The organism is Mycobacterium sp. WMMD1722, from assembly GCF_049315205.1.
GTDB lineage: Bacteria > Actinomycetota > Actinomycetes > Mycobacteriales > Mycobacteriaceae > Mycobacterium.
The window spans coordinates 862502-973874 of sequence record NZ_CP186056.1 but is presented as its reverse complement, the minus strand read 5'-3'; the positions used below and the strand labels follow the sequence as shown (position 1 = coordinate 973874).

Genomic DNA, 111373 nt, shown 5'->3' with positions numbered 1-111373 from the left:
GCGGGAACTGCACTGGTGAAGGCCACGTCCAGACCGCGGACGAGCTCGGAATTCGTGGCGCGCAACCGGTTCGCCGCGGCGAAAGACGAGGCCCGGTGGGCTCCGAGGTAGAGGGCGCCGAGGACGTCGAGATCCAGAGCCGCATCGGCGGCGCCGTCGGTCGGGACGCACCGCGCACGTCCCTCATCGATCTGCAGCGCAAACCGGCCGCCGTCACCGCGGAAGCGGTCGGCCACCTCGATGACGATCGAGAGGTCCGCGGCGTAGCTGCGGGCCTGCAGCGCCGTCGGGATGTCGTTGAGGCGTAACCACAGATCGTCGGCGGATGCGGTCGTGCTGACCGCGCGCGCGTCGGTCAGCAGATACGGCAGCGGGTCGGCCGGATGGGTGCCGATGTCGATGCACTCCATGAGGTCCAGCCCGCACAGTGCCCGCCACAGCGCGATATCTGCATGCCCGGTGGCCGCGACCTTCTCGACGACCTTGACAGTCCTGGCTCGCTCTCCGTGCGTGCGGTACAGCAGATACCCGTCGGGGTGCAGCATGGCGAACAGTGGGCTGCCGCCTGCGCGGTCGGTGTCCCGGTCGGCCAGCAGTTCGTCCCACAGGGCACGCGGCCGGGCCAGCCCGCCGGGGGTGATGGCCCGCCACCGGTCATAGCGGTCGACGAAGTCCTCGCGGTGTTCGGCGGCAGTCACGATCTGCACACCCCCGGGATCCGGTGCGTCCGTGCGGAACCGCGCACGCCTACGATCGACCGACCAGTTCTGATCCACCGTGGCGGGTCCATAGCCGAACCGGCCGTAGATGCCGCCCTCGCTGGCCGTGAGCGCGGCAATCGGATATCCCGCTGCGGTGATCCGGTCGTGCAGTTCGGTGAGCATCGCCCGCAGCAGACCGCGCCTGCGGTGGGTCGGGGCCACGGATACCCAGCTGATGCCGGCCACCGGTACCCGGACGCCGCCCGGCACGGTCAGCTCCATGTCGAGATACAGCGCCTGAGCGACCACATCGCCGTCGTCCTCGACCACCAGTGCCCCGCCGGCAGGAATCATCGAGCGCCACGCCGCCACCGTGCAATCGCCGGAGACGTGCCCGAAGCTGACCGCGTCGAGGCGCCGCATCGCCGACCAGTCGTCGTCCTCGGCCGAACGGGGGATCAGCGTCGCATCAACCACAGGGTGTGACAGTGCCACAGCCGCCTCGCCTTGCGCATTCCGATTTCCCGCCGGTGCGGCCACCGCCGGGCTTGGACCGCCGCCGCGGCGGGCTGACCCGTCAGACCTTGGCGATGAAGTCGCTGCTGTAGAACTCGACCGGCCACTGCGCCCCCGGCTGCGGACGCTCGACGGCCACCCACGCGCCGGTCGCACCCGGCATCAGCGGCGCCGACAGCGTCACCGCGCCGGCGCCGGCGACGTCGGTGCGCAGATCGGCGACCGCGGTGCCGAACGCGCCGGCATGGCATCCGTCCGACGATTTGCGTGGCATCTGGATGAGGCGCACCTGATAAGACGAATAGGGCTTGGCGGTGGCGAGCTGGACGTCGGCGGTGACCTGTCCCCCGCCCGAGCGCACCGTGGCCGTCGGCCGGCCGTCGCCGAATGCGTCGTAGTAGTCCAGCGTGCTGAAGTCGCAGCGCCGCAGCACCGAGGCGAACGGCAGAAACGTGCCGCCGTTCTCCGCCACGGCGGACGTGACGGCGAAACTCGCCGCCGGTGCGGTCGCCATCGCCGTGGCGGCGGCGGCCAGTGCAAATCGGGTCAGCGCGCGCATGGTTGTCCTTCTCTCCCGTGGTGACCAGCCGTATTACCACTGAGCTCCCCACCCAACCACGAGACCTGCCCGAACGGGTCCACACCCGGCGAATATCCTCGAAGCCGTCCGTACGCGACAACCGTCTTCAAAGGAGTGGACAGCACCGATGGCGAATCAGCAGCAGATCGACAAGTTGGCGGCGGGCAAGGGGTTCATCGCCGCGCTCGACCAGAGCGGCGGATCGACGCCCAAGGCGCTGCGCCTGTACGGCGTCGAGGAGAACGAGTACTCGTCGGAAGACGAGATGTTCGACCTGATCCACAAGATGCGCTCGCGCATCATCACCTCCCCCGTGTTCACCGGTGACCGGGTGCTCGGCGCGATCCTGTTCGAGCAGACGATGGACCGTCAGATCGAGGGCAAGCCGTCCGCCGCGTTCCTCTGGGAGGACAAAGGTGTGGTGCCGTTCCTCAAGATCGACAAGGGTCTGGCCGACGCCTCGGACGACGTGCAGCTGATGAAGCCGATGCCGGCGCTGGACGATCTGCTCGAGCGCGGCGTGAGCAACGGCATCTTCGGTACCAAGGAGCGTTCGGTGATCGGCGGCGCGAACGCGAAGGGCATCGCAGCGGTGGTGGCCCAGCAGTTCGAGATCGCCCATCAGGTGCTCTCCCACGGCCTGGTGCCGATCATCGAGCCCGAGGTCACCATCTCGATCGACGACAAGGCCGCCGCCGAGGACATTCTGCTCGACGAGATCACCAAGAACCTCGACTCGGTTCCCGCCGACCAGCAGGTGATGCTCAAACTGACGCTGCCCACGACCGCCAACCACTACCGGCCGCTCGTGGACCACGCCCGGGTGCTGCGGGTGGTGGCCCTCTCGGGCGGCTACTCACGCGAGGAGGCGAACGCCAAGCTCGCCGAGAACACCGGCGTCATCGCCAGCTTCAGCCGGGCACTGACCGAGGGGCTGTCCGCTCAGCAGTCCGACGAGGAATTCGACGCCACCCTCGACGCGGCGATCCAGGGCATCTACGACGCCTCCGTCGCCGGGTAGCCGATCGCCGGAAACCGCACCTGCGGTGCGTCGGGTTGCCAGTCGGCCCGGCGCCCTGCAGGATCGCCGGATCATGGACACCAATTCGGCTTTCGAACTCGCCACGGTCGACGCGCTGGGTCAGGCGGCACTGGCCCGCTCCGGTGAGATCTCGGCAGTCGAATTGCTCGACGCCGCGCTGATCCGGTTGGCCGCCGGGCGATCGCTGAACGCCGTCGTGCACGAACTGGCCGACCGGGGCCGCGCACAGGCCGAGGCGCTCGACGCGTCGGGGCGGTTGCGCGGCGGCGACTCCGGACCCCTGGCCGGGGTGCCGTTCCTGCTGAAAGACCTCGGCGCGTCGCTCGGCGGGGCGCCCGAATCGATGGGATCGCGGGCGCTGCGCACCCGCGTCGCCCCGCACAACGCCTGGATCGTCGACCGCTACCTGGCTGCCGGGCTGGTGGTGTTCGGCAAAACCAACACCCCGGAATGGGGCAACCACTGCACCACCGAACCGTCGCTGTTCGGGCCGACGGTAAACCCGTGGTCGCCGGACGTCACACCGGGCGGGTCCAGCGGCGGATCGGCCGCCGCGGTGGCGGCCGGCGTGGTGCCCGCGGCATCGGGCGGTGACGGAACCGGATCGATCAGGGTGCCGGCATCCTGTTGTGGTCTGGTGGGGCTCAAACCGCGCCGCGCCCGCACCTCGTTCGGGCCGGATGCCGGGCACCTGCTCGAGGGTCTGGCCGTCGAACACGCGCTGACCCGCACGGTGCGCGACAGTGCGGCCCTGCTCGACGCCGTGACCGGGTCCGATCCAGGCGACCCCTACAACGCGGCGCGGCCCCCGACGCCGTACCTGCAGGCCATCGCCACACCCCCGTCCGGGGTGCGGGTCATGCTGGCGACGGGGACGCCGTTTCCCGCACCCGCGATCGACCCCGACGTCACGGCAGCCGTCGACGCCACCGCGCGGTTGCTCAGCGAACTCGGTCACCACGTCGAACCCGGGGCGCCCGCATTCGACGCCGATGCGGTGGCCGACGCGATCGCGGTCCTGCACAACGTCAGCAATGCCGGGTTGCACGCGCTGGCGACCAGCCACCTCGGCCGCCCGCCGCAGGAGGACGAGTTCGAGGCCAGCACCTGGGTGATGGTGCGCGAGGGCTTCACCACGACCGGTGTGCAGTACGCCGCGGCGATCGAGACCGTGCACGCCGAAACCCGCCGGTTCGCCGCGGGCATGGCCGGGTTCGACGTTTTACTGGCCCCGACCCTGCTGACCGGGCCGCCGCCGTACCGCATGCTCGATCAGCCCCGCGGCACCACCCGGGCGTTCTTCGACGTCGAATTCTCCACCACCGGGTGGACCACCATGGCCAACGTGACCGGCTGGGCGGCGATCTCCCTGCCGCTCGGTGTCACCTCGGCCGGACTGCCGATCGGCGTGCAGCTGATGGCGCCCGAGGAGACGGTCCTGCTGCAGCTGGCCGCCCAGCTCGAGGCGGCCGCCCCGTGGGCCCAGCGGCTCCCGCTGGGGTGGGTCAGCCCGTAGATCCACTGAACTGAGAGGCCAGGTCCGGGTGCCGCGGGTGACGTGCGACACTTCGATCATGACGCCGCCCATCGCCCGGCCCAAGTTGGAAGGCAACATCGCGGTCGACGACGACCGGCAGATCGGATTCGCCGAATTCGGTGATCCCCGTGGGCGCGCCGTCTTCTGGCTGCACGGCACCCCGGGCGCGCGCAGGCAGATCCCGGCGGAGGCGCGCGCGTTCGCCGAGGAGCAGAACATCCGGCTGATCGGGATCGATCGACCCGGAATCGGGTCGTCCACGCCACACCAGTATCCGAACGTGCGGGCGTTCGCCGACGATCTGCACGTCATCGCCGACACCCTGGGGATCGACCGGATGGCGGTGATCGGGCTGTCCGGCGGCGGGCCGTATGCGCTGGCATGCGGGGCGGCCATGCCCGAACGGGTGGTCGGCGCCGGCATCATCGGCGGCGTCGCACCGACAGTCGGCCCCGATGCCATCGGCGGCGGGTTGATGAAGCTCGGTTCCCGGGTGGCCCCCTTCCTCGAGGTCGCCAGCACGCCGATTCGACTCACCGCCGGCACGCTCATCCGGATGATCCGGCCGGTCGCCGATCCGGCGCTCTACATCTACGCGGCGGTGTCCCCCGAACCCGATCGCCGCATGCTGGTACGGCCGGAGTTCCGGGCGATGTTCCTCGATGACCTGCTCAACGGCAGCCGCAAACAGCTGGCCGCCCCCTTCGCCGATGTCGTCGCGTTCGCCAGGGACTGGGGGTTTCGCCTGGAGGATGTGAAGGTGTCGGTGCGTTGGTGGCACGGCGACGTCGACCACATCATCCCGTTCGCGCACGGCCGGCACTGTGTGTCGCGGCTACCCGACGCGCACCTGTACACCGTGTCGGGCGAGAGCCATCTGGGCGGGCTCGGTCAGGCCCGGGCGATCCTCACCGCGATGAACGAGTTGTGGGACCGCGCCGACCGCACCTGAGTCAGCGTCCGTCGGCGAGCAACCGGCGCAGCATGTGCATGGCAACGGTGGTGGAGCGTTCCCGGACATCGGCGCGGTCCCCGGGCAGCCGCAGCGTGCGGGTCTCGCCGCGGCCGTCGGCGGTGCGCACCGAGAAGCACACCGTGCCCACCGGCTTGTCCGCACTGCCGCCGCCGGGACCGGCGATACCGGTGATCCCCACGCCGACATCGGCGCCGAAACGGCGCAGCGCACCGTCGGCCATGGCCTCGGCCACCGGTTCGGAGACCGCCCCCAGTCGGTCGATCAGCTCGGCGGGGACTCCCAGCAGGTCGCGTTTGGCCGCGTTCGAATAGCTCACCACACCACCGGCGACATAGGCCGACGAGCCGGCACGGTCGGTGAGCCGGGCGGCCAGCAGACCGGCGGTGCACGATTCGGCGGTGGCGATGGTGCGGCCGGCCAGCAGTTCGGCGACCTGGTCGTCGACCAGCGAGCCGTCCTCGGAGAACAGCGCCGAGCCGTGCCGTTCACGCAGCAGTCTGAGCAGCGCGCGGTAGGTGCGCGCGGCGCCCGGTTCGTAGCGGGTGACGATCTCCAGCTCGCCGCGGCGCAGACAGGTGGTGATCTCGAGGTCGGCAAACCCGGGAATGTCCCGTTCGGCATCGCGCAGCGTTTCGGCGAGCCCGGACTCCGGCAACCCGAACATCCGCACCGTCTCCTGCTCGTAGCTGGTGCGACCCTCGATGGCCCGCTGCACGGCGTCGGTCTGAACGGCGGTCTGCCACATGGGCTGCAGTTCGCGTGGGGGCCCGGGGAGCACGAGCACCGTCGGCGTTCCCGGCATCACCACCCCGGGGGCGGTGCCGACCGGATCGAGCACCGTGGCGCCCACCGGGACCATGGCCTGTTTGCGGTTGGCCGCCATCAGGGCCGGGAAGTCGACGTCGGCACTGCGATGACGCCCCATCAGCGAGCGCAGGATCTGGGCGATGCGTTCCTCGAGTGCGGCGTCGAGCACCAGCTCGGCACCGCAGAAGCGGGCGACGGTCGCGACGGTCATATCGTCGGCGGTGGGACCGAGTCCGCCGCTGGTGACGATCAGGTCGACGCCCTCGGCGGCCAGGAAGCGCAGTTGCGCCTCGATGTCGCCGGGCCGGTCCCCGCAGATGGTGATGTGGGCGAGTTCGACGCCCAACTCGAGGAGACGGTCGGCCAAGTACGGCCCGTTACGGTCCTGGACCCGTCCGGTCAGCACCTCGGTACCGGTGACGACGATTCCTGCGCGTGCGCTCACCCGTCCAACCTACGTCGGGCGCTCAGCGCTTGAGCCAGCCGCTCACGGTGGGCAGATCGCGGGTGTAGGTCATCATGATGTCGTCCTGGTAGAGCGTCGCCCCGCTGATCGCGTCGTCGCCGCGCCACAACACCCGGACGCGGGTGTCGCCGCGCAGGTACAGGTCGACCCGGCCGAGGTCGTTACGCCGCCAGCCGATCTGCTCGGCGAGCTGCTGCAGATCCTGACGCTGGTCGCCTTCGGGCATGGGTGGTTCCTCCTGTGGGCCGGCCGACCCGACGAGCCTACGGAATCACGCCCTGGCGCTGTTCGTCCGGGCGGCGCAGGGCCGCCTCAGATCTTGTGCGGGACGTCGTTGACCAGGCCGCCGTCCATGACGAACTCTGCTCCGGTGGCGTAGCGCGATTCGTCGCTGGCCAGGAACACCACGAACGAGGACACCTCGTCGGGCTGGCCGGGCCGGCCCAGGGGGATGGTCAGCATGTCGTCGGGGAAGAACTTGGTCATGGGCGTGCGAATGAAACCCGGGTGGATGGAGTTGACCCGGATCTGGTGCGGCCCCAGTTCCAGCGCGGCCGATTTGCTCAGCCCGCGCACCGCCCACTTCGAGGCCACGTACGGATGCACCATCACCGCGCCGCGCATGCCCTCGATGGACGAGACGTTGATGATCGATCCGCCACCGGCGGTCTTCATCGCCTCGACGCTGGCCTGCATGCCCAGGAAGGTGCCGGTCAGGTTCACATCGAGGACGTTCTGCCACTTGGCCATGTCGAACGCACCGATCTTGCCGAGCGCGACAATGCCGGCGTTGTTGACCAGGACGTTGAGGGCGCCGAAGTCGTTGACGGCGGTCGCCACCGCGGCGTCCCACTCTTGCGCCGAGGTGACGTCGAGGTGCACGTAGCGGGCGGATGCGCCGAGTTCGTGGGCCAGTGCCTTGCCCTCATCGTCGAGGATGTCGCCGATCACCACCTTGGCGCCCTCGGCCACCAGAGCGCGCGCATGCTCGGCGCCCATTCCCCGGGCGCCACCGCTGATCAGTGCAACTTTTCCATCTACCCGTCCCATGACCGGCAGGCTACCTTAGGCTGTCGCGAACTAGAACCTGTTCCAGTTCGGCCTTGGTGTGGAGGAGTTGTCGATGGTCATCCGGGTGGCTCACGTCGGTACGGGGAACGTGGGGCGGCTCGCGCTGGCCGCGCTGTTGGGCAACCCGCAGTACGAACTGACCGCGGTATCGGTCTCCTCGGACGAGAAGGTGGGGCGCGACGCCGGCGACCTTGCCGGACTGGACATCTCGACGGGCATCACCGCCACCAAGGGCCTCGACGAGGCGTTGGCCACCGACCCCGACTGCATCGTCTACTGCGCGATGGGTGACACCCGCCTGCCCGAGGCGATGGCCGACTGCCGCCGCATCCTGCAGGCGGGCGTCAACGTCGTCGGTTCGGCGCCGGGCGTGCTGCAGTATCCGTGGGGCGTCATCCCGGACAAGTACATTGACCGCGTGGAAACCGCTGCGCAGCAGGGAAACTCGAGTATCTTCATCAACGGCGTGGATCCGGGCTTCGCCAACGATCTGATCCCGTTCGCCTTCGCCAGCACGTGCAGCCACCTCGAGCAGGTGCGGTGTATGGAGATCGCCGACTACGCCACCTACGACGGCGCCGAGGTGATGTTCGAGGTGATGGGCTTCGGCAACCGGATCGGCGATCTGCCCATCCTGTTCCAGCCCGGAGTGCTGAGCATCGCGTGGGGTACCGCCATCCGCCAACTCGCCGCCGGATTCGGCGTCGAGGTCACCGAGATCCGCGATTCGGTGGAACAGGAGCCCGCGCCGGAGGACATCGACGTGGCCGTCGGCCGGATCGCGAAGGGCACCGTGGCGGCGGTGCGGTTCCAGATCGAAGGCTTCATCGCCGGCGGACCCGACGAACGACCGGCCATCGTCATCGAGCACATCACCCGACTGCGCGAGGATCTGCGGCCCGACTGGGCCCAGCCGGCCCAGCCCGGAGGGTCCTATCGGGTGGAGATCGTCGGCGAGCCCAACTACGCCGTGGACATCTGCCCCACCAGCCGCCGGGGTGACCACAACCACGCCGCGATCGTCGCGGCGGCGGGTCGCATCGTGAACGCCATCCCGGCGGTGATCGCCGCGCCGCCGGGTATCCGGACCCCGCTGGACCTGCCATTCATCACCGGCAAGGGTCTGTTCGCCGCGGGCACCCGCCGCTAGGTTGGCCGCTCTCAGGCGGGTTCGGCCGCCGCGGCGCCGGTGATGCCGGTCCACTGCAGCCGCACCCGGGTGCCCTCGGAGGTGCGGTCGATCGCCGAGCGGTCGGTCAGCGCCTCCATTAGCGGGATGCCCCGCCCGCGGGCCTTGTCATCGAGCTCGGGAGTGCGTTCCCGCCAGGATCCGCGGTCGACGATGGTGACCGTGAGAGTGCCCTCGGCGGATTCGAACTGCGCGTGCAGGTCCATGGTGCCCGCTTCGGAGGAATTCCAGTAGGCGAATTCGGCGGCGTTGGCCAACGCCTCGTTGGTCGCCAGCAACAGATCGCTGGACCTGATCGGGTCCAGGTCGAAATTCGCCTGGAGCCACCGAGCAAACTCCTCACGGAGCCGTGCGGCCGCCTCCCCGTCTGCGGCGACGCCGACCCGCGCGAACGGCTCGGTGAGCGCGGTGTGGGCGGGGTGAGCCGCGGAAGCGGAATCGATCATGGCTGTCGCTCTATACCCGAACCGTCTGCCACCTAAGCGCGGAGTGCCGCGATCGCCTCATCCACCGTGGCGTAGAGCGGAATGATGTCCGCGATGCCCAGCAGCTTGAGGGGCCGGCTGGTGGCCGGTCCCTCGGCCACCACACAGAACTTCACGTTCGGCGCCACTTCGTCGTGTACCGCAACCAGGATCCCCATACCCGCGGAGGCGAGGAACTCCACGGCGGAGAAGTCGACCACGACACCGGCCGGATCCTTGGCCAGGCCGGCCCGAATGGCCGATTCCAGCTGCGGTGCCGTCAGCATGTCGACGACCCCGGATACCGAGACGACGACGTTGCGGTCAACCCAGCTCTCGTTGGTCTCGCAATTGGTCGCGTCCGCAGAGGTCGCCCCGGTTGCGGCTTCGCGCTGTTCCTCCAATGGTCCACCTCCCGCGTGGCTCGCTTCCGTGCCGGAGCGTGCACGCATTCACGCTCGCAAGGCTGCGGGCTGAACCTGGCAAGACATCCAGCGACGCCGACTCGTCCGGCGCCGGGAGCGCCAGCTATCCAGCTTGCGCAACCGTGTCAGATTAAACCAGGTGTGGGTTACTCACGGGTCAGCGGTCAGTGCCAGCAGCGCGATGTCGTCGTCGGGCCGCAGCGTATGCACCAGATCCGACAGATTCTCGATGAGATTCGCGGACGACAGACCCACCCGCTCGGCCAGGTGCGCACGCAGGTCCTCCTCACCGAAACGTCCGCCACCCGCGCGGCGGGCCTCCGTGATGCCGTCGGTGTAGAGCAGCAGACTCTGGCCGGGCAGCAGGGTGAACGCGCACTCGTCGAACGTGGCATCGGGCACCGCGCCGACGAACATGCCGCCCACCGGACGCACCGGACGCACCTGGCCCGCGGCCGGATCGAGGAGGAGGGCCGGCAGGTGGCCGCCGGTGGCGAGGCGGACGTGATACCCACCCCCGTGGCGGGGCTGCAGCGTCCCGAACAGCACCGTGCAGAACTTCCGTTCGTTCGGGTCGCCGACGAGGACGGCGTTCAGCTCCGCGAGTACCTCGGTCGGAGTGTGGTGATGCAGCGCAGCGGCCCGCAACGTGTAGCGCACGAGCGATGTCACGGCCGCGGCGGTGGTGCCGTGGCCCTCGACGTCGCCGAGAAAGAACGCCCAACGGCTGCTGTCCAGGGCGAACACATCGTAGAAATCGCCGCCGACCCGCGCCGCCGAGGCGGGGTGGTAGTGCGCGGCGAGGGACAGCCCGGCCACCCGCGGTAACGCCGGTGGCAGCAGTGAGCGCTGCAGCGCGGCCGCGTAATCGGCCACTGTCGCGCCGTCGTCCTCAGCGCCGTCCCAGAGTTCGCGGCCGGAGCGCGCGGCGCCGAGCACCGTCGACCGCAGGTCCAGTTGGTCCATCGCCAGGGCCGCGAGATCGGCCAGGATGTCCAGTTCGCGGTCCGACGGCTCGTACGGATGCGATCCGAGGACGTTGACCGACCCGATGCGGTGACCGTCGGACGTGGTGATCGGCGCGCCCGCGTAGAACCGGACCCCCCATCGACCGACCACGAACGGATTGCCCGCAGTCGCCGGATCCAGCCGGGTGTCCGGGATGACCGACGGGGCGGCCGAGCGGATCGCCAACTCCGAAAAGCTGCCGCGGCGGTCGACCTCGCCGAGATCGCCGACCCCGTGGCCGGCCTTGAACCACGCCCGGTCGCGGTCGACGATCGCGATGGTGGCCATCGGCGCGCGGAATGTCCGGGCAGCCACCCTGGCAATGCGGTCAAAGGCGTCGTCGGCCGGGCTGTCGAGGATGGCGTACCGCGCGACGGCCCGCAGGCGCGCCGCCTCGACCTCATCGGCCGAGTGTGCGGACGCCTGAGTGATGGACACGCTGACTGCTCCCCGCGGGTGAGGCGGTCTCACGCAGGTCGGAGGCCGCTGACCGCAGGGTACCTCCGCTCGGCGGGGCCGTCACCGGCCCGGCCGAGGCGTCAGCTGCGCCGGGAACCGGCCGTCCGGGAACCCAGGAACGCCGAGCCGACGAGCACCAGGGCGCCGATCACCGCGACCGGAATCGTCCAGGTGCGGCGACTGCTGATCGCCGAATCGCACAGCGCGACGAAATCGGTGTGCGGCACCAGCTGGTTGAGGACCGGCACATTGGCCACACCGTCGTTGTTGGCCGCCTGCGCGCTGGACTTGTCGGCGACCAGGGCGTTGCCGCAGCCGACGCTGCGCTCACCGTCGGATGCCGAGACCGGTACGAGCAGACCGATGACGCCGACCGCCAAAAGGATGGCTCCGATCGCCATGGCCAACCGTCGTGCCGTCACGTGCGCTCCCATCGTCAGGCTCCCTCGAACAGCGCGAGGCTACCCAGCCGAATCCGGCTTCAAACGAGGCCCACCGAGGAGGCGCGCGAAAAGCTGTGGGGCACAGCACACCTGGCTAGCCGCGGCGGCGCAGCCGGGCGATGCGCAGCACCGGCCAGTCGCGCTGGGTGGCGGTGGCGGCCAGACCGGCCCGCGGATTCACCGGCCGCGGACGGCCGACCAGTTTCATCAGCGCCGCATCCTCGTCGCCGTCGGCGTAGAACCAGCTGGTCGAAAGATCCACCCCGTGCTCGGCGCAGTACCGCTCGACCGTGGTCGCCTTCTGCGGACCCCAGATGACCGGTCGCACGATGTCGCCGGTCAGCCGGCCGGCCTCGTCGACCGCGAAGTGGTTGCACAGCACCTGGTCGATGCCCAGGAACCGCGCGACCGGTTCGGCGTGGATGGTCAACGCCGAACTGCTGAGCACCACGGTGTGGCCGCGCTGCTGATGGGCGGCCACGATCTCGCGCATATGCGGATAGACCCGCGCCGCCACCCGGTCGACGAACAGCCGCTCGCCCAGTTCGTCGAGTTCGGCCAGCGATTCGCCCCGCAGATAGCCGGCGGCACGCACCACCAGACGTTCGAACTGCATCCGGCCGAACCGGTAGCGAATCGACGCCTCCATCACGCCGAGGACCTCACCGATCCCGGCCTGGCGCCGACGGATCCGGTCGCCGGCATGTGCGGTCGCGGTGAACCCGTCGACGAGCGTGCCGTCCAGATCGAAGAACGCACCCACGTCGGGGCCGCCCGGTCCGTCACCGATCTCGGCCACCGAATCGGGCAGGGTCAGCAGGCGGGGCACCACACCATCATCACGTGCCCACGATCGGGTGCGAACCCGGCGGTCGCGTGACGGCGAGCACATGTACTAAACTAGAACACGTTCTAATTCGCCGACCGGCTTCCTGAGGAGCGCGCATGCACACCGCCATCTGCGACGAGCTCGGCATCGAGTTCCCGATCTTCGCCTTCACCCACTGCCGCGACGTCGTCGTGGCCGTCAGCAAGGCCGGTGGCTTCGGCGTGCTGGGCGCGGTGGGATTCACCCCCGAGCAACTCGAGGTCGAGCTCAACTGGATCGACGAGCACATCGGCGATCACCCCTACGGCGTCGACATCGTCATTCCCAACAAGTACGAGGGTATGGACGCCAACATGTCGGCCGACGAGCTCAAGGGCATGCTGGCCTCGCTGGTCCCCCAAGAGCATCTGGACTTCGCCAAGAGCATCCTCAAAGACCACGGGGTGCCCACCGACGACAGCGACGACAACGCGTTGCAGCTGCTCGGCTGGACCGAGGCGACCGCGACCCCACAGGTCGAGATCGCGCTGCGACACCCCAAGATGACCTTGATCGCCAATGCGCTGGGCACACCGCCGGTCGACATGATCAAGAACATCCACGACGCCGGCCGGAAGGTCGCCGCGCTGTGCGGCTCGCCGTCGCAGGCCCGCAAGCACGCCGACGCCGGTGTCGACATCATCATCGCCCAGGGCGGCGAGGCCGGCGGCCACAGCGGCGAGGTGGGGTCGATCGTGCTGTGGCCGCAAGTGGTCAAGGAGGTGGCGCCGGTTCCGGTGCTCGCCGCCGGCGGGATCGGCAGCGGTCAGCAGATCGCCGCGGCGCTGGCGCTGGGCGCCGCCGGTGCGTGGACCGGATCGCAGTGGCTGATGGTCGAGGAAGCCGAGAACACCCCGGTGCAGCAGGCTGCCTATGCCAAGGCCGGTAGCCGGGACACGGTGCGCAGCCGATCGTTCACCGGCAAGCCGGCTCGCATGCTGCGCAACGACTGGACCGAGGCCTGGGAGCAGCCGGAGAATCCGAAGCCGCTCGGTATGCCGTTGCAGTACATGGTTTCCGGGATGGCGGTGGCCGCCACCCACAAGTACCCGAACGAGACCGTCGACGTCGCGTTCAACCCGGTGGGCCAGGTGGTCGGCCAGTTCACCAAGGTCGAGAAGACCTCCACGGTGATCGAGCGCTGGGTGCAGGAGTACCTCGACGCGACCACGACGCTCAACACGCTCAACGAGGCCGCCGGAGTCTGATCGGTCGGGACCGCACGGCCGCGCCTCCCCCGATGGCGCGGCCGTGCGGGTTACCGTGGCGCCATGCGAGCTGCTTCGGAGCCCTGCCGGACCCTTCTGCGCCGCACGGGATTCGGCGTCCTCGGCCTCGCGGGCGCGCTGGCGGTCGCGACACCCGCGGGTGCGCAGCCCCCCGATCCCGCCACCGATCACAACGGCTACGTCGGCACCGCCGCGTACTGCCAGGGAACGGCGGCCGCGGTCGCATTCGGCCGCACCGAAGAGGCGCTGGTGGCGATCTGCCGAGGGCCTGAGGGTCAGCTGCAATACCGCGGAGTGCGCCTGCGTGACGAATCCGCGTTGATGCTGACCGCCACGGCCGACGGGTCGGGCGGATTCACCGCCGCCAACGGCGATGTGGTCTATACCGTCTCATCGGCCGAACTCGTGGTGACCGAGGCCGGCACGACCGTGGTGCGCCAGCCGATGCTGCAGTTCTACGCGCCGAATTCGGACTGGTCGGCCGAGTAGCCGGGGCGCCGGGCGAGGCCGGCGACCAGGAGGGTGTCCACCCCGATCCGGCCTACCGCTGCGGCGCCACCAGGGTTGCCCAGCGGCGTCTCCCGGCCGGGAAGCACCTCGGTGAAGAATGCGGCGTCGTCAGCCAGATGCTGCTGTTGATCTCCGGGAAGGTCGCCCTCCCAGTAGATGGCGTCGACCTTGCACAGGAGTTTGCAGGCGCCGCAGTCCACGCATTCATCGGGGTTGATGTAGAGCTTGCGGTCGCCCTCGTACATGCAGTCGACGGGGCAATCCTCGATACAGGACTTGTCGACGATATCGACGCAGGCACTACCGATCACGTAGGTCATGACCCGACCGTAGGGGGCGGATGCGGTGCGGCGCTGGGGCCGAAAGTCCTCGATCCCTTCCGCATCGGGCCCCCGGGCGGAGACCGCGCCGCGGTTACGGCGCGGGCACCGGGGCGGCCGCCGGCGCCACCTCGGCGGTGGGCGGCAGCGGGGCCTGCGGACCGGCCGGCAGTCCGGCCGGCGGTGTGGCATTCGGGTCGAGCGGACGCTGGGTCAGCAGGAACAGCGCGTCGCCGCCGCTGACCTCCTGGGTGCGAACGGCGTGCCACAGATCCCGGATGTAGGAGAGCCCCCGGCTCCCGGACGGCGCGACCGGCGTGGCCGACGTGCCGGGCGGCAGGTTCTCGGGGCTGAGCAGGTGCGGCACCTCCGCGGGTCCGGCGGGCGCCGGGGCGGGCGCGCCGAGCGGCGCGGCATCCGGGGTGGCCGGGGCCGCCGGAACCGGCACCGGGGCGGGCGGTCCGGGCTCGGCCACCGGATCGGCGGATGCGGACGGCGCCGAAAGCGCTGCGGCCACACCGAGCCCCACGCTCATCACCGTCCACGCAGCCGCCGTGGACATCGCCCGTCGAAGATCTCTCGCCACCGCAGGTCTCCCTTCACCTCAGCCGGCATCACTATCGACTTCTTCTCCGGCGATTCCCGTTCTGTTACAGGAGAGGCTCGCCGGTTTCCCCGAACCCGGCCCCGCACGGGCGTTCGGTGGTGTAGGCAGGTGCTATCGGCACGAGAACATCGCTCCAGGAGACGCCCGTGGTCATGAGCAGCGCCGCATCCCGCCCGACCCTTCCGCCGGGGTTCGATTTCACCGACCCCGACATCTACGCCGAACGGTTGCCGATCGACGAGCTGGCCGAGATGCGGCGGGTGGCGCCCATCTGGTGGAACGCCCAGACCTCGGGGAACGAGCCGTTCGACGACGACGGTTACTGGGTGGTCACCAAACACAAGGATGTCAAGGAGATCTCGCGGCGCAGCGACGTGTTCTCCAGCAACGCCAAGACGGCCTTGCCGCGCTACCGCGAGGGGGCCGAGCCGGAGTCGATCCAAGGCGGCAAAGCCGTGCTGCTGAATCAGGACGCACCGCACCACACTCATCTGCGCAAGATCGTGTCGCGTGCCTTCACCCCGCGCGCCATCGAATCGCTGCGCACCGAGTTGCGTGAGCGCGCGCACCGCATCGTGCAGAACGCCAAGGCGGCCGGCTCCGGCGATTTCGTCGAACAGGTCTCCTGCGAGCTGCCCCTGCAGGCGATCGCCGGACTGATGGGGGTGCCGCAGGAAGACCGGATGAAGCTGTTCGACTGGTCGAATCAGATGGTGGGTGACCAGGATCCGGAGTACGCCCGCAACGACGCCATGGGCGCCTCGGTCGAGCTGATCATGTACGGGATGCAGATGGCCGCCGATCGCGCCGCCAACCCGGGCGAGGACCTGGTCACCAAGCTCGTGCAGGCCGACGTCGAAGGCCACAAGCTCACCGACGACGAATTCGGCTTCTTCGTCATCCTGCTGGCCGTCGCGGGCAACGAGACCACCCGCAACTCCATCACCCAGGGAATGATGGCCTTCACCGAATTCCCCGACCAGTGGGAGCTGTTCAAGCGGGAACGCCCGGCCACCGCGGCCGACGAGATCGTCCGATGGGCCACCCCCGTCACGTCCTTCCAGCGCACCGCGTTAGAGGACACCGAGCTGTCCGGGGTGCCGATCAAGAAGGGCCAGCGGGTGGTGATGTTCTACCGGTCGGCGAACTTCGACGAGGACGTGTTCACCGATCCGTACCGCTTCGACATCCTGCGCGACCCCAATCCGCATGTCGGGTTCGGCGGCACGGGCGCGCACTACTGCATCGGGGCCAATCTGGCGCGCATGACCATCGACCTGATCTTCAATGCCATCGCCGACGAGATGCCCGACCTCACTCCCCTGGCCGAACCCGAACGGTTGCGCTCGGGCTGGCTCAACGGCATCAAACACTGGCAGGTGGACTACACAGGCTCGTCGAGACGGGCTTCGGCGCCGCAGGCGTCGGCGGGTAGTCGATGAGCGAGCGCCAGTAGTCCTCGGAAATCTCGACGTCGGACTTGAGCACGATGGCCAGGCCGGCGGCCATGGCGATGCCGAGCAGGCCCAACCACAGCCCCACCAGTGCGATGAGCAGCCACATCGCCGCGGTGCGCGGGCCACGGCGACAGCACGACCAGGACCGGCGCAAAGAAGAACCCGGTACCCACGTACCAGGCCGAGCCGGTGCGATCCGAGGCCATGACCAGCCGCAGCCAGCGCGGCACGGCGGGTGCGTCGATGCGGGTAGCGGTCGGTGTGTGCATGCCGTCCTCCTTCCGGAACACCTCCACGTTCGGCTCCCCCGGTAATCGGCGCAATTACCTCTCGGGTAATGGCAACGCCGCACGAGTCCGGCCACACTGACCGGGTGACCGCCGTACCGACGACCGCTGCGCGCGACGCGTCCTTCGGCCGAGCGTTGCGCACCTGGCGGGTCCGGCGGCGACTCAGCCAGCTCGAGCTGGCACTGGCCGCCGACGTCTCCGCCCGGCACATCAGCTTCGTCGAGACCGGCCGCGCGACGCCCAGCCGGGCTATGGTGCTGCGCCTCGCCGATGCGCTCGGCGTCCCCGCGCGTGCGCGCAACGAACTCCTGTTGGCCGCGGGTCTGGCGCCCGCGTATCCCGAACGTCGGCTGGACCATCCGGATCTGGCCGCGGTGCGCGCCGGACTCGACCGGGTCCTGGCCGCCCACGAACCGTTTCCCTGCGTCGCGGTGGACCGGGGGTGGGACGTCGTCGCGACCAATGCCGCCGCCGGCGTGCTCCTCGAGGGCGTGTCCCCGGCGTTGCTCGAGCGGCCGAACGCGCTGCGGATCGCGCTACACCCGGACGGGTTGGCCCGGCGGATCGTCAATCTCGGGCCGTGGCGTCACCATCTGCTGGGCCGGCTGCGTCGTGAGGTGTCGGCCGGCGCCGAACCCGCACTGCGAGAACTCCTGGCGGAGCTGGAGTCGCTGCCCGGCCCGGAGGAGGTCGCGTCCGATTCGGCGGTGGTCGCCGTCGAGCTCGAGATCTGCACTGCGCGTGGGGTTTCGCTGCGCCTGCTGAATACGGTGACGACGTTCGGCACGGCTTTGGATCCCACCGCCGCCGAACTCAGTGTGGAGACATTTTTGCCGGCTGACGATGCGACGGCGGCCGCTCTGGTTTGCTTGGCGACGACGTCGGAAAGGTCGACGTGACCGAACGGAACAGGGGTGGCCTCGTGGACAACCGAATCATCGCCGTAGTGGCCGCCGCAGCCGTCGGCGCCCTGGCCGCGTGCAGCGCGCCGCCGGCGGCGCTGGGCACCCGGACCGCGGAGGTGGTGGTCAACGGCGACGGAAACGGGACCAAGTATCCGGTCGAGTGCAGCCAGTCCGGCTGGACCTGGCTGATCTCCACATTCGACGAGGCCAAGCCCGGCTTCACGGCGTCCATCCAGACCGGGGACACGGTGGATGCGCACTCGGTACAGATCCGGGACCTGGAGGGCTTCACCGGTTCCTATTGGCAGGGCACCGTCGGCGAGGGCAAGGCCACCGTCGACGGGGACACCATCATGATCACCGGCACCGCCGAGGGCTCCTTCGCCGACAACCCGTCCGGTGAGGCGAATGCGACCTATCGCATCGAAACCACCTGTTAGTGGTCTGACCACTTGACCTCTTGACCTGTCGAGTGCCATGGTGGGGTCATGGCGCTGCAACCGGTGCATCGACGCTCGGTCCCCGAAGACGTCTTCGACCAGATCATCTCCGAGGTGCTGCGCGGCGATCTGGCGCCCGGCGAGGCCCTCCCCAGCGAACGGCAGCTGGCAGAGGTGCTCGGGGTGTCCCGGCCGGCGATCAGAGAAGCCCTCAAACGGCTCTCGGCCGCCGGGCTGATCGAGGTCCGGCAGGGCGACACCACCACGGTGCGCGACTACCGCCGTACTGCCGGTCTGGATCTGCTTCCCCGACTGCTGATGCGTGACGGTCAACCGGATCTGACGGTTGTACGCAGCATCCTCGAGACCCGCCTGCACAACGGCCCCAAGATCGCCGAACTCGCCGCGTCACGGGGCGGCCCCGAACTCGCCGACCGCCTCCGCGCAGTCGTCGAGACATTGGCCGACGAAACCGATCCCGTTGCCGCACAACAGCGCGCGCTCGACTTCTGGGATCACGTCGTCGACGGCGCCGACTCGATCGCGTTCCGGCTGATGTACAACACGCTGCGCGCGACCTATGAGCCGGCGCTGCCGGCACTCGCCACCATGATGGCCGAGGAGGTCGGGCGTCCCGAGGCCTACCGCGCGATCGTGGACGCCGTCGCCGGCGGTGACCCCGCAGGGGCCCGTGACGCGGCCGTCCGTCTGCTCGAGCCGGCCACCACCGCGTTGCTCGATGCGCTGCACACCTTGGAGAACCGATGAACCGAACCGCATTCACCCTGACCGACGCCGTGCGGGAGTTCCGGCGTCATCCGAGCCCGTGGTTGATCGGCGCCGTCTTGCTCGCCGCCGCCGTCGTCCGCGTGCGTCTGGGCGACTGGCAGCTCACCGACGCGCTGGTCCCGCTGGCGATGCTGGCGGCGTTCCCCCTCGTCGAATGGCTGGTACACGTGGTCATCCTGCATTGGCGACCGCGCCGGATCGGGCCGCTTCGCCTGGACCCCCTGGTGGCGCGCAAACATCGCGCGCACCACGTCGACCCGCGCGACGTACCGCTGATTCTCATCCCGTGGCAGACACTGTTGTGGTTGCTCGCCGCCGCGGTGGCCGTCGCCCTGCTGGCGTTCCCGCGGTCGGCGCTCGGGCTGACCTTTCTCGTCGCGCTGGCGCTGATCGGACTCATCTACGAGTGGTGCCACTACCTCATCCACAGCGACTACAAGCCGAAATCGGCCGCGTACCGGGCGGTGTGGCGCAACCATCGACTGCACCACTTCAAGAACGAGCACTACTGGTTCACGGTGACCACCGCGGGCACCGCCGACCGGGTGCTGGGCACCTGTCCCGACGCCGCATCCGTACCGACGTCACCGACGGCCAAGAACCTCCACGGCGCAGGGGCGGTTACGCCTGCACGATGACCGGATCGCCCATCCGCACGGTGTTGAAGTACCAGTCGGCGTTGTCCGGGCTGAGGTTGATGCACCCGTGGCTGACGTTCGCATAGCCCTGGGAACCGGTCGACCAGGGCGCCCCGTGCACGTAGACCCCGCCCCAGGTCACGCGTACCGCGTCGTAGACGGTCAGTTTGTAGCCTTCGGGATCGTCGAGGGGGATGCCGATGGTCCGGGAGTCCATCACCACGACCGACTCTTTGCCCAGCACCCGGAAGTTTCCGATCGGCGTCGGGAACTTCGGCTTGCCCATGGAGGCCGGCATCTCCCGCACCACTTCGTCGTCGATGCTGACCGTGAAGGTGTGGGCATCGATATCGGCCACACCGACGACCGCGGCACCGGTCTGGAAGCTCAGCGGCGCGGCGCCACCGACGCGCACCGAGACGGTGGAATGCGCCGGCCAGAATCCGCTCGGGGTCCATTCGACGGTGGACTGGTTCAGCCACGCGAAGTCGCCCTCCGGCGTGGCCGGCGAGTCGAAACGAATGGCGCGCTGGGCGGCGGCGCGGTCGGCGACCGGCGCGGTGAACCGCACAGTGACCGGAGCGGCGACGCCGACGACCTCACCGACCGCCGGTTGTACCGCGGCAACCGTGAGCGCCGTGCTCACTGCCGCCGATCCGGTGGCCACCGGACCGGCCACCGCGGCCGACATGGCCACCGCAAGTGTTCCGGCGATCGCGGCGGCGGACCGCCCTACCGTGCGCAGCATGGCGCCAGTGTAGGTCGACCGGACCGCGGCGTTCGGCGGACGGAGTTCACGCAATTCCATACCTGTTCATCGTCGCGGACCCATCCGAACGTTTCATCCGGCCGCCTCACGGCGCGCCGCTCACCGCGGTCGCCGGTGTCCGCCCGATCGCCATCAGGGCGTATCCCAGCCCTACGAAGATCGCCGCGAGCAGGCCGATGTTGAGCGCGACGGTCCACGATCCGACGCTGTCCGGGTCGAGGAAGTAGTAGGGCGCGCGACGGCCGGCACGGTTGAGCACCACGAGCGCGACCGCGACGTATGCCGCCGGATAGGCCAGCCACAGCCAGGGGTGCCACCAGCGCAGCGTCGCCCGGCTGCCGAGCGCCAGCATCCACTCGCCCACCGCGAGAACCGGCACCACCACGTGCAGCAGGAAGTTCGCCGGCGTGTAACCCATGCTGTGGCCGGTGAGGAAGAGGTTCCACACCAGGCCGGCCACCACCACGTAGACCACCACGGCCCCGCGCAGCGCCGCATCCGCATCGGCACGTCGCGAGACCAGGGTCGCGGCGTAGAAGGCCGCCGCGAAGACATTGGCCTGGTAGGTGAACGTCACCAACCGCCACAGCACACCGGAGCGCGACGACATCTCGACCACCACGATCGCCGCCACCACGGCCGCGACGACACCGACCCGCAGCAGCACGCTGACCCACCACCGAAATCGGGCGATGGGCGATCTGATCACCTCCGCGAGGGTAACCGTGGCAGGGTGACCTCTATGCCAGATGCTCGCCAGACGGTGGACTCCCCCGCCGGCCGGACCCTGTTCGGCCATCCGATCGGCTTGACCAATCTCTTCGGCGTCGAGTTGTGGGAACGCTTCTCGTTCTACGGGATGCTGACCATCCTGGGTTATTACCTGTACTACTCCGTCACCGACGGTGGTCTCGGGCTGCCGCAGTCGACCGCGACCGGGATCGTCGGCGCCTACGGCGGGCTGGTGTACCTGTCGACCGTTCTCGGCGGCTGGATCGCCGACCGCCTGCTCGGGATGGAACGCACCGTCTTCTACGGCGGGGTCGTGGTCATGCTCGGCCATATCGCCCTCGCCGTGTTGCCCGGACTGACCGGAGTGGGCGCCGGCCTGATCCTCGTCGCGCTCGGTTCGGGCGCGCTCAAGGCCAATGCGTCCTCGTTGCTCGGCACGCTGTACTCGAAGGGAGACCCCCGCGCGGACGGCGGCTTCACGCTGTTCTACCTCGGCATCAACCTGGGCGCCTTCACCGGACCGCTGATCACCGGACTGCTCCAGACCAGGGTCGGATTTCACTACGGGTTCGGCGCGGCGGCCATCGGGATGGCGTTGGGTCTGATCCAGTACGTCGTCTTCCGGCGAAATCTCGGCGAACATGGCCGCGACGTACCGAATCCGCTGCCCCGCACAGCGATCGGCAAGGCCGCCGGCGTGTTCGCGGCCGTCCTGATCGTCGTGGGTCTGGCCGTCGCGTTCAGCCTCGTCACGCTGGCCAATCTCTCCCAGGTCACCACCGGTGTCATCATCGTCGCGTCGATCGCCTACTTCGTGATCATGTTGCGCAGCCCGGTGGTGGCGGCGACCGAACGCGTGCGGGTGCGGGCGTTCATCCCGCTGTTCGTGGCCAATGCGGTCTTCTGGTCGCTGTTCCAGCAGATCTTCACGGTGCTCGCCGTCTACTCCGACGAGCGGATGAACTGGTCGATCTTCGGCTGGATCGCGCCGTCGAGCTGGATCGGTTCGATCGAGCCGGTGTGGATCATCGCGCTCTCGCCGCTGTTCGCGATCCTGTGGACGCGGCTGGGTAACCGGGCGCCGACCACCCCGCGAAAATTTTCCTACGGCGTCATCGGCATGGGCCTGGCGTTCCTGTGCTTCGTACCGCTGGCCAATGTGACCGCGGTGCCGGCGCTGCTGGTCATGGCGATCCTGGCTCTGTTCGCCGTCTCGGAGCTGCTGCTCTCACCGATCGGGCTGTCGGTCACCACCAAGCTCGCGCCGGAGGCGTTCCGGGCGCAGATGATGGCGCTGTACTTCTTCTCGGTGGGCCTGGGCACGGCGATGTCAGGTGTGCTGGCCGGCTACTACGACGCGTCCCATGAAGCCGCGTACTTCGGCATCCTCGGCGCGGTGGCGGTGGTCGCCGGCATCGTGGTGTTCGCGATCGCCCCGTGGATCAGCCGTCAGATGGAGGGCGTGCATTAGCAACTAGCCGGCCAGGATCTCCTGCAGCAGGACGGGTTCGATGTTGCCTCCGGACAGCACCACCGCGGTGCGCCCGGGCGGAGCCACCCGCCGGTACCCGGCCAGCGCGACCGCGCCGCTCGGTTCGCTGATCAGGTGGGCGTGCACCGCGATGTCACGGACCGCGGCGCGGATCTCGTCCTCGCCGACGGTGACGGCGTCGTCGAGCACCCGTTGCAGGTGGGCGAACGTCAGATCCGACGGTTGCGAGCGCAATCCGTCGGCGATCGTGCGGTTGCGGTCCTCGATCGGCCAGTTGACGCGGTGGCCCGCCCGCAACGCTTCGGCGGTGTCGCCGGCCAGTTCCGGCTCGACCCCGAAGATCCTCGCCTCGGGGCACAGTGCCCTGATCGCCGTGCCGACGCCGGAGGCGAGCCCGCCACCACTGACCGGGACGAAGACGTTCTCGACGCTCGGGAGATCTTCGGCGATCTCGAGGCCCAGGGTGCCCTGTCCGGCGATGACGTCGACGTGATCGAAGGGCGGCACCAGCACACCGCCGGTGCGCTCGACCAGCTCTGCAGCCACGATCTCGCGCTGCCCGGCCGCGCACAGCACCACCTCGGCACCGTGCCTGCGGGTGGCGGCCACCTTGACCTCCGGTGTTTCCTGGGGCATGACGATGTGGGCGCCCACGCCGTAGCGGGCGGCCGCGTAAGCGACCGCCTGGGCGTGGTTACCGCTGGAGTAGGCGACGACGCCGCGCGAACGCACCGCCGGGTCGAGGCGGCCGATCGCGTTGAACGCCCCGCGGACCTTGAACGCCCCGATGGCTTGCAGGCTCTCGGCCTTGAGCCACGCCGGGCCGGCCCACGGCGCGGGGATCAGCGGGGTGCGGAACACGTCGCCGCGAATGCGTTCGGCCGCCGCGCGGATGTCGTCGATCGAGATCAGTTCCACCGGTCCAGTGTGCTGGGTGGGCGGAGTCCGCACCGTCCGGGGTTATGCTCGCCGGGTCGTAGGTTCCTCGCGTGCCCGCACTACGGTTGCCGTCTGCGATAGCACCACTAGCGACGGGAGCGTCTGCCATGACGCCCACAATCTCTGATTCGACCTGCCGCAATGACGGTCCGGCCGTCCTGGCGTGAGCACCTTCACCGAGCGGATGTTCGCCAACGCCGTGTCCAGCGCGAACGGCATGACCACCGGGGAGCCGCATCTGCCGGAGCGCCGGACGTGGAGCGAGGTGCACCACCGTGCGTCCTGCTTGGCGGGCGGGTTGCGCGACGTCGGCGTCGGCCGCGGCGACGTGGTCGCGGTCCTGGCCGGGGCGCCGGCCGAGATCGCACCGACCGCCCAGGGCGTCTGGATGCGGGGCGCCTGCCTGACGATGCTGCACCAGCCGACCCCGCGCAGCGACCTGCAGTTGTGGGCCGCCGAGACCGCCGGGGTTGTCTCGCTGATCGGGGCGAAGGCGGTGATCCTGTCCGACCCGTTCATGGCCGCCGAACCGGTGCTGCGTTCGCTCGGCATTCCGGTGGTGACGGTCGACGAACTGCTCGCCGCCGATCCGGTGGCCGCCGTCGACACCGATGACGACGACGTCGCGCTGATGCAGTTGACGTCGGGGTCGACCGGCTCCCCCAAGGCCGTGCACATCACCCATGCCAACATCGTGGCCAACGCGGAGGCGATGTTCCGTGCCGCCGACTACCGCCTCGACACCGACGTCATCGTCAGCTGGCTGCCGCTGTTTCACGACATGGGGATGACCGGCTTCCTGACCGTGCCGATGTACTTCGGCGCCGAGTTGGTCAAGGTCACGCCGATGGACTTCCTCGGCGACATCCTGCTGTGGCCGCGGCTCATCGACAAATACCGCGGCACGATGACCGCAGCGCCGAACTTCGCCTGGGCACTGTTGGCCAAGCGGCTGCGCAGGCAGGCCGTTCCCGGCGAATTCGACCTCTCCACACTGCGTTTCGCCCTGTCGGGAGCCGAGCAGGTGGATCCGGCCGCGGTCGAGGACCTGTGCGAGGCGGGAGAACCGTTCGGCCTCAACCCACGAGCGGTCCTGCCGGCCTACGGGATGGCCGAGACGACCGTGGCGGTCTCGTTCTCCCGGTTGGGCGCCGGCTTGGCCGTCGACGAGGTGGACGCCGATCTGCTGTCGTCGCTCGACCGGGCGGTACCGTCGACGTCCGGGCGCACCCGACGGCTGACCTGTCTGGGTGTACCGCTGGACGACATGAGGGCCCGCGTGGTCAACGACGACGCCGACGTGCTGGCACCGAGGGCCATCGGCGTCATCCAGGTGCAGGGGTCCTCCCTGACCCCGGGGTACACCACCATGGCCGGGTTCCGGCCCGCGGCAGACGAGAGCGGCTGGTATGACACCGGTGATCTCGGTTACCTCACCGAAGACGGCCGAATCGTGGTGTGCGGCAGGGTGAAAGAGGTGATCATCATGGCCGGGCGCAATATCTACCCGGCCGACGTCGAACGGGCGGCAGCCCGAGTGCACGGTGTTCGGCCGGGATGTGTGGTAGCCGTGCGACTCGATGCGGGACACCCTCGCGAGACGTTCGCCGTCGTGGTGGAGGCCGGCGAGTGGAACGTCCATGGCGAGGTGCGGCGGATCGAACACGAGGTCGCTCACGCCGTCGTGTCAGAGGTCGACATGCGACCGCGGAAGGTGTCGGTCGTGGCACCCGGCACAATCCCGAAGACGCCGTCGGGCAAACCTCGTCGCGCATTGGCATCGGGTCTGGTGCCCTGACGCTGCTCGCCGCGGTTACGGTGACGCGATGCCGTTCTCGATGCCGATCCTCGTGCGCTACGCCGAGGTCGACCAGCAGGGCGTCGTCTTCAACGGGCACTACCTGACCTGGTTCGACGAGGCCTGCACCGCGTTCCTGGAGGATCTGGGGGTGTCCTACCCCGCGCTGATCGCCGACGGGGTGGACTTCCAGGTGGTCCATACCGAGATCGACTATGCCGCGGGTGTCCGCTGGCGTGACGACGTACGCATCGAGGTGCGCTGCGAACGGATCGGCACCACCAGCTTGACCCTCGGCTTCACGGTGCTGCGCGGGGGCACACCGGCCGTCACGGGGCGGACGGTGTATGTCGTCGTGTCGACCACCGACTGGTCGAAACGCGCCCTGCCCGAGACGTTGCGGATGGCGCTGTCGCGGGCCGGCTGATCGGCACGCGCCCGAGCGCGCCGAGCGGTACGGTCAGGCGCATGGGCCACCAGCATGACGAGCCGCAGCGCGAACTCCCACCCGGGATGGCCGAGCAGCTCGATCTGCCCTATGCCGGCTTGGCGTCCTTCGGACAACGGCCGTTTCTGACCGAACCGGCGCAGCTGGACTCCTGGCGGCCCGATGTGGCGATCGTCGGCGCCCCGTTCGACGTCGCCACCACCAACCGGCCCGGCGCCCGGTTCGGGCCGCGGGCCATCCGCGCCACCGCCTACGAACCGGGCACCTACCACATGGATCTGGGCCTGGAGATCTTCGACTGGCTCGAGGTGGTGGACTTCGGCGACGCGTGGTGTCCGCACGGACAGACCGAGGCGTCCCACCACAACATTCGCGAACGGATCCACGCCGTCGCATCCCGCGGCATCGTGCCGGTGATCCTCGGTGGCGACCACTCGATCACCTGGCCGGCCGCGACGGCGGTCGCCGATGTGCACGGGTATGGCAACGTGGGCATCGTCCATTTCGACGCGCACGCCGACACCGCCGACATCATCGACGGAAACCTCGCCAGCCACGGCACCCCGATGCGCCGGCTGATCGAATCCGGAGCGGTGCCCGGCACCCACTTCGTACAGGTGGGTTTGCGCGGCTACTGGCCACCCCAGGACACCTTCGAGTGGATGCTCGAACAGGGCATGACCTGGCACACCATGCAGGAGATCTGGGAACGCGGTTTCAAAGAGGTGATGCGCGACGCGGTCGCCGAGGCGCTGGCCAAGGCGGACAAGCTCTACGTCTCGGTCGACATCGACGTCCTCGACCCCGCGCACGCGCCCGGTACCGGCACCCCGGAGCCGGGCGGCATCACCAGCGCGGACCTGCTGCGCATGGTCCGTCAGCTCTGCTACGAACACGACGTTGCCGGGGTCGACGTAGTGGAGGTCGCACCCGCCTACGACCATGCCGAGTTGACGGTCAATGCGGCGCATCGGGTGGTGTTCGAGGCGCTGGCCGGGATGGCGGCGCGGCGGCGCGACGCGGCGGGCACCGAGCCGGGGCCGCCGGCCCGGTAGCTGCCGGTCAGCCCTTCTGGCAGGTGAACTGGCAGACGTCGATGTACCCGTCACGGAACAGGTCGGCGCAGCCGGTGAGGTACTTCATGTACCGTTCGTAGACCTCTTCGGACTGGATGGCGATGGCCTCGTCCTTGCGGGACTCCAGAGCGGCCGCCCAGGTGTCCAGCGTGCGGGCGTAGTGCAGGCGCAGCGGCTGAACCCGAGTCACCTCGAAGCCGGCCGCGGTGGCCCGGTCCTTGACCAGGTCGACCGAGGGCAGCCGGCCCCCGGGGAAGATCTCGTCCATGATGAATTTGAAGAACTTCAGGTGCTTCATGGTGATTGGCAGCCCGCGCTCCTCGACCTCTTCCTTACTGGCCTGCACGATCGTGTGCAGCAGCATCACGCCGTCGGCGGGCAGCGCCTCGTAGGCCATTTTGAAGAAGTCGTCGTAGCGGTCGAAGCCGAAGTGTTCGAAGGCACCGATCGAAACGATGCGGTCGACCGGCTGGTGGAACTGCTCCCAGCCCTGCAGTCGCGCCTCGCGTGAGCGGGGCGTGTCCAACGCGTCGAACGTCTTCTGCACGTGGGCCTGTTGGTTGCGGCTCAGGGTCAGACCGATCGCGTTCACGTCGTAGCGCTCGATCGCACGGCGCAGCGTCGCACCCCAGCCGCAGCCGACGTCGAGCAGCGTCATCCCGGGCTGCAGACCGAGCTTGCCCAGCGACAGGTCGATCTTGGCGAGCTGCGCCTCTTCCAGCGTCATGTCGTCGCGCTCGAAATAGGCGCAGCTGTAAGTCTGCGTCGGATCGAGGAACAGTCGGAAGAAATCGTCGGACAGGTCGTAATGCGACTGGACGTCCTCGAAGTGAGGAGTCATGTCCTTGTCGTCGCTGGTGGTGTTGGGCACAGCTGAAACCTTCTGACGTGTCGTTTCGGTGTCTTGTCCGGCGTCCCGCGTCTCGAGAACCGCCCCGGTCGCTGGGCTGCAGACTACCCGAGGCGGATGCTGGTCAGACACCAGCGGGCGGGCCCTGCCGCGCCGGCGCGACGTCATTATCGTGGAGAGGACCTGTCCAGACCGGCTGTCACAGCCAGGGAGGAAGACCGGAGATGAGCACCCCGAACGATCCGGCATTCGGTCACGAGGCGACCGAGGCCGACGTCGCTGAACAGCTGATTCCCGTCGACGTGGACGACGAGGAGGGCGGCCTCGATCCCGCCCGTGTCGCCCTGTCGCGCCACTTCGACGCCGACGAGGCCGACCTCATCGAACAGTCCATCGCCGTCCCGCTCGCCGACGACGACGATCCGGACTTCGACCGTTGATCCGGCGGGCCCGGCTGCGCCGAACCGTTGCGGCGCTGGCCATGGGAATCGTCGCCGGCGGTGCCGCACTGACCGGTGCGGCGCCGGCCGCAGCCGACCCCGGCCCGCTGCAGCCGCTGGTGGATGCGGCGGCCGAACGCCTGGCGGTGGCCGAGCCGGTCGCCGCCAACAAGTGGGTGACCAAGGGGTCGATCGAGGATCCGGTTCGGGTCGACCAGGTGTTGGCGGCGGTCGAGGCGGATGCGAACGCGCGCAGTATCGACGGCCAGCGGGTGCGCCGGGTTTTCGCCGATCAGATCGCGGCCACCGAGGGCATCGAGTACACGCGGTTCGGCCAGTGGAAGCTCGACCCGGCTGCGGCCCCGGTGGCCGCCCCGGAGCTGGCCGCGTCGCGGGGGGTCATCGACGGGCTGAATCGGACGATCGTCGAACAGCTGGCTTCCAACTGGCCGGTGCTGAACTCCCCGGAATGTCCGGCCAGCGTGGCCGATGCGATCGGAGCGGTGTCCACCGCCAGATCGCTGGACCCGCTCTATCGGCAGGCCCTGACGTTCGTCACCCGCAACTACTGCACGCCCTGACGGGGCTGGGTCAGCTGCCGCGCCGCGGCGACGTCGTACTCGGACACCTCGGCCGCTTCGATCGCAGCACCCTGTTCGGCGTCGACGCCGTCACCGCGGAACGCCTCGACCGCGGCCTGTGAGGCCCACCGCTCGAAGACGGCGATGCGGCACGGGTCGATGAGGTCGGGCGACACCGAGAAGTCCAGGCAGCCGGGTGCTCGGCGCGCCCGCTCGACGACGTGACGACAGCCGCGCAGATATCCGTCCCGAGCCGACGCGTCGACGATGAGATGTCCGGCGACGATGACCATCGTGCACCTCCCTGGTTTCGCTGGGTCCGTCAGCTGTGACGACCCGCCGCGGCCCGGGAATTCATCGGCCCTTTTGGCCGGCGCGCTCAGTTCTGCCGTGGCAGCAGTTCGGCGACGAACCGCTCGATGAAGACGTCACCGGGCGTGGCACCCGCCGGGCGGATGACGAATTTCGTGAGCCCCGCCGCGACGTAGGCGTCGAGCTGGCGGTGCAGCGCCGGCCAGTCGGTGGCGATCAGGTCGCCGGGGTCGACGTCCGGGCGCCGGCGCCGCACCACGTCGATCAGCCGCTCGGACAGTTCACCGTCGGCGACCGCCAGGCTGATGCCGTAATGGTCGGGTTCGATCTCGCGGCCGCACTCCCGGGCTGCCCGCTCGATCTGCTCGCGGCCGGTCCGGGCCTCGTCAGGGGTGAGGAAGCTGCCCAGCCAGCCGTCACCGAAGCGCCCTATGCGCCGCAGTGCCGACGGGGCGGAGCCGCCCAGCCAGATGTCCAGTGGCCGGTCCGGGCGCGGGGCGACGGCGGCGCCGTGCACGGTGAAGTGCTCACCCTCGAAGTCGACTTCGGGATGATCCAGTACCGCCCGCAACAGCCGCAGCGATTCGTCGAACACCGCGGCCCGCTCACCGGCCGGGACCACGAAGACCTCCCGTTCGGCGGGGATCGCCGAATGCAGACCGAACGCGGGCAGCACCCGTCGGGGGGCCACGGCCGCCAGCGAGGCCAACTGCTTGGCCACCAGCACCGGATGCCGTCCCGGCAGGATCGCCACCGAGGTTCCGACCTTGAGCCGCTGGGTGCGTCCGAGCGCATACGCCATCCCGACGAACGGATCGATCGCCTCGGAGTAGACCAGTTCGGAGAACCACAGCGAGTCGACGCCGCGGGACTCGAGGTGGTCGACGATGCCCGCGAGGTCGTGTGCCCTGGTCTCGGCAGCCAGCCCTACTCCGAAGCGGATCTTCACCTGCACTCCCATCGCCGACGTTCCGCTCGGGTAACCGGGCGGTACGCGCGGGCATTCCCGTCGACCGTCGACGACAGTCAACGCCCTTGGCGCCCGCTTCGCCGCAATGCCACTCCGGATCTGGCACGGTGAGCGCATGGTCTGGCAACGCCTCCTCACCGTGACCGCCGCTGTTGTCCTCGCCGTCTGGGGTCCGGTGGACCCGGTGGCCACCGCGACGCCGGGCCTGGCACCCGAGCTGGCGGCGCGTCTGGACGCCGCGATCGATCAGACGATGAGAACCGCCCGCATCCCCGGGGCGGTCGTCGGAGTGTTCGGTCCGCAGGGCGATTACGTACGCGCGGTGGGCGTCGCCGACGAGACGACCGGCGCCCCGATGCAACCCGGCTTCTTCCAGCGCATCGGCAGTCTCACCAAGACCTTCACCGTCACCGCGATCCTGCAGCTGGCCCGCGACGGCCGACTGTCGCTGGATGATCCGATCGACCGGTACGTACCCGGGGTTCCGCAGGGTGCGCTGATCACGCTGCGCGAACTGGCGCGGATGCAGAGCGGCCTCCCGAACTACACGGCCAACGACGAGTTCGTGCGCGCGCTGCTGTCGGACCCCCAGCGGCCCTGGACTCCTCGAGAGCTGCTCGGCTACGCGTTCTCCCAGCCGCCGACCTTCCCGCCCGGGCAGGGCTTCGAGTACAGCAACACCAATACGGTGTTGCTGGGGCTGGTGGTCGAGACAGTCACCGGCCAGCGGTTGGGCGACTTCATCCACGACCGGATCACCGCGCCGCTGGGGATGACCCGCACCGCGTTCCCGACCGGCAACGACTTCCCGCAACCGCATGCGCAGGGCTACACCGTTCAGACGCTCGACGGCATGCAAGCCGTTGCCACCGAATGGAATCCGTCGTGGGGCTGGGCGGCGGGCGCGATGACCTCCACGCTGGAGGACCTGCGCATCTGGGCACCGGCACTGGCCACCGGCACCCTGCTCGACCCGCCGCTGCAGGAGCAGCGCCTGCAGGTGGTCAGTCGGGCCGGCGTGCCGGCGCGCACCGGCTATGGGCTGGGCCTGTTCAACGCCGGCGGGTGGATCGGACACAACGGCAGCCTGCCCGGCTACCAGACCGTCGCAGTGCATCTGCCCGCCCGGAATCTGACCCTCGTCATCGAGATCAACACCGACGAGGCCGTCGACGGGACCGAGCCCTCGACGTTGTTGGCCGCCGCGATCACCCGGGAGCTCACCCCGGACAACGTCTACGCGCTCGGCTGACACCGACGACCTTGGGACGTCAGTTTTTCCGCCGCCGGCGTGGGTATCTGTGGATCCGTGACCGAGAACGACGACCGCCCTGCCGACTACGACCGTCAGCTTCCCGACGACATCAGCGACGACACCGTCGAAGCCGCGGGCAAGGTGTCGGAGGCGCTCGAGTGGGTGGAGCGCGCACGCGGGCACCTCTACAGCTTCCACCAGCTCATGGGCCGGGCCGACCTGCTGCTCGGCGAGGCCTGCGACGCCCTGCGCGACGCCGGCCACGGTGCGGTCGCCGACCGGTTGGACACGGAGATGGTCGGACGCAATGTGCTGCACGGCCGCTGGACCTTTCAGATCGTCGAGGACTTCGACGACAACTACTGGTCGGTGCTGCGCGACCACGAGCGCACGGTGCGCGACGAACTGACCGAGGGCCACCGCCACGTCTTCGAGGCGCGGATGAAAGAAGACCGCCGCACCCACGGCCGCCGGGGTCACGAAGGGCGGCCCTGACGCTAGGCTCGTCGAGATGGGTATCGCGACGCGGGTGAACGGGACGGCTCCGCCGCACATTCCGCTGGGCGATATCAATCTGGCGTCATGGGACTTCTGGGCGCTCGACGACGACGTCCGCGACGGCGCATTCGCCACCCTGCGTCGCGAGGCCCCCGTGTCGCACTACCCGGAATTCGTCCAGGACGGGTTCGCTGCCGGCCGGGGGCACTGGGCGCTCACCCGCCACGACGACGTGTTCTACGCCAGCCGCCATCCGGAGATCTTCAGTTCGGCCGGCGGCATCACGATCGGCGACCAGACCCCGGAGCTCAACGAGTACTTCGGCTCGATGATCGCGATGGACGATCCCCGGCACACCCGGCTGCGCAACATCGTGCGCAGCGCGTTCACCCCGCGAGTGCTCGCCGTGATCGAGGATTCGGTGCGCGAGCGGGCACGGCGTCTGGTGACGGACATGATCACGGCCCATCCCGACGGCACCGCCGACCTGGTCACCGAACTCGCCGGACCACTGCCGCTGCAGATCATCTGCGACATGATGGGCATTCCGGAGGACGACCACCAGCGAATCTTCGGCTGGACCAACGTCATCCTCGGCTTCGGCGACCCCGACATCGCCACCGATTTCGACGAATTCCTGCACGTGGCAATGGATATCGGCGCCTACGCCACCGCCCTGGCCGAAGACCGCCGGTCCCGCCCGGGCGATGACCTGACGACCAGCCTGGTGCAGGCCGAACTGGACGGCGAGCGCCTGACGTCCAGCGAGGTGGCGTCGTTCTTCATCCTGCTGGTGGTGGCCGGCAACGAGACCACCCGCAACGCGATCAGCCACGGCGTCCTGGCGTTGAGCCGGTATCCGGAACAGCGGGCCGATTGGTTCTCCTCCTATGACGAGGTGGCGCCGACGGCGGTTGAGGAGATCGTGCGCTGGGCGTCGCCGGTGGCCTACATGCGCCGCACCCTGACCTGTGACACCGAACTGTCCGGAGTGCAGCTGCACGCCGGGGACAAGGTCACACTCTGGTACGGCTCGGCGAATCGCGACGAGACGAAATTCGACCGGCCGTGGACGTTCGACGTGCGCCGGCAACCCAACCCGCACGTCGGTTTCGGTGGTGGCGGCGCGCACTTCTGTCTGGGCGCCAACCTCGCGCGCCGCGAGATCACCGTGGCATTCGAGGAGCTGCACCGCCAGATCCCCGACCTCACCGCCGCCGCGGAACCCGACCGGCTGCAGTCGGCGTTCATCCACGGAATCAAACGGCTGCCGGTGGCCTGGACACCGCCGCGGTAGCGGTTCGCGGCGTTTGTGCGGCCGGTGTGCGGGCACCCAACGAGGGTCCACTCAACAGTCGACGACGGGAATCTCCATGCAATCCGAACGCTTCCGTACGCTCGCGGAGTCGAAGGGTCCGTTCGCCTCGGTGTACTTCGACGATTCGCACGACACCGAGGACGCGGCGGCGCAGCGGGACCTGAAGTGGCGCGCCATTCGCGACGAACTCGAACAGCAGGGCGCGACGGGTGAGGTCATCGAGACACTGCAGCAGGCGATCACCGGTACCGCCCCCGCGGTGGGCCGCAGTGGCCGGGGCATCGTGGCCGGTCCGGACGGCATCCTGCTCAACGAGCACCTGATCCGGCCGATCGAGACGCCGGTGGTCCGGGTGTCCCCGCTGCCGTTCCTGATGCCGGTGGTCGAACACGGCGCCCAGCACGTCACCTATGTGATCGTCTCGGTCGATCACGCCGGCGCCGATGTCGAGGTACACCGCGACCGGTCGGTGGCCTCGGAGCAGGTCGACGGCGGCGGCTATCCGATCCACAAAGCCGACAGCGCGGAAACTCCGGGATACGGCGATCCGCAGCGACGCACCATGGAGGCCGGCCGCAAGAATCTGCGCGCCGTCGCCGAGGAGCTCGCTGCGCTGGTCGACGAGGACTCCCCGGAGGTCATCTTCGTCGTCGGGGAGGTGCAGTCCCGCGCGGATCTGATGCCGACGCTGGCAGACCGGGTCGCCGAGCGCGTCGTCGAACTCGACCTCGGTGCCCGCAACAGCGGGGTCGACGACGCCGACCTTCGCCACGCCGTCGACCAGGAGTTCCTCAAGCACCGGATCGCGGCGATCGACCATGCCGCCCAGCAGTTCTCACAGGCGTCCGGGCAGGGCTCCGGGCTGGCCGTCGAGGGGCTGCACGGCGTGACCGCGGCGCTGCGGGCCGGGGCGGTCGAGACGTTGATCCTCGGCGACGTCGGTGACGCCACCGTGATGGCAGACGACGACCTCTCGTCGGTCGCACCGAACGAGAATGTCCTGTCCGAGTTGGGGTCGGCCGCGACCCGGACGCTGCGCGCCGACGAGGCGTTGCCGCTGTTCGCGATCCGGACCGGCGCCGCGCTGATCCGCACCGACGAGCGCATCGCTCCTACCGACGGTGTGGCTGCGGTGCTGCGCTATCCGCTGCCCTGACGCTCACGCCGCCTCGGTGGTCACCACGACCGCGTGGTAACCGGCCGCCCAGGCCGACTCGAACACGTCCATCGGAACCACCTCGTCGGCTCCGTCCTCGGTGCCGCTGTCGTTGAGCATGACGACGCCGTCGTCGGTGTCCAGACCGGTGACGACCACCGCATGGTCACCGTGGGTCCGGTCTCCGTCCTGGTTCCAGATGGTCTCGGCGTTCACGGACACGATGATCCGATGTCCCCCGTCGAGCGCCTTCTCCAGAACGTCGAGGTTGGTCTGGCCGGCCGGCACATCGTCCTCGTTGGTCGCGGTCGCGTGCACACCGTAGTGCTCGAGCAGCACGGGCAGGTCGAAGATATTGGTGCCCTGGCCCGAATCGGGGTCGTTCGGATCGGGGGGCGGCAGATAGATCGGCTGCCCGTCTCGGATCCGACTCGGGGTGTGCATCGCGGCGTCGATGATCTCGGCCTCGGACGGTTGGTGGCCGGTGAGTTCGCCGATCACGTCGGCGGTGGCCATCAGCGCGCAGTCGTCGCCGCTCTGCAGCACCCAGAAGTCCGCCGCGCCGGCCGGATCGCCGAAGAACTCCGCGTCGGCGTTGGCCGCCAGTCCGAGGGCCGCACCGCCCACTGCGGCGGCGACGACGGCGGTACGAAAAGCCCGGATGACCTTCACGATGACTCCTTCTCTCCGTCACGGGCGAGGGTGTCGCCTCATGGGAGAGAAGAGTCGTGGATCGGGCTCGACGAATACTTGCCGAATTCTTGTCGGCCGGCTACTGCAGCTTTCCGATCGGGCTGTGCTGCAGGTGTGCGCGGAGGTCTTCGGCGTTCTCGAAGACCTCCGCCGCACCCGCCTCGGTCAGCTCGCCACGAGATACCCCGCCGCTGAGCAGACCGATCGAGATCACGCCCGCACGCTGGCAGGCTTCGATGTCCCAGACGGCGTCACCGACGAACACCGCGCGGCCGGCGTCGACCCCGGCTCGCTCGAGGGCGATCTGGACGATGTCGGGTTTGGGCTTGGCGGTTTCGACGTCGCCTCCCGAGGTCAGCGTGGAGATGACGTCCTCGCTGTCGAGCACCTCGCGCAGCACCTTCAGCTCGTCTTCGGGGGCCGAGGTGGCCAGCACCGCCTGAAGACCGAGTTCCTCGACGGCCTCGAGCAGCGCCCGGGCCCCCGGCAGCAGCCGCAGCAACCCCTTGCTGTCCAGGTAGTAGCGGGAATGGGCATCGGAGAGTCGGCTGCGGGTGTCGTCGTCGGCGTCGGGCACCAGTGCTTCCTGCAACTGCGACCCGTCCATGCCGATGCACCGGTGTACACGCCAGGACTCGACGATCAGACCCTCGTCGGCGAAGGCGCGATGCCAGGCGTAGACGTGCAGATAGTTGGAGTCGACCAGTGTGCCGTCGATGTCGAAGAGGACGGCGGGGGCGTTCTGCGCCGTCACCGGAGACGCTGTTCGGGGGTCGGCTGCTGAACCGGTGCACCCGGCTGGCCCGGGTGGCCGGGCTGGCCGGGCTGGCCGGGCTGGCCGGAATAGCCCGGTGCGCCGGGCTGGGAGTGCTGGCCGGGCTGGTCGGAATAGCCCGGTGCGCCGGGCTGGGACTGCTGGTCGTCGGCGGCGGCGGTGTGGTCCCGCGGGTCGAGCTTGTCGGCGTGGGCGCGCCGCTCGTCCAGTTCCGCGCGAGTGCTGTCGACCGCCTCACGGTGACCGGTCGCGACGTCCCGCAGCCGAGCCGCCTCGGCCTTTTTGGCTTCCGCTTCGGCGGCCTTGGCCTCGGCCTCCGCGGCCGCGGCGCGGGCTTTGGCGTCGGCCTGATCAGCCACCACGGCCCGCTTCTCGACCCGCTGATGCTGTTCGTCCACTTCCGCGCGGATACGGCTGGCTTCGACGCGGCGACGCTGGGTGCGCTGTTTGAGGGCCAGCGCCACGACGGCGGCGATCAGCAGGACCGCGACGACGGCGACGACGATCCAGACGACGGTGTTGGTAGCCACGTCGGCTCCTTCGGTTCTGTGGGCGCGGTCGGGCATCGACGCTCCCCCTGCCGGAGCGGGTGCCCGGCACCGGTCGTGGTTAAACGACGAGAAGTGCCCGCCGGCCCGGGTGGCGCGCGTGAGCTCAGCGCCGATGGTGCTCATCGATCACGAACAACACGAGTGTCGCCCAGAGAATCGTTGCGGCACACCAAATCGCATGTACCCCCCAGGCCCGGCTGGTGACCGCACCGATCAGCGCACCGGCCGCGAAGGTCGCGATGAGCATGGCGTAGATGCCGAAGGCTCGCCGGGACGGGCCGTGCTTCTCGACGAGACCGTCGTATCCCGCCTCGACCATCCGCATCATGTTCCCGGTCGTGGCCACCGGCATGTAGTTGAGATCGCCGATGTTGCGGAACAGCCCGATCTGAACGGCGGCGAGAAACGAGATGGGAACGGTCACATAGGAATGCGGGACCGCCGCCGGGACGAATCCGATCGCGGCCAGCGCGGCGACCTGGACGGTGATGGTCCAGCGCAGTGATTGCGGCAGGAAGCGTTCGACCCGGCCGGATTTGATGTGCGCGGCCAGCGCGACGCCCACGATGAAGGCGAGCAGCGGCCACACGTGGTTGAGGGCGGCGCCGATCTTCCGCTCGGAGACGTCGATGGCGAAGAAGATGACGTTCCCGGTCTGCACATTGGCGAAGACGCCGCCGCGAATGAAGTAGGTGTGCGCGTCGAGGAAGCCGTTGGTCAGGGTGAGCAGCAGGGCGAACCACACGGTTCGCGTCCGCTCGGTGTCCGCCGGGACCGCTACGCCCATGCGCACAACGTAGTCAACGCGTTGGCCCGACTACCTCAGTCCCGTCTCACCCACTCCCATCTCACCCACTCCCATGGCGGCCAGCATGCCCTGGGCGGCGCGAGGCCAGGTGAAGTCCTCCGCCCGGCGGCGGGCGTTGCTGCGCCGCAGCGACTCGGGCGTGCCGATCACCGTGCTCACGGCCGCGGCGAGCGCGTCGGCGTCGTTGTCCGCCGCGACGCCGCTGTCCGCCGTGAGGATCTCGGCGAGCGCGGACGTGCGGGATACCACTGCCGGGGTTCCCGAGGCCAACGCTTCGAGTGCGGCCAGGCCGAACGTCTCATGCGGGCCTGGCGCCAGGGCGACGTCCGCCGACGCCAGGATGGCGGCGACGGTGTCCCGGCACCCGATGAAACCAGTGAAGGCGACGGGCAGGCCGGCCGCCTGGCGCTCGAGGCGGGCGCGCAGCGGACCGTCCCCGACGACGACCAGCCGGGCATCGGTGCCCGAGGAGCGCAGCGCGGCGACGGCGTCGATGCTGCGGTGTGCGTGCTTCTCGACCGACAGCCGGCCACAGTGCACCAGCAGGGTCTGCCCGGGACCGGCCCACCGGCGCCGGACGTCGGGCGAACGCCGGTCGGGGTGGAACTGGTCGAGATCGACGCCCAGTGGCACGGTGACGACATTCGTGGCGTCGATCCGGTCGAACTCCTGGCGGGCGAAGGCGGTGGTGCACACCACCGCGTCGTAGTCCGACGCCGTGCGCCGGTTCGCGAGGTCGGCGACCGCGCGGGCCATCGGCCCAGGGAGCACCTGCCCGACGAGGCGGTCGAGTCGTTCGTGCGAGATCATCACGGTGGCCACGCGGTGGCGCCGGCCCCATCCGCCGAGAGACCGCAGCGTCAACCGGTCGCTGACCTCGATCGCGTCGGGTCCCAGCCGCTGCAGCAGGGCGGTGACCGGGCCGGGGAGCGCGGCGCGGTAGCCGCCGGTGAACGGAATCAGTCTGGCGGGCAACGATATCCGGATGACGCCGGTGTCCAGGCGGCTTTCCTCGGCGTGCTGACCGGGGACGACGAGAAAAACCTCGTGGCCGGCTGCGCAGTATTCGGCTCCCAACCGATCGACGGCGGTACGCAGGCCTCCCGAACGTGGCCCGTAGAAGTTCGCCACCTGCACCACCCGCATGTCCACGATGACACCGGCCACGGATGTGTGAACCGCTACCACCGACCTTCGGACGGCTGAACGGCGGGTGAACTCGCCGCCCGAAAAAGGTTGCCCGGAGGCAGGATTCACCGTCCGATCTTGTCGGTGCTTAGCACTAGTGTTCGAAGCATGGACAGGGAAGATCTGCAGTCAGCGCTCGAGCGGTGGGACGCCGCCCGCGCCGAACTGGCCGCTTTCCCCTTCTACACCCTGACCACCCACGAGAAGTTGGCGATGCTCGAACACGTCGACCACGCCCAACGCCAGGACCTCGCGTTGAGCCACAACGTGACAGCCGCCTTCCTCGACGACGCCGACCCGAAGGTGTTCGGAGAACGCAGCATTCCCAAGGTGATCGCCACCCGGCTGCGGATCAGTGATGCCGACGCCGGGCATCGCATCAGCGACGCCCGCGACCTGGGACCGCGCTGGACGCCCACCGGCGAACAACTGTCTCCGCGACTGTCGGAGACGGCGGCTGCCCTGGCCCGGGGGGACGTCGGCGCCAAACACGTCGCCGAGATCCAGAAGGCTCTCAAGAAGCTTCCCCCGTGGGTCGGCGCCGCGACCATGGTGGAGGCTGAGCAATTGTTGGCTCGCCTCGCCGTGGGTATGGACCCGGAGAGTCTGCGCAAGGCCGCCGAGCATCTGCTGGTGCTGCTCGATCCCGATGGCGATGAACCCAACGACGAACTCCACCAACGCAAGCGCCACCTCACCACCGGTCGACAACAGCGCGACGGCATGACCCCCGTCCACGGACTGCTCGACCCCGAAACCGCCGCCCTGCTCGACGTCGTCCTGGCCAAACACGGCAAGCCGGGCCACAACCTGCCCCACGACCCGGCCGGGCTACCCGACACCCGCAGCCAAGGCCAACGCCACCACGACGCGCTGAAAACCGGGCTGCGCGACCTCATCGGCTCCGGAACCCTCGGCCAGATCAACGGCTTGCCCGCCACCATCGTCGCCACCACCACCATCGACCAACTCGAACAAGCCTCAGGGTGGGCCGACACCGCCAGCGGCACCCGACTACCCGTCCGGGATTTGATTCGCATGGCCGGCCAGGCGCGGCACTACCTCGCCGTCTTCGACCACCACCACGAAGAAGTGCTCTACCTCGGCCGGGCCAAACGCTGCGCCACCACCGCCCAACGCCTCGCCCTGTTCACCCGCGACAAAGGCTGCACCCGACCCAGCTGCACCCGATCCGCCTTCGACACCGAAGTCCACCACACCACCGACTACGCCAAAGGCGGCCACACCAACATCGACCAGATGGCCCTCGCCTGCAAACCCGACAACCTCACCATCGAAGACACCGACTGGACCACCCGACACCACCACGGCAGAACCGAATGGCTCCCCCCACCCAAACTCGACACCGGCCAAACCCGGGTCAACAACTACTTCCACCCCCAGCGCTACCTCGAGCCCGTGGAAGACGACGACCCCGAATGACTGGCGAGGTAGCGACTGACTGGCGAGGTAGCGAATGACTATGCGAGGTAGCGAGCGAACCAGTCCTGCACGCGTTTCCACGCGTCTGCCGCGGCCACCGGGTTATACCGGTCACCGGTGTCGTTGAAGAACGCGTGGTTGGCATCGGGTTCGGTGACGAGGTCGAAAACCATGCCGGCCTTTTCGAGCGCCGCACGGGCAACCGGTTCGGTGGCGTTGACCCGCTGATCCTGGGCGGCGTAGATGCCGAGGACGGCGACGTCCTTCGACCCGGCGAAGTCAGGGTCATCGGGGGTCGGGCCGTAGAACGGCACCGCCGCGGCCAACCGCGGTTCCCCCGCTGCGAGCAGGCGCCACACCATGCCGCCGCCCATACAGAAGCCGACGGCGGCGAGCTTGCGACCGGGTGCGCGGCGCGCCAGTTCGTCGATGCCGGACCGCAGGTCCGCGACCGCGTCCTGCGGCGCAATCCTGCTGAGCGCCGCCGTCGCCTCGGCCGGGTCGGCGAACGCGCCGGTGCCACCTTGCGCCGACAGGAGATCGATCGCCAGCGCCGAGTAGCCGACCCCGGCGAAGCGTCCGGCGACGGAGCGGATGTGGTCGTTGAGCCCCTTGTTCTCGTGGATCACCAGCACGGCCCCGCGCGCCTGGGCGGCCGGCGCCCACGCACCCTGCAACGCACCGCGCGGCCCGGCCCAGGTGATCGGCGTGGTGGCCACCGCGTTCTCGGCGCCGGGGGGCGCGACGGTGACCGTGGCCGCACCGCTGGAGGTCACCTGGGGGTCGCTACCGGCTTGCCGGTTCTCACCGCACGCCGCGATCAGCGCGGCGGACGCGCCGGCGGTCATACCCAGCAGCCCCAGCCGCCGCATCGCCTCCCGCCTGGACAGCAGTCCGTCGACGTGGTCGGTGGCGATCTCTTCGGCGATGTATTGCTGTAGCGACGTCACTCCCCCGAGTATGCCCGAAATACCAGGTCAAGCCCTGAAATAGACACAACCGAAAATCTGTTCACCGAATTCGTTGACACCCGCCCACCGCGGACTGTTCTATGGCAGACGTGACCTACGACACCATCATCCGTAACGGCCGCTGGTTCGACGGCACCGGCGCCCCGTCGGCTGTGCGCACCATCGGCATCCGCGGCGGCCACGTCGTCACCATCACCCCGGACGATCTCGACGAAACGGACTGTCCGCAGGTCATCGACGCCACGGGAAAGTGGGTCATGCCGGGCATGCTCGACATTCACACCCACTACGACGTCGAGGTGCTCTGCGGCCCTTCCCTCAGCGAATCGCTGCGCCACGGGGTCACCACCGTGATGCTCGGCTCATGCTCACTGTCCACCGTGTATGTCGACGGCACCGACGCCGGCGATCTGTTCGGCCGCGTCGAAGCCATCCCCCGCGAGCACGTGATCGCGGCGGTCGACCGGCACAAAACGTGGAGCACCTGCGAGGAATACGTCTCGGCGCTGGAAAGCACTCCGCTCGGCCCGAACCTCTGCGCCTTCATCGGCCACTCCGATATGCGGACCGCCGTCATGGGTCTGGACCGGGCCACCCGCACCGACGAGCGGCCCACCCGCGCCGAACAGGCCCGGATGGAGGACATGCTGCGTGAGGCCCTCGAAGCCGGATTCGTCGGGTTGTCCTCCCAGCAGCTGCTCTTCGACAAGATAGACGGCGACACCTGCCGATCGCGCACACTGCCCTCGACCTACGCCAAACCGCGCGAACTGCGGCGACTCAAGGCGCTGTTGCGCCAGGCCGGTCGCGTCCTGCAGTCCGGACCCGACATCGCCAACCCGCTGAACCTCGGCTCCCAGCTCGCCCAGTCGCTCGGCCTGTTCCGCAATCCGCTCAAGACCAGCCTGCTCTCGGCGGCCGACGTCAAGTCCAACCCGTACGCCATCCGCGCGATGGGACCGGCGGCCCGCCTGATCAACAAACTGGGCGGCAACTTCCGCTGGCAACATCTGCCGGTCCCGTTCGAGGTCTACGCCGACGGCATCGACCTGGTGGTGTTCGAAGAGTTCGGCGCCGGCGCAGCCGCCCTGCACCTGCGCGACGAGGTCGAGCGCAACGCGCTGATGCGCGACGAGGGATACCGCCGTCGCTTCCGCAAGGACTACGAATCCAAGATGGGCGTGCGGGTGTGGCACCGCGACTTCTTCGACGCCGAAATCGTCGGCTGCCCGGACCATTCGCTCGTCGGAAAGTCATTCGGACAGGTCGGCGTGGAACGCGGTCTGCACCCCGTCGACGCCTTCCTCGACCTGGTGCTGGACTACGGCCGAGATCTGCGCTGGCGCACCACCATCTCCAACCATCGGCCCGAGGTGCTCAAGCGGATGGCCCGCGAACCCGGTATCCAGATGGGCTTCTCCGACGCCGGAGCCCACCTGCGCAACATGGCCTTCTACAACATGGGTCTACGTCTGCTGCGTCATGTTCGCGACGCCGAGCAGGCCGGCCGGGAGTTCATGAGCGTCGAGCACGCCGTGCACCGGCTGACCGGCGAGCTCGCCGACTGGTATCGCCTCGATGCCGGGCATCTGCGCATCGGTGACCGCGCCGACGTGGTCGTCATCGACCCCGAGCACCTCGACGCCTCGCTCGACGCCTACGCCGAAGCACCCGTCGAGGAGTACGGCGGTCTGTCCCGCATGGTCAACCGCAACGACGACACGGTCACCGCGGTGCTCGTCGGCGGGCGCACGGTGTTCCGCGACGGCGAGTTCACCGAACTCGTCGGCACCCGACGCACCGGCCGCTTCCTACGCGCCGCCCACCAGGTGCCCGCACTGCCGGCCATGGAGCTGACCGGTGTCCGCTGACGACGTGGTGCTCGGCCTCTGGAAAGCCCTGTCCGCCAGGGATTGGGACGCGGTGAAGACCCACCTGTCGGCCGACTGCATCTACGCCGACATGCCGGTCGGGCCCGCGCTCGCCGCGCGCGGACCCGAGGACATCGTCAAACGCCTCAAGGTCGGCTTGGAACCGCTGGCCGGCTACGAGAACCACGACGGTGTCCTGGTGAGCAACGGCGCCGATGTCCTCTACGAGCACTCCGAGACCTGGAAGTGGGCGACCGGCGAGACGGCGCACCTGCGTTTCGTCACCGTGCACCGGGTCGAGGACGGCAAGATCACGCTGTGGAAGGACTACTGGGACATGTCGGGCCTGACCGCCACCGCACCGCCGACGTGGATGGAGGAGCTGGCCACCGCCGACACATCGTGGGTGTTCGACGCCACCGGGCTCATCTGAATCCTCAGACGCTCCAAGCCATCCGGAGCCGGTCGGCGAGTTCGTCAGGGCCGAGGCTGCCGAAGTGCTCCTGCTCGTAGCTGCGCACGCCGACAACCGCGCCGACGATCTCGTCGCCCAGAATCCGCCGCATCGTTGCCGACGTGTCGAGTGCGCGCAACGCTTCGGTCTGCGCGTCTGGCAGCAGCACGGTTCCCGCCTGCCGGCGCTGCTCGTCGGACAGGGTCGCCGGGTCGACGGTCGTCTCGGCCGGCAACGCAAGTTCGCGTTCGATGCCGTCGAGTGCCAGACCGAGGATCGCCGCAGAAGCCAGATACGGGTTCGCCGACGGATCGACGATCTTCACCTCGACGTTTCCGCCGTGCACGTTGGCCGGGCCGCCCTGCAGGAATCGCACTGCGGCCTCGCGGTTCTCGGTACCCCAGCAGACATAGGCCCCCGACCAGTGCCCCGGCAGCATGCGTTGGCCCGAGAGGATCGACCCACACAGCACGCCCTGGGCTTCGGCGAGCCCGGCCACCAGCCCGGCGACCGCGTGCTCTCCCTCGACCGTCATTCCCTGCGCGCCCGCACCCGCGGCGAACAGCGGCTCGTCATCGCGGCGCAGCGAGAAGTGTTGGTGCGCACCATTCCCGACCGCTCCGGCGAACGGTACGGGCGACAGGCTGACCCGCATGCCGTAGCGCCGGGCGACCCGGCCGACGATGATGCGCATGAGCACCAGCAGATCCGCGGCGGCGACGGGCCCCATCGGTGGCAACGAGATCTCGAACTGATTCGAGCCGTATTCGGGGTGCAGTTGTTCGATGGGCACCCCCGAGCTGGTCGCCGCGTCGGTGACATCCCGCACGAAGCCCTCGTGCTCCAGGACACCGGCCAGCCCGTACTGCGCCCACAGCTGTGCGGGCAACCGGGCACCGTCCGGTCCGACGAGGACGAACTCCATCTCGTGACCAACCAGCGCGGTCAGCCCGGCGTCGGACAGCCGCTCCTCGACGCGGCGCAACACCGCGCGGCTGCAGTAGGGGTCGGACTCGCCGCGCTGATCGAAGAAACCACCGGGCGCCCAGGCCAATCCGTCACCGAGGATGCGTAATGCGCTCAGGTCTATCCGGATTCGCTGATCGCCCACCACGGAGATGTCGTCGCTCAGCACGATGCCGGTCTGATCGACGGTGAAGCCGTGCCATACCGGACTGGCGCCCAGACCCGGATCGGCGAAGGTTCCCATCCGGCGCAGCGGCACGGTCTTGGCGTGGATCAGGCCGGCCGGATTGACGACGGTGCCGATCAACGTGGCGACACCGTCGGATTCGAGCTGAGCGATCGCGGCGGCGGCGAGCGGTTTGGCGGCCGGGGTGGTCACACCAGCCATTCTGCACGCGCGCGACCACTCACAGGGTGATCTTGCAGCTCTGTCCGATGTCGAGGGTGCGCAGGACGCGGCCCATCCCGAGCCACATGGCGCAAGAGATCGCGAGGTCGGTGAGCAGATCGGCGTCGAACTGCTCGGCCGCGCGCGCCCAGAAGTCGTCGTCTTCGCGCAGCCCGACGTGATCGGTGGCGAAGCGGTGCGCGAATTCCGCGGCGATCCGCTCCGCGGCGCTGTAACCCTCCCAGGTGCGCCACTCGCCGGCGTGGTCGTAGAGGTCCTCGTCGACACCGGCGGCCACACCGTCGGAGTCACGGGTGTTCTGGCACACCACACACTCGTTGGAATTGGCGATCACGATCCGGGCCAGCTCCCGCACCCGCAGCGGCAATCTGCCCTTGGTGTAGACGGCGTTGGCGAAAGTCGCCATGGCGGCGCCGAGGTCGGGCGAGCGCACCGCGAAGGACGTGACGTCGTCGTCGGCGAAATCGTGGTCGGCGTCTCCGATTCGGCTCATGGCCGCATGCTACGCCGGTGACGACGATTCTGGAACATGTTCTAGTTTCAGTTCCCGTCTCGTCGCCACCGGATCGTCGGCGAACGCTACTTGGGCGGCCGCGAGACGCACTGCGCGCTGTAGAGCGGCTCGCCGAGCCGGTCCATCAGATCGAGCTGCGTCTCGAGGTAGTCGATGTGCTTCTCCTCGTCGGCGAGAATCGTCTCGAAGAGGATCGCGGTGGTCGAGTCACCCTTCTCACGGCACAGGATGATGCCCGGGCGGAGCCGTTCGACGACCTCGCGTTCGATGGCCAGGTCGGCCTCGAACTGCTCGCGGATGGTCTGACCGACCCGCAGCGAGAAGAGGCGCTGGTAATTCGGCAGGCCGTCGAGGAGCAGGATGCGATCGGTGATCGCCTCGGCGTGCCGCATTTCTTCGAAGGATTCTTCGCGGGTATGTGACGCCAATTCCGTGTAACCCCAGCTTTCCTGCATCTTCGAATGCAGAAAATACTGATTGATCGCCGTCAATTCGCTCGTCAATTGCTCGTTGAGCAACTTGAGAACGTCCGGATCGCCTTGCATGTGATGCTCCTATGACGGGGGTCGGCTGGGTCGTCGGCGGCGGGGGTCTCGAGCTGGCCGCGCGGTTCAACCTACTGCAGGGCAACGATATTAGGACAGCATTAGTGCCTGATGTCGGCCTGTTTTCGGGCCCGGGGACCCGCTGCGCCGACCGGTGCAGCAACTTCTCTGGACTGCCTGTCCTAACTAAGGTTAGACTGCACTAACATGCTGGTCGAGACATCGGAGCGATGGGAAACAATGGACGAGGACGAGCTGCATTCGCTCATTCTCGCCTGCGATTACCGGGTCGATGACGTCGACGAGATGTGGCAATGGCTCATAAAGCACAAACGGGGATTGCATTCCATCGGAGCGCATCACGTGGTGCTGTACAGATCGATTTGGGAGCCCGGCCGGGTTTTGGTCACTATCGGAATTCGGCACCCCCGCTCCATTCGCGACGTCCTGCGTTCTCCGGCGATCTTTGAATGGTTCGACATCTCCGGTGCGCAGGACATCCCGCCGATCTTCGGCGGCGAGGTGGTCGAGAAGATCGACCTCGACGAACCCCGGCCCGCACTGCACGTGGCCGGCGTGATCGTGGGGGCGATGGCCTCGGTCGACGGCGTCGGACCTCTGATGGAGAAGGTGCACGACGGTCTCGAGCGGTTCCGGGAAGCCGGCGTCCGCAAAGTCTGGGTGTACCGCGCCCTCGACGACGGCCGAGAGGTGATGATCCTGCAGGAGATCGACGACGAGAAGAACGCGCGGCAGTGGATCGACCACCCCGACGCAGCCGCCGAATGGATGTCCCATGCGGGGTTCGGCGCGTATCCCACGTTGTTCGTCGGAAAGCTCGCCCACGTCATGACCGTGGACGACGGGGAATAGCGGCGCCGATCATGTTCGTCTGCCTCTGCCACGGAGTCACCAGCCACGTCGTCAACGACATCGTGGCGGCAGGAGCGTCGACATCGAAGGAGATCGCCGACGCCTGCGGGGCGGGCAGCGAATGCGGCCGGTGCCGGCGCACCCTCCGCGCGATCCTGGCTGCGCACCAGGTCAACGGCTGCCCAGCCGCCGACGGATGCGCCGCACAGTCACCGGCCCACCGCAACGGCTCGTCGCGCGCCGCACACTGAGCGCTGGGTCAGCCCTTCGGGCGGTCGGCGAACGCGGCCAGCGCGTCGCTGTTGGCGGCGCTGCCGAGCAGCGTCTCGAACTGCGCGTACTCCCGGCTCAGCGCGGCACGGATCTCGTCGCGCAGCGGGTCGACCATGGTCTGCTTGACCGCCATCAGGCTCGGAATCGGCCGGGAGGCAAGCAATTCGGCGTGTTCGCGGGCCTGCGGCAGAAGCTCGTCGGGTTCGCACACCCGCCAGGCAATCCCCATGCGGTGCGCCTCGTGGGCCGAGACCCACTCCGAGGACAGCAGCAGCCAAGCCGCGTTCTGGCGTCCCATCAGTTGTGGGAGCAGATAGGACGAGGCCGCCTCCGGTGCGACACCGAGGCTGGTGAACGGACACTTCAGCCGGGCCTCGGTGGACATGAACACCAGGTCGGCGTAGCCGAGGATGGTGGTGCCGATGCCCAGGGCCACTCCGTTCACCGCGCACACCAACGGCTTTCGCAGCTCAAGCAACGCTTCCATCAAACCCGGGAAACCGTGTTCGCCGGACTGGAAGTCCGGATCGGTCACCCGGGCGGCCATCTCGTGCAGATCGTTACCCGCGCTGAATGCCCGGCCGTTGCCGGTCAGAAGCACCACCGCGACCTCGGGGTCGGCGTCGGCATCGCGCAGCGCCACGGTCGTCGCATCGTAGAGCGCTTCGTTGAAGGCGTTGAGAGCCTGCGGACGGTCCAGGGTGACGGTCCGCACCCCGTTGTCGTCGCTGATCGTGACGGTCACGGCAGCAGACTACGCGCCGGACGAGAACGGGGTACGCAGCACGTAGCGACTGGTCGGCACGGTGTCGACGTCGCGGTCCGCGCCGAAAGCGCCGGTGCTGGCGAGCATCCGCTGCATCCGGTCCGACAGGTCGTCATCGTCGGCGGCACCGAAGAAGGCGTGCAGATCCGACACGGCCGCCGACGGGAAGAGCTCCTCGACGATCGCATCGACCGGCGGAGCGCCCGCGGTGAGCGCGCGGACCACGGTGTTCTGCACATAGCCGAAGGTGGCCTGGGTGGCGATGGCCACCGGGGTGTGGTCGACGTGCCAGCGGGTCAGCCAGGTCTGCTGGTCGAGGTCGGCGGGCCTGCGTAGTAGCGCCACGTTGGCCAGCCCTTCGGTGCGCTCCCCCACGACGTCCGGCGGTGGCATCGGCTCGGACTCGGTGACCAGATAGGCGGCCGACGAAGCGCATTCGGCCGCGAGGATCTCAGTCGCCGCGCGTAGTTCGGCGCCGTGGTACTGCCGCGTCCACACGCTCACCACCGCGACGACCGGTGGGTCCAGCGTCGTCAGCGTCATCAGCGACTCCCGGACTGGCGCGTCGCCGACGTTGACCGTCAATCCGGCCATCCCGGTGTCCAGCAGTTGGTCCGCCACGTCAGTCCGCAGCCGTGCGCACCAGTCGTCGTCGGCGTCGTCCCGGCGTAACGCGAACATCACCTTCTCCACGCCTGGAACGTACAGGCGGGCGCGTAGGCCACAATCGAGAGGTGCTCAACGGCGACCGGGTGATGAACGTGCTGCGGCTGACCACGCCGGCCGCCGGTGCCGTCATCCGCAGCCTGCTCGGCGTGCTCGCCATGACCGCGGTGTCGCTGTATTTGATCTCGCCGGCGGCGGCGATGTGGACCGCCGGTGCGGGCATCGTCGCCGCGGCCGTCGCATTGCAGGACGTGCCGGGGCGGCGCTGGCCGATCGTGGTGATCGCCTCCGCCGAGCTCGGCGCCGCGGTGCTGCTCGGAGGCTTGACCGGCGCCCACGACATCGCGTTCGTCGTGGCGGTGGCCGGCTGGGGTTTCCTCGCCGGAATGCAGTGGGCGCTCGGTGCCCACGCGGCCTTCGTATCGGTGGCCGCCGGCGCGATGCTGGTGATCGCGCCGCCGGTCGCGACGGGGTGGGTTGACCTGCTGGCCGGCACCGCGATGGCCGTGACCGCGGGGCTGCTGCAGGCGGCGCTGGTGTGGCTGCGCCCGCCGCAGCGCTGGCGTGTCCAGCAGCACGCCCTGACCCGGGCACACCGGTCGCTGGCCGAGGACGCGCGCAGTATGGCCGCCGCGCGCGGCACCGCCCTCGATCCCGCGCAGATCACCTGGCTGCGCGAGGTCTTCCTCGACATCCCGGTCAGCCAGCGTCCGAAGGCCTACCAGGTCGGTTACCGCCTGCCGGAACGGATCTCGGCGACGCTGACGGCACTGCGGCGCACCGACACCGACTGCTCCGAACTGCTCTCGGCTGCCGGTGACTTCCTCGACGCGATCGCCGGCCACGGTGTCACCGCCCACCGCGACGCCGAGCGAGCCATGCATCGGGTGGACGAGGCCGTGGCCGCCATCGACGGTCCCGGTGCCGATGCCGCACAGCAGTTCTCACAACAGTTGCACGATGCGGCAGTGTTGCGCTTCGGCCAGTTGCGTGGTCCCGATCTGGCCGGATCGCTGTCGGATGCGGCGGCATCGATGCGTCGCCATCTGGATTGGACCTCGCCGGTGCTACGGCACGCCATCCGCCTGGCCGCTGCCGTGGCGATCGGGGCCGGCGTGGCTCGGTTCGGTGGTCTGCACGAGGGCTTCTGGATTGCGCTGTCGGTCCTGCTGGCGTTACGACCGGAGACCTCGCACACCTATACGCGCAGCGCAGGCCGGTTGGCGGGCACCGCAGCGGGTATCGCGCTGGCTTCGGCTCTGAGCCTGCTGTGGCCGCCATCGGGCATGGTGGCGGCGGTCGGCGCGGTGGTGTTCGCGGGGTTGGCCTATCTGGTCTGGGAATTCGGCGACATTGCGGTGAGTGCGGCGATCGCCGCGGCGGCCGTCTTCGTGGTCGGTATCGACGCACCGGTGCAGGCGCTCGCCGTGACCGACCGGTTGCTCGCCCTCGTGATCGGCGGCGGTCTGGTCCTGGTGGCTCACGTGGTGCTCCCCGACGACGAGCTGATCCGGTTGCGCCAGCGCGCCGGCGAACTGCTCAAGACCGAGATCGACTACGCCGCGACGGTCGCGCGGGCGTTCGTCCACCAGATCGACCACCCCGCGGGCGCCCTGGCCACGGCCTGGCAGCGGGCCATGCGGGCGCGCGCCGCCTTCGAAGCGGCGTCGGGGGCGGTTCGGCTCGACGAACCCGAACTGCGGCAGTGGCTGCGCTCGCTCCGGTCCGCACTCAACGCGATCACCGGCGCGTGCACCACGATGGAAGCCGGGCTGCCGCAGCTGCCGCCGAGCGGATTGCGACCGGAATTCGTCGCCGCTGTGGACGATTACATCGACGCGCTGCGCGGTGCCCCGCCCCATCCGGCCGCACCGTGGACGGTGAATCTCACCGAACTGACCGCCGCCGACCAGCTGGTCCGCCGGATCGCGCCGGGCGACAGCGCCGCGGCGCGGGTGCTGGTCACCGGGTTGGGCACCATCACCCGCAGCCTCGCCGGGATCACGGTGCTTCCCGCGCCCACCTGGGCTGGATGAACACGCCCTGGGCTTCGACGGTGACACCCTGCTCGTCGGCCAGGTGGCCCTCGGCGAACGCCTTGACCCCCTCGGTGCGCACGATCCGGGCTTCGGCGTGCAGATGGCCCAGCCGGGTGGTCCGCAGATAGCGCAGCGTGATGGTGCCCGTCAGACGTGGCTTCTCGAGATTGCTCGCCGCTTCCCCGAGAAGATGGTCGAGAACCAGGGCGGCGATTCCGCCGTGGACGTGTCCGGGCGGTCCCTCGTAGGCCGCGCCGAGGTCGAACTCGGTGACCACGCTGCCATCGTCGCGGCGGTGGATCACCAGGGGCGGCGCCATCGGATTGCGCACCCCGATCACCGGATTGCCCCACGGCATCTGCTTGCCGTCGCTGGTGAAGCGGACCCCGAACGCGCCGTCGAGCTGGTGGCTGCGCAGCCGCGCGGTGGCGGCGTCGATCTCGGCCTTGGCGATCGCGACCGCCTCGGCATCGGCCTCGGTCCGGATCGTGGCGTCGATCAGCTCGCGCACCGATTGCGTCAGCGGCTCGTAGATCGCTCTCAGCCGGGTGACATGATCCGCGCCGAGCCCGTCGACGTGGGTGTATTCCAGCATTCCTGCACTAGAACACGTTCCAGACACCGGTGTCGAATCCGGTCGGGCTACGTCGCGACGAAGGCCACCTCGACGTTGTCGGCCAGCACCACATACATCCGGCGCCACGGGTCGGCGCCCTCCAACCGCCACTGGTGGCCGGAGCCGGCGGTGTCCTCGGCGAGCAGCACATCGCCGGGTCCCAGCGAGAACTCCTTGCCGTCGCGGGTGGCGAAGATCAGCGATCCGGCCAGTGTCACGACGAGTTGTCGCACCGGCGCGGTGTGCCACGCCAGCGTTCCCCCGGACGCGGTCTCCTCGACGGTGACGTGAGTGGTCGGCATGACTGCCGAGACCAGATCGTCGTTGCGGCCGGGCCGCATGTCGAGGCGGCCGACTTCGAAGTGCGACGCGTCATCCGAACCCGTCCACAGCCGCACACACCGGATCATTTCGTCAACGTAGTGGTCAAGACCGCACAGCGCGCGACAACCGACCGCGACGCGCCGCTCGCTGGCCGGGCGGTGCGTCGATTAGTCTGCCGGACATGTCCGTTTCGCTGGGCAGCGAGGCCGAGCCGTACTACGACCTCGGCGACTACCACCGGCCGGTCGACACCCCTTCGGCCCAGGCGCAGACCTGGTTCGACCGCGGCATGGTCTGGGCCTACGCGTTCAACCACGAGGAATCGATCCGCTGCTTCGAGCGCGCACTGGAACTCGACCCGCAGCTGGCGATCGCCCGGTGGGGTATCGCCTACGCGGTCGGACCCAACTACAACAAGCCCTGGGAGGCGTTCGATCCGGTCGATCTGACCGCCTCGCTGGCCCGGGCCGGGATGGAGCTCGACCTGGCCGCCACCGGCCGAGCCTCGACAGTGGAGCGCGAGCTCGTCGAGGCGCTGAAGGCGCGTTTCGCCACGGGCGACCCGCACGACACCGACGCGCTCGCGGCCGGCCACCACGCCTATGCCGACGCGATGGTGGCGCTGGCCCGGACCCGGCCCGAAGACGTCGACATCCAGGCGCTGGCCGCCGACGCGCTGGTCAACGTCACCGCGTGGGCGCTGTGGGACACCAGAACCGGGGAACCGGCGCCCGGCTCGCGGGTGGTGCAGGCCAAGGAGATCCTCGACGCCGCGCTGCGCACCCCGGCCGGGCGCCGTCACCCCGGCATTCTGCACCTGTATCTGCACACGATGGAGATGTCGGCGACCCCCGAGGAGGCACTGCCCGCTGCGGATCTGCTGCGCGGACTGGTACCCGACGCCGGCCACCTGCAGCACATGCCCAGCCACATCGACGTGCTGTGCGGGCACTACCGCGCCTCGGTGGTCGCCAATTCCCTTGCGGTGCAGGCAGATCGGCGATTCGTCGAACGCACCGGTCCGCTCAATTTCTATTCGCTCTACCGCGCGCACGATCTTCATTTCGTGGTGTACTCCGCGATGTTCGAAGGCGCGTCGCAGGTGGCGCTGCAGGCCGCCGACGAGCTGGCCGGCCAGCTCACCCCAAAGCTGCTGGCCATCGAATCACCGCCGATGGCCGATTGGCTCGAGGCATTCGTCCCGCTGCGGGTCCACGTCCTGGTGCGCTTCGGCCGGTGGGCCGAGCTGATCGCCGAGCCACTGCCCGCCGACCAGCAGCTCTACTGCACCACGACCGCGACCGTCCACTACGGCCGTGGCGTGGCACATGCGGCCCGGGGTGAACTCGACGCCGCCCGCTCCGAGCGCGACGCCTTCGCCGCTGCCCACGAACGAATCCCGGCGAGCCGCTATCTGTTCAACAACACCGGCCGCGACATCCTCGCCGTGGGCCGTGCCATGCTCGACGGCGAAATCGCTTACCGCGAAGGTGCTGTCGAGGAGGCCTTCGCCCACCTGAGGCGGGCGATCGAGCTCGACGACAACCTTCCGTACGACGAACCCTGGGGCTGGATGCAGCCGACCCGCCATGCCTACGGCGCCCTGCTGCTCGAGCAGGGCCGGGTGGCCGACGCCGCCGCTGTGTACGCCGCCGACCTCGGGCTCGACCCGACGCTGGCCCGCTCCAGCCAGCATCCGGGCAATGTGTGGAGCCTGCACGGGTACCACGAATGCCTGCAGCGGCTGGGGCGCACCGCCGAGGCGGCGATCATCGGCCAGCAGCTCGCGCTGGCGGCCGCCCGGGCGGATGTGCCGGTGACCGCGTCGTGCGCCTGCCGGCTCGACGTCGCGAGCGGTTGCTGCAGCTGAAACGCGACATCGTGGGTGCTGCGGTCGCAGCGTGGTCACGCCGCGTCGGCCGATTCGTGGCCGCCGCGCCGCTGACCTACGCCTGGCTGACCGCCCTGCTGGTCACCACCCTGCTCGGGCATGCCATGCCGGCAGCCCGACTGCACGCCCTGCTGGCCAGCGACTCGACCAACCTGCACCATCTCGCACGCGATCCCGAACGGGTTCTTCTCACCAGTCTGTTCTGGATCGACGGCCGGTACTGGTGGCCCTATCTGCTGCTGTTCAGCGCGATCCTGGCGCCGGCCGAACGCTGGCTCGGATGGTGGCGGTGGCTCACGGTCGGCCTGGTCGCGCACGTGCTGGCCACCTATCTGAGCGAGGCGTACCTGTACTGGACGATCGCCGAGGCGCAGGCCTCGCCCCGGCTGATCGACGCGCGGGACATCGGGGTGAGCTACTTCCTGGTCGGTGTCGCCGGCGCGCTGACCTACCGGATCCCGCGGCCCTGGCAGTGGATCTATCTCGGCGCGATCGCGGCGCTGGCGACCGCCGCGCTGATCGCGCGGCCGGACTTCACCCAGCTGGGTCACCTCTGCGCGCTGCTGATCGGGCTCGGGTGCTACCCCGTGGTCCGTTCCCGCCTCGACCGGCCGCCCCCGCCGGCTGCGTAGACTCCGGGACGTGTCGATCAGCGCCTCGGACCTGGACCATCTGCGCCGCTGCGTGGAGCTGGCACGCGAGGCGCTGGACGCGGGTGACGAGCCGTTCGGGTCGGTGCTCGTCGACGCTGCCGGCGAGACGCTCTTCGAAGACCACAACCGTGTCAGTGGTGGCGACGCGACCCGCCACCCCGAATTCGAGATCGCGAAGTGGGCCGCCGGCCACCTGGATCCGGCCGACCGCGGCGCCGCCACGGTGTACACCTCGGGCGAACACTGTCCGATGTGCTCGGCCGCGCACGCCTGGGTGGGATTGGGCCGCATCGTGTACGCCACGTCGTCGGAGCAGCTGGTCGAATGGCTGACCGGATGGGGCGCCGCGCTCCCCCCGGTGGCCACCCTGCCGATCGCCGCAGTGGCCCCACGGGTTCCGACCGACGGCCCGGCCCCCGAACTCGCCGACGTGATGCGCGGCCTGTACGAGGCACGGTTTCGCCCATGACCGGGTCGTCGCACGAATACCCGTCGGTGCACACCCCGGGGTGGGTCGAGCACGCCATCTGGTGGCACATCTATCCCCTGGGCTTCGTCGGCGCTTTCCCCGCCGACCCGGCCCCGTCGGCCGACGAGCACCGGTTGCGCCGGGTGATCGACTGGCTCGACCACGCGGTGGCGCTGGGCGCCTCCGGTCTGGCACTGGGCCCGGTGTTCGCGTCGCGAACCCATGGCTACGACACCACCGACCACTTCCGCATCGATCCCCGCCTCGGCGATCTCTCCGATTTCGACATGCTGGTCACCGAGGCGCATGCGCGTGGACTGCGGGTGCTGCTCGACGGGGTCTTCAACCACGTCGGCACCGATTTCCCGAAGTACCGCGACGCCCTCGACGGCGGCCCGGGCGGGCAGTGGTTCCGCAAGCGGCGCAACGGTTTCGACACCTTCGAAGGCCACGGGGAACTGATCGCGCTCGATCACCGCAACCCGGAGGTGGTCGACTACACCGTCGAGGTGATGTCTTACTGGCTGGACCGCGGCGCCGACGGCTGGCGCCTCGACGCGGCCTACGCGGTGCCCGACCAGTTCTGGGCGCAGGTGCTACCCCGTGTGCGGGAGGCGCATCCGGACGCCTGGTTCGTCGGGGAGGTCATCCACGGCGACTACGCGGAGCGAGTGGCCGCCGGATTCGACTCGGTCACGCAGTACGAACTGTGGAAGGCGATCTGGAGCAGCCTCAACGACGGCAACTTCCACGAACTCGATTGGGCGCTCAAGCGGCACAACGACTTCCTCGAGAATTTCGCGCCGCTGACCTTCGTCGGCAACCACGACGTCACCCGCATCGCCAGCAAGCTGGAGAACCCGGCCCATGTCGACCAGGCGCTGGCGCTGATGTTCACCATCGGTGGCGTGCCCAGTGTGTACGCCGGGGACGAACTCGGGTACCGCGGCGTCAAGGAGGACCGGGCCGGCGGTGATGATGCGGTGCGCCCGGAATTCGGGCCGCCCGCCGGTGATCACAGTGACGTCTTCCGGCTGCACCAGTTCCTGATCGGGCTGCGCCGCCGGCATCCCTGGCTGCACCGGGCGAGCACCACCCCGGTCGTGCTGACCAACCGGCACTACGCGTACGTGAGCCGCCGCGGCGACGACGCGCTGCTGGTGGCGCTCAACGTCGACGACACCGAACCGCTCACGGTGTCACTGGCCGACGCCGGGCTGGCCCGCGGCACCGTGATCGCCGGAGCCGGCGCTCCGCCGCCCGACCAGGTCGACCAAGTCACCGTCGCCCCGCAGAGCTGGGTGGTCGTCAAACCGGCCTGAGCACCGGCCTGATCAGTCGAGCCGTTCGACGGTGACCGGATCCTCGGCGCCGTCGTAGAACTTGTCGAGCACGGCCCGGAACTGGCCGCCGTCCTGGGCGCACCGGCCGAACAGCGTCATCGACGAGCGCAGTTTCAGATCGTCGGGCGAGCCGAAGATGTCGGTGGCCGAGCGTCCGTCGATCGCCAGCACCAGCCCGGTGCACTCCCGCAGCCGTCCACCGAGTATCGGTTCGGCGAGGTAGGCCTGCGCCTCGGCGCGGGAGGCGATGCCGAAGTGCACCGCTGTCGGGCTGTGGCCGAGGCCGCGCAGCTGAGGGAATACGAACCACATCCAGTGGGTGCGTTTGCGTCCGGCGCGCAGTTCGGCCAGCACGGTCTCGTACACCGGATCCTGGGCATCGAGAAAGCGCGACAGATCGACAGCGTCGGGGCGCTCGGCGGTCTCGGTCATGCGGTGCGGGTACCCGCACCGCCCCATCGGCATTCACCGTCGCGCGTACACCGTGGCCACTCTGCCCGCCCCCCTGGTCTTTTCGTAACGGCCCGAGTCGCAATCGTTGTGGTTTCGCGATCGGTGATGTCCGTGTCGAGCGGGTCCGCAACCGCGTGTCGGCTGTTTCATGAAGATCGAAAAGCGACGGCAATTGCTTTGAACATGCAACGGAAAGGTGGGTGGGTTGCCGTTATGAAGATCGGTGGATTGAAGGTGCGGGCACGGAGAGGGACCCTGCGGCGGCGGCTGGCTGCCATCGCGCTGTCGATGGTCGCGCTGCCCGGGCTGATCGGATTCGCCGGAGGTTCGGCGACCGCGGGTGCGTTCTCCAGGCCGGGACTGCCCGTCGAATACCTCGACGTGTTCTCCGCAGCGATGAACCGCAACATCCGGATCCAGTTCCAGGGCGGCGGACCGCACGCGGTGTACCTGCTCGACGGACTGCGGGCCCAGGACGACTACAACGGCTGGGACATCAACACCCCGGCCTTCGAGTGGTACTACCAGTCGGGTCTGTCGACGGTGATGCCCGTCGGCGGTCAGTCGAGCTTCTACACCGACTGGTACCAGCCCTCCCGCGGGAACGGACAGGACTACACCTACAAGTGGGAGACGTTCCTGACCCAGGAGCTGCCGGCCTGGCTGCAGGCCAATCGCGGCGTCTCCCCGGACGGTAACGCGGTGGTCGGCCTGTCGATGGCGGGCAGCGCGGCGCTCACCTACGCGGTGTACTACCCGCAGAAGTTCATCTACGCGGCGTCGCTGTCGGGCTTCCTCAACCCCTCCGAGGGCTGGTGGCCGATGCTGATCGGCCTGGCGATGCAAGACGCCGGCAAGTTCAACGCCGAGAGCATGTGGGGTCCCAGCAGTGACCCGGCGTGGAAGCGCAACGATCCGATGGTCAACATCAACCAGCTCGTCGCCAACAACACCCGCCTGTGGATCTACTGCGGCACCGGAACTCCCTCGGAGCTCGACGCCGGAACCCAGGGCGGGAACCTGATGGCCGCGCAGTTCCTGGAAGGGTTCACACTGCGCACGAACATCACCTTCCGGGACAACTACATCGCCGCGGGCGGGCACAACGGAGTGTTCAACTTCCCGCCGCAGGGCACGCACAGCTGGGGTTACTGGGGTCAGCAGCTGCTGCAGATGAAGCCCGACATCCAGCGGACGCTGGGCGCGCAGGGCGCCGTCTAGAGGGAGTACCGAAGAACCGAAGAACCCCCCACACACAGGGAGCCTGCCGTCCCCCCGCGGCAGGCTCCCTGTCCCTGTGTCGGGACCGTTCGCCGCCGGCGAACGCGAGACGGAACAAACACCGCACCGCCAAGGTTGAGTCGATCTGACTGAACTTTGGAGGAACACATGGCTCAAGCCAACGGCACCACACGTGCTGTGCCCGTCTTATTCAGCAACGAGGCGATCGTGCTGCCCGGCATGGTCGTGCCGATCGAACTGGACGACGCGGCGCGCGCCGCCGTCGAAGCGGCCCGGGCCACCGAATCGGGGCTGCTGCTCATCGCACCGCGTCTCGACGACCGGTACCCGTCCTACGGCGTCCTGGCCACGATCGTGCAGGTCGGCCGCATTCCCGGCGGGGACGGTACCGCGGCCGTCGTGCGGGGCACCACCCGCGCCCACATCGGCGCCGGTACCACCGGTCCGGGCAGCGCGCTGTGGGTCGAGGTGACCGAGGCGGCGGAATCCGAGATCACCGACGAGGTGCGGGCGCTGGCCGCCGAATACAAGAAGCTGCTGCTGGCGATGCTGCAGCGCCGCGAAGCGTGGCAGATCATCGACTTCGTCAACCAGCTCACCGACCCGTCCGCGCTGGCCGACACCGCCGGGTACGCCAGCTACTTCACCGGCGTGCAGAAGCGTCAGCTGCTGGAGACGCCCGATGTCGCCGAGCGGCTACGGGTGCTCATCGAGTGGACCGGCGAGCATCTGGCCGAAGTCGAGGTGAACGAGAAGATCGCCGAGGACGTCCGCTCCGGCATGGACAAACAGCAGAAGGAATTCCTGCTGCGCCAACAGCTCGCCGCGATCCGCAAGGAGCTCGGCGAGTTGGGACCCGAAGGCCAGGAAGGCGACGCGGACTACCGGGCCCGGATCGACGCTGCCGAGCTGCCCGAGAAGGTGCGCGAGGCGGCGCTGCGCGAGGTCGGCAAGCTCGAACGCTCCAGCGATCAGAGCCCCGAGGGTGGCTGGATCCGCACCTGGCTCGACACCGTCCTCGACCTGCCGTGGAACACGGTCACCGAGGACTCGACCGATCTGGCCGCGGCCCGGCAGATCCTCGACGCCGACCACCACGGCCTGGAGGACGTCAAGGACCGCATCGTCGAATACCTCGCCGTGCGGGCACGTCGTGCCCAGCGCGGACTGCAGGTCGTCGGCGGCCGCGGGTCCGGTGCGGTGATGGTGCTGGCCGGCCCTCCGGGCGTCGGCAAGACATCGCTGGGTGAGAGCGTCGCCCGGGCACTGGGTCGCAGATTCGTGCGCGTCGCCCTGGGCGGTGTGCGCGACGAGGCGGAGATCCGCGGTCATCGGCGCACCTACGTCGGTGCCCTGCCCGGCCGCATCGTGCGCGCCATCGGCGAGGCCGGATCGATGAATCCCGTCGTGCTGCTCGACGAGATCGACAAAGTGGGTTCGGACTACCGCGGTGACCCCGCGGCGGCCCTGCTCGAGGTGCTCGACCCCGCGCAGAACCACACGTTCCGCGACCACTACCTGGACCTGGATCTCGATCTGAGCGACGTGGTGTTCCTGGCGACGGCCAACGTGATCGAGAACATCCCGCAGGCCCTGCTGGACCGGATGGAGCTCGTGCAGATCGACGGCTACACCGCCGACGACAAGGTGGCCATCGCCCGCGACTTCCTGCTGCCCCGGCAGCGGGAGCGCGCAGCGCTGACCGCCGATGAGGTGACGGTGACCGACGACGCGCTGCGCAAGATCGCCGCCGACTACACCCGCGAACCGGGTGTGCGGCAGTTCGACCGGCTGCTGGCCAAGGCGATGCGCAAGGCCACCACGAAGCTGGCTGAGCGTGGTCCCGAGATCCAGGCCCGCTTGACGATCGACGAATCCGATCTGGTCGCCTATCTCGGTCGCCCGCGGTTCATTCCGGAGTCGGCCGAGCGCACGGCGGTGCCGGGGGTGGCGACCGGTCTGGCCGTGACCGGGCTCGGTGGCGATGTGCTCTACATCGAGGCCGGTTCGACTCCGTCGTCCTCGGGCGAGGGGGCCCTCCAGCTGACCGGTCAGCTGGGTGACGTGATGAAGGAGTCCGCGCAGATCGCGCTGTCCTATGTCCGTTCGCACGCAGCCGAACTGGGCGTCGACCCCACGACGCTGGATCGTCGCATCCACGTGCACGTGCCCGCGGGCGCGGTGCCCAAGGACGGTCCGTCGGCCGGTGTGACCATGGTGACCGCGCTGGTGTCGATGGCCACCGGACGGCAGGTCCGCTCCGATGTGGGCATGACCGGTGAGGTCACCCTGAACGGGCGTGTGCTGCCGATCGGTGGGGTCAAGCAGAAACTCCTCGCCGCCCAGCGGGCCGGACTGTCGACCGTGTTCATCCCCCAGCGCAACGAGGCCGACCTGGACGACGTTCCGGCCGAGGTGCTCGAGGCGCTGGACGTGCGGCCGATGACCGACGTGGCCGAGATCGTCGCACAGGCGCTGGAACCGGCGGCCGAGGCGGCGGTGACCGCGGCCTAGCCCGAGCCCCGAACCTCGCCGAGCAGACACAGATTCGCGTGATCCACCCCGAAAGGACGCGAGTTTGTGTCTGCTCGCGGGGACCTCACCGAACTCGAGCCCGGTTGCGGGACAATTACCCCGTGGCCTACGACCGGGACCTCGCCGACCGCATCCGGGAACTGATCGCCGGCGAACGGCACGTCACCGAGAAAGCCATGTTCGGCGGATTGGCGTTCCTCATCGACGGCAACATGGCCGTCGCGGCCAGCGGTCAGGGCGGGCTGATGGTGCGGATCCCACCCGCAGACACCGAGACCCTGCTGGACCGCGACCACGTCGAGCCGATGGTGATGTCCGGCCGCGATGTCCGCGGGTGGGTGCGGGTACACGCAGACGGCGTACGCACCACCCGCCAGCTGCACACCTGGGTACGGCGCGGTGTCGAATACGCCAGGAGCCTGCCGGCCAAGTGAGCCGGTTCGCGGCCTCCCGGCGCGGGTACCGGTCCGTCATGGCCCCGACCCATGCCGACAAGACCGATCCCGAGCACACCGCGCGCCGCCTGCTCGACGAAGCGGGCACGACGTACGCCGAGGAGGCGGGCATCCGGCTCAACGACAAGCCGATGCCGCTGTTCGAACTGCTCACGCTGTGCATGCTGGCCAGCAAGCCCATCGACGCGGGGATCGCGGTCAAGGCCGCCCGCGAGATCTTCGCCGCCGGCCTGCGCACCCCGGACGCCGTGCTGAAGGCCGACCGCAAGACCATGATCGACGCGTTCGGCCGCGCCGGCTACGCCCGCTACGACGAGAGTTCGGCCACCCGGCTGACCGACATGGCCCAGGCCGTGAACGACGAACACGGTGGCGACCTGCGCGGCCTCGGTGAAGCCGAAGACGTCGACACCACCCGAAAGCTGCTGAAGGAGTTCAAAGGCATCGGCGACACCGGCGCGGACATTTTCCTGCGCGAGGTGCAGGACGTCTGGACCTGGGTGCGGCCGTTCTTCGACGACCGGGCCACCTCGACCGCCGAGACGCTGGGCCTGCCCACCGATCCGGCGACGCTCGCCGGCCTTGCCGACGGCCGGTGTGCCGCCCTGGCCGCGGCGCTGGTGCGGGCCTCGCTCGACGACGACCTGCGGGACAAGATCAACAAGGACTGACGCGGTGACGGTCAGGATCGGCACCTCCGGCTGGTCGTACGACCATTGGGCCGGCTTGCTGTACCGCCCCGGTCTGCCGGCGGCCAAGCGCCTCGCCCGCTACGTCGAGGAATTCGACACCGTCGAACTCAACGCCAGCTTCTACCGATGGCCGCGCGACACCACCTTCACCGGGTGGCGGGACCGCCTCCCCACGGGCTTCACCATGTCGGTCAAGGCGCACCGCGGGCTGACGCACTACCGCAGGCTGGGCACACCACAGCCGTGGGTGGAGCGCTTCGAGAGGTGTTGGACCGCTCTCGGTGACAAGCGCGAAGCCCTGCTCGTGCAGGTGCACCCGGCGATGGAACGTGACGACGCCCGCCTCGATGACTTCCTGACGCTCATGCCGGACTGGATACCGGTGGCGATGGAGCTGCGCCATACGTCGTGGAACCACCCCGCCGTCTTTTCTCTGCTCGAACGCCACCGGGCGGCGTACGTGGTGATGAGCGGCGCCGGGATGCCGTGCGTACCGCGGGCGACCAGCGACCTGGTGTACCTCCGGCTGCACGGCCCGGAGCAGGATTCGCTGTACGCCGGGTCCTATCCGGACGACGCGCTGCGCTGCTGGGCCGACCGGATCGCGGCGTGGGACGGCGAGGGCCGACGCGTGGTGGTGTACTTCAACAACGACCTGGGCGGCCATGCGGTGCGCAACGCCTGGACGCTGCGGGAGCTGCTGACCGCGCGGATGAGCTGACCCCGGCGGCCGGCTCGGCGCCGGCATCCGGCACGCTGGGGCATCGATATGCGAGCGAACATCCTGACGACGCTGGCCCTCACGCTGCCCCTGGCCCTGGCGGGGTGCACGACGCCCACGATCGTCAACAACGACGAGCCACGCCCCGAGCCGGCGGCCCAGCCCACCACGACGGCCGCCCCGGCACGCAACAGCACCAACCTGGTCAACGCCTTCGACTACGGCGTACCGGTCGACGGGGTCACCCGGTACTTCTTCACCACACCGTCGGGCCGCTGGCAGTGTGCGATCGTCCCGCGGGTCCGGGCGGGCTGCCAGGCCGCCGGCGGCGCCGATCTCGATTTTCCCGGTACGCCCGAGTCGGTTCCCGGTCCCGACGGCGAGCCGACCGCGCCGAATGTGATCGAGATCAGCCGCGACGGCGATACCGCCTTCGCCGCTGTCGAGGGCACCCCGTTCGAACCCGAGCCGGGTCCGGCGAACGTCCTGCAGTTCAACCAGATCCTGGCCGCGGCCGGGTTCCGCTGCAACGTCCAGGAGGCCTCGGGCATCTCGTGTCTGAGCGAACGGTCCGGAAAGGGCTTCGCCTTCTCCACCGAGGCGTTCACCCCCCAGTATCTCGAGGTGCCGGCCGGTGCGCCCACCGCGACGCCGACCACCACGAGAACCACCGGCTGACGCCGCCGGTGTGAAGCTGTTGCGACAAACGGGCCCGATTCTCGCAACCCGTTCACACTCGCGGGGGCCGCGCATGGAAACGGGGCCGGCCACCAGCTCATCCGCAATGGTGACCGGCCCCGCGTTCGTGGGGGCTAGGGCGCAGGCTGCTGCTGACCCGGAATGCCCTCGTAGGCGATGTCACCGGTCTTGAGATTCTTCTCGGTGAGCTCGACCAGCCCGTCGAGGAACTGCTGCCGTTCGGTGACCACATGCTGGATGGCCACGTCGACGTTGTCCTGGGTGATGGCCGGCATCACGTAGACCGGGTCGCTCTTGACCTGTTCGCCCTTGACCAGCGCATCGGCCACCGCCAGACCGGCGGACAGTTCGACGGTGCCGTTCTGCAGCGAGGTGCCGATGAACTCACCGCTCTTCACGGCGTTGAGTCCGTCCTCGATACCGTCGATGCCCACGATCGGCACGTCGGTGCGGCCGGCCTCCTTGAGTGCCTGCAGCGCACCCAGACCCATATCGTCGTTCTGCGATACCACGCCGTTGATCTGGGGGCCGAAGCTGGAGATCCAGTTCTTCATCTTGTTGACGGCCTCGTCGCGCTTCCAGTTCGCGGTGTCCTTGGCGAGCACCTTGATGTCCGGGTAGCGGGCGAGAACGTTGTCGATGCCCTTACCCCGGTTGATCTCACCGGAGCCGCCGAGCGGGCCCTGCAGGATCACGATGTTGCCGCGGCCACCGAGCCGGTCGGCCATCATCTGCATCTCCTGCTCACCGGCGGCCACGTCGTCGGGCTGGACGTTGCCGGCCAGATCGGTGGACTCCAGGGCGGCATTGACCGCCAGCAGCGGAATCCCCTTGGCTTTCGCCGAGGCCACCTGCGGGCCGAGCGAATCCGCCTGCACCGGAACGACGATGATCGCATCGACGCCCTGGTTGATCAGCGAGTCGACCTGACTGGCCTGAGTGGCCACATCGTTGTTGGCCGAGTTCCACACCAGCTCGATGTTCTTGGCCTTGGCGAAGGTCTCCATGCCTTCCTTGCCGGCCGTGATGAACGAGCTCATGTCGTACACCGTGACGCCGATGCGGGTGGTGTCGCTGTTGGCCTCGGTGTCCCCGGCGCCACACGCGGTCAGTCCCAGTCCCAACGCGCCCGCCGAGGCGATCGCCAGGATCTTTCTGGTCAGTTTCATGAAATCAGTTCTCCTCGAAGAATTGTCGGTCGGATCAGGGCTGCTTCTGGCCGGGGATGCCCTCATAGGCGATGTCGCCGGTCTCCAGGTTCTTGTTGGTCAGCTCGGTGAGGCCGTCGAGGAACTGCTGCCGTTCGGTGACCACGTGCTGGATCGCCACGTCGACGTTGTCCTTGGTGATGGCCGGCATGATGTAGACCGGCTTGGTGTTCACCTGCTCCCCCTTGGCCAATTTCGCCGCCACGGCCAGACCGGCGGACAGTTCGACGGTGCCGTTCTGCAGCGAGGTGCCGATGAACTCACCGCTCTTCACGGCGTTGAGTCCGTCCTCGATACCGTCGATGCCGACGATCGGCACGTCGGTGCGGCCGGCCTCCTTGAGTGCCTGCAGCGCACCTAGACCCATATCGTCGTTCTCGGCGACCACACCGTTGATCTGCGTTCCGAATCCGGAGATCCAGTTCTTCATCTTGTTGACGGCCTCGTCGCGCTTCCAGTTCGCGGTGTCCATCGCCAGGATCTTGATGTCGGGGTAGCGCGACAGCACGTTGTTGATGCCCTTGGTGCGGTCGAGCTCGCCGGACTGACCCAGCGGACCCTGCAACACGACGATGTTGCCGCGGCCGCCGAGGCGGTCGGCCATCATCTGCATCTCCTGCTCACCGGCGGCCACGTCGTCGGGCTGCACGCTGGCGGCCACGTCGGGGCTGTCGAGCGCCGCGTTGACCGGCACCAGCGGGATCCCCTTGGCCTTCGCCGAGGCCACCTGCGGGCCGAGCGAATCCGCCTGCACGGGGACGACGATGATCGCGTCGACGCCCTGGTTGATCATCGAGTCGACCTGGCTGGCCTGGGTGGCCACGTCGAGGTTGGCCGAGTTCCACACCAGCTCGATGTTGTTGTCCTTGGCGTACTGGTCCATCCCCTCCTTACCGGCGGTGATGAACGAGCTCATGTCGTACACCGTGACGCCGACGCGGGTGGTGTCGCTGTTGGCTGCGGTGTCGCCCGCTCCGCAGGCCGTCATGCCGAGGCCGATCGCCGCGGCCGAGGCGACTGCGAACATCTTCGTTGGCAATCTCATGTGCATTCTCTCTCTCGTTGGTGTGCCTGGTTCTTCGATCCGATGAGCGGTGTCACGTCCGCCGGGTCACGTTCGTCTGCGGGATGACCAGACGTCGACGGCGACGGCCGCCACGATCAGCACACCCTTGATGACGTCCTGCCAGTAGGCCGGCACCACGAGGATGTCCAGCCCGTTGTTGAGGGTCTGGATGATGAACAAGCCCAGCACCGTCCCCCAGATCGTGCCGCGTCCGCCCATCAGGCTCGCGCCGCCGATCACAACGGCGGCGATGGCGTCGAGTTCATAGCCCTGGCCGAGGTTCGGCGGACCCGAGATGACGCGTGATGCCAGCATGACGCCCGAGAGCCCGGCCAACAGACCGGAAATGGCGTAGACGCTGAACAGCACGTTGCGGGCGTTGATGCCGGCGATCTCGGCGGCGTTGCGGTTACCGCCGACTGCGTACACCCGCATGCCGTAGGTCGTCCGCTTCATCACCACAGCCAGGACGATGATGCCGACGATCATCAGCAGCACCGGGATCTGCAGACCGAGGATCTTGGTGTTGGCGATCGAGCCGAATTCGGCGGGTAGACCGTTGATGGGCGCGCCGCCGCCGATCACATAGGCCAGACCCGACCCGGCGGTCAAGGTGCCCAACGTGGCGATGAACGGTGGAACGTTGATGCGCGACACCAGGATTCCGTTGAGCGACCCGACAGCCAGCCCGACCAGCATGGCCACCAGGACGGTCATCCAGACCTGGCCCGGATTGGCCTTGGCGGTCGCCGCACCGGCCATCGCCGACACCGCGATCACGCTGCCCACCGAGAGGTCGATGCCGCCGGTCAGCACCACCAGGGTCTGCCCCAGTGCGATCAGGGCGAACGGTGCGGCGGCCACCAGGATGGTGACCAGATTGTCGACGGTGCCGAATCGCGCACTGCGGTAACTGAAGTACGCGATCACCAGCAGCATGATGATGACCATCGCGTAGCGCAGGGCGATGCCGCCCAGCCACTCCTTGGAGAACAGCTTGACCGGCGCGCCGGTGATCGGCGACGCGACCGTGGTGCCGCCACCGGAGTCCTTCGGCGCGGTGTCCTCGCTGTCGAGTTTCGTGGTCACGATGCTGCCTCCTGATCGTTTCGCCGGGGTTTGGCGTCCAGCGCGGTCGCCAGCCGGAACACCGACTCCTGCACTTCGGGGTGGTCGAGCGCGTCCCGGTCCAGTTCGCCGACGAACGCGCCACCGCGCATGACGAACGCCCGGTGGGAGAGCCCCACGACTTCGGGCATGTCCGAGGACGCCATCACCACGGCCATCCCCTGGGCGGCGAATTCGGTGATGATGCGGTAGATCTCGCTGCGGGCGCCGACGTCGACCCCGCGCGTCGGCTCATCGAGCAGCAGCACGTTGACGGTGCCGGTCAGCCAGCGGGCCAGCACCACCTTTTGCTGGTTACCGCCGGACAGGGTGCCGACCTCCTGACTCAGCCCGCGGCTGCGCAGCCGGACGGACTTCATGACGTCGGACACCGCGGTGTTGCGGGCCTTGGCGCGCAGCCAACCCGCGACCGAGAACGACGAGAGCCGCGGCAGGGAACCGTTGTCCAGCACGCTCATCGAGAGCACCACCCCGGAGATCTTGCGGTCCTCGGGCACCATCGCCATACCCGTGGTGATGGCGGCGGCCGGATGGTTGCGCTTCAGCGGCTTGCCGCGCACCAGGATGTCCCCCGAGCTGGTGTGCCGGGCCCCGAAGATGGCCTCGAGCAGTTCGGTGCGGCCCGCCCCGACCAGGCCGGCCAGCCCGACGATCTCACCGGCGCGCACGCTGAACGACACGGGTTCCGATGCGCCGTCGACCTGCAGGTTGCGCACCTCGAGGACGGTGTCGGCACCCGGTTGGGCGCGCTCGGGGAACAGGGTGTCCAGTTCGCGGCCGATCATCGCGGTCACGATGTCGTCGTCGGAGACCTCGGCGATGCTCTTGTCCAGGATCAGCCCGCCGTCGCGCAGCACCACCACCCGGTCGGCGATGGCGCGGATCTCGGCCATCTTGTGGGTGGTGTACACCATCGCGACACCGTGTTCGCGGAGCTGGCGGACGATCTTGTACAGGCCCTCCACTTCGCGCTCGGAGATCGCCGAGGTGGGCTCGTCGAGCATCACCACCCGAGCGCCGGTCCGGGCCGCCTTGACGATCTCGACGATCTGGCGCAGCCCGACAGGCAGGCTGCCCATCCGCGCTGCGGGGTTGATGTCCACACCGAACACCGCCAGGGCGTCGCGGGCCTCGTCGATCATCGCGCGCCGGTTCAGGAACGGGCCCACTTTGAGTTCCCGACCGACGAAGAGGTTCTCGTAGACGGTCATGTCCTCGATCGAGGCCAGCTCCTGCGGCACGATCGCGACACCGTGGCGGACGGCGTCTTTGGTGTTCCCCGCCGCGAGCTGGTTGCCCTGCACGACCACCCTGCCGTGATCGGCGGTGTACTGCCCGCTGACGATCTTCATCAGCGTGGACTTGCCCGCACCGTTCTCACCGGCCAGCGCGGTGACCGTGCCGGGTTCGAGGTGCAGCGTGATGCCGTTGAGCACGGGTACCCCGCCGAAACTCTTCCGGATGTCGGTGCACTCCAGCAACGTCTCGGTCATGGTGTGCCTCCTGTCTGAGCTCCCCCGGCGGAATTCACCGTGACGAGCACCTTGACGTTCTCGGCGTCCGCCGATGCCGCGAACGCCTCGGCGGCGTGGTCGAGATCGAACGCGGCGCTGATGATCTCGTCGACGGGCACGGCGCCACCGGCCAGCAACTCGAGCGCCGCGGTGAAGTCCTCGCGCACGTACATGAGGTTGCCGACCAGCGCCAGCTCACGGTCCTGGATCAGGCCCAGCGGTACCGGTGTCGCACCTTCGGCGACGCCGACGATCATCACCGCACCGCCCTTGTCGACCAGCTCGACGGCCTGGGCGACGGAGCTCTCCCGCGAGACGCAGTCGATGACCACCGCGGCGGGCCCGTCCAGCAGCCGCAGTGCCGTCTCGACGGCGTCGGGTGCGGCCGGATCGAATGTGCCGGTGGCTCCGAGACGTTCGGCGCGGGCGCGCTTGGACGCCAGCAGATCGGCGACCACCACCTGCGCGCCGGCGTGGCGGGCGGCCAGCAGCGTGAACAATCCGATCGGTCCGGCCCCGATCACCACGACCGACCTGCCGCGCAGATCGCCGACGAGTTCGGCGGCGCGGCGCACCGTGTGCACCGGGGTAGCCAGGGGCTCGACGAGTATGGCGTGGCGGTCGTCGAGATCGTCGGGCAGGGCGACGAGCCGGTCGGCGGCGATGGTGAACGTGTCGGCCAACGCGCCCGCAGTCTGGCAGCCGAACACCAGCAGATCGCGACAGATGTTGTAACGGCCGGCGCGGCACTGGCTGCAGTGGCCGCAGGCCAGATTGGGCTCGATGGTCACCCGCCGGTCCAGCCACCAACCGTCGACACCGGCGCCCACGGCGTCCACCACGCCGACCGCCTCGTGCCCGGGCCGGTACGGCAGCTCGATGAACGGGTGGCGGCCGCAGGCGGCGTGCAGATCCGAACCACAGATGCCCACGACCGTGGTGCGCACCCGGACCTCGCCGGGGCCCGGGTCCGCCTCGACGGCCGTTTCGAGCACGACGTCGTCGATCGCGTTGACCACCACCCGGCGGTTGAGTGCGGCGGTCACCATACGGTGTATCCCCCGTCGGCGACCAGCACGGAGCCGGTGATGAACGAGGCGGCGTCGCTGGCCAGGAACACCACGCTCGGGGCGATCTCCTCGGGCATCGCGTAGCGCATTAGCGGCGCATCGTCGATCCAGTGCTGTTTGAACTCCGGGCGGTCCACCGGCGCCATTTCGGTCTTGCAGTAGCCCGGGGCGACGGCGTTCACCCGGATACCCAGCGGGCCCCATTCGGCGGCAAGGGATTTGGTGAGGTGGTGGACGGCGGCTTTGGAGGCGTTGTAGGCCGGTTGCCACTGCGGCCGGTTGACGATCATGCCCGACATCGAGCCGATGTTCACGATCGAACCCGACCGACGTTCGCGCATGTGCCGGCCGGCTGCCAGTGAGCAGGCCCAGAGCGCCTTGACGTTCAGGTCGAAGACGTCGTCCCACTGCTGCTCGGTCACGTCCCACGATTCGGCGTGATAACAGGTGCCGGCGTTGTTGACCAGGATGTCGAGGTGGCCGAGCGCGTCGATGGCCTCGGCGGTCATCCGGTCGACGTCGGTTCCGCGGGTGATGTCGGCGGTGATGGCGTGCAGCGTGATTCCGGCGTCTGCCGCGTCGGCCACGGTCGCGGCGTTGCGTTCGGCGTTGCGGCCGGAGATCGCCACCTGCGCGCCGGCCTGGGCGAGTCCGAAGGCAAAGGCCCGGCCCAGTCCCTGGTTGCCGCCCGTCACCAGGGCGGTGCGGCCGGAGAGGTCGAACGGGTTGGACGAAGGCGCGGTCATACAGGGCTCACAATCGATTTGAGGCTGGCCGGGTCGGTGTCGCTGTCGAGGGCGTCGGCGACGTGGTCGAGGTCGTAGCGGCCGGTCACCATCGCATCGAGGTCGACGGCACCGGAGTTCACCAGATGTATTGCCGCCGGCCAGGTGTCGGTGTAGCGGAACACCCCGGTCAGGGTGATCTCCAGATTGGCGATGTGACTGACCGGCAGGGCGTACTCGTCGGCTCCCATCCCGACCAGCACGACGTGGCCGGCGGGGCCGACTGCCTTGATCCCGCTGACCACCGCCGCGGGCACGCCGGTGGCGTCGACGAATGCGTCGACCGGTTCGATGGCCGTGACGTCCACCGCGGTGGGGTCGAGCACTTCGGTGGCACCGAACTGCAGGGCCTTGTCGCGGCGGGATTCCAGCAGGTCGGTGACGACGATGCGCGATGCACCGAAGGCCCGCGCGGTCTGTGCGCACAGCACGCCGATGGGTCCGGCGCCCGCGATCAGGATCGAGGTGCCGGGCGCCACCTGCGCCTTGCGCATCGTGGTGATCGCCACCGAGAGGGGTTCGAGCAGCGCGGCTGCCTCATCGGACAGCGAGTCCGGGACCGGGTGGGCCATATCGTCGTCGATGGTGACGTACCGGCAGAACGCGCCGTCGACCGGTGGGGTGGCGTAGAACTCCATCTGCGGGCACAGGTTGTACCGGCCGGCCTTGCACTGCCGGCAGCGCCGGCAGGGGTGTTGCGGCTCGACCGCCACCCGCTGGCCGATCCGGCCGGGATCGACGCCGGCGCCGACCGCCGCGATGCGTCCGGACAGTTCGTGGCCCAGGATCATCGGCTCGTCGACCACGAAGTCGCCGATCCGGCCGTGCCGGTAGTAGTGGACGTCGGATCCGCACACCCCGACCGCGGCCACCTCGACGAGCACCTGGTGTTCGCCCGGGGTGGGCACCGGCCGCTCCTCGATGCGCAGCGCACCGACTCCCGTCATGACGCTGGCCCGCATGGTGGCCGGGGTCGCGACCTCAGTGCTCATCCTGGGGGTCATGGGGTTCTTCCTTTCGCCGGATCGGGCAACAGCGCACGCCCGACCACCATGGATTCGACGCCGGCTGTGATGCACAGCGGCGCCAGGTCTTCGGTGACGCCGCCGTCGACGATGACGGGGAGCTGCGGCGCGCATGCCGAGACGATGCCCAGCCGGTCGGTCCGCGCGCGGTCGGCGGTGCCCGGCTCGATGAGCATGACCAGCACACCGTCCGGGGTTTCGGGCCAGACGGGTGGGGATCCGTCCCACTCGTCCCACACCGCGATCCACGCCGCCCCGCCCGCCGCGCGCACGGCCTGGACGCGCGGCGCGCTGAACGCCGCCCAGGGCAGGAACACCGTCGCCGGCCGGTGCGCCAGCACCGCGGGGAGCGTCGCGTCGACGAAGGCCGGGGAACCGATGAGGTGCACACCGAGGCGGGCGGAATCCACCACGCCGGCGATCCTCGACAGCTCGGCCAGACTCACCCCGGCGGGCAGACCTTCGGCCTCGGCCATCACGTCGACGTGCACGTCCAGGCCGGCGCCGGCCAGGTCGCGTGCGGCCGCGATCCGCTGTCGGGGCGCGACGGCGTAGACCGATCCGGCGATACGGCCGCCGAACCGTTCGTGCCAGGGCGCCAGGATCGTGGTGGGCGTCATGCCGGTACCCCGCTGTCGAGGACCGCGGATTCGGCGAGCTGGGCCCAGCGCGCCCGCAGCGCCGACAGGTCGCGCCCGGTGTTGCGCGGTGAGACACGTTGCCGCACATCGGGGGTCCACTTCTCGGCCAGGTCGATCAGACCCGCCACATCGGCTCCGGTGGCGATCGCCGCGGCCTGCACACAGGCGCCTCGGGCGGTCGCCTCGTCGGCGTCGAGCACGGTGACCTCGTCGTCGAGCAGGTCGGCGAGTAGCTGCAGGGTGGCCTTCGAGCGGGTTCCCCCGCCGACGGCTGTGGGCGCACCGGACAGGTCGACGCCGCAGGCGCGCAGGTGGTCGCGGGCGTTCATCAGCGACAGCAGTGGACCCTCGAGAAATGCGCGCGCCACCTCCTCGCGGGAGGTGTGCGAGGTCAGGTCGGCGAAGGCGCCACGGGCGGCCGGCCGGTCGGGTTTGCGTTCACCGTCGAGAAACGGCACGAGCACCGGTCCGCGGGTGGTCCCGGCAGCCAGCGCCAGCTGCGCCAGGCCGGTGAGGTCGGTGCCCAGCAGCCGCGCCGCGACGTCTCCGACCCGTGCCGCGTTGAGGGTGCTGACCAGCGGGAGATAGCCGCCGGTGAGGTCGGCGACGCCGTCGACCATGCCGGTCGGGTCGTAGACCGGTGTGCGGCATGACGTCGCCACGACGCCCGAGGTGCCGATCCCGATGTACTGGTCGCCGTCGCGCAGGCCCAGACCGAGATACGCGGCGTGCTGATCGCCGCCGCCGGGTCCGACGAGGGTGTCGATCCCCAGGCCGAGGGCTTCGGCCGCCGCGGGACGCAGGTAGCCGGCGGGCCGGCTCGGCCCCAGAACCGTGGGCAGCATCGCGGCCCAGTCGCGCCGGCCGGCGGCCAGGTCCAGGTAGTCGGTGACCCATTCACCGGCGGCGGCATCGAAATACCCGGTGCCCGAGGCCTCGGAGCGGTCGGTCACGCGCATGCCGGTGAGCCAGTAGGTCAGGTAGTCGTGCGGCAGCAGCATCGTGGCGGCCCGGTCCAGCACGTCGGGCTCCCGCTCGGCCACCCAGGCCAACTTGGCGATGGTGAACGCCGCGGTCGGCAGTGATCCGACGCGGCGGGTCCACCGCTCGGCGCCGATCCGGGCGACCAGCGCGCCCAACTGCGGCGCCCCGGTGGTGTCGTTCCAGAGCTTGGCCGCCCGCAGCGGGACACCGTCCGCGTCCAGCAGCACCAGACCGTGGCACTGGGCCGCGACGGAGATGGCCTCGACGACGGGGCGTCGTGCGCACCGGGTCAGCGCCGCACGGGTGGCCGAGATCAGCGCCTGCACCCACGCGGCGGGATGCTGCTCACTGCACGGTGGGAAAGCCGGCGGGTGGGGTGCCGCCCCGGAGGCCAGGAGCCGCCCGGTGGTCAGCTCGCGGATCTCCACCTTGCAGGACTGGGTCGACGAATCCACCCCCAGGACAACGGCATTCGATTCCGGAGCGGTCATAGCCGCACCACCGGGGCCGATTCGTCGCCGGGCCGGTGGCCGCGGGAGCCGACGCCGCCGGCCGGATGGCTTTCGACGACGTCGCGCAACGTGTGGCCACGCATCGCCATCGCGACGACCGCCAGCGCGTCGCCCCAGGCACCGACGGCCAGGGTGCTGGCCATCGCGATCATGTCGCCGGGGTCGGCGTCGGACGGCGTGGGTGGCAGCGCCGCGACCAGGGTGGCCGCGTGGGCGAACGGGGACTGCGGACTCTCGGTGACGGCGACCACCGCAACGCCCCGCCCGACGAGGCGTTCGGTCAGCCGGGTCAACTCGCCGGACCGGCCGGTCTTGGACACCGCGAGCACCAGGTCGTCGGCGGTGATGGCGCCCATGCCGCCGTGCAGGGCGTCCATGGCCGGCAGATAGACCGCGGGGGTACCGCAGACCGACAGCAGATGCGCCAATCGTTCGGCCATGATGCCCGAGGTTCCCGCGCCGGTGGTGACCACTTTCCCGGCGATGCCGAGCATCCGGCGCGCGACGGTGACCACACCGCTTTCCACCGCGTCGACCAGCGCGGCGACCGCCGCGGATTCGCGGGACAGCACCGCGCCGGCCAGGGTCGCCAGGCCCGCGTCGTCCGTGCTCATCCGCTACTGTCTCCACTCCGCGCGCTGCTCGTTTGTCGGGTCGACCACTCATCTGAGTGCTTGTGTCCTGGATCATGCAATGCCTATGCTCACATGTCAATGTTGCTGCACATATGTGCAGCGGCGGACTCGGCAGGTCGGAGAGGAACGCGATGGGACCGGATGAGTTGTTCCAGCGCGCGGTGATCGCCCGCCGCTACTACCTGGAGCGCAAGACCCGTATCCAGATCGCCGAGGAGTTCGGGCTCTCCCGTTTCAAGGTGGCCCGCATCCTCGACGACGCCGTCGAATCCGGGATGGTCGAGATCAAGATCCACAACCCGGCCTCGATCGACGTCGATCTGTCCACCGAACTGCAGCGCCGCTACCAACTCGAACACGCCTACGCAGTCACGCCCGACTCGACCGACAAACCCGACCGCGTCGCGGCCGTCGCCAAGGCCATGGCCGAACTACTGCAGTCGATCCTGCGCGACGGCGACGTCGTCGGCGTCGACTGCGGCCGCACCCTGACCCACATCGCCGGGTACCTGAGCCGGTTGCCCGCCTGCGAGGTCGTGCAGCTGACCGGAATGGCCGGCGCGATCACCGCCAACGGCACCGATCTGGTGCGCCGGATCAGCGAGGTCAGCGGCGGGCGGTCCTGGCCGATGTACGCACCCCTGGTGGTTCCCGACGCCCGCACCGCCGAGAGCCTGTCGGGCAATCAGCAGATCACCGCGACGATCAGCCGGCACGCCGAGGTCAGCTGCGCGATCGTCTCGGTCGGGGCGTGGAGCCCGGGCGCCTCTCAGGTCTACGAATCGTTGTCGGCCGCCGAGGTGCGAACCCTGGAAGCCGAGGGTGTGTGCGCGGAGACCTGCGCACTGCTGCTCGACCGCGACGGTAACCGCGTCGCCGGACTCGACGAACGCAGGATGGGCATCAGCGAGTCGACCCTGCGGGCGATCCCGACCCGCATCGCCCTGGCCACCGGACCCGAGAAGATCGCCGCCACCCGTGCGGTGCTGAAATCCGGTCTGGTGTCGTCGCTGGTCACCGACACCGGTGTGGCCGCCGCGGTACTGGACTGAACCCGAGCGCCCGACAACCGACAGGAGTGCAATGACCGACACATCCCGAGCCGCCGTCGATCTCGACTTCGGACTCGACGGCAAGGTGGCATTGGTGACCGGCGGGGCCTCCGGGATCGGCGCGGCCATCGCCTCGGCGTTCGCCACGAAGGGCGCCCGCGTCGCGGTGGCCGACCTGAACGAGGCCGGCGCCGCGGAGGCCGCGGCCGCGCTGCCCACCGACAGCCGCGGATTCGGGTGTAATGTCGCCGATCCCGAATCGGTGCGGGGCACCGTCGAGGCGGTCGCCGACGCCTTCGGGGCGATCGACATCCTGGTCAACTCCGCGGGCGTGGCACGCCTGGCCCCGGCCGAGGAGCTGTCGCAGAAGTTCTGGGATGACACCATCGCCATCAATCTGTCCGGCACGTTCCAGATGAGCCAGGCGGTCGGCAGGCATATGCTCGCCGCCGGCCGTGGCGTCATCATCAACATGGCCTCGCAGGCCGCCACCGTGGCGATCGACGAGCACGTCGCCTACTGCGCCTCGAAGTTCGGCGTCGTCGGGATCACCAAAGTGCTCGCCGCGGAATGGGGTGGCCGCGGCGTCCGGGTCAACGCCATCTCCCCCACGGTGGTGCTCACCGACCTCGGCATCAAAGCCTGGGACAACCCGAAGGGCGACGCCCTCAAGCAGCTGATCCCGGTCGGCCGGTTCGCCTACCCCGACGAGATCGCCGCAGCCGCAGTGTTTCTCGCTTCCGATGCGGCCGCCATGATCACCGGTGCCGATCTGCTGGTCGACGGCGGCTACACCATCAGATGAGGGTCGCCGTGCCGTCCTCGTGCACGTCCACCCCAGCACCCGCGATATCGCGCTCGACGACGTCGCCGGCCTGCGTTGCGTCGATGACGACCGCGAGCGTGCGAGCGTCCTCGGGCGTACGCACCGCGAGGAACACCTTCTCGGCGTTGCCGTCCCGGCTGACCGGGATCGTCCACGACTCGACGGTCCCCCGGCCGGACCACTGCACCTCCAGTGCCCGCGACGGCTCCGCGTCGACCTCGGATTGCACGTCCTCCCAGCGGAATTCGTGGGTGGGCGGCTCGGTCCCGTAAACGCCCATGCTGTGTTTGGTCAGATACCCGCCGTTGGCCGTGACGAGCCCGCGCTGACCGGGGTTGGCGGTGAGCCGTTCGGCCATCGTCGCGATCGAGTGGCTGACGTAGTTGTTCCACGGCCCGCCGGCGAAGGTGAGGCCCCCGGTGACGGTGAGCGGTCGCGCCGGATCGCCGGCGGGCAGACCCAATTCGATCGCGGCCACCTGCACCGCGGACGGAAAGCAGGAGTAGAGATCGATCTGTTCGACATCCTCCAGCGAGGTCTCGGCGAGTTCGAGGGCGCGGCGCCCGGCGATCCGGATGGCCGGCGAGCGGTGGAACTCGGCGCGCTCGCCGATCGCATAGGTGTCATGGGCGTCGGTGCCGGCGTACGGGAAAACCCACCTGTCGGAGGGGATCTGGAGGTGGCGCGCGGTCTCCACCGAGGTCAGCACCAGCGCCGCGCCCTGATTGACCATGTTGTTGGAGTTCATCAGCTTGGTGTAGGGCCAGCTGATCATCCGGTTGTCCGGGCCGGGCTGCCAGATGGCGTCGGCGGTCAGCGCGTCCCGGCTCCAGGCGTGCGGGTTGTCCGCGGCGACCGCGGAGAAGCCGGACCACAGCTCACCGATCCGGCGTCGGTGGTGCTCGAGGGTCTCCCCCGCGGCGATGCGCACCGCCTGTTCGAACATCGGGTAGACGTACGACGGCCGGTCGAGCTGGATGCGGATGTCGGCATCGTGGGCCATCGGCACGCTCTCGTCCGAGCCCTCGGGCAGCGGAACCGATTCGTCCTGGCGGGTGTAGGCGAACCGCTCCCCGCGCTTGCGGAGCTTGGTGCGGGTGCGCCAGGTCTCGGCCCCCGCGATGAGCACGACCCCGGCCCGGCCGTTCTGGATGTCCAGGCAGGCCCGGTTCACCAGGGTCTGCGGCACATTGCCGCCGATGCCGCTGTAGCGGGTCGCGGCCTTCGCCGCGCCGATGCGTTCGGCCAGCAGCAGTCCGGGGTCGCGGTAACGCGCCGAGAGCAGATTGACCACCCGCACCGAGTCGACGGCCGTGAGCACCCGGGGATCGGCGGCTTCGCGCGCCGCGGCCGCCATCAGGTCAACGGGTTCGAGCCCAGGATCGTCGTCGCGATCGTTGACCTGCCCGTAGCCGATGAGCACGGGTGTGTGGGCGGTCGACGGCATGAAGGCTCCTCCAGCGCAGTTGACAGGTGTCAAGACAGCTTAGCGGTCACCCGCCGGGGTAACCGAAGGCCACGCGATGTTCACCCGATGCGACCAGAATGGCGGAGATGAGCAGCCAGACCAGCAGCGCCCCGACCAACACCCCCACCCTCTCCGACGACGACGTGCGGCTCCTCGACGCCTACTGGCGGGCGGCGAACTATCTGTCGGTCGGACAGATCTACCTGCTCGACAATCCGCTGCTGCGGGAGCCGCTCGCAGCCGAACACGTCAAACCCCGGCTGCTGGGCCACTGGGGCACCACGCCGGGCCTGAACCTGCTCTACGCACATCTCAACCGGGTGATCCGCCAGCGCGACGCCGACGTCATCTACATCACCGGGCCCGGCCACGGTGGCCCCGGTCTGGTCGCCAACGCCTACCTGGAAGGCACCTACAGCGAGATCTACTCCGCGATCGGCCAGGACACCGAGGGCATGCGGCGGCTGTTCCGCCAGTTCTCGTTTCCCGGGGGTATCCCCTCCCACGTCGCCTCGGAGACGCCCGGTTCGATCCACGAGGGCGGCGAGCTGGGCTACGCGCTGGTGCACGCCTACGGCGCGGCGTTCGACAACCCCGATCTGGTGGTGGCCTGTGTGGTCGGCGACGGCGAGGCAGAGACCGGTCCGCTGGCGGCCAGCTGGCATTCGAACAAGTTCCTGGATCCGGCGGTCGACGGCGCGGTGCTGCCGATCCTGCATCTCAACAGCTACAAGATCGCCAATCCCACGGTGCTGGCGCGGATCCCGGCCGAGGAGCTCGAGTCCCTGTTCTACGGCTACGGCTACCGGCCGATCACGGTGGCCGGTGACGACCCGGCCAATGTGCACCAGCAGCTGGCCACCGCCCTCGACGAGGCATTCGACCAGATCGCGGCCATCCAGCACGCCGCCCGCGTCGACGGCGAGGCGGGCCGTCCCCGGTGGCCGATGATCGTCATGCGGACCCCGAAAGGCTGGACCGGTCCGGAGAAGGTCGACGGTAAGAAGGTCGAGGGCACCTGGCGGGCCCACCAGGTGCCCCTGTCGGAGACCCGTACCAATCCCGAGTACATGGCTCAGCTCGAGGAGTGGCTGCGCAGCTACCGGCCCGACGAGCTCTTCGACGACGACGGTGCGCTGATACCCGAACTGCGGGCGCTGGCCCCGTCCGGCACCCGGCGGATGAGCGACAACCCGCACGCCAACGGCGGGCTGCTGCTGCGCGATCTGGACCTGCCGAACTTCGCCGAGTACGCCGTCCCGGTCGACCAGCCGGGCGCGGAGACCGCCGAAGCTACCAAGGTGCTGGGCACCTTCCTGCGCGACGTGATCGCACGCAATCAGGACCGGTTCCGGCTGATGGGCCCCGACGAGACCGCGTCCAACCGGTTGGGCGCGGTACTCGAGTCGACCGACAAGGTCTGGCTGGCCGAAACGACACCCGACGACGAGAACCTCGCACCCGCCGGCCGCGTCATGGAGGTGCTGTCCGAGCATCTGTGCCAGGGCTGGCTCGAGGGGTATCTGCTGACCGGCCGGCACGGTCTGTTCAACTGCTACGAGGCCTTCGTCCACATCGTCGACTCGATGCTCAACCAGCACGCCAAATGGCTGAGCAGCAGCGCGCACCTGACGTGGCGGCGACCGATCGCCTCGCTGAACTATCTGTTGACGTCACACGTATGGCGCCAGGACCACAACGGGGCCTCGCATCAAGACCCCGGGTTCATCGACCACGTCGCCAACAAGCGCCCCGAGGTCGTGCGGGTGTATCTGCCGCCGGACGCCAACACCCTGCTCTCGGTGGCCGACCACTGCCTGCGCAGCCGGCACTACATCAACGTGATCGTGGCCGGTAAGCAGCCTGCGCTGACCTATCTGCCGATGGACGAGGCCGTCGCCCACTGCACGCGGGGGCTCGGAATCTGGGAGTGGGCGGGTAGCCCGTCCCTGCGCGACGGCGGCGCCCCTGATGTGGTGCTCGCCTGCGCGGGTGACATCCCCACCCTGGAGACGGTGGCCGCGGCCGACATCCTGCGCCGCCGGCTGCCCGAGCTGAAGGTGCGGGTGGTCAACGTCGTCGACATCATGCGGCTGCAGCCGGACACCGAGCATCCGCACGGGCTGTCGGATCGCGAATTCGACTCCACCTTCACCGCCGACAAACCCGTCCTCTTCGCCTACCACGGCTATCCGTGGCTGATCCACCGACTGGCCTACCGGCGGTCCAACCACGCCCAGTTCCACGTGCGCGGCTTCAAGGAGCGCGGCACCACCACCACGCCGTTCGACATGGTCATGCTCAACGACCTCGACCGGTTCCACCTGGTGATGGATGTGATCGACCGGGTGGACGGCCTGGGCAGCGACGCCGCGGGCCTGCGCCAGGAGATGGCCGACGCCCGACTGGCGGCGCGCGCCTACACCCGCGAGCACGGCGAGGACGACCCGGCGATCTCCGGGTGGTCGTGGGATTCGGGATACCGCCCGGACGGCACCGCGTCGATGGCCCAGGACACCGGCGACAACGAGTGACCGGGAGCTGACGGCCGGCGTCGGTACCATCGGCGGGGATGTCTACCGCCGCCCTGACCTCGTCGCCGCCCCGGATCCGGATCTACGTCGACATCGCCGTCGTCGTGGCGGTGCTCGCGGCGACCAATCTGGTCGCACACTTCACCACCCCGTGGGCCAGCATCGCCACCGTCCCGGCGGCCGCGCTGGGGCTGGTGCTGCTGGTGCGCCGACGCGGGCTGGGCTGGACGGAGCTGGGCCTGGGGCGTGAACACTGGCGCTCCGGTGCCGGTTACGCGGCCGCGGCGGTGGGCCTGGTGCTGACGGTGATCGCGATCGGCGCCCTGCTGCCGTGGACGCGGCCGATGTTCATGAACAACAACTACGCCACGATCTCGGGCGCGCTGATCGCCTCGATGGTCGTCATCCCGCTACAGACGGTGATTCCGGAGGAACTCGCATTCCGCGGGGTGCTGCACGGGGCGCTGAACCGCGCCTGGGGTTTCCGCGGGGTGGCGGCCGCCGGGTCGTTGCTGTTCGGCCTGTGGCACATCGCCACCTCGCTGGGGTTGACGGCCAGCAACGTGGGCTTCACCCGCATCTTCGGCGGCGGCGTCATGGGCACGATCGCCGGCGTGGTACTGGCCGTGGTGGCGACCGGGATCGCCGGGTTCGTCTTCACCTGGTTGCGCCGCCGCAGCGGGAGCCTGCTCGCACCGATCGCGCTGCACTGGTCGCTCAACGGCATGGGGGCGTTGGCGGCCGCGCTGGTCTGGCATCTGTCGACATAGTCCCCCGCCGCGGTCCCCGCCGAGACAGTCCCTCGCGAGCAGACGCAAAAACCCCCCGACACGCGGGTGTCGGGGGGTTTTTGCGTCTGCTCGGCGAGGGTGCCGGCGCGGCGGTCAGGCCGGCGGCAACATCCCGGGGGCGGCGTCCGGTGCGACGGGGACCGGCACACCCACCGCGGGACGCGGCGGCGGCGCATTCGGATCGGCCGGCGGCGGCGGGGCATTCGGATCCGGCGGCGGCGGCGCGGCCGGCGGGGTGTACGGCCGGATCGAATTCGCCAGCGCCGTGGCGGCGTTGGTGTCGATCGGGTTGTTGGCCGAGCCGAGCCATACGACGAACCAGCGTTCGGGGGCGCGCTGGCCACGGGGCAGCCCGGCCGGGGTCGGGGCACCGACCACACCGGCCCACACCTGGCCGTTGGGCCGCGTGGTGTCGGTGAACTTCACCTCGTAGTAGTGCGCCGCCCCCGGCATCCCGTTGGCGTCGAGGGTGGCGTTCTGCTGGTTGATGCGGGTACCGGGCAGCGGCATGAAATACACGCCCATATCGGAGGCGAGCCGGTTGGCCGCCTTGACATTGTCGGCCTCGGCGCCGGCGAAGACCTTCAGATCCAGCCGGCCGATCAGCACGCTGGTGTCCTTGGGCGCCTCGGTGCTGCCCTCCGGCGGGATCTTCGTCAGCAGCGCCTGCCCGTAGGACAGATTGGTCGCGTCGGAGACCTTCCAGCCCTCCGGCACCACGTAGCTGAACCCGCCCGCGGCGTTGTCGACGCGACCCGGTTCGGGTGCCGGCGGCGGAGGCGGAGCCGGCGGGGCGTTGGGGTCGACAGGCGGCGGAGGCGGGGCGTTCGGGTCGGCCGGCGGCGGCGCGGGCGCGGCCGGACCGGGAGGTGGCGCAGGCGCGGGACTCGCCGGCGGCGCGGGAGCGGCCGGAGCCGGCGGGGCGACCGTCGGGGACGGCGGCGGCGGGGGTGGTGCGGGTTGCGCGTGCGCCACCGAGGGCATGGCCAGCGCCACCACGGTGGCGCCGGTAACAGCGGTGGCCAGCGTCCTCGACAGGCGCCTGCGTCGTGTCGACATCGCGTCCGGCTCGTTCATGACCACAGAAACTACCGTGTCATCGGTGTGACACAAGTGGGAAATGCTGTGGATGTGCTTAGAACGACGATTGCTGGCCATGTGAACTCCCAAGATCAACGCGGTTCGGTACGTTGCTGGCAACGTGTCGTCCCAGCCGCCGCGCCGGGACTGTCGGCCGGCGCCGTCCGATCGGGAAATCGCTGCGGACGCGTCGGCCGTTACGGCGCCGGTCGACCTCGCGGGCGCAACGGGCGCCAGCCGGGCACGGATCGGCTCACGGCGGCGCGTCGCGATTTCACGGGCTAGCTACCGTCCAGTAACATTGTCGGTTGCTGGCCGCCGCGCTGCGCGGCGACCACGCCGATAAGGAGGTCATGGCCATGGAGGTGCTGGTCACCGGAGGCGATACGGATCTCGGCCGCAGCGTCGCGGCGGGATTCCGCGACGAGGGCCACCGGGTGCTGATCGCCGGCGCCCGGCGCGACGACCTGGAGATCGCCGCCAAGGAGCTCGACGTCGACTGCATCGTCTTCGACAACAGCGATCCGTCCAGCCTCGAAGAGGCCAGACCCCTGTTCCCCCACCACCTCGACACGCTGGTGAACATCCCGGCCCCGAGATTCACCGCCGGGGACCCCCGCACCTTCACCCTCGCCGACCACGCCGCCGCGTGGCGGCACGCCCTCGATGCGACGCTGCTCTCGGCGGTGCTCACCGTCCAGATCGTCGGCGACCACCTGCGCTCGGGCGGGACCATCGTCAACGTCGTCCCGGATTCGCCGCGCGAAGGCAGCGCACACGCCGCGATCAAGGCCGCCGTCGCCGACTGGACCGCGGGCCAGGCCGCCCACTTCGGCACCCGGGGCATCACCGTCAACGCGGTCGCCACCGGCAAAAGCGCCGCGGCGTCCTACGAGGGGCTGAGCAGCACCCCGCCGGCCGTTGCCGCCGAGATCGCCCGGATGGCCCAGTTTCTGGCCACCCCCGCCGCGCGGCACATCACCGGCCAGACCCTGCATGTCAGCCGGGGCGCCCTGGCCGACGTGAGCTGACCGGCCGCCGTTCGCCCACAGCGAACCGGGGTGTGCGTTCCGGTTAGTCGTCGTAGGGTCGACGCGTGACGATTCGACTCGGACTCCAGATCCCGAACTTCAGCTACGGCACCGGCGTCGGGGAGATCTTCCCGACCGTCATCGCGCAAGCCCAGGAGGCCGAGGCCGCCGGTTTCGACTCCGTGTTCCTGATGGACCACTTCTACCAACTTCCCGGCCTGGGTACGCCCGATCAGCCGATGCTGGAGGCGTACACGGCCCTCGGTGGTCTGGCGGCCGCGACCGAACGCGTTCAGCTGGGCACGCTGGTCACCGGCAACACCTATCGCAACCCCACCCTGCTGGCCAAGGCGATCACCACGCTCGACGTGATGAGCCAGGGCCGGGCCATCCTCGGCATCGGCACCGGCTGGTTCGAACTGGAACACGATTCGCTGGGCTACGAATTCGGTACCTTCACCGACCGCTTCAACAAGCTCGGCGAGGCCCTGCAGATCATCCTGCCGATGCTGGCCGGCGAACGGCCCACCTTCGAGGGCACCTACTACCGCACCCGCGAGGCCATGGCCGAGCCGCGCTTCCGCCCGCACATCCCGCTGATGATCGGTGGCAGCGGGGAGAAGAAGACCATCCCGCTGGCGGCGCGGCACTTCGACCACCTCAACATCATCGCCGGCTTCGACGAGCTGCCGCGCAAGATCGAGGTGGTACGACAGGCCTGTGAAAAGGTGGACCGCGATCCGGCCACGCTGGAGACCAGCATGCTGGTCATCGCGCTGATCGACCCGAACGTCACCGAGGACGTCATTCCGGAGGACTTCCGGCAACAGGCGGTGTTCGGCAGCGCTGAACAGGTCGCCGAGCAGATCAAGACCAAGGTGTTCGACGCCGGCGTCGACGGGGTCATCCTCAGCCCCGTCACCAGCCTCAGCGGATACCAGCCGGGTGCGATCACCGATGTCGCCGAGGCGCTGAAGCCGGCGTTGGGCGTTTAGACCCCTCCCCGGCGTGGCATAAGCCACAACCGACCGAGTGCCCAACGCCGGGCGCGCCGACTACCGTAGAGGGCGAGACCAACGCATTGCCACGCCCGTCGAGGAGCACTGATGAGCCATCCCGGAGCCACTGCGTCGGATCGGCACAAAGTCGTCATCATCGGATCCGGATTCGGCGGCCTGACCGCCGCCAAAACCCTCAAGCGCGCCGATGTGGACGTCAAACTGATCGCCAAGACCACCCATCACCTCTTTCAGCCGCTGCTGTACCAGGTGGCCACCGGGATCATCTCCGAAGGTGAGATCGCCCCGCCGACCCGGCTGATTCTGCGCAAGCAAGACAACGCGCAGGTTCTGCTGGGCGACGTCACCCACATCGACCTGGCCAATCAGGTCGTGCACTCGGAGTTGCTCGGCCACGACTACGCAACGCCGTACGACAGCCTGATCGTCGCGGCCGGGGCGGGTCAGTCCTACTTCGGCAACGATCACTTCGCCGAGTGGGCGCCGGGGATGAAGACCATCGATGACGCGCTCGAACTGCGCGGCCGGATCCTGGGCGCGTTCGAGCAGGCCGAGCGCTCCAGCGATCCGGTGCGCCGGGCCAAGCTGCTGACGTTCGTCGTCGTCGGTGCCGGGCCGACCGGTGTGGAGATGGCCGGTCAGATCGCCGAACTGGCCGATGAGACCCTGCGGGGCAGCTTCCGGCACATCGATCCCACCGAGGCTCGGGTGATCCTGCTCGACGCGGCGCCTGCCGTGCTACCGCCGATGGGTGAGAAGCTCGGCAAGAAGGCGCAGGCGCGGCTGGAGAAGATGGGCGTGGAGATCCAGCTCAACGCCATGGTCACCGATGTCGATCGCAACGGCATCACGGTCAAGGAGAAGGACGGCACCACCAGGCGTATCGAGGCCGCGTGCAAAGTCTGGTCGGCCGGGGTGTCGGCCAGCCCGCTGGGACGGGATCTGGCCAACCAGTCCGAGGCCGAGGTCGACCGGGCCGGCCGCGTCAAGGTGCAGCCGGATCTCACGATCCCCGGCCACCCGAACGTGTTCGTCGTCGGCGACATGGCCGCGGTCGAGGACGTTCCGGGGATGGCCCAGGGCGCGATCCAGGGCGGCAAGTACGCGGCCAACCTGATCAAGCACGAGGTCAAGGGCGCAAACCCGGCCTTCCGGCAGCCGTTCGAGTACTTCGACAAGGGCTCGATGGCGACGGTGTCGAAGTACAACGCGGTGGCCAAGGTCGGCAAGTTGGAGTTCGGCGGGTTCATCGCCTGGCTCGCCTGGTTGGGTCTGCACCTCATCTATCTGGTCGGGTTCCGCACCAAGATCGCCACGTTGCTGTCCTGGTCGGTGACGTTCCTCGGCCGCAATCGTGGTCAGCTCACGATCACCGAGCAGCAGGCCTACGCCCGAACCCGCATCGAGGAACTCGAGGAGATCGCCGCGGCGGTCACCGACACCGAACAGCGGGAGAAGGAACGCGCGGCTAGTTAGTCAGCCGTTCGCCCTGCCAGGTCGACAGGCCGCCCCCGGCCGCCAGTGCCAGCACGGTGCCGGGACTGTCGAAAGCCGGTTCGGGATAACGTAATTCGCTCACGCAGGCCATCGGCCGGCCCAGTGCGTCATCGGCCACCGAGGCGGTACCGAGCTCGACGCGGTGGCGCAGCAGCGGCGCTCCGTCGACGTCGGCGTGCAGCGCGCCGGACCAGAAGCCGTCACGCTCGCCGGACCGGCCGATCTGCACCCGTTCCCGCAGCCGCAGGCGAGTCGCGCCCGACAGGCTCACCCGCGTGGTCGCGACGTGCCGGCAGGCACCGGCCACCACGGTGGGCTGCGGATCCACGTCCAACTCCCCCGCCGATTCGATGTGCCAGTGGGTCCGCGATTCGGTGGTGGACGAACCGGGCAGTGCGACCGTCGCGGCGGCGCTGCGCACCGTCAGGCGCGCGCCCGGTTCGACCACGATGCGCACGGTGATGAGGTCACCGCCCAGCGGCGTGGCCGCGGCCGACACCAGATGCACGGTGTCGGGCCGCGTCCGCCGCGCAGCCATCCCGCCGGTGTGCTCGATCCGTGGCGGACCACCGGGCCGCGCCACGATCGTCACGAAAGAACGCATCGTCAGTTCTGCACCGGAACGCGCAACTGCTCCCGCACCCAGGCCAGCACCGGGCCGGCCGCCGGATCCTCGGTCAGTGAGACCAGGACGAACGGCCGGTCACCGCGCACCGCGGCGGCGTCGCGGCGCATCACGTCGAGATCAGCACCCACCATGGGTGCCAGATCGGTCTTGTTGATGACCAGCAGATCCGAGAACGTCACCCCCGGCCCGCCCTTGCGCGGCACCTTGTCGCCGCCGGCGACGTCGATGACGAAGATCTGGACATCGATCAGTCCACTGGAGAACGTGGCGGTCAAATTGTCGCCGCCCGATTCGACCAGGATGAGATCGAGGTGGTCGTGCCCGGCGATCAGATCGTCGATCGCATCGAGGTTGGCGGTGATGTCGTCGCGGATCGCGGTGTGCGGGCAGCCTCCGGTCTGCACCGCGGCGATGCGCTCGTCGGGCAGCACGGCGTGGCGGCGCAGGAAGTCGGCATCCTCGGTGGTGTAGATGTCATTGGTCAGAACCGCCAGCGACAACTCGTCGCGCAATTGCCGACACAGCGCCGCCACCAGCGCCGTCTTGCCGGAGCCGACCGGACCGCCGATCCCGATCCGCAGCGGCTCGCCGGGTGTGCGCACCCGCTTCGGGCGATCGGCGTGGTCGTGGGGTTGACCATCCAAAAAATGTGGTGGCATCGGCTGACCTTTCTAGGACACGAATAGCGGGCGCTCCCGCTCGGCATGGCGCTGAGCCAACACGTCGAGCAGCGGATCGGACAGGTCGGCGGGTTCGTGCGCGGCGGTGGCCGCGACCTCATCGCACAGGCCGGCCATCTCGAACGTCAGCGCGGCGACATCACCGGGGTCGAGCGCCAGCAACCGCTGGGCGGCGGTGGCGGTGCCCGTCATCGTCGTATAGACCACCGACAGTGCGGTCTGCTCGGCGGTGAGCCCGCCGGCCGCACCCGCCGCGCCCGCCGCGACGGCCAGATGGGGCGTGCGGCCCAGCGGTGACCAGTCGTACTGCGGCCATACGCGGCGGGCCAGCCGGAGCAGTCCCCTGCCCTGCGCGCGGGACGCGGCCCGGGCGGCCGGTGCCGGGGTGCGGGCATCGGTTTCCCGGTCGGCGGCATCGATGCCGAGCGTGCCGGCGTGCACGGCCGCCGCCAGCGAGGCCGCCACCAGGCCCTGACTGCGCACCCGCCGGATCAGATAGGCGCGCAGGGTGCCGAGATCCCCGACCAACCCACTGGTGATCGCCTCCTCGACACCGCCGGAGTGCACGTGCGAGCCGGTGGGTAGACGCGAGTCCGCCAGCGCGAGCAGGGTGGTCAGCTGAGACATCGCCCGCTCAGAACAGGAAATAGCGTTGGGCCATCGGCAGTTCGGTGGCCGGCTGCTCCTGCCACACGTCGCCGTCGATCCGCACCGTGAACGTGTCGGGGTCCACCTCGATACGCGGTAGGGCGTCGTTGAGCGGCATCTGGGCCTTCCCGATGCGCCGACAGTTTTCGACCGGAACCAGCCGACGGCGGACGTCGATGCGATCGGCCAGCCCGTCCTCGATCGCCTGGGGCGACACGAAGTGCAGCGACGTGGCGGCAGCGGCGGCCGGCGCCGCACCGAACATCGGCCGCGGCAGCACCGGTTGCGGCGTCGGAATCGATGCGTTCGCATCGCCCATCGCCGCCCAGGCGATCATGCCGCCCTTGAGGACGGCGTGTGGGCGCACCCCGAAGAACGCGGGCTCCCACAGCACCAGGTCGGCCAGCTTGCCCACCTCGATCGACCCGATCTCGCGGTCCAGACCGTGCGCGATCGCCGGGCAGATCGTGTACTTGGCGACGTAGCGGCGCGCCCTCATGTTGTCGGCGGTGGTGTCGCCCGGCAGGAATCCGCGGCGGCGCTTCATCACGTGCGCGGTCTGCCAGGTGCGCAGCACCACCTCGCCGATCCGGCCCATCGCCTGGGCGTCGCTGCCGATCATCGAGATCGCCCCGATGTCGTGCAGCAGATCCTCCGCGGCGATGGTGGACGGCCGGATCCGGCTCTCGGCGAACGCGAGATCCTCCGGGACACTCGGATTGAGGTGGTGACACACCATCAGCATGTCGAGGTGCTCGTCGAGGGTGTTCACGGTGTGCGGCCGGGTCGGGTTCGTCGAACTGGGCAGCACATGCGGCAGTGCGGCGACGGTGATGATGTCGGGCGCATGCCCGCCGCCGGCACCCTCGGTGTGGTAGGCGTGGATGGACCGGTCGGCGATGGCCCCCACGGTGTCCTCGACGAAGCCGGCCTCGTTGAGCGTGTCCGAGTGCAGGGCGACCTGGACACCGGCGGCGTCGGCCACCGTCAGGCAGGCGTCGATGGCCGCGGGCGTCGAACCCCAGTCCTCGTGCAGCTTGAATCCCGATGCGCCGGAACGCAACTGCTCCCACATCGCATCGCTGCTGACGGTATTGCCCTTCCCGAGCAGCGCGACGTTCATCGGCCACGAGTCCAGCGCCTCGAGCATTCGGGCCAGATGCCAGGCGCCCGGGGTGACGGTGGTGGCCTTGCTGCCCTCCGCGGGTCCGGTACCGCCGGCGATGATCGTGGTGATACCGCCGCCGAGCGCCTCTTCCATGATCTGCGGGCAGATCAGATGCACATGGCAGTCGATGCCGCCCGCGGTGACGATGCGCCCGTTACCGGCGATGATCTCCGTCGACGGCCCGACCACCAGGTCGGGGTGGACGCCGTCCATGATGTCGGGATTGCCCGCCTTGCCGATCGCGGCGATCCGACCGTCCCGGATGCCGATGTCGGCCTTGATGATTCCCCAGTGGTCGAGGATCACCACACCGGTGATCACCGTGTCCGGGGCGCCGTCGGCCCGGGTGGCCCGACCCTGGCCCATCGATTCGCGCAGCACCTTGCCGCCGCCGAACACCGCCTCGTCGCCGGCCAGCGCCGGGCCGCCGCTGCGATCCTCGGTGATCTCGATGAGCAGATCGGTGTCGGCCAGTCGGATGCGATCGCCGACGGTGGGGCCGAACAGATCGGCGTAGCGCTCGCGCGAGAGTCTGGTCACGAGGTCTGTCTCCTCTTCGCGCAAGCGCTCATCGGGCGTCCAACCGACCGGGGGCGTCCAGGCTCAGCCCGTACACCTCGCGGCTGCCGCGCAGGGGCACCAGCGACACCTGTTGGGCGATGCCGGGTTCGAACCGCACGGCGGTGCCGGCGGGGATGTCGAGGCGGTGCCCGCGCGCGGCCGCGCGATCGAAGTCCAGGGCAGCGTTGGCCTGCGGCAGGTGCACGTGGCTGCCGACCTGCACCGGACGGTCGCCGGTGTTGACCACCGTCAGCTCCAGCCGGGCAGCACCGGCGTTGATCTCGATGTCGCCGGCACCGAAGAGGATTTCGCCGGGAACGATCGCCGACCCGCTCATGCGATCGGGTGGTGGACGGTGACGAGCTTGGTGCCGTCGGGGAAGGTGGCCTCGACCTGGACGTCGTGCAGCATCTCCGGGACACCGTCCATGACGTCGTCGCGGCCCAGCACATCGCATCCGCTGACCATCAGCTCGGCGACCGAGCGGCCGTCGCGGGCCCCCTCGAGAAGATGGTCGGTGATGACGGCGACCGCCTCCGGGTGGTTGAGCCGCAGACCGCGGGCTCGACGCCGGCGCGCGAGTTCGGCGGCGTAGGAGATGAGCAGCCGGTCCTGTTCATGCGGGGTTAGACGCATAGACGGCGATCCTGCCACGAGGCGCCGGGCTCAGCAGCTCAGCCGCGATCAGCCGCGCTCGTCGGGGATGTTCTGCAGCCGCACCTGACCGCGAGCCACCACCTTGCCGTCTTCGGTGGTGATGGTGATGAGCCAGAGCTGCTGACGGCGGCCGCGGTGGATCGGGGTGGATTCCGCGGTGACCGTGCCGGCGGACACCGCCCGCAGGAAATCGGTGTTGTTGTTGACCCCGACGACGGTCCCGCCGCCGTTCACCGACAGCCACACGTGAGCCGACACGCTGGCCAGGCTCTCGATGACCGAACAGTAGACGCCGCCGTGCACGATGCCCCACGGCTGGAGCAATGTGTCGGTGAGCGTCAGCTGGGCTCGCCCGCCGTCGGGAGTGACCTCCAGATACTTCAGTCCGATCTCCCGGTCGAAACCGTTTCCGAGGTCTTCGGGCACGTGGTCTGTCACAGCTGTCGTGTCTACACGGCCGGGCCGCCGACGAGAACGGGCGGGCCCCGCACAGAATGCGGGGCCCGCCCTTCGAGTGGACCGGGGGTCTCTGCAGCCCTCAGGACTCCGGCGCGGTCCGGTGGTTCTCGATGATGACAGGATAGGCAAGGCTGCCCTAATTACACAAGACCTTCCCTCCGCGGGCGGCGCCGCGCACCGGCAGGCCGAAGCTGACCAGCGCGTCGAGGACCGCCTGACCGCGCCGCATGCTGGTCCATTCGCTGGACCCGGCCAGCAGCGGCACCTGCGTCGCCGCGCCGACCACGGCCGCACCGACGACGTGCCACATGGCCGCCACCGACATCGCACCGCCGCAGATCGACTCCAGGTGGTTGAACAGCGGAGCCAGCGCGCGATGGCTGCGGTGGGCCACCCAGGTGGTCAACGCGCCCTCGCTGGGCAGCGCGACGATGCCGTTGGGGCCGTCGGTCCGCCGGCGCCCGCCGATGAAGAACGGATCCTCCGGCAGCGCGCGCAGGGTCGGGTCGACGACACCGACCCAGTCGATGGCACCTTCGGAGTCGACGTGCACCCACAGGTTCTCCAGTCCGGTGTCCCAGGCCCGGCCCTCCAGGACCACGAGCGGGATCACCCGGCCGAGCACGACATGGGCGAGGGTGGCCGCCAGCTGCTGGGCGACCGCCGCCCGGTTGTCGGTCTCGGCGGCGGCGAGATCGAACATGCCCTGCAACCGATCCGCGCTCAGCGCCTCGGCCAGCGGCCACCAGCGGCGCCGCGACAGGTCGCCCATGACCGCGACGCCGTAGACGCGCGGACACTCCGGATACAGCTCGCGCAGCCGGCGGCTCGACTCGTGCAGCGGCAGCGCCCGCTTGATGGTCATACCCGCGATCAACGGATCCTCGATCAGCACCGTCACGGCGTCTCCCAGGAACTCATGGGGGTTAGGTTAGCCTTACTATAGTGAGACGCAAGTACCGATGGTTCGCTGTGACCGGTTTCACAAGGGGAGCAGTCGAGCCCGGCGGGAATGCGCCGGACGGGGAAGACTGTTGCTTCTCGGCATCAGATACGACGCTCGGTAGTACGACCGTAGTACTCTGGTTCTACTGCTCAGGAGATGAACGGATATGGCCAAGTTGACGCGCCTCGGGGAACTGGAACGTGAGGTGATGGACCATTTGTGGTCCGCCCGCGAACCGCAGACCGTGCGACAGGTGCACGAGGCGCTGGCGACCCGCCGCGACCTGGCCTACACCACGATCATGACCGTGCTGCAGCGGCTGGCGAAGAAGAACCTGGTCGTCCAGCACCGCGACGACCGCGCGCACCGGTACGCCCCCACCCACGGCCGCGACGAGCTGGTCGCCGGCCTGATGGTCGACGCCCTGGACCAGGCTGCGGATTCGGGCAGCCGCCAGGCCGCACTGGTCCACTTCGTCGAGCGCGTCGGCGCCGATGAAGCCGCCGCGCTGCGCCGTGCGTTGGCCGAACTGGAGAGCAAGGACCGGGTCGGACCGCCCGCTGGCAATCCGGGTACCAACTGAGGGACAATCAGGGGGTGTCCGCGCTGGCATTCACCCTCCTGGCGCTGGCCCTGGTCGGGCCGGTACCCGCGCTACTCGCCCGCGCCTCGTGGCCGATGCGCGCACCCCGCGCGGCGATCGTCCTCTGGCAGGCCATCGCGCTGGCCGCCGTACTGTCGGCCTTCTCCGCCGGAATCGCCATCGCCAGCCGCCTTTTCGTCCCCGGCGCGGATGGGCGCCCCACCGCGACGGTCACCAGTGAGATCAACGCGCTGGGCTGGCCGCTGTGGACGCTCTACGTCATCGTCTTCGCGCTCACCCTGCTGATCGGCGCCCGGCTGATCCTGTCGATATTGCAGGTGGCCGTCGCCACCCGCCGCCGGCGCGCGCACCACCGGATGATCGTCGATCTGCTCGGACTGTCCCGGGACGCCGTGTCCAGCCGCCCCTGCCGGCACGCCGCCGGACTGCGGGTTCTCGACGTGGCCCAGCCCCTGGCCTACTGCCTTCCGGGCGTCCGCAGCCGGGTGGTGCTCAGCGAGGGCGCACTCAACACGCTGTCCGACAGCGAGGTCACGGCCATCCTGACCCACGAACGGGCCCACCTGCGGGCGCGCCACGATCTGGTGCTCGAGATGTTCACCGCCGTACACGCCGCCTTCCCGCGGTTCGTCCGCAGTGCCAGCGCCCTGGACGCGGTGCGCCTGCTGGTGGAGATGCTGGCCGACGACGCCGCGGTGCGCACCGCCGGGCGCACCCCGCTGGCCCGGGCGCTGGTGGCCTGCGCGGCCGGACGCACCCCGTCGGGCGCGCTGGCCGCCGGCGGTCCGACGACGGTGATCCGGGTGCGCCGCCTCGGCGGACGCCCCAACAGCCTCGCCCTGGCCGCCACGGCCTACCTGGCCGCCGCGGCCGTGCTGGTGGTGCCGACGGTGGCCGTCGCCGTACCGTGGCTGAACGAACTGCACCGGCTGTTCATCCGCTAGGCCGGCCCAGACCCCTGTGATGCCCGATTCTGCTGTGTGACAACCAAACAACGAAAGGCTGCCGTATGAGCGACTCCGATGAATCCACCACGGGTACGGCACAGATCGGGGTCACCGGCCTGGCCGTGATGGGCTCCAACCTGGCCCGTAACTTCGCTCGTCACGGTTACACCGTCGCGCTGCACAACCGGTCGATCGCCAAGACCGATGCGCTGCTGGACCAGCACGGCTCGGACGGCACCTTCGTCCGCACCGAGACCATCGAAGAGTTCCTCGACGCCCTGGAAAAGCCGCGCCGGGTGATCATCATGGTCAAGGCCGGCGACCCCACCGACGCCGTCATCAACGAGCTCGCCGACGCGATGGAGGAGGGCGACATCATCATCGACGGCGGCAACGCGCTCTACACCGACACCATCCGCCGCGAGAAGGCAATCCGCGAGCGTGGACTGCACTTCGTCGGCGCCGGCATCTCCGGCGGTGAGGAGGGCGCCCTGAACGGGCCGTCGATCATGCCCGGCGGTCCGGCGGAGTCCTACAAGAGCCTGGGCCCGCTGCTCGAGGAGATCTCCGCGCACGTCGACGGTGTGCCCTGCTGCACCCACATCGGCCCCGACGGCGCCGGTCACTTCGTGAAGATGGTGCACAACGGCATCGAATACTCCGACATGCAGCTCATCGGCGAGGCCTATCAGCTGCTGCGCGACGGGCTGGGCAAGTCGGCCGGGGAGATCGCCGACGTGTTCGACGAGTGGAACTCCGGTGATCTGGACAGCTTCCTCGTCGAGATCACCGCGAAAGTCCTGCGTCAGACCGACGCCAAGACCGGCAAACCGCTGGTCGACGTCATCCTCGACGAGGCCGAGCAGAAGGGCACCGGCCGCTGGACCGTGAAGTCCGCCCTCGACCTGGGCGTGCCCGTGACCGGTATCGCCGAAGCGGTGTTCGCCCGCGCGCTCTCGGGCTCGGTGGCCCAGCGCCAGGCGACCACCGGGCTGGCGTCCGGAGACCTCGGCAGTCGGCCGGGTGCCACCGAAAAAGACACAGCGCAGTTCACCGAGGACATCCGCCGGGCGCTGTACGCCTCGAAGATCATCGCCTACGCGCAGGGCTTCAACCAGATCCAGGCCGGCAGCGCCGAGTACGACTGGAACATCAAGCCCGGCGACATGGCCCGGATCTGGCGCGGCGGCTGCATCATCCGGGCGAAGTTCCTTAACCGGATCACCGAGGCGTTCGACGAGGACGCCGAGCTGCCGACGCTGATCGTCGCGCCCTACTTCCGCGATGCGATCGAGAACGCGATCGACAGCTGGCGCCGCGTCGTGGTCAAGGCCACCGAACTGGGCATCCCGATCCCCGGCTTCAGCTCGGCGTTGTCCTACTACGACGGGCTGCGTACCGAACGCCTGCCGGCCGCGCTGACCCAGGGTCTGCGCGACTTCTTCGGCGCCCACACCTACGGACGCATCGACACCGACCGCGACCAGCGGTTCCACACCCTGTGGAGCGGCGACCACAGCGAAGTCCAGGCCTGAGTTCTTCTGGCGAGCAGACGCAGAGTTCCCCGGCTGACGGCGTGTCGCGGGTACTTTGCGTCTGCTCGGCGGGGTGAATTCCCCCACTAGACTGGCGGGCGATGAGATTCCTCGACGGGCACCACCCGCCCTACGACCTGACCTACGACGACGTCTTCGTCGTCCCCGGACGGTCGGAGGTGACGTCCCGATTCGACGTCGACCTGTCCACCGTCGACGGCTCCGGCACCACCATCCCGGTGGTGGTGGCCAACATGACCGCCGTCGCCGGCCGCCGCATGGCCGAAACCGTGGCCCGTCGCGGCGGCATCGTCGTGCTGCCCCAGGATCTGCCGATCTCCGCAGTGCAACAGACCGTCGACTTCGTCAAGACCCGCGACCTGGTGGTCGACACCCCGGTCACCCTGGCCCCCGACGACGCCGTCTCCGACGCGCTGGCGCTGATCAGCAAACGCGCCCACGGCGCGGCGGTGGTGGTCGACGACGACCGCCCGATCGGTCTGGTCACCGAGGCGTCCTGCGCCGGGGTCGACCGCTTCAGCCGGGTCCGTGACGTGGCGCTCGGCGACTTCGTGTCCGCCCCCGCCGGCACCGAACCCCGCAAGGTCTTCGATCTGCTCGACCACGCGCCCAAGGACGGCGCGGCCCTGGCGGTGCTGACACATCCGGACGGCACGCTGGCCGGCGTGCTGACCCGCACCGGTGCGGTGCGGGCCGGCATCTACTCCCCCGCCGTCGACGCGCGTGGCCGGTTGCGCATCGCCGCCGCCGTCGGCATCAACGGTGACGTCGCGGCCAAGGCGCGCGCACTGGCCGAGGTCGGCGTCGATCTGCTGGTGATCGACACCGCCCACGGCCACCAGGTCAAGATGCTCGACGCGATCCGGGCGGTCGCCGCCCTGGACCTCGGTCTGCCGATCGCCGCGGGCAACGTCGTGTCCGCCGAGGGCACCCGCGAGCTGATTAGCGCCGGAGCCTCCATCGTCAAGGTCGGCGTCGGCCCCGGCGCCATGTGCACCACCAGGATGATGACCGGCGTCGGCCGGCCGCAGTTCTCGGCAGTCCTCGAATGCTCCTCTGCGGCAAAGGAATTGGGCGCCCACGTATGGGCCGACGGCGGTGTCCGGCATCCCCGCGACGTCGCGCTGGCACTGGCCGCCGGCGCATCGAATGTGATGATCGGGTCCTGGTTCGCCGGCACCTACGAATCCCCGGGCGACCTGATGCGCGACCGCGAGGGCCGGCCGTACAAGGAGAGCTACGGGATGGCATCCAAGCGGGCGGTGGCCGCCCGCACGGCCGCCGACAGCCCGTTCGACCGGGCTCGCAAGGGACTGTTCGAAGAAGGCATCTCGACCTCGCGGATGAGCCTGGACCCGACGCGCGGCGGCGTCGAGGACCTGCTCGACCACATCACCTCCGGCGTGCGCAGCACCTGCACCTACGTCGGCGCCGCCACCCTGCCCGAACTCCACGAGAAGGTGACGCTGGGTGTGCAGTCGGCGGCCGGCTTCGCCGAGGGCCACCCGCTCCCGACCGGCTGGTGAGGGCTGCGGTTACGATTGTGCTTTCCGCCGACCATCAACCCTGAAGGGACGACGTGCCGCAGGCACCCATCGTGGCCAGGGGTTCAGAGTGCTCGGCCCCGGGCGAACACCTGACGCCCGAGGCAGCCGACGCCGAACCTTCCCCTAGTCGGCCGGGCTCGCGGCCCGGCGCACCGGTGAGCATGCGATGAGCGTCCTCACCACCATTCTGTCCCTGCTCGCGATCGTGGTGCTGACCGCGGGGACGGCGGTCTTCGTCGCCGCCGAGTTCTCGCTCACCGCGCTGGAGCGCAGCACCGTCGAGGCGAATGCGCGCGGTGGCCACAAGCGCGACAAGATGGTCCGACGCGCACACCGGACGTTGTCCTTCCAACTCTCCGGCGCGCAGGTCGGCATCTCGATCACCACCCTGGCCACGGGATACCTCGCCGAACCGGTGGTGGCCCGTCTGCTGCACCCGGCGCTCAGCGCGGCCGGGTTGCCCGAGAGCGCCGCCAGCGGCGTGGCCCTGGTGCTGGCGATCCTGATCGCGACATCGGTATCGATGGTGTTCGGCGAATTGGTGCCGAAGAACCTCGCGGTGGCCCGGCCGGTGCCCACGGCCCGCGCGGCCGCCGGCCCGCAGCTGCTGTTCTCCACCCTGTTCACCCCGCTGATCAAGCTCACCAACGGCACCGCGAACCTGATCCTGCGCCGGCTGGGCATCGAACCGGCGGAGGAACTGCGCTCGGCCCGCTCCCCACAGGAGCTGATCTCCCTGGTGCGCAACTCCGCCCGCAGCGGCTCACTGGACCCGGTCACCGCGGTGCTGGTGGACCGCTCGCTGCAGTTCGGCGACCGCACCGCCGAGGAGTTGATGACCCCGCGCACCGAGATCACGGCGCTACAGGCCGACGACACCGTCGCAGATCTCATCACCGCCGCGATCGACACCGGGTTCTCCCGATTCCCGATCGTCGAAGGTGACCTCGACGAGACGATCGGGGTCGTCCACGTCAAGCAGGTGTTCTCGGTGCCGCCCGACGACCGGCAGCGCACCCGGCTGGCCGCACTGGCCATCCCGGTCGCGACCGTGCCGTCCACCCTCGACGGCGACGCGGTGATGACCCAGATCCGGGCCAACGGGCTGCAGACCGCCCTGGTGGTGGACGAGTACGGCGGCACCGCGGGCATGGTCACCGTCGAGGACCTGATCGAGGAGATCGTCGGCGACGTGCGCGACGAACACGACGACGCCACCCCCGACGTCGTCGAGGAGGCCGGCGGCTGGAAGGTCTCGGGTCTGCTGCGCATCGACGAGGTCGCCACCCAGACCGGATTCCGGGCGCCCGAAGGCGAATACGAGACGATCGGCGGTCTGGTGCTGCTGGAGCTCGGCCGCATCCCCGACCCCGGCGACGAGGTCGAGCTCACCGCCTTCGATCCCGACGGTCCGCCCGACGACCCGATCCGCTGGCGCGCCACCGTGGTGGCGATGGACGGCCGGCGGATCGACCAGCTCGAACTCACCGAACTGGGCCGACGCGGCGACGGCGACGGTGACGGTGACGGTGACGGTGACGAGGGCCACGATTCCGATGGCGGCGGGCAGGATCAGAAATGAGCGGTGACCTCTTCGGTGTCCTGCTGACGGTGCTGCTGCTGGCGCTCAACGCCTTCTTCGTCGCCTCGGAGTTCGCGCTGATCTCCGCGCGGCGCGACCGGCTCGAAGCCCTGGCCGAACAGGGTAAGAACAGTGCGGTCACGGTGATCCGGGCCGGTGAGCATCTATCGCTGATGCTGGCCGGATCACAGCTGGGTATCACGATCTGCTCGATCCTGCTCGGCCGGGTCGGCGAACCGGCCGTCGCCCACCTGCTGGAGAAACCGTTCGGATTGCTCGGCATCCCCGACGCCATCCTGCACACGGTGTCGTTCGTGGTGGCGCTGAGCGTCGTGGTGACCCTGCACGTGCTGCTCGGCGAGATGGTGCCCAAGAACATCGCGATCGCCGGGCCGGAGTCGGCGGCGATGCTGCTCATCCCGGTCTACCTGGTCTACATCCGGGCCGCTCGCCCCTTCATCGCGTTCTACAACTGGTGCGCCAACGCCACCCTGCGCGCCGCCGGCGTGGAGCCCAAGGACGAGCTCGACGTCAACCTCTCCACCGTCGAACTGTCGGAGATGATCGCCGAGTCGTTGTCGGAGGGTCTGCTCGACCGGGAGGAACACACCCGGCTCACCCGGGCGCTGCAGATCCGCAACCGCGCGGTCCGCGACGTCGCGATGCCGCTGGACACCATCCACGCCATCCCGGTGACCGACGAGAACAACGGCCCGACGGTCGGCGCGGTACAACGGGCCCTGGCCGAGACGGGATACTCCCGGTTCCCGGTCGCGGCGCCGTCTGGACAGTTCATCGGCTATCTGCACATCAAGGACGTCCTGACGCTGGTCGACGATCCCGATGCGGTGCTGGACCGGTCGATGATCCGCCCGCTGCCCCAGCTGCCCGCCTCGCTGCCGCTGCCCGATGCGTTGACCCGGCTGCGCCGCGTCAACAGTCACCTGGCGCTGGTCACCGACAACGGCGCCGTGACCGCGATGGTCGCCCTCGAGGACCTCGTCGAGGATCTCGTCGGCACCGTGCGAGACGGAACCCACCGGGTGTGAAGCTCGACGAACAGGTGTGGACGCGCCGCGAGCGCGCCCACGCCGAACGCGTCGACGCGTTCTGCGCACCGCACCTCGCCCGCCGGCGCTCCGGTGAGCGCCATCCGGTGTGGGACTTCCTGTTCACCTACTACAGCCTGCGGCCGCGCCAGTTGCGCTGCTGGCACCCCGGATTCGGCGTCACACTCACCGGGGACGCAGCGCGCGGGCGGCTGCATCGCAGCGGCTACGGCGCCGTCGCCGGCGGAGTGGCCGTCACCGGAGAACACCTGCACGCCCGCCTCGACACGGTCCGCTTCGTCGCCGGCCTGCTGCACGCGACCGCCGGCCGACCGGCCCGGCTGAACTGTTTCGGGCTGCACGAGTGGGCGATGGTCTACCGCGCGCCGACGGTGCGCCACGACGCCGTGCCGCTGCGGCTGGGCGCCGCGGGAACCGACGCGGTCGTCGACTCGATGCCGTTGCGGTGCAGCCATTTCGACGCCTACCGCTTCTTCACCGAACCGGCCGCCGCCCGCAACACCGAGCCGCTGAGCCGGGACCGCCAGAACGACACCGAACAGCCAGGTTGCCTGCACGCCGCGATGGACCTCTACAAATGGGCGTACAAACTGAGCCCGCTGGTGCCCTCCGAGCTGACCCTCGACTGCCTCGAACTGGCCGCCGAGGCCCGGGTGCTCGACATGCGTGCGAGCCCGTACGATCTGGCCGCCTACGGCTTCACCCCGATCCCGATCGAGACACCGGCCGGCCGCGCCGAATACGTACGCATCCAGCAGGACATCGCCGCCCGCGCCGCCCCCCTGCGGGCCACCTTGGCGGGCCGGTGCGACGCACTGCTCACCGCCGGTGTCACTGGGCAGCGCCCACGTTGACGACCGGAATCGTCGGTGAATCGCTGGCGATGACGGTCAGCAGATTCGCCGCGAAGCTCGCCCGCCGGTCGCGGTCGAGGGGCACCGCGTCGTGCTCGTCGGTGCCCCGCTCGAGTGCCGAAAGAGCCTGGCGCACCATGCCCACCGCGCCCTCCACGATCTTGCGACGCCCGGCGACGATCGCTGCCGCCTGCTGACGACGCAGCATCGCCTCGGCGACCTCGGCGGCATAGCTGAGGTCGGTGACCCGGGCCTCGAGGATCCGCACGCCCGCGGCGTCGGCCCGCTCCTGCAGTTCTTCGAGCAGGCTCTGATTCACCTCGGCCCGGCCGCGAGCGCCACCAGAAGCACTTCGACCAGCAGGAACGGAGCCCCACTGGCCGACCTCGCGGGCCGCTCCGTGAGATCGGGATCGGGCGGGTCTCGCCGGTCGCCGGCCGGGCATTCGTCGCCGATCGGTGCGACCGGCGCCCGCCGTTCAGTGCATCAGCGCCTTGATCTGCGCCACATAGCGGTCCCGCTGGGCCGCTGGAACGGACGGCGCGAATGCGACGACGACGGTCTCCACCTGGAACAGGCCGCGCTGCCCGGCGTAGACCTGCGCACGTCCGGTGGTGGCGAAGGAGTCGACCCGCAGGGTGTCGGTCACGACCGCCTGGTCGCACCCGGCCGCCGGGCACTCCTGGGCCGTGGCGTCCCGCGGGTTCGGGACGGCGGCGCCCGCCCGGTGCAGCGCGTCCACCAGACCCCGCGCGGTCAGCGCGTCGAGCTCGCCGCCGCGCGTGGCGGACGGGCCGGCAGCCGGTGAACCGGCGACCGACGGCGGCACCGGGTCTGGATCGACGGCCCGGTCCGGTGAGCACGCCCCGAGCAGGCATCCGGCCGTAAGGCCCGCCAGCGCAACACCTCCGGACAGGACTCTGCGCATACCCGTCGTTCGCTGCCAACCGCGTCCGCTCATCCGACGAGGCTACGTCCGCACCGGGTCCGCACCGGATCACCCGGTGTGACGCACAGCTCACCGTCGGCGATGCGGCCGACCCCGTGGGGCGGACGCGGGATTCGGCCTGATTACCCGCGGGTAAGCTGGACCGACGGCGGCGTGCCGGATGGTACGCGGGAAAGACGGCCGAGGAGGCAGACGATGACCGATCGCGTCGAGGTGGGCAACCTGCGCGTGGCCAAGGTGCTCTACGACTTCATCACCGACGAAGCGCTGCCGGGCACCGGCCTGGACCCGGACAGCTTCTGGGCCGGCGTGGACAAGGTCGTCGCCGACCTGACCCCGCAGAACCAGGAGCTGCTGGCCCGCCGCGACGAGCTGCAGGCCCAGATCGACAAGTGGCACCGCCAGCGCGCGATCGGCCCCCACGACGCCGAGGACTACAAGCGCTTCCTCACCGAGATCGGCTATCTCCTGCCCGATCCCGGCGATTTCACCATCAGCACCACCGGTGTCGACGACGAGATCACCCGCACCGCGGGACCGCAGCTCGTGGTGCCGGTGCTCAACGCCCGCTTCGCGCTCAACGCCGCCAACGCTCGGTGGGGTTCGCTGTATGACGCGCTCTACGGCACCGACGTGATCAGCACCGAGGGCGGCGCCGAACCCGGCACCGGATACAACCCGGTGCGCGGCGACAAGGTGATCGCCTACGCGCGCGAATTCCTCGACGGCGCAGCGCCATTGGCCTCTGGTTCGTACAGCGAGGCCGGCGGCTTCACCGTCGATGACGGACAGCTGCTCGTCACCCTCGGCGACGGGATGTCGGTCGGACTCGCCGAGCCCGAGCAGTTCGTCGGATATCTCGGCGAACCGGCGACGCCGACGTCGATCCTGTTGCGCAACAACGGTCTGCACATCGAGATCCTCATCGACCCCGACTCGCCGATCGGTTCCACCGACCGGGCCGGCGTCAAGGACGTCGTGCTCGAGTCCGCGGTCACCACCATCATGGACTTCGAGGACTCCGTGGCCGCGGTGGACGCGGAGGACAAGGTGCTCGGCTACCGCAATTGGCTGGGCCTCAACCGCGGCGACCTCGCCGAAGAGGTCAACAAGGGCGGTAAGACGTTCACCCGGGTGCTCAACCAGGACCGCACGTTCGTCTCACCGGACGGCGGCGAGCTGACGTTGCCGGGCCGCAGTCTGCTGTTCGTGCGCAACGTCGGTCACCTGATGACCAACGACGCGATCGTCGACTCCGACGGCAACGAGATCTACGAGGGCATCCAGGACGCCCTGTTCACCGGGCTGATCGCCATGCACGGTCTGCAGGAAAGCGATGAGCGGGGCCCGCTGCGCAACAGCCGCACCGGGTCGGTGTACATCGTGAAGCCGAAGATGCACGGTCCCGACGAAGTCGCCTACACCGCGGACCTGTTCAGCCGCGTCGAAGATGTGCTGGGCCTGCCGCAGAACACCCTCAAGGTCGGCATCATGGATGAGGAACGGCGCACCACACTCAACCTCAAGGCCTGCATCAAAGCCGCCGCCGAACGCGTCGTGTTCATCAACACCGGATTCCTGGACCGCACCGGCGACGAGATCCACACCTCCATGGAGGCGGGGCCGATGATCCGGAAGGGCGCCATGAAGAGCCAGCCCTGGATCAAGGCCTACGAGGACCAGAACGTCGACGTCGGCCTGGCGACCGGCCTGTCCGGCCGCGCCCAGATCGGCAAGGGCATGTGGGCGATGACCGAGCTGATGGCCGATATGGTCGAGCAGAAGATCGGCCAGCCCAAAGCCGGTGCCACCACCGCGTGGGTGCCCTCGCCGACGGCGGCCACCCTGCACGCCATGCACTACCACCAGGTGGACGTGTACGCGGTGCAGCGCGAACTCGAGGGTCAGCAGCGCACCACGATCGACGAACTGCTCACCATCCCGTTGGCCAAGGAGCTGGCGTGGGCCCCGGAGGAGATCCGCGAAGAGGTTGACAACAACTGCCAGTCGATCCTCGGCTACGTGGTGCGCTGGATCGACGCGGGTGTCGGATGCTCCAAGGTTCCCGACATCCACGACGTCGCACTGATGGAAGACCGCGCCACCCTGCGCATCTCCAGTCAGCTGCTGGCCAATTGGCTGCGCCACGGCGTCATCACCGAAGAGGACGTCAAGGCCAGCCTGCGCCGGATGGCCGCGGTCGTCGACGAACAGAACGCCTCGGATCCCGATTTCAAACCGATGGCCGCCGACCCCGACGCCAGCATCGCCTTCCAGGCCGCCCAGGAGCTGATCCTGTCCGGCGGAGCGCAGCCCAACGGCTACACCGAGCCGATCCTGCACCGCCGCCGTCGCGAGTACAAGGCGTCGGTGAGCTGCTGAGGCCACCGGGAAACGCGTGCGCGGCGGGCCACTAGACTGCCCGCAGCGACGACTCCTGACGACTGATGACCCGGCGATGACCATGCGACGACGCGAATGCGGGGGTAGGGCTAGGCATGGGTAGGCACAGCATTCCCGATCCCGAGGATCGCGACGACCGTCCCGGCGGCGATGAACAGCGGTACAGCGACGACACCACGGTGTCCATCCCGGCCGCCGGCGAATCCGGCCCGGCGACCGGCCCGCAGCGCAGCGGCTGGGACAGCGGCGAATGGACCGGCAGCCACCGCGCGCTGACACCGAAACGCCGGGGCGTCAGTATCCCGGTGATCGCGGTGCTGGTCGCAGTGGTGGTACTCGTCGGCGCGGTGATCGCCTGGCGATTCTTCGGCGACGCGCTGTCGAACCGTAGCGACGCCGACGCCGCGCGGTGCGTCAGCGGTGATCTGTCGGTCGCGGTGCTGGCCGACCCGTCGATCGCCGACCAGATCTCCGCATTGGCGACCGCGTACAACGACACCGCGAAACCGGTCGGCGACCGGTGTGTGAAGGTGGGCGTCCGGCCGGCCGGTTCCGGTCAGGTGCTGGCCGGGTTCGAGGGTGACTGGCCCGGCGACCTCGGCGACAAGCCCGCGCTGTGGATCCCCGCCAGCGGACTGTCCGCCGCCCGGCTGGAGGCCGCCACCGGACCCCAGACCATCGACGACAGCCGATCACTGGTGACGTCGCCGGTGGTGCTGGCCGTTCGGCCGCAGCTGCGCGATGCCCTGGCCGAGCAGAGCTGGTCGACGCTGCCCGCACTGCAGAACAACCCGACCGGACTCGACGGGCTCGGCCTTGCGGGGTGGGGGTCGCTGAAGCTGGCGCTCCCCCGCACCGGCGACAGTGACGCGTCGATTCTGGCGGCCGAGGCGGTCGCGACGGCGGCCGCTCCCGCGGGCGCCCCGGCCACCGACGGCCTCGGCGCGGTGACCACCCTGGCCGCCGGCGCACCCGAACTGCCCGCCGACACCGCCGACGCCGCGATGGACGCGCTGCTGGGTTCCGGTGACCCGGCCGCGGCACCGGTGCATGCGGTGCCGTTGACCGAACAACAACTGTTCCGCCGGGCCGCCGAACTGCCCGACGCGAAGAACGCCGTGGCGGCCTGGCGCCCGTCGGGGCCGACGGCCACCGCCGACTATCCGACCGTGCTGCTGGCCGGTGACTGGCTCGACCGTGAGCAGGTCGCCGCGGCCAGCGAGTTCGCCCGCTTCATGCGCGACCCGGAGCGACTGTCCGAGCTGGCCGCGGCCGGCTTCCGCACCGGCACCGGCAGCCCGCCCGCCAGCGATGTCGTGGACTTCGCCGCGGTCCCCGCGCCGCTGCCGGTCGGCGACGACGCGCAGCGCGCCAGGATCGCCGACGCGCTGGTCGCCCCCGCCCAGGCCTCGACGTCGACGATCATGCTCGACCTGTCGATGCCGGCGGCGGAGGGGACGAACTCGCGCATGGGCAACGTCGTCAACGCGTTGATCCCCCGCATCGAGGCGTTACCGCCCACCTCGGCGGTCGGGCTGTGGACGTTCAACGCGTCGGCGGGGACCTCGCAGGTGCCGCTGGGACCGCTGGCCGAGCGCCGGGATGCGCTGACCTCGACCCTCGACCAGCTGTCCTCGACGTCGGGGGGTGCCGTCTCGTTCACCACACTGCGGCTGGTGTACACCGAAGCGCTCGCGAATTTCCGGGCGGGACAGCCCAATTCGGTCACCGTGATCACCGAGGGACCGCACACCGACCAGACGCTGGACGGGTCCGGCCTCGAGGCGTTCATCCAGGGTGCTTTCGACCAGGCGCGACCGGTGGCGGTCAACGTCATCGACTTCGGCGACGACCCGGACCGCGCCACCTGGGAGGCCGTCGCACAGGTGACCGGCGGCACCTATCAGAACCTCGCGACGTCCGACTCCCCCGAGTTGGCCGCCGCGCTGTCCTCGATGGTGCGCTGAGTCGCCGGTCGCTCAGGCGAACGCCTCGATGGGCGGACACGAGCACATGAGGTTGCGGTCGCCGAAGGCGCCGTCGATCCGCCGCACCGGCGGCCACACCTTGGCCCGGTAGCCCTTGCCCAGCGGATAGGCCGCCTGTTCGCGGGTGTAGGGGTGGTTCCATTCGGCGACCAGCAGGCTTTCCGCGGTGTGCGGCGCATTGCGCAAGGGATTGTCCTCAGCCGGCCAGGCGCCCGATCCGACCTGGTCGATCTCGGCGCGGATGGCGATCATCGCCTCGCAGAACGCGTCCACCTCACGCAGCGACTCACTTTCGGTCGGCTCCACCATCAGCGTGCCGGCGACGGGAAAGCTCATCGTCGGAGCGTGGAATCCGTAGTCGGCCAACCGCTTGGCCACATCGTCGACGGTGACGCCGGTCTGCTTGGTGATCGGGCGCAGATCCAGGATGCACTCGTGGGCGACCATGCCGTTCTCACCGGTGTAGAGCACCGGGAAGTACTCATCCAGGCGGCGGGCGATGTAGTTCGCCGACGCGATCGCGGTCAGCGATGCCGCCCGCAGGCCCGCAGCCCCCATCATGCGGATGTACATCCAGGTGATCGGCAGGATCGACGCCGAGCCGTAGGGCGCCGCGGCGACGGTGTGGTCGTCACCGAGTTCGGCGGCCAGCGGATGGCCCGGCAGATACGGCGCCAGATGCGAGCGCACGGCCACCGGGCCGACGCCGGGACCGCCGCCGCCGTGCGGGATGCAGAACGTCTTGTGCAGGTTGAGGTGGCTGACGTCGCCGCCGAACCGGCCGGGCCGGGCCAGGCCGACCAGCGCGTTGAGGTTGGCGCCGTCGACGTAGACCTGGCCGCCGGCATCGTGCACGGCCGCGCAGATCTCGGCGATGTCGTGTTCGTACACGCCGTGGGTCGACGGGTAGGTGATCATCAGCGCGGCCAGCCGCTCGGCGTGCTCGGACACCTTGGCCCGCAGATCGTCGAGGTCGACGTCACCGTTCTCCCGGCACGCCACCACCACCACCCGCATACCGGCCAGTGCGGCCGAGGCGGCGTTGGTCCCGTGCGCACTGGACGGGATGAGGCAGACGTCCCGGTCCGGATGGCCGTTGGCCTCGTGATAGGCCTTGATCGCCAGCAGACCGGCGTACTCCCCCTGAGACCCGGCGTTGGGCTGCAGCGAGATCTCGTCGTAGCCGGTGAGCCCGGTCAGCCACTGCTGCAGGTCGGCGATCAGCCCGCGGATACCCGGGGTGTCACCGTCGGGGGCGAACGGGTGCAGCCGGCCGAATTCGGGCCAGGTGATCGGTTCCATCTCGGCGGCCGCGTTGAGCTTCATCGTGCACGATCCGAGCGGGATCATGCTGCGGTCCAGCGCGATGTCCTTATCGGCCAGCGAGCGCAGATACCGCATCATCTCGGTTTCGGTGCGGTAGCGGGTGAACGCCGGGTGGGTGAGGAATTCGGTGGTGCGGGTGGCGATCTCGGGTCCGGTGAACGGCTGACCACCGCGGTCGGCGCCGAACGCGGCGAGCACCGCGGCCACATGCTCGGCGGTGGTCGCCTCGTCGGCGGCGACCGACACGTGGTCCTCGTCGACGAGCCAGATGTTGATACCCCGCTCTTTGGCGGCGTCGCGGATCTGCGCGGCGCGGCCGGGGACGCGGGCGAGCACCGTGTCGAAGAACGCGGCGTGCACCACCTCCACACCGGCGCCCGCGAGTCCCGTCGCGACCGCGCGGGCGTGCCCGTGCACGCGCCGGGCGATCGCGGTGAGGCCCTCGGCGCCGTGGTAACTCGCGTACATCGCCGCCATCACCGCCAGCAGCACCTGCGCGGTGCAGATGTTGCTCGTCGCCTTGTCGCGGCGGATGTGCTGTTCACGGGTCTGCAGCGCCAACCTGTACGCCGCCGCGCCGTCGTCGTCCCTGGACACCCCGACCAGCCGCCCCGGCAGTTGCCGGGCATGCTTGCTGCGCACCGCGAGGTAACCGGCGTGCGGGCCGCCGAAGCCCATGGGCACGCCGAAGCGCTGTGTGCTGCCGAAGGCGACATCGGCGCCGAACTCCCCGGGCGGGGTCACCAGCGTGCAGGCCAGCAGATCCGCCCCGACCGCGACCAGGGCCCCACGCTCGTGCGCCTGCGCCACCAGCGGCGCCCAGTCGACCAACGAGCCGCCAGCGCCGGGCAGCTGCACGATCACGCCGAAGAAGTCGCCCTCGGGCAGACCCTCGCGCAGGTCCGCGGTGACGAGCTCGATGCCCAGCGGCCGTGCCCGGGTGGCCAGGATGGCTGCGGTCTGGCGGTACACGTCGACGTCCACCGCCAACCGCCGGGACGTGCTGCGCACCGCGCGCTGCATCAGCGTCATCGCCTCGGCGGCGGCGGTGCCCTCGTCGAGCATGGAGGCACCCGCGACCTCGAGGCCGGTCAGATCGCACACCATGGTCTGGAAATTCAGCAGCGCCTCGAGGCGGCCCTGGCTGATCTCGGGCTGATACGGCGTGTACGCGGTGTACCAGGCGGGGTTCTCCAGGACGTTGCGGCGCAGCACCGGCGGGGTCAGGGTGTCGGAGTATCCCTGTCCGATCATCGAGACCGCCACGGTGTTGGTCTCGGCCAACGCCCGCAGCTCGGCGAGTGCCTCGGTCTCCGAGGCCGGCGCCGGCAGCACGTCCAGTCCGGGCGCCACACCCTCGGCGCCCAGTGCGTCGAGGATCCCCGCGGGCAGCGCCTTGGCGGCCAGATCGTCCAGCGTGGGAACACCGATGGTGTCGAGCATGACGGCGACCGCATCGGAGTCCGGGCCGATGTGACGATCGGCGAACCGGGGCTGATGGGAATCGAGCACGGGCGTCTCCTCTGAGGGGCCACGGATGGGAAAAGAACCGCTGGGTTCCCCTCCCTCTGTCGTCGACCCGTCGCGGGCGCCTGAGAGATTCACCGCACCCAGCGGACCGGTGTGCGCCTTTCCCCATGGGCGGGTGGACTGTGTCCACCACTTTCCAGAGGCATCGTCGCCGTGAACGGTCCTGGGTGCCTGAGAGGTTGACGGAGAGGTGTTGCTCCTTCGGCGTCCGTGACCGGCTGCCACGGAGCTCTCCCGCACACGGGTGATGCGTGGGCGAGTCTACCGGGCGGTCGGTCCGACCGCCGCCCGAGGAGGTGTGAGCCGCGTCAGCCGATCTTGCGGTCGCGATGCTTACGGCGCGAGGCCAGCTCGTCCTCCGGTGCGGCGATCGACTCGCCACCGTCGGCGCGCTCGCCGGGGAAATCGGCGATCGCGCCGGTGAGCTCGCGCATCGCCCCCGACACCGCGATGCCGAAGACGCCCTGTCCACCCTGGAGCAGGTCGACGACCTCTTCGGCGGAGGTGCACTCGTAGACGGTGGTGCCGTCGGAGAACAGGGTGATGTTGGCCAGGTCGCTGACCCCGCGCTGGCGCAGATGGTCGACCGCGACCCGGATGTTGTGCAGCGAGATGCCGGTATCGAGCAGCCGTTTGACGATCTTGAGGACCAGGATGTCCTTGAACGAGTACAGGCGCTGGCTGCCGGATCCGGCCGCACCGCGGATCGACGGGACGACCAGCGAGGTGCGGGCCCAATAGTCCAGCTGCCGGTAGGTGATGCCGGCGATCTGGCAGGCACTGGGACCGCGGTAGCCGACGAGTTCGTCGGGCACCGAGTCGTCCGGGAACAGTCCGGCCTGCACCGGTTCACCCGCCGGCGCGACAGACTGCGCCGGGGTGCCGTCGGTGGACAGGTCGAGCTGCTCCTGACGTGGCGTGTCGCCCACTACCGATTCCTCTCGCCGATCGAACTCGCAAACCCCGCCACAACCGTGACCTGCACTGCAACGGTTCCGCCACCAGCCCGAATGTGTCCGAGCATACGCTTGTCGCGACGTCGTGACTGCCCGTCGCCCCCAAAGTATTACCCCGAAAACGGGGTGGACCGAACGCCCTCGCCGCGTGTCGACCGGCCTGCACCGAGTTGAGACGCATCCGTGACCAACGGCAGGTTTCGCACGATCACGTCGCCTTGAAGTCGTCGGGCGAGACGCTGTCGAGGAACTCCTTGAACTTCTCGACCTCGTCCTCGCGCACCGCACCGGTGGCCTCTTCGTCGTTCTCGTCGGGGATCAGCAGCCCGGCCTCGGCCAGCACCGCCTCTTCGACATAGATCGGCACGCCGACCCGCAGCGCGATCGCCACCGAATCCGACGGCCGCGCCGAGACCTTGATGTCCCGATCGAAGATCAGATCGGCGTAGAAGGTCCCCTCCTGCAGATCCACGATGCGCACCTCTTTGAGCGAGTGGCCCAGCGCCGCGATCACGTCGCGGATCAGATCGTGGGTGAGCGGGCGTGCCGGTTCGACACCCTGCTGTTCCAGTGCGATCGCCGCGGCCTCGGATTGGCCGATCCAGATGGGCAGATAACGGTCGCCGTTGGATTCGCGCAGCAACAGCACCGGCTGGTTCTGGGGCTGTTCCACGCGGATACCGATCACACGAACCTCAGCCATCAGATACTGCCCTCCGCACCGGTGTGCTCGTTGTCCTCATCGGACGGTCCTGCCTGCCAGATACGGGATCTGACGTCGGAGCCGAATCGTCTTCAACTCGTCTGGACGAGTCTAATCCTCACCGATCCAGTACGTCGCGTACGGCCGATTTGATCAGGGACGTGTGCAACGTGATGGCCAGCGCGGCCACCTCGCGGGCCAGGTCGTCGGCCCGGTCGCGCGCACCGGCCTTGCCCGCCTTGACCATCGGGCCCGCGATCTGGGCGATCAGATCGGACTGCCGGTCGGCCGCCGACCGGAAAGCCCGCAGATGCCGCGGCTCCACGCCGTAGTCGGCGAGCGCTCGGGCGCACTGGGCGATCACCACCGAGTGCTCGTCGAACAGAATCGTTCCGGCGGCCTTGAAGATCGGCGTGATCACCCCGGCCTTGAGCAGGGCGCCCAGCAGCTCCTCCCCGACGCCCGAGCGCTCCAGCAGATCCTCGCGACTCAGCCGCACCTGCGCCGGCCCCACCCCGGCCAGCCTGCCGGCCTCCCCGCCGACCCCGTCGACGGTCACCAGACGCGGTACCCCGTAAGGGGTTCCGCCGTGGGGCAACTCACCGTCGGGCTGCGCGTCGAGCTGCGCCTTGATCACCTTCAGCGGTAGGTACTGATCGCGCTGCGCGGTCAGGATGAAACGCAGCCGCGCACAGTCGTAGGCGGTGAACCGCCGGTAGCCCGACGCCGTCCGCTCCGGGGTCACCAGCCCCTCCGCCTCCAGAAAGCGGATCTTGGAGATGGTGACGTCCGGAAAGTCCGGCCGCAGCAGATCCAGCACAGCTCCGATGGACATGCCGGCCAGAGCCGGCCGTTCGGGCTGTGTCATGGGCTGCTGGGACGGGACGCGCGACTAGCCGGCCGCGCCACCGTCGTCGTCGGCGGGCCCGGTCAGGAACACCAGGCGGAACTTGCCGATCTGCACCTCGTCGCCGTTGGCCAGCACGGCCGAATCCACCGGCTCACGGTTGACGTAGGTGCCGTTGAGGCTGCCCACGTCGACCACCTGGAACTCGCCGCTCTCCAGCCGGAACTCGGCGTGGCGACGGCTCACGGTCACGTCGTCGAGAAAGATGTCACTGTCCGGGTGCCGGCCCGCCGACGTGGTCGGCTGGTCGAGCAGGAACCGTGAACCGGCGTTCGGACCGCGCTTGACGACCAGCAGTGCCGACCCGACGGGCAGGCCCTCGACACCCGACACGGCGCTTTCCCCACTCGGCGCCGCAGGAGCGTCGAGTTCGTTGAGGAAGTCGGCGCGGAAGACCGATGTCGTCTCCACGGTGACTTCGTCAGACGTCTGGTCAGCCCCAGAGTTGATGTCCTTGTCCGTCACCCGCTGCTCCTCACTGGCTGCTGTGGCGATACCCGGCCGGTCCCCGGTCGTCGTGTCACATTCGACCGTACCGCGCAGCAGACGTCGTTGTGTCCACCACGGCCGGATCCGCCTCTTGGTCTGCAGAACCCTAGCAACTGCTCACTCGCTCGCCACGGCACGGTAACCGTCGGCGTCGAGCAGGCCGCCCAGAGCGGCCTCCATATCGTCGGTGTCGAGCTGGAGATCGACCAGCCAGCCCTCGCCGTAGGGGTCGGAATTCACCAGATCGGGGCTACCGTCCAGATTCGCGTTGACGGCAAGCACTTTCGCGCTGACCGGGGCGTACAGGTCCGACACCGACTTGGTCGACTCGACCTCACCGAACGTCTCCCCGGAGGTCAGCTCCGCACCGACGTCGGGCAGCTGCACGAAGACGACGTCGCCGAGCGCCGCCTGCGCGTAGTCGGTGATCCCGACCCGCACGGTGTCGTCACCGGTACGCAGCACCCACTCGTGTTCCTCGGTGTAGTACAGCTCGGCTGGGATGTCGCTCACGGGGCTCCTTCGTACTTCGGGTGGGGTCCGGACACGCTGCGGCTCATTTGACTGGCTGAGCGTATTGGCGCGGTTTCGGTTGCCGCAAGGCGGCCACGTCGACGCGATCGGCCTGCTGCACCACCATCGTCCCACCGACGCGCTCGACGCTGTCCATGGCGCCGCCGGGGATGTTCATCGCGGCGGCCAGGGTGGGCGGATCGCCGATCGCCAGAACCGTGTAGGGCGGGTTCAGTGTGGCACCGTCGACGATCAGGGCCCCCGGTCTGCCGACCACCCAGGTGTCCACGCCGACGCGCACCGCGGTGCGCTGATCGCCGGCGCCGCCCTGGCTCACCCCCTGGATCTCGATGGCCTCCGCCCCGGCCGCCCGCAGCTCGTTGACCACGTCGAGCAGGGTCTCTGCCGGCACCCCCGGGGTGGTGTCGGAGATGGTGATCGTCACACCGGGGCCGGTGGCCGCCACGGTGCCGATGAGGATGGACAGCGCCGCCAGCCGGGCCTGCGCGTTCTCGATCGCGGCCTGATCGGTACTGCCGGTGGCCTGCAGCTGTTCCAGCGTCCGGCGCAGGTCGTTGACCTCGCTGTTGAGCGAGGCCTCCCGCTGTTGCAGCGAGTCGAGCAGCACGAGCAGATCCGCGGGTCGGGCGGTCTCGAGATTGTCGCCGGAGTCGTGCTGACGGACCTGGGTGACGATCGCCACGCCGAGCAGCAGGCACAGCAGCACGGCCAGGACGCCGAACACGGTGCGGCCGCGGCGGTGCGGCCGGTGGTGGGGCGCGGCGGCGGGCGGAAGTTCGTGCCGGCCGTGTTCGCGGGCCCGGTCGCCCGAGTGGTCGCCTGAGTGGTCGCTTGAGTGGTCGCGAGAATCGGCCATCTCAGGCCCCGAACAGCCGGCGCCGGAGGGCGGCGGCGTTTCCGAAGATGCGGATGCCGAGCACCACGATGATGGCGGTCGAGAGCTGCGTCCCGACCCCGAGCTGATCGCCCACGTAGACGATCAGGGCGGCGACCAGCACGTTGAAGACGAACGACACCACGAAGACCTTCGCGTCGAAGATCCGCTCCAGATATGCCCGCAGGCCGCCGAATACCGCGTCCAGCGCCGCCACCACCGCGATCGGCAGGTAGGGCTCGACGACTTCGGGCACGCTGGGCCGGAACACCAGGCCCAGCACGATGCCCACGACGAGGGCGGCGATTCCGATCATCGGTGATCCGTTCGTGGTCGGGTCATGTCAGCCACCGCGCCGTTCGGCGAAGTTGACCTCGCGCACCGACCCGGCGGGGACGGTCAGTGCGTCGGCGGTGGCGACGGTGACCCCGACACCGTAGGAGGCCTCGAGCAGCCGCAGACGTTGCAGTCCGCTGCTGCGTTCGAACGACTCGGCCATCGTGTTCGGTGGACCGATCGCCTGCAACACGTAGGGGCTGCTGACGGGCTGGTTGTCGACCAGGATGCCGCCCCCGGCCTGCCGGATGGTGACGTTGGGGCCGATGCGCACATCTCCGATCGCGATGGCCTCCGCCCCGCTGACCCACAGCGAGTTCACCACCAGCTGCAGAT

At 69.3% G+C, this 111373-nt stretch carries 116 protein-coding genes, 1 pseudogene and 2 riboswitches (2 of these 119 cut by a window edge); of the genes and pseudogenes, 53 read left to right on the top strand and 64 right to left on the bottom strand.

All coding sequences use genetic code 11. From position 1 onward, the window contains the following. Together ACN27E_RS04450 and ACN27E_RS04445 are read right to left on the bottom strand one after the other, a co-directional pair. A protein-coding gene (locus ACN27E_RS04450) for an enhanced intracellular survival protein Eis (protein ID WP_422746863.1) crosses the window boundary here: on the bottom strand, positions 1–1178 show its 5' portion. 22 nt of this gene lie to the left of the window's left edge; the window shows 1178 of its 1200 coding nt (coding positions 1–1178); it begins with the start codon at positions 1176–1178; its stop codon lies beyond the left edge, outside the window. Between the two features lie 100 nt (positions 1179–1278). Next, positions 1279–1776: a hypothetical protein gene (locus ACN27E_RS04445; protein WP_422746862.1), complete on the bottom strand. Its 498-nt coding sequence runs from the start codon at positions 1774–1776 to the stop codon at positions 1279–1281. Positions 1777–1924: 148 nt separating this feature from the next. Between ACN27E_RS04445 and ACN27E_RS04440 the strand changes: the two genes are divergently transcribed. The 3 genes from ACN27E_RS04440 (at position 1925) to ACN27E_RS04430 (ending at position 5328) form a co-directional block, all read left to right on the top strand. Beyond that, complete coding sequence (locus tag ACN27E_RS04440) at positions 1925–2818, top strand: fructose bisphosphate aldolase (protein WP_422746860.1); 894 nt, start codon at positions 1925–1927, stop codon at positions 2816–2818. A gap of 73 nt (positions 2819–2891) precedes the next feature. Beyond that, entirely contained in the window at positions 2892–4355 is a 1464-nt protein-coding gene (locus ACN27E_RS04435) for an amidase (protein ID WP_422746858.1), read from the top strand. Positions 4356–4413: 58 nt separating this feature from the next. Continuing rightward, positions 4414–5328, top strand: coding sequence for an alpha/beta fold hydrolase (locus ACN27E_RS04430; RefSeq protein ID WP_422746857.1), 915 nt, complete (start codon positions 4414–4416; stop codon positions 5326–5328). 1 nt (position 5329) lies between these two features. Here ACN27E_RS04430 and ACN27E_RS04425 read toward each other — a convergent pair whose 3' ends face one another. The 3 genes from ACN27E_RS04425 to ACN27E_RS04415 form a co-directional block, all read right to left on the bottom strand. Then, the gene (locus ACN27E_RS04425) at positions 5330–6604 is read right to left on the bottom strand and encodes a competence/damage-inducible protein A (RefSeq protein ID WP_422746855.1); all 1275 of its coding nucleotides are present in this window, start codon (positions 6602–6604) and stop codon (positions 5330–5332) included. A 22-nt stretch (positions 6605–6626) separates the two neighbouring features. After that, positions 6627–6851: a hypothetical protein gene (locus ACN27E_RS04420; protein WP_422746854.1), complete on the bottom strand. Its 225-nt coding sequence runs from the start codon at positions 6849–6851 to the stop codon at positions 6627–6629. Between the two features lie 86 nt (positions 6852–6937). Then, complete coding sequence (locus ACN27E_RS04415; RefSeq protein ID WP_422746852.1) at positions 6938–7675, bottom strand: glucose 1-dehydrogenase; 738 nt, start codon at positions 7673–7675, stop codon at positions 6938–6940. Positions 7676–7748: 73 nt separating this feature from the next. Between ACN27E_RS04415 and ACN27E_RS04410 the strand changes: the two genes are divergently transcribed. Further along, positions 7749–8846 (top strand): diacylglycerol kinase, encoded by a 1098-nt coding sequence (locus tag ACN27E_RS04410; protein WP_422746851.1) that lies wholly within the window; start codon positions 7749–7751, stop codon positions 8844–8846. An 11-nt stretch (positions 8847–8857) separates the two neighbouring features. On the opposite strand, the gene ACN27E_RS04405 is transcribed toward ACN27E_RS04410, so the two are convergent. The 5 genes from ACN27E_RS04405 to ACN27E_RS04385 form a co-directional block, all read right to left on the bottom strand. Then, entirely contained in the window at positions 8858–9331 is a 474-nt protein-coding gene (locus tag ACN27E_RS04405) for an ATP-binding protein (RefSeq protein WP_422746850.1), read from the bottom strand. Between the two features lie 32 nt (positions 9332–9363). Further along, a complete protein-coding gene (locus tag ACN27E_RS04400) occupies positions 9364–9753 on the bottom strand; it encodes an STAS domain-containing protein (protein ID WP_422746848.1) in 390 nt (129 codons plus the stop codon). A 171-nt stretch (positions 9754–9924) separates the two neighbouring features. Then, on the bottom strand, positions 9925–11220 hold the full coding sequence (locus ACN27E_RS04395) for a PP2C family protein-serine/threonine phosphatase (RefSeq protein WP_422746847.1): 1296 nt from the start codon (positions 11218–11220) through the stop codon (positions 9925–9927). 101 nt (positions 11221–11321) lie between these two features. Further along, a complete protein-coding gene (locus tag ACN27E_RS04390; protein ID WP_422749612.1) occupies positions 11322–11663 on the bottom strand; it encodes an aminopeptidase in 342 nt (113 codons plus the stop codon). Positions 11664–11778: 115 nt separating this feature from the next. Then, positions 11779–12516: an HAD family hydrolase gene (locus tag ACN27E_RS04385; protein ID WP_422746845.1), complete on the bottom strand. Its 738-nt coding sequence runs from the start codon at positions 12514–12516 to the stop codon at positions 11779–11781. A 113-nt stretch (positions 12517–12629) separates the two neighbouring features. On the opposite strand from ACN27E_RS04385, the gene ACN27E_RS04380 reads away from it, so the two are divergent. Next, positions 12630–13760: a nitronate monooxygenase gene (locus ACN27E_RS04380; RefSeq protein ID WP_422746843.1), complete on the top strand. Its 1131-nt coding sequence runs from the start codon at positions 12630–12632 to the stop codon at positions 13758–13760. A gap of 63 nt (positions 13761–13823) precedes the next feature. After that, positions 13824–14270: a hypothetical protein gene (locus ACN27E_RS04375; protein WP_422746842.1), complete on the top strand. Its 447-nt coding sequence runs from the start codon at positions 13824–13826 to the stop codon at positions 14268–14270. On the opposite strand, the gene fdxA is transcribed toward ACN27E_RS04375, so the two are convergent. After that, the gene (gene fdxA, locus ACN27E_RS04370) at positions 14237–14611 is read right to left on the bottom strand and encodes a ferredoxin (protein WP_422746840.1); all 375 of its coding nucleotides are present in this window, start codon (positions 14609–14611) and stop codon (positions 14237–14239) included. The genes ACN27E_RS04375 and fdxA overlap by 34 nt on opposite strands. Before the next feature lie 94 nt (positions 14612–14705). Continuing rightward, a complete protein-coding gene (locus ACN27E_RS04365; RefSeq protein WP_422746838.1) occupies positions 14706–15197 on the bottom strand; it encodes a hypothetical protein in 492 nt (163 codons plus the stop codon). Positions 15198–15370: 173 nt separating this feature from the next. On the opposite strand from ACN27E_RS04365, the gene ACN27E_RS04360 reads away from it, so the two are divergent. Next, positions 15371–16660 carry a cytochrome P450 gene (locus ACN27E_RS04360; protein WP_422746836.1) on the top strand — a complete coding sequence of 430 codons (1290 nt, stop codon included), beginning with the start codon at positions 15371–15373 and terminating at the stop codon, positions 16658–16660. Here the strand turns inward: ACN27E_RS04360 and ACN27E_RS04355 are convergent. Then, positions 16584–16944 (bottom strand): annotated as a pseudogene (locus tag ACN27E_RS04355) (hypothetical protein). The gene ACN27E_RS04360 and the pseudogene ACN27E_RS04355 overlap by 77 nt on opposite strands. A 68-nt stretch (positions 16945–17012) precedes the next feature. Between ACN27E_RS04355 and ACN27E_RS04350 the strand changes: the two are divergent. Genes ACN27E_RS04350 through ACN27E_RS04335 form a run of 4 tightly spaced genes read left to right on the top strand, consistent with a single transcriptional unit; the run spans position 17013 to position 19737 of the window. Continuing rightward, entirely contained in the window at positions 17013–17864 is an 852-nt protein-coding gene (locus ACN27E_RS04350) for a helix-turn-helix domain-containing protein (RefSeq protein ID WP_422746835.1), read from the top strand. Positions 17865–17887: 23 nt separating this feature from the next. Then, the gene (locus ACN27E_RS04345; protein ID WP_422746833.1) at positions 17888–18310 is read left to right on the top strand and encodes a lipoprotein LpqH; all 423 of its coding nucleotides are present in this window, start codon (positions 17888–17890) and stop codon (positions 18308–18310) included. Positions 18311–18358: 48 nt separating this feature from the next. Continuing rightward, positions 18359–19078: a FadR/GntR family transcriptional regulator gene (locus tag ACN27E_RS04340; RefSeq protein ID WP_422746832.1), complete on the top strand. Its 720-nt coding sequence runs from the start codon at positions 18359–18361 to the stop codon at positions 19076–19078. Next, the gene (locus tag ACN27E_RS04335; RefSeq protein ID WP_422746830.1) at positions 19075–19737 is read left to right on the top strand and encodes a sterol desaturase family protein; all 663 of its coding nucleotides are present in this window, start codon (positions 19075–19077) and stop codon (positions 19735–19737) included. The genes ACN27E_RS04340 and ACN27E_RS04335 overlap by 4 nt, the downstream gene beginning before the upstream one ends. Here the strand turns inward: ACN27E_RS04335 and ACN27E_RS04330 are convergent. Both ACN27E_RS04330 and ACN27E_RS04325 read right to left on the bottom strand, forming a co-directional pair. After that, positions 19721–20485, bottom strand: a complete 765-nt coding sequence (locus ACN27E_RS04330) for a L,D-transpeptidase (protein WP_422746828.1) — start codon at positions 20483–20485, stop codon at positions 19721–19723. The two genes, ACN27E_RS04335 and ACN27E_RS04330, sit on opposite strands and share 17 nt — an antisense overlap. A 106-nt stretch (positions 20486–20591) precedes the next feature. Continuing rightward, entirely contained in the window at positions 20592–21212 is a 621-nt protein-coding gene (locus ACN27E_RS04325; protein ID WP_422749611.1) for a Pr6Pr family membrane protein, read from the bottom strand. A 36-nt stretch (positions 21213–21248) separates the two neighbouring features. Here ACN27E_RS04325 and ACN27E_RS04320 point away from each other — a divergent pair, with 36 nt between their 5' ends. Continuing rightward, positions 21249–22709, top strand: a complete 1461-nt coding sequence (locus ACN27E_RS04320; protein WP_422746827.1) for a peptide MFS transporter — start codon at positions 21249–21251, stop codon at positions 22707–22709. Positions 22710–22712: 3 nt separating this feature from the next. Here ACN27E_RS04320 and ACN27E_RS04315 read toward each other — a convergent pair whose 3' ends face one another. Then, positions 22713–23648, bottom strand: a complete 936-nt coding sequence (locus ACN27E_RS04315) for a threonine ammonia-lyase (RefSeq protein WP_422746825.1) — start codon at positions 23646–23648, stop codon at positions 22713–22715. A gap of 184 nt (positions 23649–23832) precedes the next feature. Between ACN27E_RS04315 and ACN27E_RS04310 the strand changes: the two genes are divergently transcribed. From ACN27E_RS04310 to speB, 3 genes are read left to right on the top strand one after another with little or no spacing between them, the layout of a single operon-like run. Next, a complete protein-coding gene (locus ACN27E_RS04310; protein WP_422746823.1) occupies positions 23833–25467 on the top strand; it encodes a fatty acyl-AMP ligase in 1635 nt (544 codons plus the stop codon). A gap of 28 nt (positions 25468–25495) precedes the next feature. Further along, positions 25496–25894 (top strand): acyl-CoA thioesterase, encoded by a 399-nt coding sequence (locus ACN27E_RS04305; RefSeq protein ID WP_422746822.1) that lies wholly within the window; start codon positions 25496–25498, stop codon positions 25892–25894. A gap of 41 nt (positions 25895–25935) precedes the next feature. Then, the gene (gene speB, locus ACN27E_RS04300; protein ID WP_422746820.1) at positions 25936–26970 is read left to right on the top strand and encodes an agmatinase; all 1035 of its coding nucleotides are present in this window, start codon (positions 25936–25938) and stop codon (positions 26968–26970) included. Between the two features lie 7 nt (positions 26971–26977). Here the strand turns inward: speB and ACN27E_RS04295 are convergent, their stop codons facing one another. After that, a complete protein-coding gene (locus ACN27E_RS04295) occupies positions 26978–27832 on the bottom strand; it encodes a cyclopropane mycolic acid synthase family methyltransferase (RefSeq protein WP_422749610.1) in 855 nt (284 codons plus the stop codon). A gap of 233 nt (positions 27833–28065) precedes the next feature. Between ACN27E_RS04295 and ACN27E_RS04290 the strand changes: the two genes are divergently transcribed. Together ACN27E_RS04290 and ACN27E_RS04285 are read left to right on the top strand one after the other, a co-directional pair. Next, complete coding sequence (locus ACN27E_RS04290) at positions 28066–28281, top strand: hypothetical protein (RefSeq protein WP_422746818.1); 216 nt, start codon at positions 28066–28068, stop codon at positions 28279–28281. A 41-nt stretch (positions 28282–28322) separates the two neighbouring features. After that, on the top strand, positions 28323–28862 hold the full coding sequence (locus ACN27E_RS04285; RefSeq protein ID WP_422749608.1) for a chorismate mutase: 540 nt from the start codon (positions 28323–28325) through the stop codon (positions 28860–28862). On the opposite strand, the gene ACN27E_RS04280 is transcribed toward ACN27E_RS04285, so the two are convergent. Together ACN27E_RS04280 and ACN27E_RS04275 are read right to left on the bottom strand one after the other, a co-directional pair. Further along, positions 28847–29155 carry a putative quinol monooxygenase gene (locus tag ACN27E_RS04280; protein ID WP_422746817.1) on the bottom strand — a complete coding sequence of 103 codons (309 nt, stop codon included), beginning with the start codon at positions 29153–29155 and terminating at the stop codon, positions 28847–28849. The genes ACN27E_RS04285 and ACN27E_RS04280 overlap by 16 nt on opposite strands. Before the next feature lie 86 nt (positions 29156–29241). Then, complete coding sequence (locus tag ACN27E_RS04275) at positions 29242–30123, bottom strand: TIGR03854 family LLM class F420-dependent oxidoreductase (RefSeq protein ID WP_422749606.1); 882 nt, start codon at positions 30121–30123, stop codon at positions 29242–29244. 136 nt (positions 30124–30259) lie between these two features. Here ACN27E_RS04275 and ACN27E_RS04270 point away from each other — a divergent pair, with 136 nt between their 5' ends. The 4 genes from ACN27E_RS04270 to ACN27E_RS04255 all read left to right on the top strand — a co-directional run bounded on the left by ACN27E_RS04270 (position 30260) and on the right by ACN27E_RS04255 (position 34371). Continuing rightward, positions 30260–31396: a serine hydrolase domain-containing protein gene (locus ACN27E_RS04270; protein WP_422746815.1), complete on the top strand. Its 1137-nt coding sequence runs from the start codon at positions 30260–30262 to the stop codon at positions 31394–31396. Positions 31397–31453: 57 nt separating this feature from the next. Beyond that, positions 31454–31894: a hypothetical protein gene (locus tag ACN27E_RS04265; protein WP_422746814.1), complete on the top strand. Its 441-nt coding sequence runs from the start codon at positions 31454–31456 to the stop codon at positions 31892–31894. Between the two features lie 16 nt (positions 31895–31910). Continuing rightward, on the top strand, positions 31911–33194 hold the full coding sequence (locus ACN27E_RS04260) for a cytochrome P450 (RefSeq protein ID WP_422746813.1): 1284 nt from the start codon (positions 31911–31913) through the stop codon (positions 33192–33194). Between the two features lie 76 nt (positions 33195–33270). After that, complete coding sequence (locus ACN27E_RS04255; RefSeq protein ID WP_422746811.1) at positions 33271–34371, top strand: hypothetical protein; 1101 nt, start codon at positions 33271–33273, stop codon at positions 34369–34371. 3 nt (positions 34372–34374) lie between these two features. On the opposite strand, the gene ACN27E_RS04250 is transcribed toward ACN27E_RS04255, so the two are convergent. From ACN27E_RS04250 to ACN27E_RS04230, 5 genes are all read right to left on the bottom strand, one after another. Beyond that, positions 34375–35043: a C39 family peptidase gene (locus ACN27E_RS04250; RefSeq protein ID WP_422746809.1), complete on the bottom strand. Its 669-nt coding sequence runs from the start codon at positions 35041–35043 to the stop codon at positions 34375–34377. A 100-nt stretch (positions 35044–35143) separates the two neighbouring features. Beyond that, on the bottom strand, positions 35144–35818 hold the full coding sequence (locus tag ACN27E_RS04245) for an HAD family hydrolase (protein WP_422746807.1): 675 nt from the start codon (positions 35816–35818) through the stop codon (positions 35144–35146). Then, positions 35815–36369 (bottom strand): hypothetical protein, encoded by a 555-nt coding sequence (locus tag ACN27E_RS04240; protein WP_422746806.1) that lies wholly within the window; start codon positions 36367–36369, stop codon positions 35815–35817. Before ACN27E_RS04240 ends, ACN27E_RS04245 begins: the two co-directional genes overlap by 4 nt. Before the next feature lie 124 nt (positions 36370–36493). Beyond that, positions 36494–37177, bottom strand: coding sequence for a YoaK family protein (locus ACN27E_RS04235; RefSeq protein WP_422746805.1), 684 nt, complete (start codon positions 37175–37177; stop codon positions 36494–36496). Between the two features lie 30 nt (positions 37178–37207). Beyond that, complete coding sequence (locus tag ACN27E_RS04230) at positions 37208–38344, bottom strand: glycosyltransferase (RefSeq protein WP_422749604.1); 1137 nt, start codon at positions 38342–38344, stop codon at positions 37208–37210. A gap of 150 nt (positions 38345–38494) precedes the next feature. Between ACN27E_RS04230 and ACN27E_RS04225 the strand changes: the two genes are divergently transcribed. Continuing rightward, positions 38495–39829 carry an HNH endonuclease signature motif containing protein gene (locus ACN27E_RS04225; RefSeq protein WP_422746803.1) on the top strand — a complete coding sequence of 445 codons (1335 nt, stop codon included), beginning with the start codon at positions 38495–38497 and terminating at the stop codon, positions 39827–39829. A 38-nt stretch (positions 39830–39867) separates the two neighbouring features. Here the strand turns inward: ACN27E_RS04225 and ACN27E_RS04220 are convergent, their stop codons facing one another. Then, the gene (locus ACN27E_RS04220; protein WP_422746801.1) at positions 39868–40779 is read right to left on the bottom strand and encodes a dienelactone hydrolase family protein; all 912 of its coding nucleotides are present in this window, start codon (positions 40777–40779) and stop codon (positions 39868–39870) included. A 101-nt stretch (positions 40780–40880) separates the two neighbouring features. Here ACN27E_RS04220 and ACN27E_RS04215 point away from each other — a divergent pair, with 101 nt between their 5' ends. Both ACN27E_RS04215 and ACN27E_RS04210 read left to right on the top strand, forming a co-directional pair. Further along, the gene (locus ACN27E_RS04215; protein WP_422746799.1) at positions 40881–42671 is read left to right on the top strand and encodes an N-acyl-D-amino-acid deacylase family protein; all 1791 of its coding nucleotides are present in this window, start codon (positions 40881–40883) and stop codon (positions 42669–42671) included. Then, positions 42661–43104, top strand: a complete 444-nt coding sequence (locus ACN27E_RS04210) for a nuclear transport factor 2 family protein (protein ID WP_422746797.1) — start codon at positions 42661–42663, stop codon at positions 43102–43104. The genes ACN27E_RS04215 and ACN27E_RS04210 overlap by 11 nt, the downstream gene beginning before the upstream one ends. Positions 43105–43108: 4 nt before the next feature. Here ACN27E_RS04210 and ACN27E_RS04205 read toward each other — a convergent pair whose 3' ends face one another. The 3 genes from ACN27E_RS04205 to bfr all read right to left on the bottom strand — a co-directional run bounded on the left by ACN27E_RS04205 (position 43109) and on the right by bfr (position 45559). Next, positions 43109–44479 (bottom strand): glutamine synthetase, encoded by a 1371-nt coding sequence (locus tag ACN27E_RS04205; RefSeq protein ID WP_422746795.1) that lies wholly within the window; start codon positions 44477–44479, stop codon positions 43109–43111. Positions 44480–44498: 19 nt separating this feature from the next. Then, entirely contained in the window at positions 44499–44993 is a 495-nt protein-coding gene (locus ACN27E_RS04200) for a carboxymuconolactone decarboxylase family protein (RefSeq protein WP_422746793.1), read from the bottom strand. A gap of 86 nt (positions 44994–45079) precedes the next feature. Beyond that, positions 45080–45559 carry a bacterioferritin gene (bfr, locus tag ACN27E_RS04195; protein WP_422746791.1) on the bottom strand — a complete coding sequence of 160 codons (480 nt, stop codon included), beginning with the start codon at positions 45557–45559 and terminating at the stop codon, positions 45080–45082. 240 nt (positions 45560–45799) lie between these two features. Here bfr and ACN27E_RS04190 point away from each other — a divergent pair, with 240 nt between their 5' ends. Both ACN27E_RS04190 and ACN27E_RS04185 read left to right on the top strand, forming a co-directional pair. Beyond that, complete coding sequence (locus ACN27E_RS04190; RefSeq protein WP_422749602.1) at positions 45800–46432, top strand: fatty-acid--CoA ligase; 633 nt, start codon at positions 45800–45802, stop codon at positions 46430–46432. Positions 46433–46443: 11 nt separating this feature from the next. After that, the gene (locus ACN27E_RS04185) at positions 46444–46683 is read left to right on the top strand and encodes a (2Fe-2S)-binding protein (protein ID WP_422746789.1); all 240 of its coding nucleotides are present in this window, start codon (positions 46444–46446) and stop codon (positions 46681–46683) included. 8 nt (positions 46684–46691) lie between these two features. On the opposite strand, the gene ACN27E_RS04180 is transcribed toward ACN27E_RS04185, so the two are convergent. After that, positions 46692–47450: an enoyl-CoA hydratase/isomerase family protein gene (locus ACN27E_RS04180; RefSeq protein ID WP_422746787.1), complete on the bottom strand. Its 759-nt coding sequence runs from the start codon at positions 47448–47450 to the stop codon at positions 46692–46694. 9 nt (positions 47451–47459) lie between these two features. After that, on the bottom strand, positions 47460–48164 hold the full coding sequence (locus tag ACN27E_RS04175; RefSeq protein WP_422746785.1) for an EthD domain-containing protein: 705 nt from the start codon (positions 48162–48164) through the stop codon (positions 47460–47462). 62 nt (positions 48165–48226) lie between these two features. Between ACN27E_RS04175 and ACN27E_RS04170 the strand changes: the two genes are divergently transcribed. After that, positions 48227–50173 carry an FUSC family protein gene (locus tag ACN27E_RS04170; RefSeq protein WP_422749600.1) on the top strand — a complete coding sequence of 649 codons (1947 nt, stop codon included), beginning with the start codon at positions 48227–48229 and terminating at the stop codon, positions 50171–50173. Here the strand turns inward: ACN27E_RS04170 and ACN27E_RS04165 are convergent. Together ACN27E_RS04165 and ACN27E_RS04160 are read right to left on the bottom strand one after the other, a co-directional pair. After that, positions 50139–50771 carry a PaaI family thioesterase gene (locus ACN27E_RS04165; RefSeq protein WP_422746784.1) on the bottom strand — a complete coding sequence of 211 codons (633 nt, stop codon included), beginning with the start codon at positions 50769–50771 and terminating at the stop codon, positions 50139–50141. The two genes, ACN27E_RS04170 and ACN27E_RS04165, sit on opposite strands and share 35 nt — an antisense overlap. A 47-nt stretch (positions 50772–50818) precedes the next feature. After that, positions 50819–51202, bottom strand: coding sequence for a hypothetical protein (locus ACN27E_RS04160; RefSeq protein ID WP_422746782.1), 384 nt, complete (start codon positions 51200–51202; stop codon positions 50819–50821). A gap of 95 nt (positions 51203–51297) precedes the next feature. On the opposite strand from ACN27E_RS04160, the gene ACN27E_RS04155 reads away from it, so the two are divergent. Genes ACN27E_RS04155 through ACN27E_RS04140 form a run of 4 tightly spaced genes read left to right on the top strand, consistent with a single transcriptional unit; the run spans position 51298 to position 55451 of the window. Next, positions 51298–52986 carry a tetratricopeptide repeat protein gene (locus ACN27E_RS04155; RefSeq protein WP_422746780.1) on the top strand — a complete coding sequence of 563 codons (1689 nt, stop codon included), beginning with the start codon at positions 51298–51300 and terminating at the stop codon, positions 52984–52986. Continuing rightward, on the top strand, positions 52983–53639 hold the full coding sequence (locus tag ACN27E_RS04150) for a rhomboid-like protein (RefSeq protein ID WP_422749598.1): 657 nt from the start codon (positions 52983–52985) through the stop codon (positions 53637–53639). The genes ACN27E_RS04155 and ACN27E_RS04150 overlap by 4 nt, the downstream gene beginning before the upstream one ends. Positions 53640–53649: 10 nt before the next feature. Next, positions 53650–54129 (top strand): nucleoside deaminase, encoded by a 480-nt coding sequence (locus ACN27E_RS04145; RefSeq protein WP_422746779.1) that lies wholly within the window; start codon positions 53650–53652, stop codon positions 54127–54129. A gap of 26 nt (positions 54130–54155) precedes the next feature. Further along, the gene (locus ACN27E_RS04140; RefSeq protein ID WP_422749596.1) at positions 54156–55451 is read left to right on the top strand and encodes an alpha-amylase family protein; all 1296 of its coding nucleotides are present in this window, start codon (positions 54156–54158) and stop codon (positions 55449–55451) included. Between the two features lie 12 nt (positions 55452–55463). Here ACN27E_RS04140 and ACN27E_RS04135 read toward each other — a convergent pair whose 3' ends face one another. Further along, positions 55464–55904, bottom strand: a complete 441-nt coding sequence (locus ACN27E_RS04135; RefSeq protein WP_422746777.1) for a DUF1810 domain-containing protein — start codon at positions 55902–55904, stop codon at positions 55464–55466. Positions 55905–56138: 234 nt separating this feature from the next. On the opposite strand from ACN27E_RS04135, the gene ACN27E_RS04130 reads away from it, so the two are divergent. The 6 genes from ACN27E_RS04130 to ACN27E_RS04105 all read left to right on the top strand — a co-directional run bounded on the left by ACN27E_RS04130 (position 56139) and on the right by ACN27E_RS04105 (position 62248). Beyond that, positions 56139–57146 carry an esterase family protein gene (locus tag ACN27E_RS04130; RefSeq protein WP_422746775.1) on the top strand — a complete coding sequence of 336 codons (1008 nt, stop codon included), beginning with the start codon at positions 56139–56141 and terminating at the stop codon, positions 57144–57146. A gap of 168 nt (positions 57147–57314) precedes the next feature. Further along, positions 57315–59681 (top strand): endopeptidase La, encoded by a 2367-nt coding sequence (gene lon / locus ACN27E_RS04125; protein ID WP_422746774.1) that lies wholly within the window; start codon positions 57315–57317, stop codon positions 59679–59681. A 122-nt stretch (positions 59682–59803) separates the two neighbouring features. Beyond that, a complete protein-coding gene (locus tag ACN27E_RS04120; RefSeq protein ID WP_422746773.1) occupies positions 59804–60136 on the top strand; it encodes a TfoX/Sxy family protein in 333 nt (110 codons plus the stop codon). A gap of 38 nt (positions 60137–60174) precedes the next feature. After that, complete coding sequence (locus ACN27E_RS04115; RefSeq protein ID WP_422746771.1) at positions 60175–60828, top strand: endonuclease; 654 nt, start codon at positions 60175–60177, stop codon at positions 60826–60828. A gap of 4 nt (positions 60829–60832) precedes the next feature. After that, positions 60833–61570 carry a DUF72 domain-containing protein gene (locus ACN27E_RS04110; RefSeq protein WP_422746769.1) on the top strand — a complete coding sequence of 246 codons (738 nt, stop codon included), beginning with the start codon at positions 60833–60835 and terminating at the stop codon, positions 61568–61570. A 48-nt stretch (positions 61571–61618) separates the two neighbouring features. After that, complete coding sequence (locus ACN27E_RS04105; RefSeq protein ID WP_422746767.1) at positions 61619–62248, top strand: hypothetical protein; 630 nt, start codon at positions 61619–61621, stop codon at positions 62246–62248. Positions 62249–62382: 134 nt separating this feature from the next. Here the strand turns inward: ACN27E_RS04105 and xypA are convergent, their stop codons facing one another. From xypA to ACN27E_RS04055, 10 genes are all read right to left on the bottom strand, one after another. Continuing rightward, positions 62383–63438: a sugar ABC transporter xylitol/L-sorbitol-binding protein XypA gene (xypA, locus tag ACN27E_RS04100; protein ID WP_422746765.1), complete on the bottom strand. Its 1056-nt coding sequence runs from the start codon at positions 63436–63438 to the stop codon at positions 62383–62385. 34 nt (positions 63439–63472) lie between these two features. Next, on the bottom strand, positions 63473–64522 hold the full coding sequence (locus ACN27E_RS04095; protein WP_422746764.1) for a substrate-binding domain-containing protein: 1050 nt from the start codon (positions 64520–64522) through the stop codon (positions 63473–63475). Between the two features lie 66 nt (positions 64523–64588). Beyond that, a complete protein-coding gene (locus ACN27E_RS04090; protein ID WP_422746762.1) occupies positions 64589–65632 on the bottom strand; it encodes an ABC transporter permease in 1044 nt (347 codons plus the stop codon). After that, positions 65629–67164 (bottom strand): sugar ABC transporter ATP-binding protein, encoded by a 1536-nt coding sequence (locus ACN27E_RS04085; protein WP_422746761.1) that lies wholly within the window; start codon positions 67162–67164, stop codon positions 65629–65631. Before ACN27E_RS04085 ends, ACN27E_RS04090 begins: the two co-directional genes overlap by 4 nt. Next, positions 67161–68234 carry a zinc-dependent alcohol dehydrogenase gene (locus tag ACN27E_RS04080; RefSeq protein WP_422746760.1) on the bottom strand — a complete coding sequence of 358 codons (1074 nt, stop codon included), beginning with the start codon at positions 68232–68234 and terminating at the stop codon, positions 67161–67163. Before ACN27E_RS04080 ends, ACN27E_RS04085 begins: the two co-directional genes overlap by 4 nt. Continuing rightward, positions 68228–69001 carry an SDR family NAD(P)-dependent oxidoreductase gene (locus tag ACN27E_RS04075; protein ID WP_422746758.1) on the bottom strand — a complete coding sequence of 258 codons (774 nt, stop codon included), beginning with the start codon at positions 68999–69001 and terminating at the stop codon, positions 68228–68230. Before ACN27E_RS04075 ends, ACN27E_RS04080 begins: the two co-directional genes overlap by 7 nt. Further along, the gene (locus tag ACN27E_RS04070; protein ID WP_422746757.1) at positions 68998–70044 is read right to left on the bottom strand and encodes an NAD(P)-dependent alcohol dehydrogenase; all 1047 of its coding nucleotides are present in this window, start codon (positions 70042–70044) and stop codon (positions 68998–69000) included. The genes ACN27E_RS04075 and ACN27E_RS04070 overlap by 4 nt, the downstream gene beginning before the upstream one ends. Continuing rightward, entirely contained in the window at positions 70041–70685 is a 645-nt protein-coding gene (locus ACN27E_RS04065) for a ribulose phosphate epimerase (RefSeq protein ID WP_422746755.1), read from the bottom strand. The genes ACN27E_RS04070 and ACN27E_RS04065 overlap by 4 nt, the downstream gene beginning before the upstream one ends. After that, a complete protein-coding gene (locus ACN27E_RS04060) occupies positions 70682–72181 on the bottom strand; it encodes an FGGY family carbohydrate kinase (RefSeq protein WP_422746753.1) in 1500 nt (499 codons plus the stop codon). The genes ACN27E_RS04065 and ACN27E_RS04060 overlap by 4 nt, the downstream gene beginning before the upstream one ends. After that, on the bottom strand, positions 72178–72816 hold the full coding sequence (locus tag ACN27E_RS04055; protein ID WP_422746752.1) for an SIS domain-containing protein: 639 nt from the start codon (positions 72814–72816) through the stop codon (positions 72178–72180). Before ACN27E_RS04055 ends, ACN27E_RS04060 begins: the two co-directional genes overlap by 4 nt. A 152-nt stretch (positions 72817–72968) precedes the next feature. Between ACN27E_RS04055 and ACN27E_RS04050 the strand changes: the two genes are divergently transcribed. Both ACN27E_RS04050 and ACN27E_RS04045 read left to right on the top strand, forming a co-directional pair. Then, positions 72969–73889 carry a sugar-binding transcriptional regulator gene (locus ACN27E_RS04050; RefSeq protein WP_422746750.1) on the top strand — a complete coding sequence of 307 codons (921 nt, stop codon included), beginning with the start codon at positions 72969–72971 and terminating at the stop codon, positions 73887–73889. A 31-nt stretch (positions 73890–73920) separates the two neighbouring features. Next, complete coding sequence (locus tag ACN27E_RS04045; RefSeq protein ID WP_422746748.1) at positions 73921–74694, top strand: SDR family oxidoreductase; 774 nt, start codon at positions 73921–73923, stop codon at positions 74692–74694. On the opposite strand, the gene ACN27E_RS04040 is transcribed toward ACN27E_RS04045, so the two are convergent. Continuing rightward, positions 74687–76162 carry an acetyl-CoA acetyltransferase gene (locus ACN27E_RS04040; protein ID WP_422746747.1) on the bottom strand — a complete coding sequence of 492 codons (1476 nt, stop codon included), beginning with the start codon at positions 76160–76162 and terminating at the stop codon, positions 74687–74689. The genes ACN27E_RS04045 and ACN27E_RS04040 overlap by 8 nt on opposite strands. A gap of 107 nt (positions 76163–76269) precedes the next feature. Between ACN27E_RS04040 and ACN27E_RS04035 the strand changes: the two genes are divergently transcribed. After that, on the top strand, positions 76270–78717 hold the full coding sequence (locus ACN27E_RS04035) for a phosphoketolase family protein (RefSeq protein WP_422746746.1): 2448 nt from the start codon (positions 76270–76272) through the stop codon (positions 78715–78717). 38 nt (positions 78718–78755) lie between these two features. Beyond that, complete coding sequence (locus ACN27E_RS04030; protein WP_422746745.1) at positions 78756–79487, top strand: lysostaphin resistance A-like protein; 732 nt, start codon at positions 78756–78758, stop codon at positions 79485–79487. Positions 79488–79601: 114 nt separating this feature from the next. Here the strand turns inward: ACN27E_RS04030 and ACN27E_RS04025 are convergent, their stop codons facing one another. Next, positions 79602–80585, bottom strand: coding sequence for an APA family fibronectin-binding glycoprotein (locus ACN27E_RS04025; protein ID WP_422746744.1), 984 nt, complete (start codon positions 80583–80585; stop codon positions 79602–79604). Positions 80586–80947: 362 nt separating this feature from the next. Here ACN27E_RS04025 and ACN27E_RS04020 point away from each other — a divergent pair, with 362 nt between their 5' ends. The 3 genes from ACN27E_RS04020 to ACN27E_RS04010 all read left to right on the top strand — a co-directional run bounded on the left by ACN27E_RS04020 (position 80948) and on the right by ACN27E_RS04010 (position 84114). Continuing rightward, positions 80948–81619, top strand: a complete 672-nt coding sequence (locus ACN27E_RS04020) for an SDR family oxidoreductase (RefSeq protein ID WP_422749594.1) — start codon at positions 80948–80950, stop codon at positions 81617–81619. Between the two features lie 65 nt (positions 81620–81684). After that, entirely contained in the window at positions 81685–82614 is a 930-nt protein-coding gene (locus ACN27E_RS04015) for an LLM class F420-dependent oxidoreductase (RefSeq protein WP_422746743.1), read from the top strand. A 111-nt stretch (positions 82615–82725) separates the two neighbouring features. After that, positions 82726–84114, top strand: coding sequence for an NAD(P)/FAD-dependent oxidoreductase (locus ACN27E_RS04010; protein ID WP_422746741.1), 1389 nt, complete (start codon positions 82726–82728; stop codon positions 84112–84114). Here the strand turns inward: ACN27E_RS04010 and ACN27E_RS04005 are convergent. The 8 genes from ACN27E_RS04005 to ACN27E_RS03970 form a co-directional block, all read right to left on the bottom strand. Next, a complete protein-coding gene (locus ACN27E_RS04005; protein ID WP_422746740.1) occupies positions 84107–84739 on the bottom strand; it encodes an urease accessory protein UreD in 633 nt (210 codons plus the stop codon). The genes ACN27E_RS04010 and ACN27E_RS04005 overlap by 8 nt on opposite strands. Before the next feature lie 2 nt (positions 84740–84741). Continuing rightward, positions 84742–85422, bottom strand: coding sequence for an urease accessory protein UreG (ureG, locus tag ACN27E_RS04000; RefSeq protein ID WP_422746738.1), 681 nt, complete (start codon positions 85420–85422; stop codon positions 84742–84744). Between the two features lie 12 nt (positions 85423–85434). Further along, positions 85435–86070 (bottom strand): urease accessory protein UreF, encoded by a 636-nt coding sequence (locus tag ACN27E_RS03995; RefSeq protein ID WP_422746737.1) that lies wholly within the window; start codon positions 86068–86070, stop codon positions 85435–85437. A 7-nt stretch (positions 86071–86077) separates the two neighbouring features. After that, a complete protein-coding gene (locus ACN27E_RS03990; protein ID WP_422746735.1) occupies positions 86078–87799 on the bottom strand; it encodes an urease subunit alpha in 1722 nt (573 codons plus the stop codon). A 28-nt stretch (positions 87800–87827) separates the two neighbouring features. Continuing rightward, the gene (locus ACN27E_RS03985) at positions 87828–88142 is read right to left on the bottom strand and encodes an urease subunit beta (protein WP_422749592.1); all 315 of its coding nucleotides are present in this window, start codon (positions 88140–88142) and stop codon (positions 87828–87830) included. Between the two features lie 11 nt (positions 88143–88153). Continuing rightward, entirely contained in the window at positions 88154–88456 is a 303-nt protein-coding gene (locus ACN27E_RS03980; protein ID WP_422746733.1) for an urease subunit gamma, read from the bottom strand. A gap of 48 nt (positions 88457–88504) precedes the next feature. After that, positions 88505–88915: a PaaI family thioesterase gene (locus tag ACN27E_RS03975; protein ID WP_422746732.1), complete on the bottom strand. Its 411-nt coding sequence runs from the start codon at positions 88913–88915 to the stop codon at positions 88505–88507. A 157-nt stretch (positions 88916–89072) separates the two neighbouring features. Next, positions 89073–89837: an iron reductase gene (locus ACN27E_RS03970; protein ID WP_422746730.1), complete on the bottom strand. Its 765-nt coding sequence runs from the start codon at positions 89835–89837 to the stop codon at positions 89073–89075. A gap of 211 nt (positions 89838–90048) precedes the next feature. On the opposite strand from ACN27E_RS03970, the gene ACN27E_RS03965 reads away from it, so the two are divergent. The 7 genes from ACN27E_RS03965 to ACN27E_RS03935 all read left to right on the top strand — a co-directional run bounded on the left by ACN27E_RS03965 (position 90049) and on the right by ACN27E_RS03935 (position 98042). Continuing rightward, the gene (locus ACN27E_RS03965; RefSeq protein ID WP_422746728.1) at positions 90049–90465 is read left to right on the top strand and encodes a BlaI/MecI/CopY family transcriptional regulator; all 417 of its coding nucleotides are present in this window, start codon (positions 90049–90051) and stop codon (positions 90463–90465) included. Between the two features lie 14 nt (positions 90466–90479). Continuing rightward, positions 90480–91430 (top strand): M56 family metallopeptidase, encoded by a 951-nt coding sequence (locus tag ACN27E_RS03960; protein ID WP_422746727.1) that lies wholly within the window; start codon positions 90480–90482, stop codon positions 91428–91430. A gap of 65 nt (positions 91431–91495) precedes the next feature. Continuing rightward, positions 91496–92968, top strand: a complete 1473-nt coding sequence (gene gndA, locus ACN27E_RS03955) for an NADP-dependent phosphogluconate dehydrogenase (protein WP_422746725.1) — start codon at positions 91496–91498, stop codon at positions 92966–92968. Between the two features lie 101 nt (positions 92969–93069). Then, complete coding sequence (locus ACN27E_RS03950) at positions 93070–94515, top strand: GuaB1 family IMP dehydrogenase-related protein (protein WP_422746723.1); 1446 nt, start codon at positions 93070–93072, stop codon at positions 94513–94515. 187 nt (positions 94516–94702) lie between these two features. Then, positions 94703–96118 (top strand): hemolysin family protein, encoded by a 1416-nt coding sequence (locus ACN27E_RS03945; protein WP_422746721.1) that lies wholly within the window; start codon positions 94703–94705, stop codon positions 96116–96118. Then, a complete protein-coding gene (locus tag ACN27E_RS03940; RefSeq protein WP_422746720.1) occupies positions 96115–97167 on the top strand; it encodes a hemolysin family protein in 1053 nt (350 codons plus the stop codon). The genes ACN27E_RS03945 and ACN27E_RS03940 overlap by 4 nt, the downstream gene beginning before the upstream one ends. After that, the gene (locus ACN27E_RS03935; protein ID WP_422746718.1) at positions 97164–98042 is read left to right on the top strand and encodes a 3-methyladenine DNA glycosylase; all 879 of its coding nucleotides are present in this window, start codon (positions 97164–97166) and stop codon (positions 98040–98042) included. The genes ACN27E_RS03940 and ACN27E_RS03935 overlap by 4 nt, the downstream gene beginning before the upstream one ends. Here the strand turns inward: ACN27E_RS03935 and ACN27E_RS03930 are convergent. Further along, a complete protein-coding gene (locus ACN27E_RS03930) occupies positions 98020–98487 on the bottom strand; it encodes an SPFH domain-containing protein (RefSeq protein WP_422746717.1) in 468 nt (155 codons plus the stop codon). The two genes, ACN27E_RS03935 and ACN27E_RS03930, sit on opposite strands and share 23 nt — an antisense overlap. Before the next feature lie 33 nt (positions 98488–98520). Continuing rightward, on the bottom strand, positions 98521–99003 hold the full coding sequence (locus ACN27E_RS03925; RefSeq protein ID WP_422746715.1) for a hypothetical protein: 483 nt from the start codon (positions 99001–99003) through the stop codon (positions 98521–98523). 183 nt (positions 99004–99186) lie between these two features. Between ACN27E_RS03925 and ACN27E_RS03920 the strand changes: the two genes are divergently transcribed. Together ACN27E_RS03920 and ACN27E_RS03915 are read left to right on the top strand one after the other, a co-directional pair. Then, the gene (locus tag ACN27E_RS03920; RefSeq protein ID WP_422746713.1) at positions 99187–101373 is read left to right on the top strand and encodes a malate synthase G; all 2187 of its coding nucleotides are present in this window, start codon (positions 99187–99189) and stop codon (positions 101371–101373) included. A gap of 116 nt (positions 101374–101489) precedes the next feature. Beyond that, a complete protein-coding gene (locus ACN27E_RS03915; protein ID WP_422746711.1) occupies positions 101490–103361 on the top strand; it encodes a hypothetical protein in 1872 nt (623 codons plus the stop codon). A gap of 12 nt (positions 103362–103373) precedes the next feature. Here ACN27E_RS03915 and gcvP read toward each other — a convergent pair whose 3' ends face one another. The 9 genes from gcvP to ACN27E_RS03870 form a co-directional block, all read right to left on the bottom strand. Continuing rightward, entirely contained in the window at positions 103374–106220 is a 2847-nt protein-coding gene (gcvP, locus tag ACN27E_RS03910; protein ID WP_422746710.1) for an aminomethyl-transferring glycine dehydrogenase, read from the bottom strand. 46 nt (positions 106221–106266) lie between these two features. Then, positions 106267–106386, bottom strand: a riboswitch (glycine riboswitch). Then, positions 106387–106485, bottom strand: a riboswitch (glycine riboswitch). It lies immediately after the preceding riboswitch. Between the two features lie 61 nt (positions 106486–106546). After that, the gene (locus tag ACN27E_RS03905; protein ID WP_422746709.1) at positions 106547–107167 is read right to left on the bottom strand and encodes a MerR family transcriptional regulator; all 621 of its coding nucleotides are present in this window, start codon (positions 107165–107167) and stop codon (positions 106547–106549) included. Positions 107168–107402: 235 nt separating this feature from the next. Beyond that, positions 107403–107897 (bottom strand): bifunctional nuclease family protein, encoded by a 495-nt coding sequence (locus ACN27E_RS03900; protein WP_207357050.1) that lies wholly within the window; start codon positions 107895–107897, stop codon positions 107403–107405. Between the two features lie 118 nt (positions 107898–108015). Beyond that, positions 108016–108765: a MerR family transcriptional regulator gene (locus ACN27E_RS03895; RefSeq protein WP_422746708.1), complete on the bottom strand. Its 750-nt coding sequence runs from the start codon at positions 108763–108765 to the stop codon at positions 108016–108018. Positions 108766–108789: 24 nt separating this feature from the next. Continuing rightward, on the bottom strand, positions 108790–109269 hold the full coding sequence (garA, locus tag ACN27E_RS03890) for a glycogen accumulation regulator GarA (RefSeq protein WP_422746706.1): 480 nt from the start codon (positions 109267–109269) through the stop codon (positions 108790–108792). A gap of 141 nt (positions 109270–109410) precedes the next feature. After that, positions 109411–109806, bottom strand: a complete 396-nt coding sequence (gene gcvH / locus ACN27E_RS03885) for a glycine cleavage system protein GcvH (protein WP_422746704.1) — start codon at positions 109804–109806, stop codon at positions 109411–109413. Positions 109807–109849: 43 nt separating this feature from the next. Beyond that, positions 109850–110683, bottom strand: coding sequence for a DUF881 domain-containing protein (locus ACN27E_RS03880; protein WP_422746703.1), 834 nt, complete (start codon positions 110681–110683; stop codon positions 109850–109852). Between the two features lies 1 nt (position 110684). After that, the gene (locus ACN27E_RS03875; protein WP_422746702.1) at positions 110685–111017 is read right to left on the bottom strand and encodes a small basic family protein; all 333 of its coding nucleotides are present in this window, start codon (positions 111015–111017) and stop codon (positions 110685–110687) included. A gap of 27 nt (positions 111018–111044) precedes the next feature. Beyond that, on the bottom strand, positions 111045–111373 hold the 3' portion of the coding sequence (locus ACN27E_RS03870; RefSeq protein ID WP_422746700.1) for a DUF881 domain-containing protein. 595 nt of this gene lie beyond the right edge of the window; the window shows 329 of its 924 coding nt (coding positions 596–924); its start codon lies beyond the right edge, outside the window; it ends in the stop codon at positions 111045–111047.

Bases quoted from the DNA above. Each gene is read 5' to 3' on its own strand.
- ACN27E_RS04170 (WP_422749600.1), top strand. From the start codon at position 48,227: ATGAACGTGCTGCGGCTGACCACGCCGGCCGCCGGTGCCGTCATCCGC.
- ACN27E_RS04335 (WP_422746830.1), top strand. From the start codon at position 19,075: ATGAACCGAACCGCATTCACCCTGACCGACGCCGTGCGGGAGTTCCGG.
- ACN27E_RS04105 (WP_422746767.1), top strand. From the start codon at position 61,619: ATGCGAGCGAACATCCTGACGACGCTGGCCCTCACGCTGCCCCTGGCC.
- ACN27E_RS04060 (WP_422746753.1), bottom strand. From the start codon at position 72,181: ATGACCGCTCCGGAATCGAATGCCGTTGTCCTGGGGGTGGATTCGTCG.
- gndA (WP_422746725.1), top strand. From the start codon at position 91,496: ATGAGCGACTCCGATGAATCCACCACGGGTACGGCACAGATCGGGGTC.
- ACN27E_RS04115 (WP_422746771.1), top strand. From the start codon at position 60,175: ATGGCCCCGACCCATGCCGACAAGACCGATCCCGAGCACACCGCGCGC.
- ureG (WP_422746738.1), bottom strand. From the start codon at position 85,422: ATGCCACCACATTTTTTGGATGGTCAACCCCACGACCACGCCGATCGC.
- ACN27E_RS04235 (WP_422746805.1), bottom strand. From the start codon at position 37,177: ATGGGCGTAGCGGTCCCGGCGGACACCGAGCGGACGCGAACCGTGTGG.
- ACN27E_RS04290 (WP_422746818.1), top strand. From the start codon at position 28,066: ATGAGCACCCCGAACGATCCGGCATTCGGTCACGAGGCGACCGAGGCC.
- ACN27E_RS04380 (WP_422746843.1), top strand. From the start codon at position 12,630: ATGCACACCGCCATCTGCGACGAGCTCGGCATCGAGTTCCCGATCTTC.
- ACN27E_RS03965 (WP_422746728.1), top strand. From the start codon at position 90,049: ATGGCCAAGTTGACGCGCCTCGGGGAACTGGAACGTGAGGTGATGGAC.
- ACN27E_RS04130 (WP_422746775.1), top strand. From the start codon at position 56,139: ATGAAGATCGGTGGATTGAAGGTGCGGGCACGGAGAGGGACCCTGCGG.
- bfr (WP_422746791.1), bottom strand. From the start codon at position 45,559: ATGCAAGGCGATCCGGACGTTCTCAAGTTGCTCAACGAGCAATTGACG.
- ACN27E_RS04065 (WP_422746755.1), bottom strand. From the start codon at position 70,685: ATGACGCCCACCACGATCCTGGCGCCCTGGCACGAACGGTTCGGCGGC.
- ACN27E_RS03900 (WP_207357050.1), bottom strand. From the start codon at position 107,897: ATGGCTGAGGTTCGTGTGATCGGTATCCGCGTGGAACAGCCCCAGAAC.
- ACN27E_RS04445 (WP_422746862.1), bottom strand. From the start codon at position 1,776: ATGCGCGCGCTGACCCGATTTGCACTGGCCGCCGCCGCCACGGCGATG.
- ACN27E_RS04215 (WP_422746799.1), top strand. From the start codon at position 40,881: ATGGCAGACGTGACCTACGACACCATCATCCGTAACGGCCGCTGGTTC.
- ACN27E_RS04185 (WP_422746789.1), top strand. From the start codon at position 46,444: ATGTTCGTCTGCCTCTGCCACGGAGTCACCAGCCACGTCGTCAACGAC.
- ACN27E_RS04020 (WP_422749594.1), top strand. From the start codon at position 80,948: ATGGAGGTGCTGGTCACCGGAGGCGATACGGATCTCGGCCGCAGCGTC.
- ACN27E_RS03950 (WP_422746723.1), top strand. From the start codon at position 93,070: ATGAGATTCCTCGACGGGCACCACCCGCCCTACGACCTGACCTACGAC.
- ACN27E_RS04070 (WP_422746757.1), bottom strand. From the start codon at position 70,044: ATGACCCCCAGGATGAGCACTGAGGTCGCGACCCCGGCCACCATGCGG.
- speB (WP_422746820.1), top strand. From the start codon at position 25,936: ATGGGCCACCAGCATGACGAGCCGCAGCGCGAACTCCCACCCGGGATG.
- ACN27E_RS04190 (WP_422749602.1), top strand. From the start codon at position 45,800: ATGGACGAGGACGAGCTGCATTCGCTCATTCTCGCCTGCGATTACCGG.
- ACN27E_RS04320 (WP_422746827.1), top strand. From the start codon at position 21,249: ATGCCAGATGCTCGCCAGACGGTGGACTCCCCCGCCGGCCGGACCCTG.
- ACN27E_RS04430 (WP_422746857.1), top strand. From the start codon at position 4,414: ATGACGCCGCCCATCGCCCGGCCCAAGTTGGAAGGCAACATCGCGGTC.
- ACN27E_RS04270 (WP_422746815.1), top strand. From the start codon at position 30,260: ATGGTCTGGCAACGCCTCCTCACCGTGACCGCCGCTGTTGTCCTCGCC.
- ACN27E_RS04225 (WP_422746803.1), top strand. From the start codon at position 38,495: ATGGACAGGGAAGATCTGCAGTCAGCGCTCGAGCGGTGGGACGCCGCC.
- ACN27E_RS04350 (WP_422746835.1), top strand. From the start codon at position 17,013: ATGGCAACGCCGCACGAGTCCGGCCACACTGACCGGGTGACCGCCGTA.
- ACN27E_RS04410 (WP_422746851.1), top strand. From the start codon at position 7,749: ATGGTCATCCGGGTGGCTCACGTCGGTACGGGGAACGTGGGGCGGCTC.
- ACN27E_RS03925 (WP_422746715.1), bottom strand. From the start codon at position 99,003: ATGAGCGGACGCGGTTGGCAGCGAACGACGGGTATGCGCAGAGTCCTG.
- ACN27E_RS04295 (WP_422749610.1), bottom strand. From the start codon at position 27,832: ATGACTCCTCACTTCGAGGACGTCCAGTCGCATTACGACCTGTCCGAC.
- fdxA (WP_422746840.1), bottom strand. From the start codon at position 14,611: ATGACCTACGTGATCGGTAGTGCCTGCGTCGATATCGTCGACAAGTCC.
- ACN27E_RS03915 (WP_422746711.1), top strand. From the start codon at position 101,490: ATGGGTAGGCACAGCATTCCCGATCCCGAGGATCGCGACGACCGTCCC.
- ACN27E_RS04405 (WP_422746850.1), bottom strand. From the start codon at position 9,331: ATGATCGATTCCGCTTCCGCGGCTCACCCCGCCCACACCGCGCTCACC.
- ACN27E_RS04095 (WP_422746764.1), bottom strand. From the start codon at position 64,522: ATGAGATTGCCAACGAAGATGTTCGCAGTCGCCTCGGCCGCGGCGATC.
- ACN27E_RS04005 (WP_422746740.1), bottom strand. From the start codon at position 84,739: ATGCGTTCTTTCGTGACGATCGTGGCGCGGCCCGGTGGTCCGCCACGG.
- ACN27E_RS04160 (WP_422746782.1), bottom strand. From the start codon at position 51,202: ATGATCCGGTGTGTGCGGCTGTGGACGGGTTCGGATGACGCGTCGCAC.
- ACN27E_RS04375 (WP_422746842.1), top strand. From the start codon at position 13,824: ATGCGAGCTGCTTCGGAGCCCTGCCGGACCCTTCTGCGCCGCACGGGA.
- ACN27E_RS04200 (WP_422746793.1), bottom strand. From the start codon at position 44,993: ATGAGCCGAATCGGAGACGCCGACCACGATTTCGCCGACGACGACGTC.
- ACN27E_RS03930 (WP_422746717.1), bottom strand. From the start codon at position 98,487: ATGCCCGGCCGGCGACCGGCGAGACCCGCCCGATCCCGATCTCACGGA.
- ACN27E_RS04285 (WP_422749608.1), top strand. From the start codon at position 28,323: ATGGGAATCGTCGCCGGCGGTGCCGCACTGACCGGTGCGGCGCCGGCC.
- ACN27E_RS04035 (WP_422746746.1), top strand. From the start codon at position 76,270: ATGAGCAGCCAGACCAGCAGCGCCCCGACCAACACCCCCACCCTCTCC.
- ACN27E_RS03940 (WP_422746720.1), top strand. From the start codon at position 96,115: ATGAGCGGTGACCTCTTCGGTGTCCTGCTGACGGTGCTGCTGCTGGCG.
- ACN27E_RS03980 (WP_422746733.1), bottom strand. From the start codon at position 88,456: ATGCGTCTAACCCCGCATGAACAGGACCGGCTGCTCATCTCCTACGCC.
- ACN27E_RS04435 (WP_422746858.1), top strand. From the start codon at position 2,892: ATGGACACCAATTCGGCTTTCGAACTCGCCACGGTCGACGCGCTGGGT.
- ACN27E_RS04025 (WP_422746744.1), bottom strand. From the start codon at position 80,585: ATGAACGAGCCGGACGCGATGTCGACACGACGCAGGCGCCTGTCGAGG.
- ACN27E_RS04340 (WP_422746832.1), top strand. From the start codon at position 18,359: ATGGCGCTGCAACCGGTGCATCGACGCTCGGTCCCCGAAGACGTCTTC.
- ACN27E_RS04420 (WP_422746854.1), bottom strand. From the start codon at position 6,851: ATGCCCGAAGGCGACCAGCGTCAGGATCTGCAGCAGCTCGCCGAGCAG.
- ACN27E_RS04040 (WP_422746747.1), bottom strand. From the start codon at position 76,162: ATGCCGTCGACCGCCCACACACCCGTGCTCATCGGCTACGGGCAGGTC.
- xypA (WP_422746765.1), bottom strand. From the start codon at position 63,438: ATGAAACTGACCAGAAAGATCCTGGCGATCGCCTCGGCGGGCGCGTTG.
- ACN27E_RS04010 (WP_422746741.1), top strand. From the start codon at position 82,726: ATGAGCCATCCCGGAGCCACTGCGTCGGATCGGCACAAAGTCGTCATC.
- ACN27E_RS04260 (WP_422746813.1), top strand. From the start codon at position 31,911: ATGGGTATCGCGACGCGGGTGAACGGGACGGCTCCGCCGCACATTCCG.
- ACN27E_RS04165 (WP_422746784.1), bottom strand. From the start codon at position 50,771: ATGCTGGAATACACCCACGTCGACGGGCTCGGCGCGGATCATGTCACC.
- ACN27E_RS04255 (WP_422746811.1), top strand. From the start codon at position 33,271: ATGCAATCCGAACGCTTCCGTACGCTCGCGGAGTCGAAGGGTCCGTTC.
- ACN27E_RS04045 (WP_422746748.1), top strand. From the start codon at position 73,921: ATGACCGACACATCCCGAGCCGCCGTCGATCTCGACTTCGGACTCGAC.
- ACN27E_RS03895 (WP_422746708.1), bottom strand. From the start codon at position 108,765: ATGACACAGCCCGAACGGCCGGCTCTGGCCGGCATGTCCATCGGAGCT.
- ACN27E_RS04230 (WP_422749604.1), bottom strand. From the start codon at position 38,344: ATGCGGGTGGTGCAGGTGGCGAACTTCTACGGGCCACGTTCGGGAGGC.
- ACN27E_RS03920 (WP_422746713.1), top strand. From the start codon at position 99,187: ATGACCGATCGCGTCGAGGTGGGCAACCTGCGCGTGGCCAAGGTGCTC.
- ACN27E_RS04050 (WP_422746750.1), top strand. From the start codon at position 72,969: ATGGGACCGGATGAGTTGTTCCAGCGCGCGGTGATCGCCCGCCGCTAC.
- ACN27E_RS04305 (WP_422746822.1), top strand. From the start codon at position 25,496: ATGCCGTTCTCGATGCCGATCCTCGTGCGCTACGCCGAGGTCGACCAG.
- ACN27E_RS03875 (WP_422746702.1), bottom strand. From the start codon at position 111,017: ATGATCGGAATCGCCGCCCTCGTCGTGGGCATCGTGCTGGGCCTGGTG.
- ACN27E_RS04135 (WP_422746777.1), bottom strand. From the start codon at position 55,904: ATGACCGAGACCGCCGAGCGCCCCGACGCTGTCGATCTGTCGCGCTTT.
- ACN27E_RS04030 (WP_422746745.1), top strand. From the start codon at position 78,756: ATGTCTACCGCCGCCCTGACCTCGTCGCCGCCCCGGATCCGGATCTAC.
- ACN27E_RS04360 (WP_422746836.1), top strand. From the start codon at position 15,371: ATGAGCAGCGCCGCATCCCGCCCGACCCTTCCGCCGGGGTTCGATTTC.
- ACN27E_RS04280 (WP_422746817.1), bottom strand. From the start codon at position 29,155: ATGGTCATCGTCGCCGGACATCTCATCGTCGACGCGTCGGCTCGGGAC.
- ACN27E_RS04330 (WP_422746828.1), bottom strand. From the start codon at position 20,485: ATGCTGCGCACGGTAGGGCGGTCCGCCGCCGCGATCGCCGGAACACTT.
- ACN27E_RS04155 (WP_422746780.1), top strand. From the start codon at position 51,298: ATGTCCGTTTCGCTGGGCAGCGAGGCCGAGCCGTACTACGACCTCGGC.
- ACN27E_RS03995 (WP_422746737.1), bottom strand. From the start codon at position 86,070: ATGTCTCAGCTGACCACCCTGCTCGCGCTGGCGGACTCGCGTCTACCC.
- lon (WP_422746774.1), top strand. From the start codon at position 57,315: ATGGCTCAAGCCAACGGCACCACACGTGCTGTGCCCGTCTTATTCAGC.
- ACN27E_RS04205 (WP_422746795.1), bottom strand. From the start codon at position 44,479: ATGGCTGGTGTGACCACCCCGGCCGCCAAACCGCTCGCCGCCGCCGCG.
- ACN27E_RS04055 (WP_422746752.1), bottom strand. From the start codon at position 72,816: ATGAGCACGGACGACGCGGGCCTGGCGACCCTGGCCGGCGCGGTGCTG.
- ACN27E_RS03880 (WP_422746703.1), bottom strand. From the start codon at position 110,683: ATGGCCGATTCTCGCGACCACTCAAGCGACCACTCAGGCGACCACTCG.
- ACN27E_RS04075 (WP_422746758.1), bottom strand. From the start codon at position 69,001: ATGACCGCGCCTTCGTCCAACCCGTTCGACCTCTCCGGCCGCACCGCC.
- ACN27E_RS04080 (WP_422746760.1), bottom strand. From the start codon at position 68,234: ATGGTGACCGCCGCACTCAACCGCCGGGTGGTGGTCAACGCGATCGAC.
- ACN27E_RS04085 (WP_422746761.1), bottom strand. From the start codon at position 67,164: ATGACCGAGACGTTGCTGGAGTGCACCGACATCCGGAAGAGTTTCGGC.
- ACN27E_RS03945 (WP_422746721.1), top strand. From the start codon at position 94,703: ATGAGCGTCCTCACCACCATTCTGTCCCTGCTCGCGATCGTGGTGCTG.
- ACN27E_RS04440 (WP_422746860.1), top strand. From the start codon at position 1,925: ATGGCGAATCAGCAGCAGATCGACAAGTTGGCGGCGGGCAAGGGGTTC.
- ACN27E_RS04415 (WP_422746852.1), bottom strand. From the start codon at position 7,675: ATGGGACGGGTAGATGGAAAAGTTGCACTGATCAGCGGTGGCGCCCGG.